The organism is Cellulomonas sp. ATA003 (assembly GCF_031582905.1).
Taxonomy (GTDB): Bacteria; Actinomycetota; Actinomycetes; order Actinomycetales; family Cellulomonadaceae; genus Pengzhenrongella.
Window position 1 is genome coordinate 400,937 of record NZ_CP133990.1, and the last position, 114,682, is coordinate 515,618.

The window sequence follows — 114,682 nt, forward strand, 5'->3', positions numbered from 1 at the left end:
CCACGACGTTCCTCGGCCGCCCGGCGTGGTCGGTCGAGCTCGCGCCTCCGGCCCGCAAGCCGTACCCGATGCAGGTCGTCGTCGACGCGGAGACGGGGTTCGTGCTCCAGCAGCGGATGGATGCCGTGGGCGCCGTGGACGAGTGGGTCGAGCTCGAGGTCGGTGTGCCTCTGTCGCCCTCCCTGTTCTCGTGGCAGGGCCCGGTTCGCCCGGCGACCTCGGCCCGGGACGCGGCACGGGCCGCTCAGGAAGCGGACCGGCGCCGATGGGCGGACTGGTTCGGTGACGCGGTGGGCCCGCTCGAGCGCACCGCGGTGGTGGGTGTCGAGCTCGACCTGACCGTCCAGTGGGTGCACACCTTCGACCCGGCGACCGGCGCGTTCGAGGCCAGTCTCGGCAAGGACTTCACGACGGCCACGCTCGCTCGACGCCCGCGGTCGGCGGAGCCGTGGGACCTGTCCGGCGCCGGGATCCACCACCGCTGGAGCACAGCCGACCACGACTGGGCCTTCCTGTGCCTCGACCTCGAGCTCACGCCCGAGGGGTTCGCCGCGGTGGAGCGCCTCTTCTCCGGCCCGTGACCGGCGCCCACACAGACGAGCAGCCGCCCACGACGACGAGGTCAGCGCCCACGACGACGAACGGCCGCCCACCCCGAGGGGTGAGCGGCCGTCGTGACGCGAGAGGTGTCAGGCGCGGGGGCCGACCGTGAGGTCGTCCACGTCGTCGTCGAGGAGCGAGTCCTCGTCGACGACGACGTCGTCCTCCTCGAGCAGGTTCTCCGGGCCGGCGTCGACGGCGAACGCGCGGTGCGCGAGCCCGGCGATCGCGGCACCGACGAGGGGCGCGGCCCAGAAGAGCCAGAGCTGCTCGAGCGCCCAGCCGTCGGAGAACAGCGACGCGGCGGTGGACCGTGCCGGGTTCAGGCCGGCGTTGGTGATCGGCGCGGCGAGCAGGACCAGCGCGCCGTAGGTCAGGCCCATCGCGACCGGCGCGACGGCGTGGGAGACGCGGCGGCTGGACGCGGCCAGGACGATCCCGACCAGCACCGCGGTGGCGACGAGCTCGATGAGCAGCGCCGGCATGAGCTCGAACGTGACCTGGCCCTGCGACTGCGTGTACAGGGGCGAGTGGTCGCCGTACCCGTTCGCGGTGTTCGAGAAGAGCTGGCGACGGCCCTCCTGGCCGATGAGCACGGCGAGCTGCTCGGGCAGCGTGACGAACAGCGCGGCGGCGGCGAGCGCGCCACCGATCAGCTGCGCGAGCCAGTAGGGCACGAGGTCGCGGACCGGCGTGCGGCCGGCGATCACGGCACCGAACGTCACGGCCGGGTTGAAGTGGCCGCCCGAGACGTGACCGAGCGCGATGGCTGCGGCGGTGAAGGCGAACGCGAACGCGAGCGCCACGCCCAGGGTGGTCGCACCGGACAGCGGCGTGTAGAGGGCGATGCCGACACCCAGGAGCACGAGCACGAAGGTGCCGAGCGCCTCGGCGCCGAGGCGGGCGCCCAGGCTCGGCCGCTCCGATGCGAGGACGACCAGGTCGCCCGGGAGCTCCGGTGGGGCGGGCAGGTCGGTGGTCGGCGCCGGGTCGGCCGTCGTGGTCTGCGGCGTGGTCGACGTCGTCCCGACGGCCTCGGTGGGAGCGTCACCCGACGTCGTGCCGAACGACTCGGTGGGCGGGGTGGGCCGGCCGGCTGCGGTCGACCCGCTGCCGGTCGGGTTCAGGTCAGGGTTGTCCTGCGACATGTGGTTCCCGTCGATGTGGAGGTCGGTGGAAGTTCGGTGGACGCCGGGCGTCGGCGTCGGGCGTGCACACGAGCGCCGTCGGCCTCGGTGCATACCCACCCAGCATGGCAGGCCCCGCGGGCGGGCGCCCACCGCCTCGACGGCCCCCCGAAGCGTCGATCTCTCGATGTCGAGTAATCTGGCCGGAGTGGTCACGACGTGACCGACAGGGGCGAGGGTGCACCCGGGCACCTCGCGGCGAGGCACGATCCCAACGCACACAAGGAGTCCCGCATGGCCAAGATCAAGGTGGTCGGACCCGTCGTCGAGCTCGACGGCGACGAGATGACGCGGATCATCTGGCAGTTCATCAAGGACCGCCTCATCCACCCGTACCTCGACATCGACCTGCGGTACTACGACCTGTCGATCGAGAACCGCGACGCGACCGACGACCAGGTCACGATCGACGCCGCCCACGCCATCAAGGAGCACGGCGTCGGCGTCAAGTGCGCCACGATCACGCCCGACGAGGCGCGCGTCGAGGAGTTCGGCCTGAAGAAGATGTGGGTCTCGCCGAACGGCACCATCCGCAACATCCTCGGCGGCGTCGTCTTCCGCGAGCCGATCATCATCTCCAACATCCCGCGCCTGGTCCCGGGCTGGAACAAGCCGATCATCATCGGCCGTCACGCCCACGGCGACCAGTACAAGTCGACGAACTTCAAGGTCCCCGGCGCCGGCAAGATCACGATGACCTTCGAGCCGGCCGACGGCTCCGAGCCGCAGCAGTTCGAGGTCGTGACCATGCCCGAGGCGGGCGGCGTCGCGATGGGCATGTACAACTTCAACGAGTCCATCCGGGACTTCGCGCGCGCCTCGTTCGCCTACGGCCTGCAGCGCAACTACCCGGTGTACCTGTCGACGAAGAACACGATCCTCAAGGCCTACGACGGCGCCTTCAAGGACATCTTCCAGGAGGTGTTCGACGCCGAGTTCGCCGACCAGTTCGAGAAGGCCGGCCTCACCTACGAGCACCGCCTCATCGACGACATGGTCGCCGCGGCCATGAAGTGGGAGGGCGGCTACGTCTGGGCCTGCAAGAACTACGACGGCGACGTGCAGTCCGACACCGTCGCGCAGGGCTTCGGCTCGCTCGGCCTCATGACCTCGGTCCTCATGACCCCCGACGGCAAGACCGTCGAGGCCGAGGCCGCCCACGGCACCGTGACCCGTCACTACCGCCAGCACCAGCAGGGCAAGCCGACGTCGACCAACCCGATCGCGTCGATCTTCGCCTGGACCGGTGGCCTCAAGCACCGTGGCAAGCTGGACGGCACCCCCGAGGTCACGCAGTTCGCCGAGACGCTCGAGCAGGTCGTCATCGAGACCGTCGAGAGCGGCAAGATGACCAAGGACCTCGCCGCGCTGGTCGGGCCGGACCAGGCCTGGCAGACGACCGAGGAGTTCCTCGGCTCGCTCGACGAGAACCTCGCCGCCAAGCTCGCCTGACGCAGAAACGGAGCCCCTCCCCATGGCCACCACCCCGGTCAACGTCACCGTCACCGGCGCCGCCGGCCAGATCGGCTACGCGCTGCTCTTCCGCATCGCGTCCGGTCAGCTGCTCGGCCCGGACACCCCGGTCAAGCTGCGCCTGCTCGAGATCCCGCAGGGGGTCAAGGCAGCCGAGGGCACCGCGATGGAGCTCGACGACTGCGCGTTCCCGCTGCTCGCCGGCATCGACATCTTCGACGACCCGAACGCGGGCTTCGAGGGTGCGAACGTCGCCCTGCTCGTCGGTGCTCGCCCGCGCACCGCGGGCATGGAGCGCGGTGACCTGCTCTCCGCCAACGGCGGCATCTTCAAGCCGCAGGGTGCGGCGATCAACGCGGGCGCGGCGGACGACGTCCGCGTCCTCGTGGTCGGCAACCCGGCCAACACCAACGCGCTCATCGCGCAGCAGCACGCGCCGGACGTCCCGGCCGAGCGGTTCACCGCGATGACCCGGCTGGACCACAACCGGGCGCTGTCGCAGCTGGCGAAGAAGGCGGGTGTGCCGGTCTCCGAGATCACGAAGCTGACGATCTGGGGCAACCACTCGGCCACCCAGTACCCCGACATCTTCCACGCGGAGATCGGCGGGCGTCCGGCGTCGGACGTCGTCTCGGACCAGGCCTGGCTCGAGGACGACTTCATCCCGACCGTCGCCAAGCGCGGTGCCGCGATCATCGCCGCGCGCGGGGCGTCGTCGGCGGCGTCGGCGGCCAACGCGGCCGTCGACCACGTCTTCGACTGGGTCAACGGCACGCCCGAGGGCGACTGGACGTCGGCCGGCATCGTGTCGGACGGCTCCTACGGCGTCCCCGAGGGGCTCATCTCGTCCTTCCCGGTCCGCTCGGTCGGTGGCCGGTGGGAGATCGTCCAGGGGCTCGAGATCGACGACTTCTCGCGCGGCCGCATCGACGCCTCGGTCGCCGAGCTCGTCGAGGAGCGCGACGCGGTCACCGAGCTCGGCCTCATCTGAGCTCGCCTGAGCCGAGCCGAGCCGAGCCGAGCCGAGCCGAGCCGAGCCGAGCCGAGTTGAGGCGGTAGCCGGACGCGGAGCCCTCCGCACGCAGTGCCTGACGGCGCCGCACCCCACCCGGGGTGCGGCGCCGTCGTCGTGGGTGGGGCGTCGTCGGGACCCTGGTCTCGGGGCCCGGTGGCGGGGGACGGAACCTGCGGGCGGCGGTGTGGCCGCCACGCGAGGGTCACCGGCGCATCACGATCCGCGAACGGCCCTTGACACACGTGCGGGCCGGTTGACTACGTTGTCAACGCGCGATGTGAACGCTGTCAACGGAGATGGCATGTCGATCGAGGCTGACCTGGGCGACGCTGACCTGGGCGCGGGCCGGACGGACGGGCGGGTACCCGTCATGGCCGATGTCGCGCGCCTGGCCGGCGTCTCGCAGAAGACCGTCTCCCGGGTGATCAACGAGGCACCCCACGTGCGCGACGTCGTCCGCGACCGGGTGCTCGCCGCGGTCGCCGAGCTCGGGTACCGCCCCAACGCCGCCGCCCGCGCGCTGGTCACGCAGCAGAGCCGGGTGCTGGGCGTGGCGATGCCCGGCTCCACCGACTACGGCCCGTCGGCCCAGGTCTTCGGGATCGAGACCGCGGCATGGGACCTCGGCTACTCCGTCGTCGTCGCCTCGGCTCCCGCCTCCGCGGAGGGCTTCGCCCGCGCGGTCGCGCGCCTCGTCGCCCAGGGGGTGGCCGGCCTGGTCCTCAACGACCCGTACGTGCACCACGGGCTGTCCACCCGCGCCCTGCAGACCCTGCCGACCGTGAACGTCGGTGAGGCGCTGTGCCCGGGCACGGTGTGCGCCGCCGTGACGGTCGACCAGGAGGGTGGGGCGCGGCAGGCGGTCGAGCACCTGCTGTCGCTCGGCCACCGCACCGTCCACCACCTGGCGGGTCCGGTGGACCAGGGCGCCGCGGTCCGCCGTGCCGAGGGCTGGCGCGAGGCGCTCGTCCGGGCGGGGGCGTGCGTCACCGCTCCGCTGGTGGGGGACTGGTCAGCGCGGTCGGGGTACGAGCAGGGGCGCCGGCTCGCCGGTGACCCCGACGTGACCGCAGTCTTCGCCGCGAACGACCAGATGGCCGTCGGGGCCATGCGCGCGTTCATCGAAGCCGGACGTGACGTGCCGGCCGACGTCTCGGTCGTCGGCTTCGACGACGCCCCGGACTCCGCCTACCAGGTCATCCCGCTCACCACGGTCCGGCAGGACGTCGCAGCGGTCTCGCGTCGCGCGGTCACCGCGCTCGTCGCCGCGATCGAGGGGCAGCCGTGGCCCGCTGCGTCGCCGACGTCGCCGGCGTTCGACGCCCACCCGCTCGGCGGTCAGCACGCCGGGTCCGCGGACGCCTTCCGGTTCCCCGTGGGCCTCGTCATCCGCGCAAGCACCGGCCCGCCGGGCCGGCGCCCCGGTGGACCGTCGCCGTGACCGGCGTGCCACCGCCCCCGCCGTCCGCGGCACCCGCCCGACCCGTCCCACCCACCGTGAAAGCTGGTTCGACGATGCACCGATTCACCATGAGGCCCACCTTGCGGCTGGCCGCCGCCACCGCCGCGGGAGCGCTGCTGCTCACCGCGTGCTCCGGGGGCGGTGACGACGGCGGCGGGACGGACCCCGACGCGCCGGCTGCCGGCGAGATCACGCAGGCCGAGATCGACGAGGCGCTGTCCACCCCGACCGACCTCGTGTTCTGGACCTGGGTGCCCGACATCCAGAACCAGGTCGACATGTTCATGGAGGAGTACCCCGAGATCGACGTCGAGGTGGTCAACGTCGGCCAGGGGGCGCCGCACTACCAGAAGCTGCGGACCGCGCTCGAGTCCGGTCAGGGGGCGCCCGACGTCGCACAGGTGGAGTTCCAGCACCTGTCCTCGTTCACGCTCGGCAACTACCTGCTCGACCTCGCGCCCTACGGCGCCTCCGAGCTCGAGGGCGAGTACGCCGAGTGGATCTGGGACCAGGTCACCCAGGACGACGCCGTCTACGGCATCCCCCAGGACGTCGGCCCCCTCGGTCTGCTCTACCGCGAGGACCTCCTCACGGCGGCCGGCATCGAGCCGCCCGCCACGTGGGACGCGTTCGTCGAGGCCGCCCGGACCTACCGTGCCGCCAACCCCGACTCGTACCTGACGAACTTCCCGGGCAACGACGGCGGCCAGTTCGTCAGCCTGCTGTGGCAGGCCGGTGCCCGTCCGTTCGCCTACGACGGTGCCGAGACGGTGTCCATCGAGCTCGGCACGCCCGAGGTGGCCAAGGTCATCGACCTGTGGAACACCATGGTCCAGGACGACCTCATCGCGACCGACCCCGACTTCACCGACCAGTGGTACCAGGGCCTGGCCAACGGCAAGTACGCGGCGTGGCCGGCGGCGGCGTGGGGTCCGGTGTTCCTCCAGGGCACCGCGGGCAACACCTCCGGGCTGTGGCGCGCGACGACCATCCCGCAGTGGGAGGACGGCGAGACCGTGTCCAGCAACTGGGGTGGCTCGACGGACGCCGTCATCGCGTCGTCGGAGAACCCCATCGCGGCCGCCGAGCTCGCCACGTGGATCAACACGGCCGAGGAGCCGGCGCTCACGCTGGCGACGGAGCAGTTCCTGTTCCCCGCGTACAACCCGGTCCTCGAGGACCCGGCGTTCATCGACCAGGAGTCGGAGTTCTACGGCGGCGAGAAGGTCAACCAGATCTTCGCCGAGATCTCCGAGACCGTGACGACCGACTTCGGGTGGCTGCCGTTCATGGACTACGTCTACTCCTCGTACGAGGAGACGGTCGGCAAGGCGTTCGCCGACCGCACCGAGCTCCAGCCGGCGCTCGAGGCGTGGGAGGCCGACCTCATCGCCTACGCCGAGGACCAGGGCTTCACCGTCGAGTGACCCCGAGGGTGGGCCGGTCCGGCGGCAGCCGGCGCGCCGGCCCACCCTCCCCGAACCGGCCAACCCCGAACCGGACAGGAGGTGGACCCCGCATGTCCACCCGCACCACCACCGCCCCCCGGGCGCCGCACGCCCCCGGCCACCACCGGCGGGTCCGGGCGCCGCAAGTCCCTCAAGCGCCCCGAGATGATCGCGGCCTACCTCTTCGTCGTGCCGTTCTTCGTGGTCTTCCTCGCCATGATCGTCACGCCGCTCGTCTACTCCGGATACCTCTCGTTCTTCCGGGCGCAGCTCATCGGAGGGACGGCCTTCGTCGGCCTCGAGAACTACACCGAGGCGCTGGGCGACTCGAACTTCATCGACGGCGTCCTGCGGATGGTGCGGTTCTTCCTCATCCAGGTGCCGATCATGCTCGGCCTGGCCACCCTCTTCGCGCTGGTGCTGGACTCGGGACGCCTGCGGCTGCAGCGGTTCGTCCGGCTGAGCATCTTCATGCCCTATGCCGTCCCGAGCGTCATCGCGGCGCTCATGTGGGGATACCTCTACGGCACCGACTTCGGCCCGTTCACCCAGGTCGCCGACATCGCAGGGCTGCCGGCGCCTCGATTCCTCAGCAACGAGTGGATGCTCGGCTCCATCGCCAACATCGTCACCTGGGGATTCGTGGGCTACAACATGATCATCCTGTACGCGGCCCTGCGGTCCATCCCCACCGAGCAGTACGAGGCGGCCCGCATCGACGGCGCCAGCGAGGTCCGCATCGCGTGGTCGGTCAAGCTGCCGGCGATCCGCCCGGCGCTCCTGCTCACCCTGATCTTCTCGGTCATCGGGTCGTTCCAGCTCTTCAACGAGCCGAACCTGCTCGGGATCATCGCGCCCAACGTGATCGGCAACTCGTACACGCCGAACATCTACGCCTACAACCTGGCGTTCGTGAACCAGGAGGTCAACTACGCGGCGGCGATCGCGTTCCTGCTCGGCTTCGTCATCATGATCGTGTCCTACGTGGTGCAGCTGAGCGCTCAGCGACGGGAGCGACGCTCATGACCCAGCCGCCCACCTCCCAGCCGCTGGCCGCCGCCCCGGCCGCCGGAGCCGACGTCGTCGGACGGGATGTGCCCGCCGAGGCTCGCGGCAAGCGCCGCCCGACCTCGAACCGCCCCAGCACCGTGCTGACGGTCGCCATGCTGGCCGCCGTCGCGTACTTCCTGCTGCCGCTCGTCTGGATCGCCGTCGCGTCGACGAAGTCCAACGCCGACCTGTTCTCCTCGTTCGGGCTGTGGTTCGCCGACGACTTCAACCTCGTCGCCAATCTGCAGGACGTCTTCAGCGCCCAAGGCGGCATCTACGCGACCTGGCTGCGCAACAGCATCATGTACGCGGTGGTGAGCGGCGTCGGCGCGGCCATCCTCGCGACCATGGCGGGGTACGCGTTCGCGAAGCTCCACTTCCCCGGCGGCACGCTGCTGTTCTCGATCATCCTCGGCGCGATCATGATCCCGACGACCGCGCTCGCGATCCCGACCTACCTGCTGTTCGCGAAGGTCCAGCTCACCGACACCCCGTGGGCGATCATCCTGCCGTCGCTGGTGAGCCCCTTCGGCGTGTACCTCATGCGGGTGTACGCGGCGGGCGCGGTGGACGACACCCTGCTCGAGGCCGCCCGCGTGGACGGCGCCGGCGAGGGCCGCATCTTCCTGCGGGTGGTGCTGCGCCTGCTGGCACCGGGGTTCGTCACGGTGCTCCTGTTCCAGCTCGTCGCGACGTGGAACAACTACTTCCTGCCGCTCATCATGCTGAACAGCGCCGAGTACTACCCCCTGACGGTCGGACTCGCGCAGTGGCAGGCGACGTCGCAGGCGGGATCCGGCTCGCAGGCACTCTTCTCCACCGTCATCACCGGCTCGCTGGTCTCGATCATCCCGCTGATCATCGCGTTCCTCTTCCTCCAGCGGTACTGGCAGTCCGGGCTCACCGCCGGTGGTGTCAAGCAGTGACGCCCGGTCCCACGCCGCGCCCGGCATCCACCCACCACCCCGTCACCGAGAGGTCCCCGCACCCCATGCCCGACCTGCCCCGCCCCGTGCTCTTCGGCGCCGCGTACTACCACGAGTACCAACCGTCCCCCCGGCTCGAGCAGGACCTGGACCTCATGGCCGCGGCCGGGTTCACCGTCATCCGGGTCGGGGAGTCCACCTGGTCCACGTGGGAGCCCGAGGACGGGCGCCTCGAGCTCGACTGGCTGCAGCCGGTGATCGACGGCGCCCACCAGCGCGGGATCGCGACGGTCCTGGGCACCCCGACGTACGCGGTCCCGCCGTGGCTGGCCCGCAAGTACCCCGAGATCGCGGGCGAGCGGGGGACGGGCCGGCGCATCCCGTGGGGTGCCCGGCAGGAGGTCGACTTCACCCACGCCGCGTTCCGGTTCCACGCGGAGCGGGTGGTGCGCGCCGTCGTCGGCCGGTACGCCGACCACCCCGGTGTCATCGGGTACCAGGTCGACAACGAGCCGGGCCTGGAGCTGCTGCACAACCGGGCGATCTTCGAGTCCTTCGTGGACCACCTGCGCCGGACCTACGGCGACGTGGAGACCCTGAACCGCGAGTGGGGACTCGTGTACTGGTCGCACCGGCTGTCCACCTGGAGCGACCTGTGGACGCCGGACGGCAACTCCGCCCCGCAGTACGACCTCGCGTGGCGGCGCTTCCAGGCGCGCCTCACCAGCGAGTTCATCGCCTGGCAGGCCGGCATCGTGCGCGAGTACGCGCGGCCCGACCAGTTCGTCACCACCTGCCTGGCGTACGCCCGCCCCGCGATCGACGACGCCGACCTCACCGCGGCCCTGGACGTGACCGCGGGCAACCCCTACTACGCGATGCAGGACTCCCTCGCCCTGCCGTGGTCGCCGGGGGCGCCGCAGGGCTGGACGACGTCTGGCACCTGGAGCGTGCTGCAGAGCGCCGACCGGATGTACTCCTCCAAGGGCGCGCCGTTCCTCGTCACGGAGACCAACGCCGGCGCCATCGGGGGACCGGCCGCCAACTACCCCGCCTACGACGGGCAGTGGCGGCAGGTCGCGTGGGCGATGGTCGCCCGCGGTGCCCAGATGATCGAGTACTGGCACTGGCACACGCTGCACTTCGGCACGGAGACGTACTGGATCGGGGTGCTGCCGCACGACCAGCAGCCCGGCCGGGTGTACGAGCAGCTCGCCGCGCTCGGTGGCGAGCTGCGCACCGCCGGCGACGCCGTGGCGGGGCTCGTCCCCGACGCGCAGGTGGGCCTGCTGTACTCGAACGCGTCGAAGTTCGGCCTGACCTTCCAGCCGTCGCTGTCCCACGGCAGCGAGCCCGACGCGCGGTCGTACGAGCACATCGTGGAGGCGTTCTACCGCGGGGCGTTCGACGCCGGGGTGGGCGTGCGCATCCTGCACGACGCCCACGTCACCGGGCCGCACGGGACCCGGGAGCCGGCGGACGTCGCCCGCGAGCTGCCGGTGCTGCTGGTCCCCGCGCTCTACGTGGCCGACGACGCCCTGCTCGACTGGCTGCGGGCGTACGCGGACGCGGGCGGGCACCTCGTGCTCGGGCCACGGACGGCGTACGCCGACCACGAGGCCCGCGCCCGCCTCGAGCCGAAGCCCGCGCGCCTGGCCGACGCCGCCGGCGTCGGCTACCAGGAGTTCACCAACCTGGGTGCGCCGGTCCCGGTGCGCGGGACCGACGGCGGGCTCGACCTGCCGCCGGGGGCGAGCGCGACCGCGTGGGCGGACGCACTGGTCCCCGCGGGCGCCGACGTGCTCGCCGAGTACGAGCACCCGCAGCTCGGTCGCTGGGCCGCGGCGACCACGGCGCGGCACGGCGCGGGCCGGGTCACGACCGTCGGCACCGTGCCCGACGACGCCTTCGCACGAGCCCTGCTCACCTGGCTCGTGCCGGTCGGCGACGACTGGCGGCGGCTGGCGGTGCAGCCCGTCACCGTGCTGTCCGCGACGTCCGGCGAGGGGCGGCGGCTGCGGTTCGTGCACAACTGGTCCTGGGAGCCGACATCGGTGGCGGTGCCGGTCGCGGTGACCGACGCCGTCTCCGGGGCCGAGATCAGCGCTGGGGACGAGCTCGCCCTGGGGGCGTGGGACGTCCGGGTCCTGGTGGAGGACCGCGGGTGACGCGTGGCGCTGCCGCTCCGGAGCCGTCGCGGCGTCCGGAGCGGTGGCGCCGTCACGCTGGGGTGACACGATGACGCGATGAGCGGACCGACGGACTGGGTCAGCGGGGAGCGCGTGTTCGCGCCGCCGAACGGTGTGCTCGACGTCGACTGGCTCGTCCCCGCCGTGATCGACGGCCTCCCCGGGACGAGCCCGGCCGAGGCCCGCGCGGCGACCGCGGCCGCCTGGGCCGACCAGCGCGCGGGCCGGGACGCCGATCGCTCCGACCCGCTCCGGGCCCGTGCCGCCGACGTCGTCGCCGACGCGGTCCGGACGTTCGGCGCCTGAGCCGCGCTCGGCCGCTCCTCCCATGACCGAACCCAGCGACAGGTCCGGCGACCCGCTCTTCGTCGGCATCGACCTCGGCTGGTCGAGCGGGGGCACGGGCCTCGCCGCGGTGGACGACACCGGTCGCCTGACGGCGTCCGCGCGGGTCCGGACCGACGACGAGATCGACGACTGGTTGACCGCGCAGCACGGGCACGTCGCGGTGGCTGCGGTCGACGCACCGTTGGTCGTCCCGAACGAGACCGGGCAGCGCGTCGCGGAGCGGCTCATCGGGCGGACCTTCGGCGCCTTCGGTGCCTCGGCGCACACGTCCAACCGGGCCCGCTTCGGAGGCGCGGACGCTCGCGCGATGCGGCTGGCGCGCCGCTTCGGCTGGGACGTCGACCCCAGCACGTCCCCGGCCGACGCCACCGGTGGCGTGTGCATCGAGGTCTACCCCCACCCGGCCATGGTCGGCCTGTTCGGGCTCGACTACCGGCTGGACTACAAGAAGGGGAACGCCGCGCGGCGGTCACCCGGCTTCGCGCAGCTGGTCGGGCACCTGGAGTCGGTCCCGGAGCTCGGGCTGCCTGGTCAGCCGCGATGGGAGGAGCTGAGGCGGACGGTCGCCGCCCCACGGCCCGGTGACCTGAACCGTGCCGAGGACGAGCTGGACGCGATCCTCTGCGCGCACCTGGCGTGGCTCTGGGCCCACCGTCCCGGCGACCTGCACGTGTACGGCGACGTCCACGAGGGCTACATCGTCGCTCCGCCGCCGCCCACCCACCGCCCCCGTCGTCCCGCGACGGCACGACGGACCGGCACGACGGACGGCGCGACGGACGGCACGGCGGACGGCGCGGTGATCGGCACGGCGGTCGGGGTGGGTGGCCGCATCAGCCCAGGCCGATGACCTCGGCGCCGGTCGCGGCGACCAGGCGATGACCGACGACCCGCAGCGCCACCGTCCCCTCGGGCGCTGCGGCTCTCCACACCACCGTCCCGTCGGCGATGCGGTGCGCCACGAGGTCCAGGACGTCGCCGTCCCGGACCGGCAGCAGCACGACGTCACCGTCGGTGAGCGCCGGCCCGTCGGTCGCGTCGGCGTCCACGCCGCGGCGCCAGAGGTCGTCTCCGGTGCGGACCTCCAGCGCGGTGACGCCCGCGCCGTCGTCGAGGAGCATGACGCCGTCGACCAGTGCCGTGGCCCGCGGTCCGGCGGGGGAGGACGCGGCCGGGGTGGGGCGGCTCCACTCGATCCGTCCGCTGCGCAGGTCGAGCCCCCGCAACCTCTCCCGCTGGGCGGTCCGGACGACGAGCACGCCGCGGTCGTCGCCGTCCGTGAGGGTCGGCCGCAGCGGAGGTCCCGGCAGCGGGTACGTCCGCGCGGCGCTGCCGGACACCTGCCCCCGCCCGGACGCGCGGTCGGGCCGCCACGCCCACGTGGCACGCGCGCCGCCCGGGAGGGCGTGCTCCTCGTACGGGTGCGGCCGGCCGCTCTCCACCTCGGCGTCGAGCTCCTCACCGGTCGCGAGGTCGACGGCGAACGTCGCGACGGTCACCGACCCGGGCCGGCGCTCGACGGCGACCGGCTCCCCGTCGGCGAGCACGGACCGGGGGCTGAGGGCATCCCACCGGGGGTCCCGGTGGCGAGGTCCCAGCGGGTGACCCGCACCCTGCCGTCGGCGCGCGCGGCGGTCACGAGCAGGTCCCGGGCGACGGGCTCGGCCCGCAGCAGCTCGCCGTCCACGGTGACGGTGTGCCGGGTGCGTCCGGTGGCCGAGTCGACGACGACCACGGGAGACTTCGAAGCCGCTGAGGTCCCCGGGGCCTCCGACGCCGCCTCCCTCGCCGGCGCACCGGCGACCGGCGCACCCTGTGGTCCGCCCACCGCGCAGGCGACCAGGCCCCGCGGGCCGGCGCCGTCGTCGACCGGTGCACGGTCCGGCCGGAGCCCCTCGTCGACCCCGAAGCAGCCGCCGCCCGCCGCGGCGCGCCCCGCGGCGGCCGAGGCCGTCCACACGACGCGGCCGGTCCCGGGATCGACGGACCGCAACGAGGCGCCGTCGACCACCAGGAGCGTGTCGTGACCGTCGCCCACCACCCGCCCCGGCACCCGCCAGCGCTCGACCGGCGCGTGGGCGGCGTCGGCCAGGACCGCGGGCATCGCCGCCAGCGCCGCCGCCCGGGCGGCGACCTGACGTGCCTCGACCACGGCGGTCGTGCCCAACGCGGCGACGACGAGCACCGCCGCCGTCACCGCCCGCCGCCGGTAGCGCAGCGCGATCCGCCGGACCGGCCCGGGGTCGGGGGGCCCTGCGACGGTGACCCGGTCCTCGGGCAGCGGCTCGCCGGCCCACGTCGCGCGGCGTGCCATCGCCTCGAGAGCGAGCTCGTGCAGCACCGACCAGACCTCGTCCGCAGCCGCGTCGTCCTCGTCGTCCTCGACGAGGAGGACGTCGACCACGTCGAGGTCCTCGGGGACCGCGACCGGGACCGGCGCACGTCGTCAGGGTAGGTCGCGACACCGGCCGCTCGCGCCCGTCCGCGTGGCCGCCGGCGAGTGGAGAGGCCGGCTCACGGCGGCCGGCTCAGGACACCTGACTCAGGGCCGCCGGCAGGTCGTCATGCCGACGCCGTCGTCCTCCACGACGTCGGCCCAGTCCGCGGAGTCCAGGGCGGGCCGGTAGCCGAGGTCGTCGCGTGCGGTGTCCAGCGACCAGCGGCCGCCGGTGTTCGCCGAGACGGCGGCGTACACCCCGGTGTGCACGTCGGCCTCGAGGGCCCGCACGACGAGCTGGCGCAGGTCGTCGGGGCCCAGCCACCCGGGCAGCTGGCGGGCCGCGTACGGCTCCGGCTCGGTCGCGCCGAGCCGCAGGCCGATCGTGCTGACACCGTTGCGATGCGCGAACACCCCGGCGATCGCCTCGTCGAACGCCTTGGTCGCCCCGTACGGGCAGCAGGGAGCCGGCGCCCAGGTGGCGTCGATGGGGTAGCGGCCCTCGGCCTCGTACCGGCCCATCGCATGCACCGAGCTTGCGTAGACCACGCGCCGCACACCGTGCTCCTGGGCCGCCCCGAGCAGCGCCACGAAGCCGTCGACGTTCGGCGCCTCGAGGTCGGCCCAGTCGGCGTCGGGGCTGGGCTCGCCGGCCAGGTGCACGACGGCGTCGACCCCTGCCATCGCGCGGGCCAGCAGGTCGCGGTCGGTCAGCTCACCGAGCAGCACCTCACCGCCGTACGTCTCGTCGGGGGCGCGGCGGTCGAGCAGGCGCAGGGCGACGTCGGTGAGGCCGGGCAGGAGCTGCCCGCCCACCCGGCCGGCGGCGCCGGTCACGAGCACGGTGCGTGGGGTCATGCGGTGATCCTGCCCGCGTGACGGGCCGACTGCCCGCCGGAGCAGGCGGGCGTGCATCGGTCAGCGAAGCGGCGCGCGGCCATCGATCCCGCACCTGCAAGCCCCTTGCTGCAAGTTGCAGCATCTCGTTACAGTCGGTCCTGGCCTGCTGTGGTGCAGGCCCGGATGAGGTGACGAAGGAGTCCCCGATGCCCCTGGCCCACGGCCGCACCCCTCGGCGAGCGCACCGCGCACCGCCACCGCATGTCTGGCGGCCGCAGCGGTCGCCCTGTCCGGAGTCGTCGGCGTCGTCGGCGCGGCGGCTCTCCCCGCCGCCCCGGCCACCGCCGCGGACCGCACCGTCGCCCTCGTCGGCAACCTGCAGGACGAGCTCGGATGCCCCGCCGACTGGGCGCCGGACTGCGCCGAGAGCGAGCTGCAGCCCACCGGCACCGCCGGCCTGTACGCCGCCGAGTTCACCGTCCCCGCCGGCACCTACGAGTACAAGGTCGCGCTGGACGACTCGTGGGACGAGTCCTACAACGGCGCCGGTGAGGGCGGCGGCGGCGCCCCGAACACGCCGCTGACCATCGGCGGTGACACCCGGCTGCGCGTCACGTACGACGACACGAGCCACCGCATCGGCCTGACGCCGCTGGACCTGCGCGCCGGCTACGGCGAGACCGACGCCGACCTCGTCGCGGCACCGGTACGCCAGCCGGGCAGCGACGAGCGGTTCTACTTCGTCATGACCGACCGGTTCGCCAACGCGGACCCGGCCAACGACACCGCGGGCATCGCGGGGGACCGGCTGGCCCACGGGTTCGACCCCACGGACAAGGGCTTCTACCACGGGGGCGACCTCGCCGGGCTGATCGAGAACCTCGACTACATCGAGGGCCTGGGCACGTCGGCGATCTGGCTGACGCCGTCGTTCAAGAACCGCCCGGTGCAGGGCGAGGGGAGAGCGCCTCCGCGGGCTACCACGGGTACTGGATCACCGACTTCACGCAGATCGACCCGCACCTGGGCACGAACGCCGAGCTCGAGCAGCTCATCGCGGACGCCCACGCGCGCGGCATCAAGATCTACTTCGACATCATCACCAACCACACCGCCGACGTGATCTCCTACGCCGAGGGCGAGTACTCCTACGTCGACCAGGCCACGCGGCCCTACCGCGACGCCGGTGGCGAGCCGTTCGACCCGGCGCAGTACGCCGGCACCGGCACCTTCCCCGCGCTCGACCCGTCCGCGGGCGGCTCGTTCCCGTACACCCCGGTGGTCACGGACGACGACGCCGACATCAAGGTCCCGGGCTGGCTGAACGACGTCACGCTCTACCACAACCGCGGGAACTCGACGTGGTCGGGGAGTCGGTGACCCTCGGTGACTTCGACGGCCTCGACGACCTCATGACGGAGCACCCGACGGTCGTCGACGGCTTCGTCGACGTCTACCAGGACTGGATCGACCTGGGCATCGACGGCTTCCGCATCGACACCGCCAAGCACGTGAACTTCGAGTTCTGGGAGCAGTGGAGCGCCGAGGTGCTCGACTACGCCCGGGACGTCGCCGGCAAGCCGGACTTCTTCATGTTCGGCGAGGTCTACGACGCCGACCCGGCGCTGCTGTCGCCGTACGTGCGCCGCACCGACATGAGCTCGGTCCTGGACTTCACCTTCCAGTCCGCGGCCAGCGCGTACGCCTCCGGCTCGGGCGCGAGCACCCTGCAGCGGCTGTTCGCCGGCGACGACCTGTACACGACCGCGGACACCTCGGCGTCCGCGCTGCCGACATTCCTCGGCAACCACGACATGGGCCGCATCGGCTACTTCGTGCGCACGAGCGAGGCGCCGCTCGAGCGGTCAGAGCTCGCCCACTCGCTCATGTACCTCACCCGTGGCCAGCCCGTCGTGTACTACGGCGACGAGCAGGGCTTCATCGGCGACGGCGGCCCGGACGGCGGCAACGACAAGTCCGCCCGGCAGTCCCTGTTCGCCTCCGGCGTCCCCGAGTTCGTCGACCAGCCCCTGCTGACCGGCGAGACCGCAGGCGCCGTCGACCGGTACGACACCGACGCGCCCCTCTACGACCACATCGCCGCGCTCGCGGACCTGCGCGAGTCCCACCCCGCGCTGTCCCACGGTGCGCAGCTCGAGCTCGCGGCCGACGGCGCCGTCTACGCGTTCGCCCGCGTGCACCGCGAGGAGAAGGTCGAGCACGTCGTCGTCGCCAACAACGCCGACGCCGCGACCACCGCGACCGTCACCACCCTCACCCCGGGAGCGACCTACACCGGCGCGTGGGGCACGGGCGCCACGGTCACGGCCGACGCCGACGGTGTCCTGACCGTCGAGGTCCCGGCGCGCAGCGTCATGCTGCTCGTCGCGGACCGGCCCGTCGCGGCCGCCCCCGAGGGCACGGTCGCCGATGTCGTCGCCCCCGCGGAGGGTGCCGGGCTCTCCGGCATGGTCCCGGTCACGGCCGACGTCGCCGACGACCGCTACGCCGAGACGTCGTTCGCGTTCCGCGTGGTCGGCAGCGACGAGTGGACCCCGCTGGGCACCGCCGAGACCGACGCGCCGCGCGTCTTCCACGACCTCGCGACCGCCGGCCTGGCCGCGGGCACGCTGGTCGAGTACCGCGCCGTGACCGTCGACGCCGCGGGCACCCGCACCGCGGACTCGACCTTCGCGTCGGTCGGCAACGGCGTCAGCCTGACCGACGACGCCGGGCCGGAGCCCGAGCCGACCTTCGGCGCCGCCGCCGTGGCCGGCAGCCACAACAGCGAGATGGGGTGCGCCGCCGACTGGCAGCCCGCCTGCGCTCAGGCTCAGCTCACCCTGCGCGACGACGGCGTCTGGGCCGGCACCTGGGACCTGCCCGCCGGCGACTACGAGTTCAAGGTCGCGATCGACGAGAGCTGGGACGTCAACTTCGGCGCCGGCGGCGTCCCGGGTGGCGGCAACATCGCCTACACCCACACCGGCGGGACCGTGTCGTTCTTCTTCGACCCGGTCACGAAGTACGCCTTCGCCACCGCGATGCACCCGGTCATGACGCTGCCGGGGAGCCTGCAGAGCGAGCTCGGGTGCGCCGCGGACTGGTCGCCGGACTGCCTGCGGACTCTGCTCACCGACCTCGACGGCGACGGACTGTTCACCCTGACGACCGACGCCCTGCCGGCCGGGACCTACGAGGTCAAGGTCGCGCACGGGATGAGCTGGGACGAGAACTACGGCGCCGACGGCGCACCGGGCGGCGGGAACATCGCCGTCACGGTCACCGAGGGGGAGTCGGTCACGTTCACGTACGACCCGACCACCCACGTCCTGACGGTCGGGGGCGACGGCGGCGCGGGTCCCGGTCTGCCCGGTGCCGGCGACGACGCCGCGCACTGGCTCGCCTCCGACGTCCTGGTCGTCCCCGCCGACTTCCCGGCGGACGCGACCTACACCCTGCGCACCGCCCCGGCCGGCGGCATCGCCGTCACCGACGGCGCCCTCGTCGTGCCCGACGACGCCGGCAGCCTCGCCCTCGTGCCCGACGACGCCGGCCTGCCGGCCGAGCTCGCGGAGCAGTTCCCGCACCTGACCGGGTACACGGTCCTGCGGCTGCGCACGGCCGAGGGCGAGGCGCCGTCCGACGACGTCGTCGGCGCCCTGCTCACCGGACAGGTCGCCCTCGTCGGCGAGAGCCCGGACGGGCTCGCCGCGTTCACCGGCGTGCAGGTGCCCGGCGTGCTCGACGACCTCTACGCCGCGGACGCCGCGGACCGGCCGCTCGGGGCGACGTGGAAGGGCGCCCGCCCCACGCTCGCGTTGTGGGCGCCGACCGCGCAGGACGTCGACCTCCTGCTCTGGGAGGACGCCGACCTGTCGGCCGAGCCCGAGCGGGTCGCGATGACCCGGACGGACGACGGCACCTGGACCGTGCGCGGGAAGCGGGCGTGGAAGGACGCGGCCTACCGGTACGCGGTCACCGTCTACGTCCCGACGACCGGGCAGGTCGAGGTCAACGAGGTCACCGACCCGTACTCCGTCGCGCTGACCCTCAACTCGACCCACTCCGTGCTGGTCGACCTCGACGACCGGACGCTGCGGCCCCGGCTGTGGGAGCGGGCCGACCAGCCCGTCGTCCGCCCGGTGGACCAGACCATCTATGAGCTGCACGTCCGGGACTTCTCCGCGCACGACGAGACCGTGCCCGCCGAGCTGCGCGGCACGTACCTCGCCTTCGCCGAGGAGGGCACCCAGGGTCGCGAGCACCTGCGTGACCTCGCCGACGCCGGACTGACCACGGTCCACCTGCTGCCGACGTTCGACATCGCGACCATCGAGGAGGACCGGACCGCCCACGTGCAGCCGGCCTGCGACCTCGCGGCGCTCGCGGCGGCCAACCCGGCCTCGGAGGAGCCGCAGGCGTGCGTCGAGCCCACCCGGGACCTCGACGCCTTCAACTGGGGCTACGACCCCTTCCACTTCACCGCACCGGAGGGCTCCTACGCGGTGGACCCGCACGGCGGTGCCCGCGTCGCCGAGTTCCGCACGATGGTCGGTGCGCTCCACTCCGACGGGCTCCAGGTCGTCCTGGACCAGGTGTTCAACCACACCAACGCCAGCGGCCAGGACCCGCGCTCGGTGCTCGACCGCGTCGTGCCGGGGTACTACCACCGGCTCGACGCGACCGGTGCGGTCGAGACGTCCACCTGCTGCCAGAACGTCGCCACCGAGCACGCCATGGCCGAGAAGCTCATGGTCGACTCGGTCGTCACCTGGGCGCGGGACTACCGGGTCGACGGGTTCCGCTTCGACCTCATGGGCCACCACAGCGTCGAGACCATGCAGGCGGTCCGGGACGCGCTGGACGCGCTCACCCCGCGCCGCGACGGCGTCGACGGCTCCGCCGTGTACCTCTACGGCGAGGGCTGGAACTTCGGCGAGGTCGCGGACAACCGCCTGTTCACGCAGGCCACGCAGGGTCAGCTCGGCGGGACCGGCATCGGGACCTTCAGCGACCGGCTGCGCGACGCCGTCCGCGGCGGCGGCCCGTTCGACGAGGACCCGCGCGTGCAGGGCTTCGGCACCGGGCTGTACACCCAGCCCAACGACGCCGCGGTCAACGGGTCGCCCGAGGAGCAGCTCGCCCGCCTGCGGCACGCGACCGACCTCGTCCGGCTCGGCCTGGCCGGCAACCTGCGCGACTACGCGTTCCTCGCCTCGGACGGCGAGGTCCGCACGGGCGCCGAGCTGGACTACAACGGTCAGCCGGCGGGGTACGCCGAGTCCCCGGAGGAGGTCGTCACCTACGTCGACGCGCACGACAACGAGACGCTGTTCGACGCGCTCGCGTACAAGCTCCCGCAGGCGACGTCCATGGAGGACCGGGTGCGCATGAACACCCTGTCGCTCGCGACCACCGCCCTGGCGCAGACGCCGTCGTTCTGGCACGCGGGCACGGACCTGCTGCGGAGCAAGTCCCTGGACCGGGACAGCTACAACTCCGGTGATTGGTTCAACGTGCTGGACTTCTCCGGGCAGACCAACGGCTTCGGCCGCGGGCTGCCGTTGGCCGAGGCCAACGAGGCGAAGTGGCCGTACATGCGGCCGCTGCTGGCCGACCCGGCGCTTCAGCCGGAGCCCGAGGACATCGCGACCTCCACCGCCGCCGCGCAGGACCTCCTGCGGCTGCGCTTCTCCACCGACCTGTTCCGGCTCGGCGACGCGGGGCTGATCGGCGAGAAAGTCACGTTCCCGGGCAGCGGCCCGGACGCGCTGCCCGGCGTGATCACGATGCACGTCGACGACACGGTCGGCGAGGACGTCGACGCCGACCTCGACGGGCTGCTCACCGTGTTCAACGCGTCGGACGAGGCGGTCACGGTCCCGGTCGAGGGACTGGCCGGTGCGCAGTACGCGCTGTCACCCGTGCTCGCCGAGGGCAGCGACCCGGTGGTCCGCGGGACGACGTGGGACGCGGCGTCCGGCTCGGTCACCGTGCCGGCACGCACGGTGGCGGTGCTGGTCGACGATCAGGGGTCGGACGGCGGTCCGGGGTGGCCCGGCTGGCCGGGCTGGGTCGACGGCCCGGGCTCGTCCCTGGCCGACCTCTGGGCCTGGATCCGGGGTCTGTGGGGCCAGCTCTTCCCGTGGCCGCGCCCCTGACGACGCCAGAGCGCCCGGCGGGACCCCGTCCCGCCGGGCGCGCCCGCGCCGAGGCACGCGCGGGGCGTCGTCGGGCCTAGCGGAAGACGACGGTGCGGTGACCGTTGACGAGCACCCGGTGCTCGGCGTGCCAGCGCACCGCTCGAGCCAGCGCACGGCGCTCGACGTCCTGCCCGAGCGCGACGAGGTCGTCCACGGTCCGGCTGTGGTCCACCCGCTCGACGTCCTGCTCGATGATCGGGCCCTCGTCGAGGTCGCCCGTGACGTAGTGCGCCGTCGCGCCGATGAGCTTGACCCCACGGTCGTGCGCCTGGGCGTACGGGCGCGCGCCCTTGAACGACGGCAGGAACGAGTGGTGGATGTTGATGATCTGTCCGGACAGCTCGCGGCACAGGTCGTCGGAGAGGATCTGCATGTACCGCGCGAGCACGACGAGCTCGACGTCGAGCCTGCGGACGAGGGAGAGCAGAACCTCCTCCGCCTCGGGCTTCGTCGCCTTCGTGACCGGCACGTGGTGGAACGGGATGCCGTAGAACGCGGCGAGGTCGGCCAGGGCGGTGTGGTTCGAGACGACCGCGACGATCTCGATCGGCAGGTTCTCCGACCGCTGGCGGAAGGCGAGGTCGTTGAGGCAGTGCGCCGCCGTCGACCCCATGACCAGCGTGCGCACGGGGCGTCCGGCGAGGTCGAGGTGCCAGCTCATGGCGAACCGGTCGGCGAGCTCGCCCAGCGCGCCCTCGAAGCTCGCCGCGCGGCGAGGTCGACTCGACCTGCACACGCATGAAGAACAGCCCGGTCTGCGGGTCGCCGAACTGCTGGGACTCGGTGATGTTGCCGCCGTGCTCGGCGAGCAGCCCGGCGACCGCGTGCACGATGCCGGGGCGGTCCGGGCAGGACAGCGTGAGCACCCAGTGCGAGCCGTTCGGGTGGACGGCGGATTCCGATGCGTGGGACACGGGGGTCAGAGTAGTCGGGCCCCGGAGGGGCTGACACGATGAGTCCATGACCGCACCCGACGTCACCATCGCCCGCGTCACCGACGACGAGGCCGGCGAGCTGCTGACGCTGCGTCGGGCCGCGTTCGTCAGCGAGGCCCAGGTCTACGGCGACCCCAACATCCCTCCGCTGACCCAGACCCTCGCCGAGCTCCGCGCGGACCTCGCCGCCGACGACGTCGTCACGCTCGGCGCCCGCGCGGGCCACCGGCTCGTCGGGTCGATCCGGGTGAGCCTGGAGGACCACCGGGCAACCCTGGGCCGGCTCGCGGTCGCCCCCGACCTGCAGGGGCAGGGCATCGGGACGCAGCTGCTGTTCGCCGTGCTGCCGTACCTGCCCGAGGACACCCAGGAGATCTGGGTGTTCACCGGTCAGGACTCGGCCCACAACATCGCGCTGTACGAGAAGCACGGCTACGAGCACCAGTACGACAAGACGGCGGGCGACCTCACCTACGCCTACCTCCGCAAGATCCTCGGCGACGACGACGCCTCCGACGACGACGCCTCCGACGGCGCCTGACGGCACCCCCACCGACGTCCGCCGGGTCGCGGCCGCTTGCTAGGCTGACCGGCGTCGCGACTGGCGAAGGGTGGGTCACCACCGGGGAGCGACGAGCAGCAGCAGACTTCGGGGTCGTACGCCTGGGCCCGGCGGTCACCACACCCGCGTGTGCGTGCCCGGCAGACCCCGCCGAACCCCACCACACTGCTCCGAGGCCCGAGGAGACCCATGCCCTCCGAGTCCGACGTCCCGACCGACAACGTCCTCGACCAGTCGCTGTCCCAGCTCGACCCCGAGATCGCCGCCGTCCTGGACGGTGAGCTCGCCCGGCAGCGCGGCACGCTCGAGATGATCGCGAGCGAGAACTTCGTCCCCCGCGCCGTCCTGCAGGCGCAGGGGTCGGTGCTGACCAACAAGTACGCCGAGGGGTACCCCGGCAAGCGGTACTACGGCGGCTGCGAGCAGGTCGACATCGCCGAGAGCCTCGCGATCGAGCGGGCCAAGAGCCTCTTCGGTGCCGAGCACGCCAACGTCCAGCCGCATTCCGGGGCCAGCGCCAACGCCGCCGTCCTGCACGCGCTGATCAACGCCGGGGACAAGATCCTCGGCCTCGAGCTCGCGCACGGCGGTCACCTGACCCACGGCATGAAGATCAACTTCTCCGGCAAGCTCTACGACGTCGGCGCGTACGGCGTGGACCCGGACACCTTCCTGGTCGACATGGACGTCGTCCGCCAGCGGGCCCTCGAGCACCGGCCGGACGTCATCATCGCCGGCTGGTCCGCCTACCCGCGGCAGCTCGACTTCGCCGCCTTCCGCTCCATCGCCGACGAGGTCGGCGCGAAGCTCTGGGTCGACATGGCGCACTTCGCCGGCCTCGTCGCCGCGGGCCTGCACCCGAGCCCGGTCCCGCATGCCGACGTCGTGTCCTCCACGGTGCACAAGACCATCGGCGGGCCCCGGTCGGGCTTCATCCTCTCCACGGCTGACCACGCCCGGAAGATCGACTCCGCGGTGTTCCCCGGGCAGCAGGGCGGGCCGCTCATGCACGTCATCGCCGCGAAGGCGGTCTCGTTCAAGATCGCCGCGTCGGCCGACTTCGCCGCCCGTCAGCAGCGCACGCTCGACGGCGCGCGGATCATCGCCGAGCGCCTCTCCGCGCCCGACGTCGCCGCGGCGGGCGTGTCGGTGCTGACCGGCGGCACCGACGTCCACCTGGTGCTCGTCGACCTGCGGAACTCGCAGCTCGACGGTCAGGGGGCCGAGGACCTCCTGCACTCCGCCGGCATCACGGTCAACCGCAACGCGGTCCCGTTCGACCCGCGCCCCCGCGCGTCACGTCCGGCCTGCGGATCGGGACGCCCGCGCTCGCGACCCGCGGGTTCGGGGACACCGAGTTCACCGAGGTGGCGGACATCATCGCGACCGCGCTGCGCGACGGCGCCGGCGCGGACCTCGAGGCGCTCAAGGCGCGCGTCGCGAAGCTGACCGACGCGTTCCCGCTCTACCCGGGGCTCGCCCAGTGACCGCGCAGATGCTCGACGGCACCGCCACCGCGAAGGCGATCAAGGCCGAGCTGACCGAGCGGGTCACCGCGCTGCGCGAGCGCGGCGTCGTCCCGGGCCTGGGCACCGTGCTGGTCGGTGACGACCCGGGCAGCCGCGCCTACGTCGGCGGCAAGCACCGGGACTGCGCCGAGGTGGGCATCGCGTCGATCCGCGTCGACCTGCCCGCCGACGCGACGCAGGAGGACATCGAGGCGGCGGTCGAGCGCCTCAACGCCGACCCGGCCTGCACGGGCTACATCGTGCAGCTGCCGCTGCCCGCGGGCATCGACACCAACCGCGTCCTGGAGCTGATCGACCCGGCCAAGGACGCCGACGGGCTGCACCCGACCAACCTCGGGCGGCTCGTGCTGCGGGTCAGCGAGCCGGTCGACTCGCCGCTGCCGTGCACGCCGCGCGGGATCATCGAGCTGCTCGTGCGGCACGGGATCACCCTGGCGGGCCAGGACGTCGTCGTCGTCGGGCGGGGGACCACCGTGGGCCGCAGCATCGGGCTCCTGCTCACCCGGCGCGAGCACAACGCGACCGTCACGCTGACCCACACCGGCACGCAGGACCTCGCCGAGCACACCCGGCACGCCGACGTCATCGTCGCCGCGGCGGGCGTCCCCGGGATCATCACCCCGGACATCGTCAAGCCGGGCGCGATCGTGCTCGACGTCGGCGTCACGCGCGTCGTGGACGACTCGGGCAAGACCCGCCTCGCCGGCGACGTCGACCCGGGCGTCGCCGACATCGCGGCGTGGGTCTCGCCCAACCCGGGCGGGGTCGGCCCGATGACCCGGGCGATGCTGCTGGCCAACGTCGTGGACAGCGCCGAGGCCGCCGCGGACTGACCCGCGCACCTGCCGACGACGGCGCCCGACCCCGCCGGGGTCGGGCGCCGTCGTCGTCCGCGGGCGCGTTTGCCCGCCCGCGGCACGGCTGCGACGCTGGCGAGCAGAGCCCGCCGCCGGGCTCCCGGACGAGCGGTGCCGTACCCGGACAGCGACAAGACGGCGCCCGAGGAGATCGTGATGGCCTGGCTCGTGCTCGTGGTGTCCGGTGTGCTGGAGGCGGTGTGGGCGACCGCGCTCGGGCGGTCCGAGGGCTTCACGCGGCTCGGACCGTCGCTGCTGTTCCTCGTCTCGGTGGTGCTGAGCATGGTCGGGTTGGCCTACGCCATGCGCGAGCTGCCGGTCGGGACGTCGTACGCGGTCTGGGTCGGCATCGGCGCGTCGCTCACCGTCGCCTACGCGATGGCGACCGGCACCGAGACCGTGTCCCTGATCAAGATCCTGCTGCTTCTCGGCATCGTCGGCTGCGTCATCGGGCTCAAGCTCGTGCACTGACGGCGGGGCTTCCGGCGCCGCCCTGTCGCGGCCAGGATCGGCGCATGCCGTCGCCCGCCGTCCCCAGCCCCGCCCCGGATCTGGACCACCTCGCGCTGCTCCGGACGCTGCAGGGGGCCTTTGCCGCGTCGATCGGCGCGGTGGCCCCGGACTCGCGGGTGCCGTGGTGCGGGCGGTGGCGCGTGCGCGACGTCGTCGTGCACCTGGCCCGGATCCACCACTGGGCCGCCGCGGAGGCACGGGGCTCCCGCGAGGTGCCGCTCGGGCGCGGACCCTTCGACCTCGAGCCCTTCTACCGGGCCTGCGCGGCAGAGCTGACCGAGACCCTCGCCCGGCTCGGACCGGACGCGGTGTGCTCCACGCTGGTCGGCCGCGGTCCGGCGTCGTTCTGGCGCCGCCGTCAGGTGCACGAGACGCTCGTGCACCTGTGGGACGTGCGCACCGTGGGCGGGCTGGCGGTCGACGTCAACCCTGCGGTGTGGGCGGACACCGTCGACGAGGTCGTCACGGTGATGCAGCCCCGTCAGGTGCGCCTGGGGCGCATGCCCCCGCTCGCGCACACGCTGGCGCTGGTCGCCGACGACGTCGTCGCGCCGGACGGGGCCGTGCGGAGGTGGCACCTGGGCGGCGACGACACCGACCCGACGCGCGACCCGACGCATGACAGGACGGCCGGCCCGTGCGACGGCGCGGCCGTGGAGGTGCGAGGCCCTGCCCGCGCCGTCGCGCTGCTGCTGTGGGGCCGCACCGCGCCCGACGACGCGGCGCTGCGCGTCACCGGGGACCGCGCCGTGCTCGACGACGTGCTCGCGCAGCGGCTCACGCCGTAGGTCGGGCCGGCGCGTCAGCCGTAGGTGAGGCAGAACGGGTGACCGGCAGGGTCGGCGTACACGCGGAACCCGTCGTGGTCGTCGGAGATCAGACGCGCACCCAGCCCGAGCACGGCGTCCTGCGCCGCCGAGATGTCGTCGACCGCGATGTCGAGGTGGAGCTGCTGAGGGACGGTGGGGTCCGGCCAGGTCGGCGGGACGAGGTCCGGAGCGAGCTGGAACGACAGGCGACGGTCGTCCGGACCGCCACCCGGCGGGCCGAGGTCGATCCAGTCGTCGTCCTCCCGCACGATCTCCAGCCCCAGCACCGCGGCGTAGAACTCGGCGGCCGCACGCGGGTCGGGGCAGTCCAGGACCACGGTCTCCAGGCGTCCGATCATGCGCCCATGCTGGCGCCGACGTCCGGGCGCCGCCAGAGGTGAGGCAGCCCACGCCGCGGACCCCGGCCGGCGTCGGTCCGGTGTCGGCGGTGTGGGCGAGGATGGTCGGGTGCTGACGATCGCGACCGCCAACGTGAACGGGATCCGCGCCGCCCTCAAGCGCGGCATGGGGGAGTGGGTCGACACCCGCAAGCCCGACGTGCTGCTGCTGCAGGAGGTACGCGCGCCGGAGGCGCTGCTCGGCGAGCTCCTCCCGGCCGACCGGTGGCACCTCGCGCACGCGGAGAGCGAGGCGAAGGGCCGGGCCGGGGTGGCGATCGCGTCCCGGCTGCCGGTCCGTGCGATCCGCATCAACCTCGACCAGGGCGTGGCGACCAACACCGGCCGCTGGGTCGAGGCCGACCTGGACGTCCCCGCCGACCACGACGGCCCGAGCCGGCCGCTCACGGTGATCTCGGCGTACCTGCACTCCGGCACGGTGGGCACGCCGTCCATGGACGAGAAGTACGCGTTCCTCGACCTCGTGACCGCGCGGATGGCGCAGATCGCCGCCGACGGCGGTCTCGCGGTCGTCGCGGGCGACCTCAACATCGCGCACCGCGAGGTCGACATCAAGAACTGGAAGGGCAACCTCAAGTCCGCCGGCTTCCTGCCCGAGGAGCGCGCCTACGTCGACCGCTGGCTCGACGGGCAGGGCTGGCGTGACCTGGGGCGGGAGCTCGGCGGCGAGGGCCCGGGGCCGTACACCTGGTGGTCGTGGCGCGGGAAGGCCTTCGACAACGACGCAGGATGGCGCATCGACTACCAGCTCGCGACGCCGGCGCTCGCCGCGCTGGCCCGCAGCGCGGTCGTGGAGCGGGCCGAGTCCTACGACCGGCGCTGGAGCGACCACGCGCCGCTGGTCGTGGAGTACGACCTGTAGCGGCCGCGACGGGCGCGGGTCCGACGGACGCGGGGCACACCAACGCGGGTCCGACGGGCGCGGGTCAGACGAGCGCGGGGGCTTCGGTGCTCACGCGGGTCGACGGGGCGCCGACCCACCACGGATCCTCGTGGCGCCACGGGAACTCCGCCGCGTCGGCCATGCGGATCCGACGTGCGAGGGGCAGGCCGAGGGCGACCGAGAGGGCGCACCACACTGTGACGAGCTCCACGATGAGCATCATGTGAGATTCATACGCCTCCGACCGGCACTACGCCAAACGGGGGACCGGCGTGTCCGCGCCGCGAGACGACGCGGACACCCGCGCGCCGCGGGTTGCGGGTCGCGCCGAGTAGCGGGTCGCGCCTAGTAGCGGATCGCGTCGATCACCTTGACCCGGACCGCCACGACGGCGGGGATGAGCCCCGCGAGGGCGCCGACACCGGTCGCGCACGCCATGCCGAGCAGCGCGGCCGACGTCGGGAACGGCGGGGTGTCGTCGAGGGCGACGCCGAAGATCTGCTCGACCGGGATGTTCTTGATGACGACGATCGCGAGCATCACGCCGACCACGCCGGCGACGAAGGTCGCGACGACGGACTCCATGAGCACCCCGAAGAAGACCCGCCCCGACGTCGCACCGAAGCTGCGCCGGATGCCGATCTCGCGGATGCGGTAGCGGACGGTGACGAGCGAGATGTTCACCAGGCCGAGCCCGCCGAGCAGCAGGGCGACGGCCCCGATCCCGGTGATGACCCACCGCACGCCGCCCTCCAGGACGTCGAAGCCGCCGCCCTGGTGCCACACGTCGGCCTGCGTCCCCGGCAGCGCCCCCTGCAGGTCGCGGCGCACGACCTCGGTCAGCTCGTCCGCCATGTCCGGCGGGACCCACAGGTTCAGCGCGGGCACCGAGGGCCCGTACATCGGGTCCGGCGACGCCCAGCGCGTGAAGTGGTCGTAGAGCACGTAGGCGCTCGGGCCCTCCTCGGCCCACCGGTTGGCGACCACCCCGATGACCGTCGACCGGACCGGCGTCTCGCCGCCGAGGACGACGGTCGGGTGGCCGGACAGGTCCGCGACGCCGAGCTGGGCGAGGAACGTCTCGTTGACCACGAGCGCGGGGGCGAGGCGGTCGACGTCGTCGGCGTCGAACCACACGCCCTGCTGCGTCTGCACGCGCCGCATGAGGCCGTACTCGGCGTCGACCGCGCGGACCTCCACGGGCTGCGCGCCGGTCGGGAAGCGGAAGGTGAGCTGGGTGTACATCTCCCGGCTCGCGTACTCGATGCCGTACCGCTCGACCACCCGGGTGTACTCGGCGTCGTACTGGGCGGTCGTCGGGGCCTGCGGACCGGTGGCCCACGCGTTGACGACCAGCGTGGTGGGGCGTCCGGCGTCGCGCTCGACCTGCTCGCGCATGACCTGGTTCATCATCTGCGCCGCGGCGGTGATGCCGGTGATGGCCGCGACGGCGACGGCGACGCCGATGAGCGCGAGCAGCACACGCAGCTTGTGGATGCGCAGCTCGTCCCACGCCTCGACGACGGCGCCCACGAGTCCGGTCATGCGGGTGCCCCGGTCGGGGCGCCGGTGACCACCGGGGCGGGCGGGGCAGTCGCCGGCGCGTCGGACGACGGGCTGGTCACGGGGCGGTCGCCGACCCACTCGGTCACCTGGCCGGGCGCACCGAGGGTGATCGGCACCAGGACGCCACCGGCCAGGCGGTAGTGGCGCTGCGCGCGGGCAGCGACCGCGAGGTCGTGGGTGATCGCGATGAGGGCGGCGCCGGTGTCGGACGCGATCTCGTCGAGCAGCGACATCACCTCGCCGCCGGTGTCGACGTCGAGGGCGCCGGTGGGCTCGTCGGCGAGGATCACCCGCGGCCGGCGCACGAGGGCCCGGGCGATGGCGACCCGCTGCTGCTCACCGCCGGACAGCTTCTCGGGCATGGTGTCGAGCCGCTTCCCCAGGCCGACCCGCTCGAGCATCTCGGCCGCGAGCCGGGACCGGGACCAGAACGCGCGCCCCCGCGCGTACAGCAGCGGGGCGGCGACGTTCTCCAGGGCCGTCCGGCCGGGCAGCAGGTTGAACTGCTGGAAGACGAAGCCGAAGTCGTCGCCGCGACGCCGGGCACGCGCCCGGCTGGACAGCCGCCCGATCGGGGTGCCGTCGAGCACGTACTCCCCGGACGTCGGGGCGTCCAGGAGCCCGAGGATGTTGAGCAGGGTCGACTTCCCGGTGCCCGAGCGGCCCACCACCGAGACGTGCTCACCCGCGTCGACGGACAGCGTGACGCCGGTGAGGATCTCCAGCAGCGAGTCGTCCGGGAGCCGGACCGACCGGGTGACGCCGTCGAGCTCGAGCAGCGCCATCAGCCACCGAACCCGGAGACGAAGCCGCCCTCACCCATGGCGTCGGGCCCGACGACGTCGCCGACCGGGATGAACTCCAGCACCTTGTCGCCCTCGGCCAGGCCCTCGGTGATCTGCACCTGCTCGCCGTCGTTGAGGCCGAGGCCCACGGAGCGCTCCTCCTGCGTGCCGTCCGGGAGTATGACCCAGACCTTGCCGGTCTGGATCGAGCCCTGGACCGCGGTCACCGGCACGACGAGCGCGTTGTCCGCGGACCCGTTCGTGATGGCGAGGTCGGCGCCCAGGCCGGCGAACGCGGTGACGCCGGCCGGGACCGCGCAGGTGACGACGCCGGAGGCGGTCACCGGCATGCCGGTCATCGGGTCGACGGCGCCGGACGTGGTGTCGTCGTCCGGCGGGCCGATCCGCAGGCCCGTGCACACGAACGGCGCGGGACCGCCGCGGAGGGTCACCTCGGCCTCGGTGGGAGCCGTGAGGAGGCGGTACTGCTGGTCCGGCGTCAGGGTGCCGGTGATCGACAGGGTGCCGGGGGTGACCGCGCCGATCGGGTCGCCGACCGAGACGACCTGGTCCTTGAGCGCCGTCAGCGTGACCGTGCCGGCCACCGGCGCGGCGACCGTCTCGCGGCGGATCTTCGGCTTGTTCTCCTTGACGGTCTGCTCACCGGTCTCGGGGTTCACGGTCACGGTCGGCTCGACCGGCGTCTCGAGGGTGATCTCGAGCAGCGGCGCACCCGCCTCCACGGCCTGGCCCTGGGTCGCGACGAGCTTGGTCACGGTCCCGGCCAGCGTGGCCTTGGCGGGGACCGCCGCGTCCGCCACGACCGCTCCGGTGACCGTGACCGTGTTGGTGATGGTCCCCGTCGACACCGGGACGGTCGGCTCGACGATCTGCGCCGTCGGCTGCAGCGGGTCCTCCGTCGCGGTGATGTCCGTCCCGGCGAAGGCGATCTTGACCAGGGCGGCGGCGATCACCGCCCACAGGACGATCCGGATGGCGGGAAACACGATCCTGCGGGTGACGCCCACGGGGCACTCCTTGCCTTCGATGCGGCAGGCGGCCGGGCGCGCGGCCATCGGGACCGGCAGGTGCCGCCCGGTGCCGCGTCGGCGGCCGGTCGGCCGCCGCGTCCCCCGCATGCTCCGGTGGCAAGGTAGCGCGTCCGGTGGTAAGCGCGGGCACGAAACCGCCACTCACCACCCCGCCCAGTGCGACGTTCTCCACCCTTCACGTGCGCTGAAGGGTGGAGAACGTCGCACTCGGCGGGGTGGGGGCCGGGTGCGACCGGTCGGATCAGGCGGTGCGGGAGGCCGGTCCCGACGCCTCGGCGACGAGGAAGGCCGGCGGGTGGAAGCCCGCGTCGTCGAACGCGCGCGCGACGGCCACCGCGACGTCGTCGACGGCGCCGACCTCGACCAGCGCGATTGCCGACCCGCCGAAGCCGCCCCCGGTCATCCGGGCGCCGAGGGCGCCGGCCGCGCGGGCGGCGTCGACCGCGACGTCGAGCTCCGGGGCGCTGACCTCGTAGTCGTCGCGCAGCGACGCGTGCGAGGCGTCCATGACCGGACCGACGTCGCGCACCCGTCCGGCGTCGAGCAGGGCGACGAACGTCTCGACCCGTGCGATCTCGGTCACCACGTGCCGGACGCGGCGGCGGGTCACGTCGGCGGGCAGGTCCGCGTCGGCGATCCGGGCGAGGGCGTCGTCGAGCCCGTCGGGGCGCACCTCGCGCAGGGTCGCGACGCCGAGCTGCCGGGCGGCTGCCTCGCACGCGGTCCGCCGAGCGGCGTACTGGCCGTCGGCGAGCCGGTGCTCGGCCTTCGTGTCGATCACGAGCAGCGCCAGGCCGCTGCCGGCCAGGTCGAACGGCACGTGCCGGACCGACTGGTCGAGGGTGTCGAGCAGCAGGGCGTGCCCCGCCCGGGCCCGCAGCGACGCGGACTGGTCCATGCCGCCGGTCGGCGCACCGGCGACCTCGTTCTCCGCGCGGATGCAGGCGGCGACGAGGCGGGTGCGGCCGGCGTCGTCGTCGGCGAGCCCGAGACCGAAGGCCTCGTCCAGCGCGACGGCGACCGCGCACTCCAGCGCCGCGGACGACGACAGGCCGGCGCCGTACGGGACGCACGAGTCGACGACGGCGTCGAAGCCGCCGACGGTGTGCCCCGCCGCACCCAGCGCCCAGGCGACGCCGGCGGCGTAGGCGGGCCAGCCGTCGACGCGTCCGGGGCCGGTGTCGGCCAGCGGCGCCGACCACAGCCCGGCGTCGGGCTCCTGCGCGGACGCGAGGCGGACGACGGCGTCGGCTGCACCGGGCGTGCCGGCGGCGGAGGTGCGGCGCAGCGCCACGTAGGTGCGGTGCGGGAGGTCGATCGGCAGGCACAGGCCGCCGTTGTAGTCCGTGTGCTCCCCGATGAGGTTGACCCGGCCCGGGGCGGACCAGACGCCGTCGGGCTCGGCGTCGAAGCGCGCCCGGAAGGCGGCCGCGGCGCGCTCGGCGCCCGCCGCCGGCTCCCAGGCGTCGACCCAGGTGACTCCGGTCGCGGCGTGCCGGCTCATCGGGCCACCTCCTGCAGGCGGGCGGCGATGCGCTCGGGGGTGGTGTCGCTGATCCACGCGCCGAGGCCGGACTCGACGCCGGCGAGGTACTTGAGCTTGCCCGGCGCGCGCAGCACCGAGAACACCTGGAGCGACAGCCGGGACAGCTCGCGGCCCTCGCGCACGGGCGCCTGGTGCCAGCCCGCGATGTACGGCAGCGTCAGCGGCTGGCCGTCCGCGCCGACGAAGAACAGGTCGAGGCGGCGCAGCAGCTCGAGGTACACCGGGGCGAGGTCGGCGCGCTCGGCGTCCGTGAGCGCGGGCAGGTCCGGCACGTCGCGCCGGGGGACGAGGTGCACCTCGACCGGCCACTTGGCCGCGAAGGGGACGTAGGCGACCCAGTGCTCGGACTCGAGGACGACGCGCTCGCCGCTGCGCAGCTCCGCGGCCAGCACGTCGGCCCCGAGGAGCCGACCGGTCGAGGCGTGGTGCGCGCGGGCCTGGGCGAGCACGGCCTGGGTCCGCGGCGGAAGGTACGGGAACGCGTAGATCTGCCCGTGCGGGTGGTGCAGCGTGACGCCGATCTCCTTGCCGCGGTTCTCGAACGCGAAGACCTGCTCGATGCCGGGCAGCGCGTTCAGATGCGTCGTGCGGTCGACCCACGCCTCGATGATCGTGCGCATCCGGGTCGGGCTGACCGACGCGAGCGACGCGGACGGGTCGGGGCTGAAGCAGATGACCTCGGTGCGGCCGCTCGCCGGACGGACCGGCCACAGCTCCTCGCCGTCGCGCAGGGTCACCTCGTCCGGCACACCGGGCACGGCCATGAGGGACGGGAACCGGTTCTCGAAGACGACGACGTCGTAGTCCTCGGCCGGGATCTCGCCGTCCTGGTACGCGGCGCCGGGCCGCGCGGGCGCGAGCGGGTTGGAGTCGGCGGCCGGCAGGAACGTCCGGTTCATCCGGTGCGCCGCCATGGGGATCCACTCCCCGGTGAGCGGGTCGCGCCGCAGCTCCGGACCCGTGACGGGCCGGGCGACGCCGTCCTCGCCGACGACCGGGGCGAAGCGGTCCGGCAGCGGGCGCGGGTCGTCCAGCCGGCGGGTCGCGCCGCCCGAGACGTACGGCTCGGAGTCGTCGAAGTAGATGAGGTCACGGCCGTCCGCCATGCGGGTGGCGGTGCGTCGCACGCGTGCGGCATGCGAGCCGGCGGCCGGGGGGCTGTCGGCGGGCGGGGTGTCGGCGTGCGACGTGTCGGCGGGCGGGGTGTCGGCGGTGCTCAACGACAGACTCCTCGGCGAGTGGTGGCGGCGGCGCGGGTGCGCGTGGCACGTGACCGTGACACGACACGTTCCCACACGCCGGACGAGGCGTGACGGGGACGGCCAAGACGGGCACGGGCCGTGACTGGGACGGGGCCATGACCGGGTGAGGAGGCCGTGACGGGGTGGGGGACTCTGCCAGGCTGGCGCGATGAGCCTCTGGACCACCCGCGAGTCCACCGTCGTCTACGAGAACCCCTGGATCCGGGTGCGCGAGGACGCCGTCGACCGGCCGGACGGGACGCCGGGGGTCTACGGCGTGGTCGAGCTGCGGAACGCCGCGGTGTTCGTCGTGGCCCTCACCGACGTGGACGAGGTGGTTCTGGTCGAGGTGGACCGGTACACGGTCGGGGCCTCGCTCGAGGTGCCGGCCGGCGGTGCGGACGGTCAGGACCCTCTCGCCGCGGCGCGGCGGGAGCTGCGGGAGGAGACCGGGCTCGTCGCCGACCGGTGGGAGGCGGTCGGGACGATGGCGGCGCTCAACGGGGTGTGCCGGGCGCCCGAGCACGTGTTCCTCGCGCGGGGGTCCGTCCGGCGCGCGAGGCGGCGGGTGACGCAGCGGAGCAGGCGGCGGAGCAGGCGGAGGCGGACGCGGCGGCGGCGCTCGCGGGGGAGCAGGCCGAGGAGGGCATCACGGCGGTCCGGCGGGTGCCGTGGTCGCAGGTGCTCGGCATGGTCGCGGACGGCACCATCACCGACGGCGAGACGGTCGCGTCCCTCATGTACGCCGCCATCGCGCTGGGCCGGGTCGCCTGAGGCGGAGCCGCGCCCGCGTTCGCCGGCCGACCCGGCGGGCGCTCGCGGACGGCCCGCAGGGCCGTGCACGCCGCAGCGTGACCGCGCGCTACCGGCCGACCGGTGACAGCCCGAGCGGGCGCCCGGCGAGGCCGCGCGACCGCCCCGCGAGCGAGCGGGCGACGTCGCGCAGCACGACGGCGGCGGGTGCGTCCGGGTCGGCGAGGACGACCGGGGTGCCGGCGTCCCCGGCGGCGCGCAGCCGCACGTCCAGCGGCACCTGCCCGAGCAGCGGCACGTCGGTCCCGGTCGCCCCCGAGAGGTTCGCAGCGACCGTCGCGCCGCCGCCCGCGCCGAACACCTCCAGCCGTGAGCCGTCCGGCTGCTCGAGCCACGACATGTTCTCGACCACGCCGACCACCCGCTGGCTGGTCTGCAGCGCCACGGACCCGGCGCGCTCGGCGACCTCCGCCGCGGCGACCTGCGGGGTCGTCACCACCACGATCTCGGAGGTCGGCAGCAGCTGGGCCACCGAGATCGCGATGTCCCCGGTGCCGGGCGGCAGGTCGAGCAGGAGGACGTCGAGGTCTCCCCAGAAGACGTCGGCGAGGAACTGCTGCAGCGCCCGGTGGAGCATCGGCCCGCGCCACACGACCGGCTGCCCGGCAGGGACGAACATCCCGATCGAGACGACCTTGACGTCGTGCGCGAGCGGTGGCAGCAGCATGTCGTCCACCCGGGTCGGGGGACGGGACACCCCGAGCATGCGCGGGATGGAGAAGCCGTAGACGTCGGCGTCGAGCACGCCGACCCGCAGGCCGTCGGCCGCCATCGCGACCGCGAGGTTCGCCGTCACGGACGACTTGCCGACGCCGCCCTTGCCGGACGCGATCGCGAACACCTTGGTCAGCGAGTGCGGCTGGGCGAACGGGATGACCGGTTCGGGGGACCCGCCGCGCAGCATCGAGCGCAGCTCGGTGCGCTGCTCGGGGCTCATGACACCCATCGCCACGTGCACGGACGTCACGCCGGGGACCCGTGACGCCGCCGCGGTGACGTCCCGGGTCAGCGTCTCCTTGAGCGGGCAGCCGGGCGTCGTGAGGTCGAGCCCGACGGTGACGAGCGTGCCGCCCGCGCCGTCGGGGGCCGCGTCGACCGACCGCACCATGCCGAGCTCGGTGATCGGCCGTCGGATCTCCGGGTCCTGCACGGAGGCGAGCTCGGCCCGGACGGCGTCGACCAGGGCGGTGGCATCGACGGGGTGCGGCATACCTCCATCGTAGGTGCGGTCCGGCGGCGCCCGGTCGTGCGCCCGCGCTCCGGTCGCCCGCCGCCCGGTTGCCCACGCCCGGTTCGCCCGCGCCTGCTCGCCCGCGTCCGGTCAGTCGCGGCGGCTGCGCCGCACCGGGTCCGGTGCGGCCCCTGCTCCCCACGCTCGCGGACGTCGCGCTCGCTGCGGTCCTCGGCCTCGCGGTCCGCGGTGAGCTCCTCGAGCAGGTTGCGCAGCTCGGACCGCACGAAGTCACGCGTGGCGACCTCGCTCAGGCCGATCCGCAGCGCGGCCATCTCCCGGGCGAGGTACTCGGTGTCGGCGAGGTTGCGCTCGGCGCGCTGACGGTCCTGCTCCAGCGCGACCCGGTCACGGTCGTCCTGCCGGTTCTGCGCGAGCAGGATGAGCGGCGCCGCGTAGGACGCCTGCGTCGAGAAGAACAGGTTGAGCAGGATGAACGGGTAGGGGTCCCACTGCAGCCCCCACAGGCCGACGACGTTGATGGTGATCCACACGACGACGAATGCCGTCATGTAGAGCAGGAAGCGGCCGGTCCCCATGAAGCGGGCGAAGCCCTCGGCGATGCGACCGACGGCGTCCGGGTCGGCCTTGAACCGCGGCACCCAGCTGCGTCGGGTCGCCTTCGGGGTGTCGAGGCGGTCAGGCACGGCCGGCCTTCGTCCCGCCGAGGTGCACGATGCCGTCGCTCGCGTCGTCCGGCCGCTCGCGCCAGTCCTCGGGCAGGAGGTGGTCCAGGACGTCGTCGACGCTGACCGCGCCGAGCAGGCGCCGCTCGGAGTCCAGCACCGGCACGGCCAGCAGGTCGTAGGTCGCGAGCAGCCGGGTGATCTGCAGCAGCGGCGCGTCGGCGGTGACGCCGTCGATCCCGGAGTCGACCAGGGATCCGATCGGCTCGTGCGGCGGCTCGCGCAGCATGCGCTGCAGGTGCACGACGCCGAGGAAGCGGCCGGTCGGCGTCTCGGCCGGTGGCCGCGCCACGAACACCATGGAGGCGAGCGCCGGCGTGAGGTCCTGGCGGCGCACGTGCGCGAGCGCAGCGGCGATCGGCGTCTCCGGCGGGAGGACGACCGGCTCGGTGGTCATGAGACCACCGGCGGTGTTCTCCCCGTAGGCGAGCAGGCGGCGCACGTCGCGCGCCTCACCGGGCTCCATGAGGCCGAGCAGCTCGGTGGCCTGCTGCTGCGGCATCTCACCCAGCAGGTCCGCGGCGTCGTCGGGCTCCATGGCCTCGAGGACGTCGGCGGCGCGCCCCTGCGTGAGGCCGGACAGGATGAGGACGCGGTCGTCCTCGGGGAGCTCCTCCAGGACGTCGGCGAGGCGGTCGTTGGTCAGCGCGGTCGCCACCTCCAGGCGCCGCGGCGCGCCCAGGCCGTGGAGCACCTCGGCGAGGTCGGCGGGCTTGAGGTCCTCGTAGGCGGCGAGCAGCAGCGCGGCGCCCTGGCCGGCGTCGGACCGCGCGAGCCCGGTCACGCCCGTCACCGGCACCAGCAGCGTCTCGCCGCGGCGACGCAGCAGCCCGCCCTTGCCGCGCACGTGCCGCCGCACGAACAGCTGGGTCACCAGCCAGTCGCCGTTGCGCTGGCGCTCGATCGCGAGGTCCTCGACCGCCGCGCTCCCCGAGCCGTCGGTGAGCTCGACCGTCCGGTCGAGGAGCTCGCCGACCGCAAGGGTCTCCATCGACCGCTGCTCGAACCGGCGCATGTTGACCAGTCCGGTGGAGATGACCTGGCCGCCGTCCATGCTCGTCACCCGGGTCAGCGGCAGGAAGACGCGACGCCTCCCGGGCACCTCGACGACGAGCCCGACCGCCCGCGGCAGCCCCTTCGGGCGCAGGAGCACGACGACGTCGCGCACCCGCCCGACCTGGTCCCCGATGGGGTCGAACACGATGGTCCCGGCGAGGCGCGCGACGAAGACCCTGGTCCCTGCGCTGCTCACGGCGGCCAGCCTAGTGCGGCGGCCCTCGGCGGGTCGGCCTCGCCCCTCCCGGCCCGACGACGCCGCCCGGCCGGGCACCCCGGGCTGCGTGGCCCTCGGTCGCGTCGTGGGGGAGGATCGGGGCATGTCGTTCGCGAACCCGAACCGTGTCCCGCGCACCCCGACCCTGCCGCAGGGCGAGCAGGTCGCCGCCTACGGCACGTACCTGGAGGCGCAGCGGGCGGTCGACCACCTCGCGGACAAGCAGTTCCCGGTGCAGCTCGTGACCATCGTCGGCGGGGACCTGCGGATGGTGGAGCGGGTCACCGGGCGGCTGTCGTACCCGCGGGTCGCGCTCGCGGGACTGGCGTCCGGGGCATGGTTCGGACTGTTCGTCGGGTTCCTGCTGCTGCTCTTCAGCTCTCCTGAGGGCCAGACCTTCCCGCTGATCGCGGCCATCCTCATCGGTGGTGCGTTCGGGATGCTGTTCTCGGTCGTCACCTACGCGTTCACCGGGGGCAAGCGCGACTTCACGTCGCAGAGCCAGATCGTGGCGGCGACCTACTCCGTCCTGTGCCAGGCGGAGCAGGCGCACAAGGCCCGCCAGCTGCTGCAGGAGATCGGCGGCACGACGTCGGGCTGGCCGACTCCGCCGGCGTCCGGCCCGGGGCCCGGCCGTCCGACCCGACGGCGGCGCACCCGCAGCCGCCGCACGCGCCGGCGCCGTCCGGGTCGCCGACCGCCCCGCCGCCGCACCCCGCGCAGCCGCCGACGACCCCGCAGCCGCCCACGCAGACCGGGCGACCCGGCACTCCGCCGCAGACTTCCGCCGGCCCGTTCGCCCCGCCGAGCGACCCGCGGTCCTGACGCAGACCGCGCGATCTCTCCCTGCGCGGCGTCCCGCCGCCGTTCCGATTCCGACGCTGGGGTGAGCGTCCGCGTGCGCCGGTGGCGGTACGGATCGAGGCGCCCGCACAGCGCAGCGCCGATCGTGTCGTGGGAGGCCGCGGCGCTGCGGGCGGCTGCCCGGACCCATCGCTGGACGGATGGCCGACCCGCGCGTCGCGGCCTGGTTCTGTGCTGCTACGCCGGCTCGCTCCTCTCGTCCGGCTTCGGCAGCGCGATGTTGACAGTGGCGCCGCCGCCGGAGGTGTCAGTGATCCAGATGCGCCCACGGTGGCGCTCGACGATGCGTTGACACGTGCTCAGGCCGATGCCATGCCCGGTGCGGGCGGTGGGGTCGAGCGTGGTGAACATGGTGAACGCGCGTTCCCGGCTGTCCGGGGGATGCCGCGGCCGTTGTCAGCCACGGAGATGATCCACTCGCCGGCGGCACTCCGGGTGGTGACGCGCACGCGGCACCGCTGGTCCGGGCGGCGGTACTTGATGGCGTTTCCGAGCAGATTCTGCAGCAGCTGCTGCAGCAGCACCTCGTCACCGACGATGGTGGGCAGCGGGCCGGGTTCGATCAGTGCGCCGGCGGCGGCGACCTCGTGCCGGAGGTCGATGACCGCGGCGTCGAGCGCCTCACGGACGTCCACGGGCTGCTGGGCGCAGCGCGCGGCGCCGGCCTGGGCGTAGCCCAGCAGGGCGTTGGTGAGCCCGAGGGTACGTCGCACGCCGCGGCGGGCGGTGGCCACCCAGCTGCGGCCCTGGTCGCCGAGCGCGTCGGCGTAGACCTCACCGAGAAGTTCCAGGTAGCCGTCGACCACCGTCAACGGCGAGCGCAAGTCGTGGCTCACGGTGGCCGCGAACTGCTCGAGATCGCGGTTGGAGCGTTCGAGTTCCCCGGTGCGCTCGGCGAGCTGGGCGTAGGCCTGCTGCAGTTCGGCCTGGTGCGCCCGGTCCTGGGTCACGTCGCTCATCGCGACCACTGCACCGAGCGGTGTGCCGTCGGCGCCGAGCAGCGCGCGCCCGGAGACGGTCACGCGCACCGGGGCCCGGCCGGCCGCCGCGATGACCATCTCGTCGCCGCTGACCGCACCTTCGATGAGTGCACGCTGCAGCGGAATCTGTTCGGTCGCCAGCGGAGTACGACCGTCGACTGCGTACAGGCCGTACCGGCCCGCGTGCTCGGTCGGGTCCATGGAGGGGTCCACCTCCAGCCCGTGCCAGTCACGGGCGGCCCGGTTGAACAGGGAGAGCCGTCCATCGGGGCCAGCGACGACCACGCCGACGTCGATGGTCTCCAGGATGACGTCGATCAGCTCGTGCCGCTCTTCCAGCGCGCGCATCGTCCACTCGACCAAGGTGCGTTGCTCATGTGCCTCAGCCGCCAGTGCGGCGTTGGCGCGCGCCTGGCGACGGCGCTCGAAGAGAGCCACCACCACGCCGGCGGCATCCTCGAGCAGCCGCACCTGGTCCTCGGTCAGGCTCTTCGGGGCGGAGTCGAACACGCACAGCGTTCCCAGCACATGGCCGCTGGGACTGATCAGCGGGACGGAGGCGTAGAAGCGGACCGTCGCGAGCAGTCCCGTGACCCAGGGGTTGGTGGCGTAGTCCGGATGGGTGCTCGCGTCCGAGGTCCACACCGTGCGTCCTTGGCGGAACCGCACCGCACACATCGAGTCGCGGCGTGGCGTGTCGGCGCCGTCGAATCCCACTGACGTCAGCTGGCACTGGCGGTAGGCGTCGATGAGGTTCAGCGTCGCGGTCGCCACCCCGGCCACGGCGGCCGCCATGCGCACCACAGCCTCGAGCTCGTCGTCGACCGGGGCATCGAGCAGCCCGTACTCGTGCAGCTCGGCAACCCTCTGCGCGTCACCCATGTCGACCTCCTGCGCGTCAGCCTCCACGGTGGAGCGGATCGGCACCCCGAAGCACTCCGTGAGAGTTCAGCCTGGGTCGATCCGATGATCCAGTGATGCCGAGCGGCTTTCGTCCTCTCTGCGTGAATGATCCGACCAGCTCGTCACGACCTGCCGACGGTTGCGCATCCAGAGCGTTACGCCGCCAGCGCTCGGCAGCAGAACCGCCAGCAGCGCCATCTGGGCGGCTCCGCTCCCGGTGTAGGCGAGCATCCCGCCGCTTGCCGTGGCTACCGCCGCGCCGACGCCAGCACCGCCCGTGCCGTCGGCGGCTGCGCCGTAACGGACGGGAAAGTTGCCCTCGGTGAAGAGGCCGATCACGGGCGCGGTCTGATCGGCCCGGGTGACGGCGGCGAGTTCTGCGGAGTCGGTGAGGTAGGTGCAGCCGCGGTCGGCGGCCTGCTCCGCGAGCGTGCGACCGGCCCAGGGACCGGCGACCGCGGGCTCGCGCATCGTGGCGCTGCCACCGCCGAGGGTGACGTCGGCACGGGCGTCGTGCAGCTCTCGGTCGTGGCGACCGGCCGTAGCACCCGCGCTTGTTCACGTGGGCGAACAGCGCGGCGGGAGTCGCGTCCTGGATCTCGGACGTCGACACGTTGCCCGTCTTCAGGCCGTTGGCCTCGGCGATCTCCAGCAAGGTGTCCTGGGGCTCGTCCTCGACGTCGACCGACAGTGCGCCGGTGGAGGTCTTCGTCCCCGTCGACCAGGCGCTGGCGGGTGAACCTGCGGTGAGCACCAGCGACGCGTCGACGATGTGCAGTCGGCTGCCGCGCACGTCGCACGGGCTGAGCGGTCCTTGTGGCGCCACCTGCCGGGGTCGCCCGCGACCGGCCGAACTCGCCGCCCCACCCGGCCGATCCAGCTTCCGCGATCGCAGTCAGTCGCCGAGGATCGTCGCCATCCACTGCTCGACGTCGTCGGCACGTCGCGGCAGCGCGGCCGAGAGGTTCTCGTTGCCGTCGGCGGTCACCAGGACGTCGTCCTCGATGCGCACGCCGATGCCGCGGTACTCCTCGGGGACGGCGAGGTCGTCGGACTTGAAGTACAGGCCGGGCTCGATCGTGAAGACCATGCCGGGCTCGAGCACCGCGTCGAGGTACATCTCGCGGCGGGCCTGCGCGCAGTCGTGCACGTCCAGGCCCAGGTGGTGGCTCGTGCCATGCACCATCCAGCGCCGGTGCCACTGCCCCTCGGGGTCCAGGGACTCCTCGGCGGTGCCGGGCAGCAGGCCCCACTCCGCGAGCCGCGTCGCGATGACCTCCATCGCGGCGGCGTGCACGTCGCGGAAGCGGGAGCCGGGGACGGCCACCGCGAAGGCGGCGTCGGCGGCGTCGAGCACGGCGGTGTAGACCCGGCGCTGCACCTCGGTGAACGTGCCGTCGACGGGCAGCGTGCGGGTGACGTCGGCGGTGTACAGGGAGTCGGCCTCGACCCCCGCGTCCACGAGCACCAGGTCGCCGGACCGGACGGGCCCGTCGTTCTGCGTCCAGTGCAGCGTGGTCGCGTGCTCCCCGGCGGCGGCGATCGTCTCGTAGCCGACGGCGTTGCCCTCGAGCCGGGCGTGCGCCCCGAAGGTCCCCTCGATGACGCGCTCACCGCGCGGGTGCTCGACGGCGACCGGCAGGTCACGGACGATCTTCGCGAAGCCGGCGACGGTCAGGTCGACCGCGACGCGCATCTGCTCGATCTCGTGGTCGTCCTTGATGAGCCGCAGCTCGGACAGCGCCTCGGCGAGCCGGGTGTCGTCCTGCCCGGCGTCCTGGGCGGCGCGGATCTCCTCGACGACCGCCTCGACCGCCGCGTCCGCGTCGGGCACCACGACGAGCTGCACCCCGTCGGGGCCGACGTCCTTGGCCAGGTCGTCGCGGAGGGTGTCCAGGTGCGCCGTCCGCAGCCCGGTCAGGGCCGCGACGTCGTCGAGCGTGGGACGCGCACCGACCCAGAACTCCCCGTACCGGGAGTCGGAGTAGAACTCCTCGGTGTCCCGCCCGGCCAGCGGGCGCAGGTACAGGACCGCGGTGTGCCCGCTGCCCTCGTCCGGCGCGGTCTCGTCCGGGTGCAGGACGAGGACGGCGTCGGGCTCCTGCTCCGTGCCGAGGCCGGTGAGGTGCGCGAACGCGGTGTGCGGGCGGAACCGGTAGTCCGTGTCGTTGCTGCGGACCTTGAAGCCACCGGCGGGCACGACGAGCCGGACGCCGGGGAACTGCGCGGACAGCCGGGCGCGCCGCAGGGCCGCGAACGGGGCGGCGGGGCCGGGCTGCGGTCGCAGGTCGGGCCGCTCGCCCCAGCCGGACGTGATGAAGGACCTGAACGCCGCCGAGCTCGGACGCTGGGACCGGTTCTCGCCGCGGGACTCCAGCGGCTGGGCGTCGGTCGCGGCCTCGGGCGTGATCTGCTCGCTCATGTGCCCATCGTCGCACCGTCACGCGTCCGGCTCCGGCCGGGGACCTCGGGGACGGCCGCCCGTGCGCGGCGCCCTACCCTGAGCACGTGCTGATCGACCTCCATGCCCACTCGACCGCGTCGGACGGCACCGACGCACCCGCGGGCGTGGTGGTCGCCGCCGCTGCCGCCGGCCTCGACGTCGTCGCGCTGACCGACCACGACACCACCGCGGGCTGGGACGAGGCGGCCGCGCAGGCGGCGTCGTCCGGCATCGCCGTCGTGCTCGGCAGCGAGATCTCGGCGCGGTGGGAGGGCATCAGCGTCCACCTGCTCAGCTACCTCCAGGACCCCGACCACCCCGCCCTGCTCGCCGAGATCGAGCGCACCCGCGCTGCCCGGCTGGTGCGGGCGCGCACGATGGTCGACCTGCTCGGCGAGGACTTCGACCTCACCTGGGACGACGTCATGGCGCAGACCGGCGCCGACGCGACGGTCGGCCGCCCGCACATCGCCGACGCGCTCGTCGCCCGCGGCGTCGTCCCCGACCGCAGCGCCGCGTTCGCGACGATGCTCGTGCCCTCCTCGCGCTACTACGTGCCGCACTACGCGCCCGACGCGGTCGACGCGGTCGCCGCGATCCGCGCGGCGGGTGGCGTCCCGGTCTTCGCCCACCCCGGCGCGGACGTCCGCGGCCGCGTGGTGCCCGACGACGCCGTCGCGCAGCTCGCGGAGGCCGGCCTCGCCGGGCTCGAGGTGCACCACCGCGACCACGGACCCGCGCAGGTCGAGCGTCTCGGCGCGCTCGCCGAGCGGCTCGGGCTGCTGGTGACGGGCTCGAGCGACTACCACGGGTCCGGCAAGCCGAACGGGCTGGGGGAGCGGACCACCGCACCGGACGTCCTGGCGCGGATCGAGGAGCAGGGCACGACCGCGGTGGTGCGGCCGTGAGCGAGGTGTGGGACGGCCGGCTGTTCAGCGAGGTCTTCATCACGCTGTTCGTCATCATGGACCCGCCCGGGACCGTCCCGATCTTCCTCGGGCTGACCGGGTCGATGACCGCGCGGCAGCGGACGCGCGCCGCGCGCCAGGCGATCCTCGTCGCCTTCGGGGTGATCGTGGCGTTCGCGCTCTTCGGGCAGCAGCTGCTCGGCTACATGCACATCTCGCTGCCGGCGCTGCAGGCGTCCGGCGGGCTGCTGCTCCTGCTCGTCGCGATGGAGCTGCTGACCGGGAAGATGGAGGACCCGACGCCGTCCGGCAACACCGGCGTCAACGTCGCGCTGGTCCCGCTCGGGACGCCGCTCCTGGCCGGTCCGGGCGCGATCGTGGCGACCATGGTGTTCGTCGCCGGTTCGGAGGAGACCTGGTCGGACTGGATCGCCATCGGGCTCGGCGTCGTCGCCGTCCACCTCTGCCTGTACCTGTCGATGCGGTTCGCGAACGTCATCCACCGCGTGCTCAAGGACAGCGGCGTCATCCTCGTCAGCCGGATCGCCGGGCTGCTGCTCGCGGCGATCGCCGTGCAGCTCGTCGCGGACGCGGTGCGCGCCTTCATCGAGGCCTGATCGGGGCCTCGTCCGCGCCCAGGGCGCCGACCGGGTCGCCGACGGCATCGCGGCCGCCCACCTGGTCGTGACGCACGACGGCGGCCGCGGACGTGGAGTCCGCGGCCGCCGTCGTCGTGCGGTGGTCCGGATCAGGCGTCGGGGCCCGCGGTCGGCGCGCTCGCGGCCGAGCCCGAGGTGCCGGCGCCGCCGCTACGGGTGCGGCGACGGCTGCGGTTGCGACGCGGACGGTCACCCGTGGTCTCGGCCGGAGCGCTTCCCTCGGCAGAGGGAGAGGCCGAGGCAGGGGTGGTGCGGGGCGCGTCGTCGCCCGCGGTCCGCGGAGCGCCCGACGCCTCGGTCCCGCGGCCGGCGCCGCCGTCACGCCGACCGGACGCGCCGCGACCACGACCGGAGTCCCGGCCGCCGCTCTCGCGTCCGCCGTCACGTCCGCCGTCACGCCCACCACGACCGCGGCCGGCATCACGCCCGCCGCCGTCCCGGGAGCCGCCGCCGCGGACGCTCGCGCTGTGGCGCTTGCCGGTCTCCCCGAGGTCCTCGAGCTTCTCCGCGTCCAGGCCCTCGCGGACCCGGGCGGCCTGGGGCAGCGTGCCCTTGGTGCCGGCCGGGATGCCGAGGTCGGTGAAGAGGTGCGGGGAGCTCGAGTACGTCTCGACCGGCTCGGGGATGCCGAGGTCGAGGACCCTGTTGATGAGCCCCCAGCGCGGCATGTCGTCCCAGTCGACGAACGTGACCGCGGTGCCCTTCTTGCCCGCGCGACCGGTGCGTCCGATGCGGTGCAGGTAGGTCTTCTCGTCCTCGGGGCACTGGTAGTTCACGACGTGCGTGACGTCGTCGACGTCGATCCCACGCGCCGCGACGTCGGTCGCGACCAGGACGTCGACCTTGCCGTTGCGGAACGCGCGCAGAGCCTGCTCGCGCGCACCCTGACCGAGGTCGCCGTGGATGGCGCCGGCGGCGAACCCGCGGTCCACGAGGTCGTCGGCGACCTTGGCGGCGGTCCGCTTGGTCCGGGCGAACACGATTGTCAGGCCGCGGCCCTCGGCCTGCAGCAGCCGGGCGAGCACCTCGACCTTGTCGAGCGCGTGCGCTCGGTAGACGACCTGCGTCGTGTTCTTGACGGTGGCGCCCGCGTCGTCCGGGTCGTTGGCCCGGATGTGCGTCGGCTGCGTCATGTACCGGCGGGCCATCGCGACGACCGCGCCGGGCATCGTCGCGGAGAACAGCATGGTGTGGCGTGACGCGGGCGTGCGGGAGAGGAGCCGCTCGACGTCGGGGAGGAAGCCGAGGTCGAGCATCTCGTCCGCCTCGTCCAGCACGACGCAGCGCACGGAGGTGAGGTCGAGATAGCCCTGGTTGAGCAGGTCGATCATCCGGCCCGGCGTGCCGACGACGACGTCGACGCCCGTCTGCAGCGCGGTGACCTGCGGCTCGTAGGCGCGGCCCCCGTAGAGCTGCAGCACGCGCACCGAGCGCCGGCTCGAGGCGGTGGCGAGGTCGCCGGCGACCTGGACGGCCAGCTCGCGCGTCGGGACGATCACGAGGGCCTGCGGCTTGCCCGGCGCGGGCAGGGCGTCGTAGCCGTCCTCGCCGGGGGCGACGACGCGGTGGAGCAGCGGGACGCCGAAGCCGAGGGTCTTGCCGGTCCCGGTCTTGGCCTGGCCGATGATGTCGTGCCCGGACAGCGCGACCGGCAGGGTCATCGCCTGGATGGGGAACGGCGAGATGATGCCCGCCGCGGCGAGCGCCTCGACGATCTCGGGGCGGACGTCGAAGTCCGCGAAGGTGGGGTTGTCGGCCTGGACGCTGCTGCGCGCAGCGGGACCCGGGCTCTGGTCGGTCGTCGTCACGTCGTCGGTGCCTCACGTGCTGGTCGGCGAGGAGTCGCGGGGTTGCGCCACGTGGCGTGCGTCGGAGCGCGTGCGCCGGGTCGCCGAGCGGGCCTCATCGCCGAGGGTGGCCGGCAGCCGATCGTGATTTTCACTGCCGCGGCGCGAGGGCGCTGCGCGGCGATGCGGTCGGGACGACCGGGCAACCGATGTACCCGGTCATCGTATCCGACGGTGTCCACACGGGCGTTAGGCTCGCGGGATGACCGCAGCGCCGACGCATGCCCGCCCGAGCACCGACCGGGGGACGTGCTCGCGCTGCTGGGTCTGGTGGGCCACCTGGAGCTGGTCGCGTTCACGCGGCTCGCGGCCGACTCCGCGCTCGCGCCGACGCTGGACACGCGGCTGCGCCTCATGCACTTCTCCGCCGGTGCGGTCGCCCGGCTGGACCGGATCTTCGAGCGGATCACCGAGCTCGGCGGGGCACCGGACGCCGAGCTCGAGCGGTTCGCGCGGGTGCTGGACGACTTCGACGCGCGCACGGCCCCGGGGTCGTGGTGGGAGCGGATGCTCAAGGCGTACGTCGGGTACGGCGTCGCGGACGACTTCTGCAAGGCCGCGGCGGCAGGGCTCGACGACGACACCCGCGAGCTCGTGATGGACGTGCTCGACGGTGCGAGTCACGCCGAGCTGACGGTCGCCACGCTCGCGGCGGCGGCCACGGACGACGAGGTGCTGACCTCTCGGCTCGCGCTCTGGGGGCGCCGGCTGGTGGGGGAGGCCCTCGGGGTGGTGCAGACGCTGCTGCTCACCGAGCCGTCCCTCGCGCGCCTCGCGCTGGCGGGGGTCGACGGCTCGGGGGCCGGTCCCGACCTGCCGGGGGACGCCTCGGGCGAGGCGTCGACGCGCCTGTTCGGGGTCCTCACCGCGGAGCACACCCGGCGCATGGGGCGCCTGGGCCTGACGGCCTGATCATTCCTGGGCCGGACGGCCTGACCGTCCGACCGCCGAGAGCGGTTGGGACGCACAGCGCCCCGCCCCGGCCTGAGCCGGAGCGGGGCGACGACGTGTGTCAGAGCGTGCCGAAGCCCACCCGACGCGTCTCCTCGGTGCCGATCTCGACGTACCCGATCGACGCCGTCGGGACCATGACCCGACGGCCACGGGTGTCGCGCAGCTCGAGGACCGGCTTGCCGTCGAGCGCCGCCGCCACGAGCTGGGCGACCTCATCGGACGTCTGGTCGGACTCGATGACCAGCTCGCGCGGCTGGTTCTGCACGCCGATCGTGATGTCCACGGTGCTCTCCTCGTCGATTCCCCGCGACCCGGCGAGGATCGCCGGAGCACGGTGCTCCCCGCCAGCTTCGCGGGCCCGGTCAATCCTAAGTGGTCGCGTCGTACTCGACGTCGGGGCGGATCAGCCCGGCGACGCCCTGCCAGGCGAGACGCGCGACGAGATCGACGGCGTCGTCGACGTCCAGCCCGGCCTCGGCGCGGAACCGGCTGGTCGCGCCGGCCTGCGCCATCCCGATGAGCGTCGCCGCGAGCAGCGACGTGCGCTCCGGCGGCAGCCCCGTGAAGTCCCCCAGCACGCGGGCGATGCCCTGGGCGGCCTGCGCGCCGGCCTGCTCCACGCGGGCCCGGACGGCGGCGTCGTGCGTGAGGTCGGACTCGAACAGCAGGGAGAACGACTCCCCGGCGACCTCGACGAACTCGAAGTAGGCCCGCACGAGGGAGTGCACGACCTGGCGTCCGTCCCCCCGGTGGACCGGACCGGTCACGACCGGGTCCAGGGCTCGGTCGACCGCGCGCAGCAGCTCGACGCCGCGCTCCTCCACGACCGCCAGGTACAGGTCGAGCTTGGACGGGAAGTGCCGGTACAGGACGGGCTTCGACACGGCCGCCCGCACGGCGATGTCGTCCATCGACACGTGGTGGAACCCCTCGCCGGCGAAGAGCTCCTGCGCCACCGACAGCACCTGGGCACGTCGCGCGTCCCGGCCCATGCGTGGGCTGCGCGGCCGCATGTGCGTGGGCTGGGTCACGCGCCGATGGTAGCCAGCGCCTCGTGGACCGGGTGACGATAGGGATCATGACCCCGCGCCCCTCGCCCGCGGTGTCCGGCTGGGTCGCGGCGGGCGCGATCACCGTGGCCGTCGCGGGCGGCGTGGGCACCGCCGCGCTCGTGCAGATCGCCGGAGCGCGCACCGGGCCCGACGCCGCGGCGGACCAGGCCGTGTCCACGGTCCGCGCGACACCGGTGACGGTCCCCGAGGACCTCACCGGGGACGTGCGCCCGCTGCCGCTGCCCCAGCTCGTGGACCGGGACACCGTCGGCCCGCTGTGGCTGACCCCGGCGGACGAGGCGGCCGGCGTGCTGTCCCTCGACGTGCCCGAGTCGGCGTCCGGCGTGCTCGACGTCGTCGCGGGCTCGAGCCCGCCGGTCGGCACCGGGCCGGTGCGCACGGTGCGCGTGGAGGTCGAGCGGGGGCTCCCCGTGGACGGCGCCGTGTTCGCGGCGACCGTGATGAGCACGCTCACCGACCCGCGCGGCTGGGGTGCCCGCGGTGACGTCGCCTTCGCGCAGACGGATGGGCCGGCCGACATCCGCGTCGTCCTGGCGTCCCCCGACCTCGTCGACGCGATGTGCGCCCCGCTGGACACCGGGGGGCAGGTCTCCTGCGGTCGCAACGGGCACGCCGCTCTCAACTTCCGTCGCTGGGTGCACGCGACGCCGGAGTTCGCCGACCGCGGGCAGTACCGCCAGTACCTCGTCAACCACGAGGTGGGGCACCTGCTCGGCCACCCGCACGAGGGGTGCCCGGGTGAGGGTCAGCCGGCGCCGCTGATGCAGCAGCAGTCCCTCGCGGTCGCACCGTGCGAGCCGAACGGCTGGCCGTACCCGCAGGGGTGAGGTGCCGTGCGCGGGCATGTGGGTGGCCCGTGATGTGATCGTCGCGTGAACCGCTCCCTCGTGATGGACGCCCCCGGGGTCCGCCTCGTGCGGCCGTCCGTGGAGGCCGGCCCTGACGTCCGGCTCGACCCGACCCAGCGCGCCGTCGTGGAGCGGCTGACCGCACCCGGCACCGGCGCGCTGCTCGTCCTGGGGGCCCCCGGTACCGGCAAGACCACGACGGCGATCGAGGGCGTCGTCGCCGCGACCGACGCGCTCGGGCTGGCCCCGGACGACGTGCTCGTGCTCGTCCCGACCCGCCGCGCCGCGGCCGACGTCCGTGACCGGCTGTCCGCGCGCCTGCGCCGCACCGCCGGTCAGCCCGTGGTGCGGACCGCGGCGTCGGCGGCGTTCTCGGTCCTGCGCGCGCGGGCGGCCCACCTCGGCGAGCCGCCCCCCACCCTCATCTCCGGCCCGGAGCAGGACCTGCTGCTCGGCGAGCTCCTCGCCGGGCATGCCGCGGGCGACGGCGTCCCGCTGGACTGGCCCGCCACGGTGCCTGCGCAGGTGCTCGGCCTGCGCAGCTTCCGCGACGAGCTGCGCGACCTGCTCATGCGGGCCGCCGAGCGGGGCCTCAGGCCGGAGGACCTCGCTGCCCGGGGGCGACGGCACGACCGTCCGGAGTGGGTCGCGGCGGCGCACCTGTACCGGGAGTACCTCGACGTCACCGAGCTGCGCCAGTCCACCCCGGACGCGGGGGACCGGTACGACCCCGCGGTGGTCGTCGACGAGGCGGCGCAGGCGCTGCTCGCGTGGGACGACGAGCTGCCCGGTGCGCCCCGGCCGCGCTGGCGCCTGGTCGTCGTCGACGACCACCAGGAGAGCACCGCCGCCACCGCGCGCCTCCTGCGCGTGCTCGCCGACGACGGCGCGCGCCTGGCCCTCTTCGCGGACCCTGACGAGGCCGTCCAGACGTTCCGCGGTGCCTCCCCGGCCCTGGTGGGGCGGGCGCCGGTCGCCGGTCGCGGTCTGGGCGAGCTCGGTGCCGACCGGCTCGTCCTGGGCACGGCGTGGCGTCAGGGCCCGGCGCTGCGAGGGGTCACGGCTGCGGTCACGCAGGAGATCGGCGCCGTCGCCGGGGTCGCGCACCGGCGGGCGACGGCGCGTGGGACGGGGGCGGCGACCGAGCACGGGCCGTCGCCGGCGGTCGAGCACAGGCCGCGGGGCGCGTCCGGGCCGGGGACGACCGGACCGGAGACGGCCGGGCCGGACCGGTCGACGGCGCGCGTGGCGATCCTGCCGAGCGCCCCGCAGGAGGCCGCGTACGTCGCCCACGCGCTGCGGGCGGCGCACCTCGAACGGGGCGTGGCCTGGGACCGGATGGCCGTGATCGCGCGGAGCGGCGGGCAGGTCGCGTCGTTGCGTCGCGCCCTGGCCGGCGCTGCGGTCCCGGTGTCCGTGCTGGGCAGCGACGTGCCGCTGCGCGACGAGCCGGCCGTGCGCCCGCTGCTGCTGGCGCTGCGGTGCGCGCTCGACCCGTCGGCCCTGGACGCCGAGGCCGCCGTCGCGCTCCTGACGTCGCCGTTCGGCGGTGCGGACGCGGTCGGTCTTCGCCGCGTCCGCCGCGCGCTGCGGGCCGAGGAGCTCGCCGGCGGCGGCGGCCGGGCGAGCGACGCCCTGCTGGTCGAGATGCTGGGTGACCCGGCGCGGACCGCGGCGCTGCCGGCCGCCGTCCGGCGCGGGCCGCAGCGGCTCGCGACGCTCCTCGCCGCCGGGCGCCTCGCCGGGCTGGAGCCGGCCGCGACCGCCCAGACGGTCCTGTGGGCGCTGTGGTCGGCGGCGGGTCTCGCCGAGCCATGGCGCCGCGCCGCGCTCGCCGGTGGTCCCGCGGGCGCTCGGGCCGATCGTGACCTCGATGCGGTGCTCGCGCTGTTCCGGGCGGCGGAGACGTTCGTCGACCGGATGCCGCAGTCACCGCCGCTGGCGTTCGTGGAGTACCTCGAGTCCCAGGACCTGCCGTCGGACAGCCTCGCCGCGCAGGGCGCCGCCGGGGGCGGTCGCGGTGCTGACCCTGCCGGTGCCGCGGGGCGCGAGTGGGACGTCGTCGTGGTGGCCGGAGTGCAGGACGGCACCTGGCCCGACCTGCGCCTGCGGGACTCGCTGCTCGGGGCCCAGGCCCTCGTGGAGGTGCTGGCCGGACGCGCCGACGACGGCCGGCTCGACGGCGCGCAGGCGCGCACCGCGGTCCTCGCCGACGAGCTGCGGTCCTTCGCGGTCGCGACGTCGCGCGCCCGCCGGGCGCTGCTGGTCACCGCGGTCTCCGACGCCGACGAGCAGCCGTCGCCGTTCGTCGACCTCGTCCAGTCCCCGGACCCCGGACCGGGCGCCGGGCCGGACGCCGCCCCGGCGCCGGGCGGTGACGAGCGCGACCCCGGACGGCGAGCGCCCCGACCCCGCTCGACCTGCGCGGGCTGGTCGGGCTGCTGCGCTCGCGGCTCGAGGCGAGCGTCGCGGTCCCCGGCGGCCTCGTGGACGAGGAGGCGGCGCGGCTGCTGGCCCGGCTCGCGCGAGCCGGCGTCGACGGCGCCGACCCGGCCGGCTGGTACGGGCTCGCACCGGTGACCACCGACGCGCCGCTGTGGACCGAGGACGAGAAGGTGCCGGTCTCCCCGTCCAAGGCGGAGACCGTCTCGACGTGCGCGCTGCGCTGGGCGTTGGAGGCCGCCGGCGGGACGGTCGCCGACGGCACCTCCCAGACGCTCGGGACCCTGGTGCACGCGATCGCGCAGGCGCTCCCGCGCGGGACGGAGGCCGAGATGCTCGCCGAGCTCGACCGCCGCTGGCCCGAGCTGGGCCTGCGCCCCGGGTGGCCGTCGGTCGCCGAGCGCCGCCGCGCCGAGAGGATGGTCGGTCGGCTGGCGGCGTACGTCGCCGAGTCCGGTGATCCCGTCCTGCGGGAGGCGGAGTTCAGCGTGGAGCTGGACCGCGCGGTGCTCCGCGGCGTGGTGGACCGGGTGGAGGACGTCGGTGAGGGCGTCGTGCGCATCGTCGACCTCAAGACCGGCAAGCGCGCGCCGAGCGCGGCCGAGACCGATCTCAACCCCCAGCTCGGCAGCTACCAGCTCGCCGTGGCGGAGGGGCGTTCGAGTCGCTCCCCGCGGGCACCCGTAGCGCCGGCGCACAGCTGGTGTTCGTCGCCCTCGGGTCGAAGGCGACGGTGCGCGCGCAGGGAGCCCTCGAGGTCGAGGAGGACGGCTCGAGCTGGGCCCGGACGATGGTGGAGGGTGTCGCGACGACCATGGCCGCCTCCGCGTTCACCGCCTGCGTCAACGACCTGTGCGAGATGTGCCCCGTGCGAACGAGCTGCCCCGTGCGGGCCGAGGGTCGGCAGGTGATCGAGTGAGCGCCCTCACCGCGGTCGAGATCGCCCGGCTCCTCGAGCGCGACCCGCCCACCCCGGACCAGGTCCGGATCATCGAGGCGCCGCTGGAGCCGTTGCTCGTGGTCGCCGGCGCGGGGTCCGGCAAGACCGAGACGATGGCCGCCCGGGTGGTCTGGCTCATCGCCAACGGGCACGTGGCACCGCACGAGGTGCTGGGGCTGACCTTCACGCGCAAGGCCGCCGCCGAGCTCGGGGACCGCGTCCGGCTCCGGCTGCGCCGGCTCGTGCGCGCCATGCCCGCCGCCGGCATCCCGCTGCCCGCGGCGTTCGCCGCCGACGGCGAGCGTGCGGGGAGGGGCGGTCGGGCGGCACCGGGGGTGGTGACCAGCGCGGTGGTGCGGCGACCGGTGGTGGCCTCGACCTGGCCCGGCCCACGGTGTCGACCTACAACTCCTACGCGGCCGCGATCGTCACCGACCACGCCCTGCGCCTCGGCATCGAGCCCACCTCCCGCCTGCTCGGTGAGGCGGGCCAGTGGCAGCTCGCGCACGAGGTGGTCGAGTCCTGGGCCGGTGACCTGGACACCGAGGCGGCGACCTCCACCCTGGTCGACGCGGTGCTGTCGCTGTCCGGCGCCCTCGCCGAGCACCTGCGGACGCCCGCCGAGGCCCGGGCGGAGATCGAGGACCTCGCGGCGGCGATCGGGGAGGTCCCGGACGCCCCGCGCAAGAAGGGGCCGTACGCGGAGGTGGGTGCGCTGGTGCGCTCGCTCGGTGAGCGCGCGCGCCTGCTCGACGTCGTCGAGGCCTATCACCGGCGCAAGCGCGTCGCCGACGCCATCGACTTCGGTGACCAGGTCGCGATCGCTGCGCGGCTGGCCCGTGAGGTCGAGGCGGTCGGGGTCACCGAGCGCGGGCGCTTCCGGGTCGTGCTGCTCGACGAGTACCAGGACACGTCGCACGCCCAGCTCGAGCTGCTGTCGGCGCTGTTCGGCGGCGGGCACCCGGTGACCGCCGTGGGCGACCCGCACCAGTCGATCTACGGGTGGCGCGGGGCGAGCGCCGGCGGGCTCGAGCGCTTCCCGCAGCGGTTCCCGCGGGTGATCGACGGCGTGGCCGTGCCGGCGCCCGTGCGCTACCTGTCGACGTCGTGGCGCAACGACCACGCGGTGCTCGACGCGGCGAACCACGTCGCCGGACCGTTGCGCGTGCGCCGTGACGCCCCCGGCGACGGTCCCCAGGACGACGGTGCCCAGGACGACGGTGCCCAGGACGACGGTGCCCAGGACGACGGTGCCCAGGACGACGGTGCCCAGGACGACGGTGCCCAGGGCACGCCGGGCGCCGAATACGCACTCGGCACCGGGGCCGGTGCCGAGGCAGGGCGCGTGGATGTCCCGCGCCTGGAGGCGGCCCCGCGCGCGGGTGCGGGCACGGTGGTGTCCGTGTACCCGGCGACGGTCGAGGAGGAGGCCGCCGCCGTCGCGGAGTTCGTGCGCGCTCGCTGGCGACCCGCGGGACGCGGGCCGGGTGGTGGCCGCGTGACCGCTGCGGTGCTCTGCCGCAAGCGGTCGCAGTTCGACGCCCTGGAGCTCGCGCTGCGGGCGGTGGGGCTGCCGGTCGAGGTGGTCGGCCTCGGCGGTCTGCTGCACACGCCGGAGGTCGTCGACCTCGTCTCGGTGCTGCGCGCGGCGCACGACCCCTCGCGCGGTGACGCCCTGGTGCGGCTGCTCACCGGCGCCCGGGCGCGGCTGGGCGCGGCCGACCTGCACGCGCTGGCGCAGTGGGCCGGTGAGCTCGCGCGGGACGGCGGCGGTCCGGTGCGCGGCGCCGGTGGGGTGGCGACGCAACAGGGCGACGCAGCGGCCGGTCTGCTCGGCGTCCCGGTTCACGGTCAGGCGACCGCGGAGACGGTGGCCGAGGCGCGCGTCGACGACCCGTCCGGCGACGTCAACCTCGACGCCCGCGGCGGCGTCGTGGTGGAGGGCGACGTCGTGGACGAGCGCAGCATCGTCGACGCCCTCGACGACCTGCCGCCCCGCGGCTGGCGCAGCCACACCGGACGCACGCTGACCGACGCCGCCCGAGCCCGGCTGGAGCACCTCGGGGGCCTGCTGCGCACCCTGCGGTCCCACACCTACCTGTCCCTGCCCGAGCTGGTCGGCGAGGCCGAGCGGCTGCTGGGCCTGGACATCGAGGTCGCAGCCCGGCCCGGACTGAGCCCGGGCCGGGCGCGGGCACACCTGGACGCGTTCCGCGACGTCGCCGTGCAGTTCAGCGACGGCGCCGACGCACCGACGCTGGGTGCCTTCCTCGCCTGGCTCGACGCGGCGGCGCGGGAGGAGCGCGGACTCGACCGTCCGGTCACCGAGCCGGACCCCGACGCGGTGCAGCTCATCACCATCCACGCCGCCAAGGGGCTGGAGTGGGACGTCGTCGCGGTCGCGGGGATGACCGACGGCGTCCTGCCGGCGACGGCGACGTCCGGGCCGCAGGGGCCGGTGGCGAGCGGTTGGCTGACCGGTCTGGGCGTCCTGCCGTACCCGCTGCGCGGCGACGCCGACGAGCTGCCGGTCCTGGCGATCGAGGCTGCCGTCGACCAGAAGGAGATGGAGTCGCTGCGCAAGCAGTTCCGACGCGACGTCGGGGCGCACGAGGTCGCCGAGGAGCGCCGGCTCGCCTACGTGGCGATGACCCGCGCCCGGTCGGCGCTGCTGCTGAGCGGGTCGTGGTGGCGGGACCGCAAGGACCCGCAGCCGCCGTCGACGTTCCTCGCCGAGCTCGCCCGCGCCGGGCTGGTGCGGCCCGACGGGTGGTCGGACGAGCCCGCGCTCGGCGCGGCGAACCCCCGCACCGCCGAGCCGCTCGCGCAGGTCTGGCCCACCGACCCGTTCGGCAGCGGCCCGCGGCGTGCCCACGTCACGGCGGCGGCCGCGGCGGTCCACGCGGCGCTGTCCGAGGTCGACGGAACCGGCGGGGAGGGCTCCACCCTGTCCCTCGGCCGGCCCGGCGCCGGGTCGCCGTCGACGGACCGGCCCGCCTCGACCCGGCCCGCCCCAGCTCGACCTTCCGCCGACGGGCCTGCGGCCGACGGGCCTGCCGACGAGCGCGCCGGGCTGGGCGTCGGCACGGAGCTCTCCCTCGCCCGCACGACCGACCTCTTGCTCGCCGAGCGGGACCGGCTGCGTGAACCGCGCGCCGACGTCGCGCTGCCCGCGCACCTGTCGGCGTCCGCGGTCGTGCGGCTCGCGGCCGACCGCGACGCGTTCGCCGAGGCCCTGCGCCGCCCGGTGCCGCTCGAGCCGTCGGTCCAGGCCCGACGGGGGACCGCGTTCCACGCTTGGGTCGAGCGCTACTTCGGCGCCGCCTCGCTGGTCGACGTCGAGGCGCTGCCCGGTGCCGACGACGACTCGATCGCGGTCGACGCCGACGCCGCGGAGCTGCGCGCGCGGTTCCTCGCGACGCCGTGGGCGTCGATGCGACCCGCGCCGTCGAGGTCGACATCGAGACCCCGGTCGCCGGCTACGTGCTGCGCTGCCGCGTCGACGCGGTGTTCGAGCAGCCGGACGGTCGGGTCACGGTCGTCGACTGGAAGACCGGGCGCCCACCGGCCGACGCCGTCGCCTCGCGCGCCCGCGAGGTGCAGCTCGCGGTCTACCGGCTCGCCTGGTCACGCTGGTCCGGGACGCCGATCGACCGCGTCGACGCGGCGTTCTGCTACGTGGGATCCGGGCAGACCGTGACCCCGGAGCGGCTCCTGGACGAGGCCGAGATCGAGGCGCTCCTCGACGAGGCTGCGACGGCGTGACCGGCCGAGGCGTGTGACCGGCGAGGCGTATGGGCGGCTGCGACGGCATGACCGGCGAGGCGTGGGACCGGCGAGGCGTGGGACCGGCTGCGACGGCGTGACCGGCGACGGTCCGCGCGAGGAGGCTCAGGCGAGCGACGGCTCGGTGTCCGCCGCCCGGGTGTGCTCGTCGAGCTCCTCGAGCATCTGCACCGCGTCCGCGACCACGCTCGGATCCCCGGCGCGCACGCCGTACAGCAGCCATCGGGCCAGCGCGAGCTCCCCGGCGAGCAGGGCGCGGTCGAGCAGGTGCGGGTCGGTGAGCTCGGTGCGGCGCAGCTGGTACGCCTCCAGGATCGACTCGACGGCGTCCTCCGGTGCGGCGACGACGAGCCACGCGAGGTCGTCGGCGGGGTCGGCGACCTGAGTGTCACCCCATGCCAGCACGCCGGTGATCGAGACGCCGTCGCTGAGCACGTGCTCGGCGCTGAGGTCGCCGTGCACGACGGTCGGCTGGAAGCGCCACATCGCGACATCCTCCAGGCGCTCCTCCCACCGGCGCAGCAGCGCGGGCGGCACCTTGCCGGTGCGGGCTGCCTCGTCCAGCTCGGCGAGCCGGCGGGCCCGGTAGGACTCCGCGTCGTACGTCGGGAGCCCCGCGTTCTCGACCAGGTCGACCGGCAGCTCGTGGAGCGCGGCGATCGCGCGACCCAGCGAGGCAGCAAGACCAGGTCCCGCGGCCAGGGCGTCGATCCGCAGCGGCCGGCCGGCGACCTCACGGTGCACGACCGCACGGCCGCCCTCCGGCAGGTGCGCGAAGCCGGCGGGGCGGGGCGCCTGGAAGGGCACGCGACCGGCGTCGACGTGCTCGGCGAGCAGCTCGAGCAGGGCAGTCTCGGCCTCGAGCGTGGCGCCCGCGGCGGGGGTGACCGGTGCCCGGACCACCCAGCGGCGCCCCTGGGCGTCGATGACGACGGCGACGTCGTGGTCTCCGCCGGTCTGCGCAGGGCGCCGGACGTCGAAGGCATCCATCCCGGGGATGGCCACCGTCGCCAGGGCGGCGAGCGCGAACGGAGAACGAGGCACGGCGTAGAGCGTAAGCGGCGTGGACGCCGATCCGGCGCCCCGGCGCGGGTGTGTCACGTCCGGGTTAGCGTGACGTCCGTGAACTGGTCCGAGATGCCCCTGGCCCGCGCCACCGTCGACCGCGCGGCCGAGCGCCGGACCGACCCCGACCTCGTCGCGCACCTGCGCGCCGACCCGACCACCCGGGTGGTCCTCGTCCGGGGCGCGACGGTTGCGACCGTCGGTGCCAGTGCCAGTGCCAGTGCCAGTGCCGGTGCTGGTGGTGGTGTCCGGCTCGACCTGCTCGAGCCGGACGACGCCGACGGCCTGGACCCGGCCGAGGAGGGATGGCTCTTCCTCGGCGCCGACGCGGACCACGGCTATCTGGCGCGCGTGCTGCCCGACCCACGTCCCGAACCGGTGCCGCCGGCGGAGCCCGCCGACATGGAGGGCTTCTGGCCACCGCAGGCCGACGAGGACCCCGCCGCGGCCGCCCGCGCGGAGCGGATCGCCGCCCGCGAATGGTCGCACCTGCGCACGGTCGGCGCGGCCATGCCCGCGCGGGACGCCGGGCTGGGCACCACGGCGGTCGCACTCGCCGCCTGGCACCGCAGCCACCGGTGCTGCCCCCGCTGCGGGACCCCGACCGTCGTCGGGCAGGCCGGCTGGGTGCGGAGCTGCCCCGCGGACGGTCGGGACCAGTACCCGCGCACGGACCCCGCCGTGATCATGGCGGTCGTCGACGACGACGACCGGCTGCTCCTCGGGCACGCGTCGCACTGGCCGGAGCGGCGCTTCTCGACGCTCGCCGGATACGTCGAGCCGGGCGAGGGGCTGGAGCAGGCGGTGCGGCGCGAGGTCGACGAGGAGGTCAGCGTCGCGATCGGCGAGGTGACCTACCGCGGCAGCCAGCCGTGGCCCTTCCCGGCCTCGCTCATGCTCGCGTTCGTCGCCCGCGCCACGACGACGGACATCACGGTCGACGGCGCCGAGGTCACCGAGGCGCGGTGGTTCACCCGCGCGGAGCTCGCCGCGGCCGCAGGGTCCGGCGAGGTGCTGCTGCCGAGCCGGACGTCCATCGCCCGCGCCCTCATCGAGGAGTGGGCGGGCGCGCCGCTGCCGGGCGAGTAGACCGGCAGCGGCCGCGGGCACCGACCGGCCGGCGTGCAGCGGGACGGCGCCGGTCGCCGGAGCCGAGCGTGCGGCCGAGCCGTCAGCTGCCGAGTCGCGCCTTGACGTCGGCGAGCGAGGGGTTGGTGGCCGCGGAGCCGTCGGGGAAGACGACCGTGGGCACCGTCTGGTTGCCGCCGTTGACCTGCTCGACGAAGGCCGCCGCCTGCGGGTCCTCCTCGATGTTGACCTCGGTGTAGCCGATCCCGACGGAGTCGAGCTGCGTCTTGAGGCGACGGCAGTACCCGCACCAGGTGGTCGAGTACATCGTGATGCTGCCCGGGGCGGGTGTGGCGGTCGTCGTCATGGGTCCTCCGTGGTCGGCGCGTGCGTGCGCATCGTGCCCGAAGGGCCGACGCGGTCGCCAGCACAACCGCGCCGGCGGGCACCGCCATTCCCGGGTCAGCGCACGTGGTCGTCCGCGTCGACGGGCGGCAAATCCTCTGCCGCGCGTGCCGGCCCCGGCGCCGTGGGGGACCACCGCGCAGCCGCGCTCCCGACGCCCGACGCCGCCCCCACCGTCAGGAGGGCGAGTGCGAGGCCCTGCCGCTGCGCCCGGAGCTCCGTGCACTGGAGCAGCGCGTCGGTGTCCACGGCGCCGTCGGGGCCGAGGCCCTGGCCGACGAACGCCGACCCGCAGGAGAAGAAGAAGCCGGGCAGCGGGGCGAACCCGGCCACCAGGCCGCCGGCGACGAGTGCGGCACTCGCGGCGTACGCCGCTCGGTGCAGGGCGGACCGTGGGGTCGTCATGACGCGGACCGTAGCGGCCGCCACCCGGCGGCGGGCGGATTCGGTGGTCGGCGGCAGGTGCGGTCTGCTGTCCGGCTCCGGCCGGGCGTGCAGCACCGGGGAACGGGGACGTGTGTCGGTCCGTGTGGGTGGCGGCTGGGAAGATCGTGCCGATGTCCGCCGACGAGATCCTCGAAGCCCTCGACCCCGACCAGCGGGAGGTCGCCCTCGCGCTGCGCGGGCCCGTCTGCGTGCTCGCCGGCGCCGGTACCGGCAAGACGCGGGCGATCACGCACCGCATCGCCTACGGGGTGCGCACCGGCGTCTACACGCCGACCACGGTGCTGGCTGTCACGTTCACCGCGCGCGCCGCGGGGAGATGCGGACCCGGTTGCGTGAGCTCGGCGTCGTCGGCGTGCAGGCCCGCACGTTCCACGCCGCGGCGCTGCGCCAGCTGGGGTTCTTCTGGCCGAAGGTCGTCGGCGGGGCGCCGCCCCGCATCCTGGAGCACAAGGCGCCCGCCGTCGCCGACGCCGCCGGGCGCCTGTCCCTGTCGGTCGACCGGATCGCGATCCGCGACCTCGCGAGCGAGATCGAGTGGGCCAAGGTGTCCCTCGTCACCGCCGACGACTACGTGCGTGCGACGACCGCCGTCGACCGCCCCGCGCCCGCCGGCTTCGACCGGCAGACGGTCAGCCGGCTGCTGGCGCGGTACGAGGACGTGAAGACCGAGCGCGGCGTCATCGACTTCGAGGACGTGCTGCTCATGCTGGCCACCATGCTCGGCGATCGCGGTGACGTCGCCGAGACGGTGCGTGCGCAGTACCGGCACTTCGTGGTCGACGAGTACCAGGACGTCTCCCCGCTGCAGCAGTACCTGCTCGACCAGTGGCTGGGTGGTCGCGACGAGCTCTGCGTGGTCGGCGACCCCAGCCAGACGATCTACTCCTTCACCGGTGCGACCCCGCACCACCTGCTGACGTTCCCGAGCGTGCATCCCACGGCCCAGGTGGTCCGGCTGGTCCGCGACTACCGCTCCACGCCGCAGGTGGTCGGCCTGGCGAACCGGGTCATCGCCCAGCGCGGACGCCGCGGGGCGCCGGCGCTCGAGCTCGTCGCCCAGCGTCCGTCGGGTCCTCCGGTCCGCTTCACCGCCTACGACGACGACGAGTCGGAGGCGGCCGGCGTCGCCGCTCGCGTCGCACGTCTGATCGCGAGCGGCACGCGGACGAGCGAGGTCGCGGTGCTGTACCGGACGAACGCGCAGTCGGAGGCCTTCGAGCAGGCCCTGGCGGCCGCGGGGGTCGGCTACCTCGTGCGCGGGGGCGAACGGTTCTTCGCCCGCCGCGAGGTCCGCGAGGCGATCGTCCTCCTGCGCGGCGCGGGACGGTCCGCGGACGCCGACACCCCCATGCCGCAGATCGTGCGCGACGTCCTGCTCTCGGTCGGCTGGTCGACGGAGCCGCCCGCGGCCCGCGGGGCGGCCCGCGAGCGTTGGGAGTCGATGCAGGCGCTGGTGGCGCTCGCCGACGACCTCGCAGGCCGGCAGGGGGCCTCGTTCGCGGACCTGCTCGCCGAGCTCGACGAGCGCGCCGCCGCCCAGCACGCCCCGACGGTCGAGGGGGTCACGCTCGCGTCGTTGCACGCCGCGAAGGGCCTGGAGTGGGACGCCGTGTTCCTCGCCGGCATGAGCGAGGGCCTCATGCCCATCTCGCTCGCGGAGACCGACGAGGCCGTCGCCGAGGAGCGGCGCCTGCTGTACGTGGGCATCACCCGCGCCCGCGAGCACCTCGAGGTCTCCTATGCGCGGTCCCGCAATCCTGGCGGTCGCGCGTCGCGACGGCGCACACGCTTCCTCGACGGGCTCTGGCCGGAGGACGGCCCGCGCCGGCGCACCGGTGGAGCCGCGGGGCGCCCGCTGCTGACCGGGGAGTACGACGAGGCGCTGCTCGCGGCGCTCAAGGACTGGCGCGCGCAGGTCGCGGCGGAGGTGGACCGGCCCGCGTTCACCGTGGTGTCCGATGCTGTGCTCGCGGCCGTCGCCGAGACGCGTCCGGCCTCCATGGCGGACCTCGCCCGGATCAAGGGCATCGGCCCCCTCAAGCTCGATCAGTACGGCTCGTCGTTGCTCGCGCTCGTGTCCGGCCGGACGCGCTGACCTGCAGCGACGCGCCGCGGGGCGACGCGGTGGGACGACGTCAGGCATCCGGCGGATAAATCGCTTGTGTCCCCTGATCGGGCGGGTCTACCTTCATCGGTGTCCGAGGTCGAGAGCGCGCGCCGTAACGGTGCGGGCGTAGGGAGTGAGGAGGCGGGAGTGATGGAGAAGAACACGTATGTCCAGGCGGCTCTCGTCGCCGACCGGGCACGGCGCATGCCGGTGCCCACCCTCGCCGGACTCCGGGGCGGAGCTGTGCCCTTCGACAGCTCCTTCCTCGCCCGCGACTCCGCTCACCCCAGGATCCTCATGGTCTGACCCGACCAGATCCAGGCCGCGGAGTCCGTCACGGAACCGCGGCCTTTCTCTTTGTCCGGACGTCGTCCGGGGAGAGGTGTCACGGCCACCGCGTCGGACCCCGCCTCACCCCGTACCGACGCCAGGACAACAGGAGGACATCGTGCGGCAGAGCATGCTGCTCGACGCAGACCAGGGCGGATCCGGACCCTGGCCGGCCACCGTGGCCGACCCGACCCAGGACCGCCGCGACTTCGACGAGATGGTCGCCGGCCTCGTGCCGTGCCGGAACAACGACCCCGAGCTGTGGTTCGCCGAGCAGACCGCGCGGGTCGAGCAGGCGAAGGCGCTGTGCCGGGAGTGCCCGCTGGTCGCCGGGTGCCTCGCGGGTGCCCTCGAACGTGAGGAGCCGTGGGGCGTCTGGGGCGGCGAGGTGTTCGTCGGCGGCGTCGTCGTCGCGACGAAGCGGGGCCGGGGACGTCCGCGCAAGGACGCGTCACCGGCCGCCTGAGGCCTGCCGCCGGTCTGCCGGGCTGCGCACCAGCGCGCCCGGCAGACCGGCGCACCCGCACTCGGGGTGCACGGCCCACCGGCGCAGGCGTGGGACGGCGTCGGGGAGCGCGATCTCGAGGCTCGCGCCGACAGCCGTCGGCGTACGGCCGTCGAGCTGCGCCAGGACCTGGCCGGCGGCGAGCGCACCACCGACCGCCGCGAGCACGGACTCCTCCGCCGGTCGTCGGCCGCGGGGTGCCGCCGCGAGCTGCGCCGCCAGCACCGGCCACACCGGGTCGGCCGCGGTCCGGTGCAGGTCCACGCAGCGCAGGCACGGCGACGCACCCGGGCGGACCAGCGGTCCGACCAGGATGTCCGCCTCACGCACCACCACCGACAGGTGCACGACCTCGGCGGACATCATCGTCCGGGCCCGCGCCGCGTCCGCGACCCCGTGCTCGACGCTCACGACGACGTCCGGGTGGGCGGCGGTCGGCGCGGACGTGCGCACCTGCGGCGCGAGGTCGCGCATGATGCGCGCCGCGGCCGCCGCCCGCGGCGACCCGACGTCGCGGGCACCGAACCCGCCGACGCCCAGGTCGGCGGTCGTGACCGGGGCGTCGTCCTGGAGCAGGAGCGTGCCCACACCGGCCGACGCGAGCACGCACGCCGCGGTGAGCGCCAGACGTCCCGCGCCGAGGAACCCCACGACGCGGTCACCCCGGGCGCGGACCAGCGCGTCGCCGTCTCCGTCGTCGAGGACGAGCGACCAGGCGGCGGCGTCCGCAGCGGTCCCGGACGGCAGCGGCGCGGTCGCGGGTGCCGTCCGCCGGGGCGCGGCGCGACCAGCAGCCGGGCGTCGGTGAGCGCGCTGACCAGGGCTCCGGCGCCGGGTCCGGCCGGGGACGGGAGGGCATCGGCGTCGTCCCCGGAGCCGGTGGGTGCCCCGGCGGGAGCGTCGACGGCGTCCTGCGTCGCGCGGGTCCCGCGGGCGCCGCCCGCGGACGGGCGGTCGAGGTCGGGGAGCGCGGCGCCGTCGGGCAGCGAGGTGAGCGCGTCGACCTGGTCGGGGCGCAGGCCCGCCAGCCGGACGGCCCACCGCGGGTCGGTGCCGACCTGGACCTCGTCGGGGCCGCGCCACAGCACGGTGAGTCCCGGTCGCAGCCGCACCGGCAACCACCTCCCGGCCCCCGTCGGGACCGCGCGTGCGCCGGTCCGCCCCTGCCAGGGTGCCAGCCGGCAGGTCGCCGGTGCCGTCGTCCACAGGGGAAGCCGAAGGGGCGGCCCGGTACGCCGTGATCGACGTTCGGGCCGCCCCTTCAGCGGTGTGCGGTGAGCTCAGGCCTTGCCGAGGATCCGGTTCAGCTTGGTGCCGCACACGGGGCAGATGCCCTTGGCCATCTTGCGGCCCGACTCCGAGACGACGACGTTGCCCTCGGTCTCGCGCTTCTCCTTGCACTTCACGCAGTAGAACTCGCCCTTGTAGGTCTCATCGGCCATGTGATGGGTCTCCGTTCGATGTCTGTGCGCCGTCGCGGGGTCCGGCGGTCGGCGGCAGGGGCGTTCGGCCGGGCGGCCTCGGATCCCCCTGCACGGCCACAGTAGTGGCCGACACGCTCGACCACGCGCGATCGGGCCCGCGCGCCGCCGCTCGCCGCGGCCCGTCCGGGCGACTTCGGCCTGTCCCGCCCGTGCGTGTGGGACCCGCCCGCTAGCGTCAGCATCGTGCAGTCGTCCACGCCGTCCGGCCCTATCGAGGTGCGCCGGAGCCGCAAGCGGGTGCGCACCGTGACCGCCTTCCGCGACGGCGAGACCACGGTGGTGTCCATCCCCGCCCGGTTCACGCGCGCCCAGGAACGGGAGTGGGTGCACCGCATGGTGACCCGCCTGGCGGCCCAGGAGCGCCGCCGCCGCCCGTCGGACGAGGGACTGGCCGCACGGGCGGTCGAGCTCTCGGACCGGTACCTCGACGGCCGCGCGCGCCCGACGAGCGTCACGTGGTCCTCCCGGCAGGGGCGCCGCTGGGGCTCGTGCACGCCGGTCGACGGCACCATCCGGATCTCGACCCGGGTCCGCGGCATGCCGCGCTGGGTCACCGACTACGTCCTGCTGCACGAGCTCGTCCACCTGCTGCACCCGGGGCACGGGCCGGAGTTCTGGGCGGCGCTCGAGGCCTACCCGCGCACCGAGCGGGCCCGCGGCTTCCTCGAGGGCTTCTCCTACCGGGACGACCGCGGCCCGGGCGACGACGACACCGACGACACCGACGTCGGCGACACGGACGCCGACGACACGGACGCCGAGCGCGACGACGGGCACCGCGGCGCCGAGGACGACGTCGTCGGGTACCCACCCGACGACGTCGCCGGTCACCTCCCCGACGAGGTTGACGGCCCGCGCGAGCAGGCCTGACCCGACGTCGCCGGCGGGACTACGCCTTCTCGTCCGAGGGGTCGCCGTCCGCGGCGTCGTCGCCGGCAGACTCGTCGCCGACAGATCCGTCGCCGGCGGACTCGCCACCGGCGTTCTCGTCGGCGGCCGGGGAGGGGGCGGCTCCCGGCGCCGCTGCTGCCGCGGCGTCGTCGGAGCGGCCGAAGATCTCCTCGAGCGCACGGTCGACGTCGGCGTGCGCGTCCTCGCTCTCCGAGCGCCGGGCCGCGTAGCCGGTCGGGTCGTCGAGGTCCTCCGCGGTGGGCAGCAGGTCGGGGTGGTCCCAGACGGCGTCCCGAGCGCTCGTCCCACCCGCCCGGGTGATCTGCGCCCACAGCGCGGCGGCGTCCCGGACCGCCGGGGGCGCAGCTCCAGGCCGACGAGCGACGCGAACGTCTGCTCGGCGGGGCCCCCGGCGGCGCGACGGCGCCGGATCATCTCGCGCAGGGCGACGGCGTGCGGCAGGTGGGGGAGCGCCGCGGCAGCCACCACCTCGTCGACCCACCCCTCGACGAGCGCGAGCGCGGTCTCCAGGCGACCGAGCGCGGCCTGCTGCTCGGATGTGGTGTGCGGCGAGAACACCCCGCCGGACAGTGCGGCCTGCAGCGCCTCCGGGTCGGTGGGGTCGATGGACCGGACGGCCTCCTCGAGGCTCTCGACGTCGATCGTGATCCCGCGGGCGTAGGCATCGACGATGCCGAGCAGGTGCCCGCGCAGCCAGGTGACGTGGGTGAAGAGCCGGGCGTGCGCCGCCTCGCGCAGCGCGAGGAACAGCCGCACCTCCTCCAGCGGGGCGTCGAGGCCGTCGGCGAAGGCCGCGACGTTGGTCGGCAGCAGGACGGTCGCGGGCTCGCGGAGCAGCGGCAGCCCGATGTCGGTGGCGCCGAAGGCCTCGCGGGACAGCGTCCCCGCGGCCTGGCCCACCTGCATGCCGAACACCGCCGAGCCGAGCTGGCGCAGCAGCTGGGTGGGGTCGATGCCGCCCGCGCCACCGAGTGCGTCACCCGTGCCGCCGGGCAGCGCGAACCCTGCGGGCATCCCGAGGCCGGGCGGGAGGCCGAGACCGGCCGCTCCGTCGGCGCCGTCGGTCCCGAAGGCGTCCCCGAGCTGGCTGCTCAGCGCGGACGCGAGCGCGTCGGCGAGCGAGCCCGCGACCGGCTCGGCCAGGGTGCGCCAGGTGGGCAGGGTGTGCTCGACCCACTCTGAGCGGCTCCACGCGCGGGAGCCGCCACCCGACGGCGGCAGGTCCGTCGCGGCGTCGAGCCACAGCTCCGCGACCGACAGCGCCTCGGTCGTGGCGCGCACCTGGGTGCGGGTGAGGGAGGGGTCGCCCTCGGCCACGGCGGCCTGGCGGGCGACGTCGTGCGCGACGTCCCAGTTCACCGGCCCGTCACCGGACGCGGCCAGCATCCGCTGCACCTGCGCCAGGACGTGGCCGAGCGACTGGGCGTCCGCCGGCAGGCCCGCCGCGGCGGCCATCGATGCCGGGTCCATGCCGCGGGCACGCAGCTCGCGCATCGCCTCGTCGGCGTCCGCGCCGAACATCGACCGCAGCAGCTCTTCCCACTGCGGGGCTCGCCGCCGGCGCCGGCGGGGTTCTCGCTGGTCATGGGTGCCTCCTGGTCGACGGCGGCGGACGGTCCACGGTAACCACACGCGCCTGGGCGCCCGGGGTGGTGCGCCCCGCTCCACGGGCCGGTTCGCTCTCGGCGCAGCCCGTCCGGGCGGCACGGCTGCGCGGGCCGTCGTGGGGGATGATCGTGCGGTGCCCGAGCCGTCCCACCCTTCCGAGACCGTCGCGCGCGCCCAGGCCGGAGCGGATGCCGAGCCGCTCGTGAGCCCGGTCGACGACCGTGTCGCCGGCGCCGACCCGGCTGCCGTGGACGCCGACGCCGACGGCGACGGCGCCGCGCCTGACGCACCGATGGCGCCCTCGCCGCGATCGGTGACCCTGAGCATCGCGGTGCTCGTCACCCTGCTCCTGCTCACGGTGCTCGTGTTCCTGCGGGTGCCGTACGCGGTGAGCGCACCCGGCCCGACGCGGGACACGCTCGGCGAGGTCGACGGTCGACCGCTCATCGAGGTCGAGGGCACGGCCACGTACGAGTCGACCGGTGAGCTCCTCCTGACGACCGTCTCGGTCGCCGGGGGTCCGGGCTACCCCGTGACGCTGCCGCAGGTGGTGGCGGGATGGGTGTCGTCGGCACGCACGGTGCGGCCCGTCGAGGCCGTCTTCGCCCCCGACATCACGCAGGACCAGCTCGACCAGCAGAACCAGGCGGCGATGACGTCGTCGCAGGAGAGCGCCACCGTCGCGGCCCTCGAGGAGCTCGGCTACGAGGTACCGGCCGAGCTGCTCGTGGCGGGCGCGGTGGAGGGCACCGGCGCCGCCGGTGTCGTGCAGGAGGGTGACGTCCTCGTCGCGTTCCGGGGCGAGCCGGTCGAGTCCTACACGGCTCTCATCGGCGCCCTGGACACGACCGAGCCGGGCACCACCGTGACCCTGAGCGTCCTGCGGGACGGCAAGCCGCTCGACCTGGACGTCGTGACCGGCGAGCGGCCCGACGGCGGCAGCCAGCTCGGGGTGTTCATCGACCCGCAGTTCGACCTGCCGGTCGACGTGACGATCCGCATCGACGACATCGGCGGTCCCAGCGCGGGGCTGATGTTCGCCCTCGGGATCGTCGACCACCTGACACCCGAGGACGAGGTCGCGGGTGAGGTGGTGGCGGGTACCGGGACGATGGACGTCGACGGCGCGGTCGGGCCGATCGGCGGCATCCGCCAGAAGCTCGCCGGCGCCGAGCGTGACGGGGCGGACTGGTTCCTCGCGCCGTCCGACAACTGCGCCGAGGTCGTCGGGCACGTCCCGGACGGGCTGCGCGTCGTCCGGGTCGCGACCCTGGCCGAGGGGCGCGACGCGATCGAGGCGATCGGCGCCGGAACGGCCGACGACCTCGCGACATGCACCGGCTGACGGTCGGGCCGGCTGACGACCGCCGTCAGCCGGCGGTCGGCCTCAGCTGAACGTCGCGCGGAGCGCCTCGAGCAGCCCGGGCACGAGGTCCGGGCCGATCGCGACGTCGTCGTCGGCGTCGTGCGCGCGAGTGCGCAGGGCCGTCCACGACTCACCGCTGCGCAGGGCGCCGACGGCGATCCGCACGTCCTGGCGGTCGGGGTGCGCCATGAGGTAGGCGAGCGCGGCGTCGTCGTCGGTGGGCATGCCCTCCTCCGCGGCGGGCGGCAGCATGACCCGCTCGACGACGACGGCGGCGCCGTCCACGGTCGAGGGCCACTGCAGGCCGCCGAGGAGCTCCTCGAGGTCGGTCGCGGGCGGCAGGCCCTCCTGCTCGACGGAGGTCAGGTGGGTCGGGTCGGTGCGCGCGGCGTCGACGACCTCGGCGGGAAGCTGGTCGGCGAGCTCCGGTGACGCCTCGAGGGCGCGGGCGGTGCGCACGAGGGCGAAGACGCGCACCGGGCCGTCCCAGCCGGCGGTCGCGACGTGCCGCTCGATCTCCCGGACGGCATCGGCCAGGGCGGCTTCGACCGGTCCGAGGATGCGGTCGGGGACGGGCGGGACGGGGGCGTCGGGCGTGGCGGCGGGCCCGGGGGTCTCGTCGGTCATGTGCCTCATCGTCGCACCCGTGTGGGAACCTGGGCCTCACCCCAGGCGTTCACCCGGTGCCGGGTGCACCGCCCGGGAATCCATCCGTTCGTCGACGACGAGGACCGCCACGCCGTGAGCTTCACCGCACAACCCCGCCGGCCCGCCGGCCCGCCCCCACCCCGCCGCCGCCGCGGCCCGCTCGTGCCGACGCTCGTGGTGCTCGCCGGTCTCGCCGTGCTGCTGATGTTCCTGGCCCAGATCTGGACCGAGGTCCTCTGGTACAACCAGGTCGGGTACACCCAGGTGCTGCGCACCGAGTGGTTCACCCGAGGCGGCCTGTTCGTGGGCGGGTTCCTGCTCATGGCCGCCGCCGTCGCCGCGTCCCTGCGCATCGCCTACCGGTCGCGCCCGGTCTACGCGCCGAGCACGCCGGAGCAGGCGAACCTCGACCAGTACCGCGAGGCCGTCGAGCCGCTGCGCAAGCTCGTCATGGTCGCCGGTCCGGCGCTGCTCGGCTTCTTCGCCGGCGCCGCGGCCTCCCAGCAGTGGGAGACGATCCAGCTGTGGATGAACGGCGTGCCGTTCGGCCAGGACGACCCGCAGTACGGCATGGACCTGTCGTTCTTCATCTTCACGCTGCCCGGCCTGCGCTTCGTCGCGTCGTTCCTCATGGCGGTCGTGGTGATCAGCGCGATCGGTGCCATCGCCACGCACTACCTCTACGGCGGCATCCGCATCGGCGGGCCCGGCCCGCACACCACCAAGGCCGCGCGCGTGCAGCTGTCCGTCCTGGCCAGCCTGCTCCTGCTGCTCGTCGCCGCGAACTACTGGCTCGACCGGTACTCGCTGCTCATGGAGTCCGGCTCGGGGCAGCGCTTCCAGGGGGCCTCCTACGCCGACGTGAACGCGGTGATCCCGTCCAAGGAGATCCTCGCGGCCATCGCCGTGCTGGTCGCCCTGATGTTCGTCGTGTACGCGGTGCGCGGGAACTGGCGCATCCCGGCGATCGGCGTCGGCCTCATGGTCGTCTCCGCCGTCGCGATCGGCAGCATCTACCCGATGGTCGTGCAGCGGTTCCAGGTGACGCCGAACGCGCAGGAGCTGGAGGAGGAGTTCATCCAGCGCAACATCAACGCGACCCGGACCGCCTTCGACCTCGACGACGTCGAGGTCACGCCGTACTCGGCCACCACCGAGGCGACCCCGGGCGCCCTGCGGCAGGACGCCGAGACCGCGGCGAGCATCCGTCTGCTCGACCCGACGATCGTCAGCCCGTCCTTCCGCCAGCTGCAGCAGAACAAGCAGTACTACGGCTTCCAGGACACCCTCTCGGTGGACCGGTACGACATCGACGGCGAGAGCCGCGACACGGTCATCGCCGTGCGCGAGCTCAACCTTGAGGGCCTGGGCACGCAGCGCACCTGGGTCAACGACCACACGATCTACACCCACGGGTTCGGCGTCGTGGCGGCCTACGGCAACACGACCAGCGCGGACGGGCAGCCCGCGTTCTACGAGGGCGGCATCCCGCCGGTCGGTGAGCTCGGCGACTACGAGCCGCGGATCTACTTCGGCCAGAACTCGCCGAACTACTCCATCGTGGGTGCGCCCGACGAGACCAACCCCTGGGAGCTCGACTACCCGGACGACGAGGCGGGCGGGCAGGTCAACAACTCCTTCCCGACCGACCAGATCGAGGCCGGCCCGAGCGTGGGCAACATGTTCAACAAGCTGCTCTACGCGCTGAAGTTCGGTGACGAGGAGCTGCTGTTCTCCGAGCGCGTCACCGAGGAGTCGCAGATCCTCTACGACCGCGACCCGCGCCAGCGGGTCGAGAAGGTCGCGCCGTACCTGACGATCGACGGCCGGGTGTACCCCGCCGTCGTCGACGAGAAGGTCGTCTGGATGGTCGACGGCTACACGACCACCGACTCCTACCCGTACTCCACCCTCGCCCAGCTCGACGACATCACGGAGGACTCCCTGACGGCGCGCGGTGCGGTCGCCGGGCTGCTGCCGCAGCAGGCGAACTACATCCGCAACTCGGTCAAGGCGACCGTCGACGCCTACACCGGCGAGGTCACGCTGTACGCGTGGGACCCCGAGGACCCGCTGCTGCAGGCGTGGTCCGGGATCTTCCCGAACACCATCGAGCCGATGTCCGAGATCAGCGGCGACCTCATGAGCCACATCCGGTACCCGGAAGACCTGTTCAAGGTGCAGCGCACGCTGCTCGCCCGGTACCACGTCGAGGACGCCAACGACTTCTACACGACCCAGGACTTCTGGACGGTCCCGAACGACCCCGTCCAGGAGGTCGCGGTGGCCCAGCCGCCGTACTACCTGACCCTCCAGATGCCCGGGCAGGAGCAGCCGGCGTTCTCGCTGACGTCGACGTTCATCCCGATCGGTGGTGAGCGCGAGGTGCTCACCGGGTTCCTCGCGGCCGACGCGGAGGCGGGCAACGTGGCCGGTGAGCCGGCCGAGGGCTACGGCAAGCTGCGGCTGCTGGAGCTGCCGCGGAACACCACGGTCTCCGGTCCGGGTCAGGTGCAGAACCAGTTCAACTCCGACCCGACCGTGTCCCGTGAGCTCAACCTGCTGCGGCAGGGCGACTCCACGGTGCGGAACGGCAACCTGCTGACCCTCCCGGTCGGTGGCGGTCTGCTCTACGTGCAGCCCGTCTACGTGCAGTCCTCCAGCGGCACGCAGTACCCGCTGCTGCGCAAGGTGCTGGTCGCGTTCGGTGACGAGGTCGGCTTCGCCGACACGCTCGGTGAGGCGCTCGACCAGGTGTTCGGTGGCGACTCCGGCGCCGACGTCGACGCCGACCCGGTGGACGTCGGCCCGACGGCGCCCGACCCCGAGGCGCCGCCGGAGGCGCCCGCGGCCGACCCGGGTGACGACCCGGCGCCCACGCCGACCATCGCGCCGGAGCCGGACGAGACCGAGGCGCCGGACGCGCCGACCACCCCGGTCCCGGTGCCCGACGCCGGTGACGCGCGCGCGCAGCTCGACCAGGCGCTGGCCGATGCGAACGCCGCGTACACCGAGGGCCAGGAGGCCCTGGCAGCCGGTGACTTCGCCGCCTACGGCGCGGCGCAGGAGCGGCTGCAGGCTGCGATCGAGGCCGCGATCGCGGCCGAGGGAGCGCTCGGCGGCGGGTGAGTGGTGCGTCGGCGCCGGGTGACCGGCGCCGACGTGATCGGCCTCACGTCCCGGGCCGGGCTCTGGATTTCCCAGGGCCCGGCCCGGTGACGTAGAGTACGGATCACCGACGCGGGGTGGAGCAGCTCGGTAGCTCGCTGGGCTCATAACCCAGAGGTCGCAGGTTCAAATCCTGCCCCCGCTACATGTGAAGTGGCACGTCAGAGGCCTTCTCGATCTCAGGATCGAGAAGGCCTCTGGCGTTCTGGTAAGCACTTGGTCAGCGGCGGACGCCCCCGGATGCTCGCGGACGTGTGCGCCCGCAGCGGGACTCAAGTCCTTGCTCGCCGACTCTGGACCCCCCGCGCGATGCCCCCAAGGCCCACGCCACGGCTTCGTTAGCGGGCAAAGCAGCGCGGAAGTCCGTTGCCGTCCCGCGATCTTCAACACGCCGGGTCCACACGCGCGTGCAGCGGCATGACCGGGCGATCAGCTCACGCCACCAGCGCGACCTCGCGCAGCCACCGCTCGACGTCCGGGCCGGCATCGGTGACTTCCTCGCCCTGGATGGCGAGGCCGGCGCCGATCGTGGCGCCTGCGGCGAGCTCGGTGTACACGGCGACGGAGCGCCCGAGACCGCTCATCGCGTGAGTCGTGACGGGCAGCACGCGCTTGCCTTCGAAGGAGACGGACTCGACGAAGGTGGACATGATCATCGGGGGCCGCACGTTCCAGATCGGGCTGGCGAGGATCACCGTGTCGCACCCGGTGAGGTCGGGAAGGGGTGAGGCGATTGCGGGCCGGGCGTCCTGGTCCTGCTCACGGACGTTGCGCGCGACTGTCTCCTCGTAGTCGGCCGGGTATGGCTCGGCGGCCTCGATCCGGTAGGTGTCGAGCTCGACGCGGTCAGCGATCATGGCCGCCAGGACCTCGGTGTTGCCCACCTCGAGGGTCCGCCGTTCGCCGTACCAGTAGTTCTCCCCGGGCCGGGAGAAGTACACGAGCAGCGTGCTGGTTCCCGGTGAGGGCGAGGCTGTCGGCGGCATCGGCGTGGGCTCCTGGCTCTGGGTGGGGCCCTGTGCGGTGTCGGGGGCGGCGCAGCCGGCCATGGCGAGCAGGGTTGCCCCGCCGCTGCCGGCGAGGAGCGCGCGCAGGAAGGTTCGCCGGCTGGTCGGCGGTGTCACGCGTCCGGCGCGGTGAGCGCGTCGGTGCGGGTGGCGGCCAGGGACGCGAGGAGGGCCAGGCCGTCGGCGGCGGGTGTGCCGGGGGCGGAGCTGTAGGCGATGAAGACGAGCCCGGGCTGCTGCGTGAGTTCCATGACGTCGTACTCGAGCGAGAGGACGCCGACCTCAGGGTGGCGCAGTCGCTTGATGCCGGTCCGGTGCAGACGGACGTCGTGGGTGGCCCACAGGGTGCGGAAGGTCTCCGAGCGGGTGGACAGCTCGCCGACGAGGTCGGAGAGCGGCTTGTCGTAGGGGTTGTGGCCGGCGGCCCCGTGCAGGGCGGCGACGCAGTCGTGGGTGACCTGCTCCCAGTCGGGGTAGTAGTCGCAGGCCGAGGGGTCGAGGAAGGCGTACCGCGCGCTGTTCGGTGGGGTGCCGGTGTGCTGTGCGAAGCGGTAGACGGGGCTGAGCAGTTCACGGGCCATCGCGTTGTCCGCGACGACGTCCATGCGGGAGTCGCGGACGTAGGCCGGGACGGTGGCCATCGCGTCCAGGACCCGCTGCAGCGAGGGCTGGACCTGGTTGCGCGGCGTCGGGGTGCGGCGCCGACGCGCGGGCTGGTTGGCGGCGTGGGCAAGGTTGCGCAGGTGCAGCAGCTCGGCCTCATCCAGTCGCAGCGCGGCGGCGATCGCGTCCAGGACGGCGTCGGAGGCGCCGGCGAGGTTTCCCCGCTCCAGGCGGGCGTAGTACTCGGAGGAGACACCTGCCAGGACGGCGACCTCGTCACGGCGCAGGCCCGCAACGCGCCGTCGCCCGGTGCCGGCGGGCAGGCCGACGTCGGTCGGGTTCAGCCGGGCGCGACGGGAGCTGAGGAAGTCGCGCACCTCATCACGTTGGTCCATGCCCTCGACGGTACGAGCGCGCGTGCCGGCTAGGGCGTGTCTCCCATAGATGCGGTGAGGCTCGCGGCACTGTGACGGGGTGACGACTTCTCGGTACCGGGTGTTCTCCGATGATCAGTGGGCACGGGTCGAGCCGTTGCTGCCCTCGAACGCGGGCCGGCGTGGGCACCCGTTTGGTGACAACCGTCGGGTGGTCGAGGCGATCGCGTACCGGTACCGCACCGGGATCGCGTGGCGTGACTTGCCGCGGGAGGAGTTCGGGCCTTGGCAGACGGCGTGGAAGAGACATCGCCGCTACGCCGCCGACGGCACGTGGGACCGGGTGCTGGCGCGGCTGCTGGCCGAGGCTGACGCTGCGGGCAAGGTCGACTGGGCGGTGTCGGTGGATGCCACGATCACCCGGGCGCACCAGCACGCGACGAACACGACCCGTCCCGAGCAGGACACAGGGGGCCGGGTCGAATCACAGGAATCAGCTGCCGGCTGAGCGTGAACCTGCAGGTCACGGCATCGGACGCTCGCGAGGTGGGCTGACTACGAAGATCCACGCGGCGGTCGACGGGCGCGGACGCCCGCTGGCTGCGGTCGTCACCGGCGGGCACCGCAACGACGGCGCCGTGCTCGCCGCGGTCCTCGCCGACATCCGGGTCCCCAGGATCGGTCCGGGCCGCCCGCGCACCCGTCCCGATTCCGTGATCGCGGACAAGGCGTACTCGGCCGGGACCTACCGGCGCGCCTTGCGCGCCCGCGGGATCGCCGTCGTCATCCCGCAGAAGTCCGACGAGATCGCCGCCCGCAAACGCCGGGGCTCACGCGGCGGCCGACCACCCGGCCTGGACACCGACGCCTACAAGCGCCGCAACGTCGTCGAGCGCCACTTCGCCCTGGCCAAGCAGTGGCGAGGACTGGCCACCCGCTACGACAAGCTCGCCATCACCTACCGCGCCGCCGTCATCCTCGCCGCCTGCCTCATCTGGTCACGCATATAGGAGACATGCCCTAGCCATGCACTGCCAGTGCACCCATAGCCGGGACGTTCCTCGCGGTGGTCCTAGGTGATGTGGTGGGAGCACACCACCCGACAGCCTCACGAGCCCACGAAGGACACCACCCCATGCAGACAGTGACCCTGAACAACGGCGTCGAGATGCCGATCCTCGGCTTCGGCGTCTTCCAGGTCCCCGAGGACGAGACCGAGCGCGTCGTCACCGACGCCCTCGCCGCCGGCTACCGCCACCTGGACACCGCCGCCTCCTACGGCAACGAGGCCGCCGTGGGCCGGGCCATCAGGGCCAGCGGGATCGCCCGCGACGAGCTGTTCGTCACCACCAAGCTGTGGATCCACTCCGGCGGCGAGGACGGCACCAAGCGCGCGTTCGACGCCTCCATGCAGGCCCTCGGCCTGGATCACCTGGACCTGTATCTGATCCACCAGCCGTTCGGGGATTACTACAGCTCCTGGCGCGCGATGCAGGACCTGCACCGTCAGGGCGCGATCCGTGCGATCGGGGTCTCCAACTTCCACCCGGACCGGCTCGTGGACCTTCTCGAGCACAACGAGATCACCCCGGCGGTGAACCAGATCGAGACCCACCCCTACCACCAGCGCATGACCGACCAGCAGGTCATGACTGAGCACGGGGTACAGATCGAGTCCTGGGGCCCGCTTGCCGAGGGCAAGAACGGCATCTTCAGCGACCCGGTCCTCACCGCCATCGGCCAGGCCCACGGCAAGTCCGTCGCCCAGATCACGCTCCGCTGGCTCATCCAGCGCGGCGTCGTCGTCATCCCCAAGTCCTCCCGTCCCGAGCGCATGGCGGAGAACTTCGACGTCTTCGACTTCGAGCTCACCGCGGACGAGATGGCGTCCATCGCCACCCTGGAGACGGGTGTCAGCGTCGCCTTCGACCACCGCGACCCTGCGATGGTCAGCTGGCTCAACAGCCGCCGGGCCGGCTGATGATCACGCGCACCCTGGGCCGCAGCGGCCTGCAGGTCTCCGCGCTCGGGCTCGGCTGCATGGGCCTGAGCCACGGCTACGGCGCCGCCGTCGACCACCGGGACGGGATCGCGCTCATCCGCGCCGCCGTCGACCAGGGCGTCACCTTCTTCGACACCGCCCAGGTGTACGGGCCGTTCACCAACGAAGAGCTCGTCGGCGAAGCCCTTGCACCCGTGCGCGACCAGGTCGTCATCGCGACCAAGTTCGGGTTCTCCTTCGACGGCTCGACGTCCACCGGGCTCGACAGCCGCCCCGGGCACATCCGCGCCACCGCCGAGGACTCCCTGCGCCGCCTGGGCATCGAGTCCATCGACCTGCTCTACCAGCACCGCGTCGACCCCGACGTCCCCATCGAGGACGTCGCCGGCACCGTCCGGGATCTCATCGCGGAGGGCAAGGTCAAGCACTTCGGCCTGTCCGAGGCCGGGGTCTCCACGATCCGCCGCGCGCACGCCGTCCAACCGGTCACCGCGCTGCAGAGCGAGTACTCCCTGTTCTGGCGGGAGCCGGAGGCCGAGATCCTGCCGACCCTCATCGAGCTCGGGATCGGGTTCGTCCCGTTCAGCCCGCTCGGCAAGGGCTTCCTCACCGGCGCGATCACCACGACCACGACCTTCGCCGACGGTGACCTGCGCAACTCGCTGCCGCGCTTCACGGAGGACGCCCGCGCCGCGAACCAGGCACTGCTCGACGTCGTCACGAACGTCGCCGCACGCCGCAGCGCCACTCCCGGCCAGGTCGCCCTGGCCTGGCTGCTCGCCCAGCACCCGTCCATCGTGCCCATCCCAGGCACCACGAAGCAGCACCGCCTCACGGAGAACAACGGAGCTGTCGAGCTCGAGCTGAAGGCAGAGGGCATCGCCGAACTCACCGACGCGTCCGACCGGGCGGACATCCAGGGGGCCCGATACCCCGAGCACATGCAGAAGTGGATCGACCGCTGACGGGCGCCGCTCGGCCCGTCTGGTCATCGGCTATGTCCGTGCGTTCAGGACCGCGTTGCCTACGCCATTGAGATCGCGCGTGCCTCTGTCGAAGCGGTGGCAGAGCGGCGGGCCGGGGCTGCGGTCGAGACGCCGATCGGGTGAGCAGCGACTTCGGCGTACAGCCGAGCGGTGATCCCGGTGACGGTCTCGGGGGCGTGGACGATGCGGCGTTCCAGGTGCGCTGTGGCCAGGTCGGGCCGTTCGCTCACCAGATCGCGAGGCAACGACCGAGCCGGCATGAACAGGAGGCCGGTCCGTGCGAGCCGATCGAACGTCGTTCCCTCGTGGACGGCGATATCGGCCATGACCTGTACGGCTCCGTTGAGAACGGCGGCGACGTGCCGCTCGGTCGGGGCGAACGGCGCGGGTGTCGGTGGGTGTTGCATCGGAGCGAGCTCCTGCAGCAGGCGGGCGGCCGCCGTGGCGTCATCACGAATGCTGGTCATGGGCGGGGCGAGGATCGCGAATTCCGAGAGGGCGTGGTGGAGGCGCTGCCACGCACGCGCGTGCCGGACGAGTGCGCCGACGCACCGATCTGCTGCCACTGGGTCTGGTGCGGAGAGGTCCGCGCCGTGGAAGGCGGCGGCGTGGGCATGGATGGCGATGCCGAGGCCGGCCATCGTCCGCAATGAGGCCAGCGCGTCGGACTGGTCGCCCGTGAGTTCCCAGGTGGCTTGGCGGAGCCGGACCATCCGGTCCGTCAGCTCGGTCGCAGGGTCGTCCGTGCGAGGCCGCGTCCGGACCTGACCGAGAGCGTCGAGTTGAGCCTCGAGCCGTTGAGGCATCTTGGTCGTGAGCTCGCGGGCGACGTCGGCAAGGTGCTCAAGCCCGGGCAGCGGTCGCGCGACGATGCCGCGGGGAACGCCGGCCTGGATCGCGCGAAGGGCCAAGGGGCTCTCGTGAGCGAGGACGGCCTGGGCAAGGTGGCCGAGGGCGGCGAGACCAGCGTCAAAGGTCGCCGTCGTGGTGTGGGCGGCATCTGGTGTTCGAGGTCGTCCTTCGCCTGTGTAGTGCGTCGCGACGAGGTCGGCGGCCGCGCGCAGCGACAGCGAAGCGCGCGCCCACGGTGTTCCTGCCCCGCCGATCTGCGACGGGTGAGGCCTCGCCTCGCCGGTGAGGGCCTCGATACCGGCGGCCAGCTTGATGGCGGCTCGCTCGACCGGTGGTATGCCGTCGCGGCGGCGGGCCAGGCCTATCCGTCCGAGTTGCGCCGGCCACAGCAGGCGTCGGGTGTGGGAAGCGACGGCGTCGAGGAGTCCGTGGTAGTCGCCGATCGCATCGAGGGCCTCCCGCGGGGTCCAGAAGCGGTCCGCGCGGAGGGCGGTGGCGGCGTCGCGCACGTGTGCCGACGTCTGGGCCAGGAGGTCGGCGTAGGTGGTCATGACCAACGTCCGGTGACCTTGGCCCGCCCGGTGATCAGCCGCGCCATCACGCGGGAGAGCGCTGCCTGCGAGAGGAGGTCGGTCTCGAGTTCCGCCAGGGCGGCCGCGCGGTCGAGGGCTGCCGCGACGAGGCGATCGAGGATCGCTCGGGCTTCGTTGGCATCCTCGGGGCGGACGGTGCCGAGCCGCACCGGGGCGGCGTCGGTTCGGACATCGGGGCGAGCCCACTCGAGTTCGTCCTGGGCCTCACGGAAGTCCATGGCGGCGTATGAGACCGACACCCCGACGCCGAGCGGCACGGTCATGGCCAGGTTCAAGGCCCCCATCGCAGCGGTGTGCGTCAGCGCCCAGATGCCCGACCACCCGGTGTCGGCGTCGCGCAGCAGGAGTTCGGCGGGGCCGCCCCAGGTCGTCGTCATCGAGTCCTCCTCGTCGCGGGCGACGTCGTCGTGCCGCCTTCGCTCTCAGGTGTGCGCGGCGGGCGCCGAAGATGACCGTCCCCCGGCCGGGCTGTGAGGCCAGGGGACAAGGGCACCGGGGGTGGAGAAGCGCACCGTGCCGTCGACACGCTCGAGCACGGTCGCGGTGTGCGACCCGCCGGCGTGGGCGAAGGCCGCCAGGTGGAGGTTCTCTCTGTCGAGGCCGGTGACGACGTCGACGACGTCGAGTGGGCGCTCGTCGAGCAGCGACGCCACCACGAACAGCAGGCGGCGTTCACCGCCCGACAGGACGGCGGCGTGCTCGCGCAGGGCGTCGGGGTCCAGCCAGGTGACATCGCCGTCCACCCGAACCCATGGGAGCGCCCGGTCCGCGAACCGGCCGCCGAAGGCGTGCAGCAGCAGCTCGACCGCCGCCTCAAGGGGGAGCAGGCCTGCCGCCCACTGCCGAAGGCGCGTGCTCCTCCTCGTGTCGACGTTGTGCATGACCGTCTCCTCCCGACTTACGTCGCCGCCAACTTTCACGCCCGCTGCCGAAGAGAGGTGCGACCGACCCCCGGGGCTGTGGACAGAGCCGTGGCAGAGAGAGGTGTGCACGAGGTGCGGCGAAGCCGAGCGCCGGGAGAGGGATGAGGCCATTGACACGTCTGGCATTCGAGGCTGGGCCGGGCGCGAGGCGGCGCATCTTGTAGCCCTGGTCTGCGCACCAGGTGGAGTGAGAACCACGAGGACGACGTCACCCACGGGCCGCATGCTGCGCCCAATGGGGCGCGGGCGCGGCTGCGGCGGCAGCAGTGGGCGGTGACCGGCCGTGGTCATGACGATGCACCGACTGACGGCGGGCGCCGGATACCAGTACCTGATCAAGCACACTGTGTCGGGTGACTGCCGGCGGTCAGCGAAGGACGAGCTGACGGCGTACTACACCGCCTCGGGCAACCCTCCCGGCCGCTGGTTCGGGCGCGGCTTGGACGCCGTGGGCGATCGGGGGCTCACCGCCGGGACCGTGGTCACAGAGCCGCAGATGGCGAACCTGTACGGCCAGGGCAAGAACCCCATCAGCGGTGTCCCGCTCGGCCGCGCGTATCGGACCTACACGCCGGCGGCGGAGCGCATCGCCGCGCAGGTGGCTGTCCTCCCGCGGGAGCTGACCGGTGAGGGCCGCGACGCCGCGACCGCCACGATCACCCGAGTCGAGCTGGCCAAACACACGCCGTCGGCGGTGGCCGGGTTTGACCTGACGTTCAGCCCGCCCAAGTCGATCTCGACGCTCTGGGCCGTGTCCGACGCGACGACCCAGACCGCAATCCTGGACGCCCACAGGGCCGCCGTCGAGCAGGCACTCACCTTCCTCGAGGACACCGCCGCCTTCACGCGCACGGGCACCAACGGATGCCAGCAGCACCGCGTCAGCGGCCTGATCGCCACCGGGTTCGACCACTGGGACTCTCGCGCCGGGGACCCCAACCTGCACACGCACCTCGTGGTCGCCAACAAGGTCCAGGGCCCGCGAGGAGCCTGGCTGTCCGTGGACTCCCGGGCGCTGCACCACGCCGTCGTCATGATTTCGGAGGTCTACGACGACCTGCTCGCCGACGAGATCGCCCGCCGCCTACCCGTGCAGTTCAGGTGGCGTCATCGCGGACCACGCCGCACCCCGGGTTCGAGCTCGACGGGGTCGATGACGCGCTGATGACGGAGTTCTCGATCCGCACAACGCAGATCGACGAGGTGATGACGGGAGTGCTGGGTAAGTTCTACGCAGCCCACGGCCGAGGCCCGAACCGCATCGAGGTCTCCCGGCTCCGCCAACAGGTCACCCGCGCCACGCGCCCGGACAAGCACGTCACCCCGCTCGCCGACCTGATGACGGTGTGGCGGGCACGGGCCACCCGCCGCACCGGCAAGACGCCGACCGAGCTCACCGCCGCCGTCCTGCGCCTGTCCCACACAGTCGCGCAGCGCGCCGACCAGATCCCGTCGCCCGTCATCGACCGCCTCGCCGAGCACACGATCGGACAGGTGATGACGCGAAGGTCGACCTGGACCCGGTGGAACGTCATGGCGGAAGCCGCTCGGTCCACGAGGGCGATCCGCGTGGCCACCCCCGCCGCCCGCCTCGCCCTGCTCGAGCGCGTCACCGACGCCGCTCTCGGCTCATGTTTGAGTCTGCAGGCACCGGACCCGCTGACCGTCCCTGTCACGTACACCCGGCCTGACGGCGCCTCGCAGTTCACGCGCGCGGGGAGGACCGTTACACCCACCACCGGGTCCTGGATGCCGAAGCCCAGCTCCTCGACGCCGCGACCCTCGACGCAGCGGCGCCCACCGCGCCAGCCTGGGTCGCGAAGGCTGTCACCTCCCGACCGGTGCATCGCACTGACGGGCGCGGGGTTACGCTCGCGCAGGACCAAGCCGATGCCGTCGAGCACATCGCCGTGTCCTCGGCACGGCTGACCGTCCTCGTCGGGCCGGCGGGCACGGGCAAGACCACGACGCTTGCCGCGTTGAAGAACGTGTGGGAGCAGACCTACGGCCGTGGCGCCGTCGTCGGCCTCGCCCCGTCCGCGACTGCCGCCGCAGAGCTCGGCCATGCCTTGGGAATCGAGTGCGAGAACACCGCCAAGTGGCTGCACGAGTCCACCGGCTCCGGCGCCGGGCGCCGCAGCGACCTCCTGGCGCACCTGCAGGCCGAACGCACCACCGCCTGCGGCATCGACCAGCGCACCAGGCTGCGCACGATCGACACCGCGATCAACACCCTGACCGCCCAGAGTGAGAGTTACCGCCTGCGGCGCGACCAGTTGCTCATCGTCGACGAGGCCTCCCTCGCCGGGACGTTCACTCTCGACGCCCTGACCGCCCAGGCGTCCGCCGCCGGAGCCAAGGTGCTACTGGTCGGTGACCACAAGCAGCTGTCTGCGGTCGACGCCGGTGGCGCCTTCCACCTCCTCGCCGAACGCTCGCGACCCGCCACTCTCACGTCGCTGTGGCGGTTCAGCCAGCCCTGGGAAGCTGCCGCCACCCGGCGCCTGCGCACCGGGGATCCGGCGGTGATCGAGGACTACGCCGAACACGACCGGATCAGCGCCGGTCCCGCGGAGGTCATGTGCGAGGACGCGTACACCGCCTGGCAGACCTATACCCAGAACGGCATCCCCGCGATCCTCATTGCTGCCGACTCGCACACCGTCGACGTCCTCAACGCCCGCGCGCACAACGACCGCGTCACGAACGGTCTCGTCGGCCCTGTCGGCATCACCAAGACCGACGGCACCCAGATCGCCGTCGGCGACCGTGTCCTGAGCCGCGCGAACAACCGGCGCCTACGCACTCCGCACGGCTACGTCCGCAACGGCGACCTGTGGCAGGTCACCGCCATCACCGGCGGCGCACTCACCGTCATCCCCGTCGCCCGCCCCGGCTCCGCGATGACGGCAACCGGGGAGGGGTCACGCTCCCGGCCGGATACGTCGCCGAGCACGTCGAACTCGGGTACGCCACCACCACGCACCGCGCCCAAGGCATCACCGTGGACCGGGCTCACGTGCTCGCGTCCCCCGGCATGGTCCGCGAGAACCTCTACGTCGCCATGACCCGCGGCCGCAACGACAACCACCTCTACCTTGCCCTGGACGATGTCGACCCGGCCTGCAACCACCTGCCTGGAGGCCAGAGCGGTTTCGACGGTCGCGACGCCTTTGCGGCGATCGGCTGTCTCCTGCACGATCCGCGCCGCGACCTCTGCAGGCCATCCAGCCTCGCCGAGTGCCTGGGCGGCGAGGCGTACGGCCGTGGTGAGCGGGCTGTCGTGCATCCCGGCCGAGGCCTCTGCAGGTGGTTCCCAGCCGTTCGTGAGGAGCGGCTCGAGGGACAGCGGTCGTCGGATGCCGCCGGCCCGTTCGGCGGCGTCGAGCTCCCAGGCCCGCCGCGGCGACACGCCCCAGCGGTCGGCGAGGATCTCACCGAGCATCGCTCGGCGCGCCGTCTGCCACAGGACGCCCCAAGGCGAGTGGGCACTGCGCAGCGACGGCTCGAGGAGCTGTAGCCAGACCGCCTCCCAGGCCGTCGCCTCGGCGTGAGCGGCGCAGGCTCCCCGGAGTCCGACGTCGACGGCGAGCGGACGGACGATGTGGCTGCGCAGGTAGGTCAGGAGGGCCGTCGCGGAGGGGCCCTCCCACCCTTCGACGTCGATGACGGCGAGGTGGCCGAGGAGGCCGTCGCGGTCCCGTCGGATGTCAGCCGGCGCCGTTCCTCGAGCGAGCGCGGTGGTACGCGTGCGGCGGTCGTCCATCGTTGCCTCCTCCGTGTGCCGGTCGGAGACGACGCTGCTCAGCGCCTATGCACGTGGCGATGACGCGGAGGCCAGGTTGTGGACGTCATCGATGACGCGCGAGCTGTGGACGGGGCGTCATCGGATCGGGACGCTGGGACTTCGGCTCCGTCATCGGTGCGGCTAGTGGATGCCCGGAGAGTGGTGCCCCAACATCCACTCGGAGGTGGGGCATGTCCGCGACAGCTCAGGTGCACATCACCACCGACCGCGGCGTCCGTGAGGACCGCGTCCTCAACGTCGTGGTCGAGAACGACGACAGGCTGCTCTTGAGCGTCGTCGAGGCTGCTCGGCGGCTCGGGATCGGCCGCACGCTCATGTACGACCTGCTCGCCGCCGGCGAGATCACGTCGGTCCACGTCGGACGGCTGCACAAGATCCCGGTAGGGGCACTCGACGCCTACATCGCCCGGCTCACAGCGACCGTCCCTGAGGTCAGGTGAGTTGGAGCGTCGTCAGGCAGGTCGGGCTGCCCTCCGTCGTGCTGAACGGGACGCTGCCACTCAGGTCGCCCTGCGTGATCTCCACCGTGCCCTCAACGTCCTCAGGGAGCCAGTAGCCGACGAACCCGTTGGAGTACGTCGTGGCGCTCTCCTCGACGAGGACGGCACCGTCCGCGTCGGTGATTCTCACCTCCACCGGCTCCTCGACGAGCTCGCCCTGGCAGCCGGCGAGGCTGTGGAAGAAGCACTCGTGCGTGCTCTCGATGTACGGCGCGATCGACAGGTAGAACTGGCCGTCGTCGAGCGGGACGGCGACCTCCGTGGTACCGTCGCCGACGAGCACCTCGTCCTCGCGCACCGATGCGGTGAAGTCCAGCGGCCGGCTCTCGGCGGAGGCGTCGAGCTGCGTGACAATCTCCTGACCGGTCAAGCCGTCGAGACCGAGGTCGGTGAGTACGTCGTCGTCCGACGTCGTGGCGGAGCAGCCGGCGAGCAGAGCGGCGCTGGCGACGAGGACGGTGGCAAGGTGGAACCGAGAGCGCATGTGGAGATCCTCGCTCACGATCTCGCGCAACTCCGTCGACTGAAGTCCCGTCGGCAATGAAGATCCGATGAAGGGTCGTCTGCTCAGGCAGCCGGCACCGCGGTCCGGGACGGCGGTCCGACACGCTTGGCCCCCTGTGCTGCGGCTGTCGAGGCCTCCGGGCTCAGGTCGAGACGCCGCAGGAGCTGGGCGTTCGCGGCAACGACCACCGTGGACAGGGACATCAGGATCGCGCCGATCTCCATCGGCAGCACGAAGCCCACCGGGGCGAGAACACCGGCTGCGAGTGGGACGGCTGCGATGTTGTAGCCGGCGGCCCACCACAGGTTCTGCGTCATCTTCCGGTAGCCCGCACGCGAGAGCTGGATGACGGACAGGACCGACCGGGGGTCGTCAGAGGCGAGGATGACACCCGCGGAGGCGATCGCGACGTCCGTGCCTGCGCCGATGGCGACGCCGACGTCGGCCTGCGCGAGGGCGGGTGCGTCGTTGACGCCGTCACCGACCATCGCGACGGTCCGCCCGGCGCCCTGCAGGGAGGCCACCTTGCTGCTCTTGTCCTCCGGGCGCACGCCGGCGAAGACCTGGTCGATGCCGAGCTCAGCGCCCACGGCCTTGGCCACCGGCTCCGCGTCGCCGGTGATCATCACGACGCGGATGCCGAGAGCGTGGAGGGCATCGACGGCTTCTCGGGACTCGTGCCGGACCTCGTCGGCGAGCCCCAGGGCGCCGGCGACCTGGCCGTCGAGGAGTACGTGCAGCACGATCTGCCCGCGATCGGACCAGGGCTGAGTCTCCGGCAGGGGGCCGAGCCCGTGCTCGGTCAGGAGGTTCGGTCCGCCGACAGCGACCCGGCGTCCCTGCACCGTGGCGGAGACGCCGACCGCCGTCGACGCCCGGAAGTCGTCGGCACGAGGCACGGTGAGGCCTCGGTGGTGTGCGGCTGCGGTGATCGCTCGCGCGAGGGGGTGCTCGCTGTCGGCCTCCGCCGCCGCGGCAAGACGAAGGAGCTCCTCCTCGCCGATCCCGGTCGTGACGACGTCGTGCAGGGCCGGCTCGCCCTTGGTGAGGGTGCCGGTCTTGTCGAACAGGACGGTGTCGACCACGCGCATCCGTTCGAGCGCGGCGCGGTCCTTGATCAGGACGCCACCTCGGGCCGCCCGTTCGGTGGAGATGGACACGACGAGCGGGATGGCCAGCCCGAGGGCGTGCGGGCAGGCGATCACGAGCACGGTGATGGCGCGGACGATCGCGAAGTCGGGTGTCCCGACGACGCTCCAGATCGTGACCGTGATGACGGCGGCGACCAGCGCGAACCAGAACAGCCAGCCGGCGGCGCGGTCGGCCAGCAGCTGCGCGCGCGTCGTGGACGACTGCGCCTGCGCGACCAGACGCCGAATCCCGGCCAGCACGGTGGAGTCACCGACGGCGTCGACCTTCACGCGCAGGGCGCTGTCGGTCGAGACGGTTCCGGCGACGACCTGGTCGCCGATGGTCCGGCGGACCGGCCGCGACTCGCCGGTGATCATCGACTCGTCGACCTCGGCGGAGCCGTCGACGACCTGGCCGTCGGCCGGAACCCGGCCACCCGGGCGGACGATGACGACGTCCCCAAGGACGAGTGAGGACGGCGACACCGTGACGACGGAGTCGCCGTCGACCTTCTCCGCCTCGTCGGGCAGCAGCGCCGCGAGGGAGTCGAGGGCGGTTGACGTCTGCGCCAGGGAGCGCATCTCGAGCCAGTGGCCGAGCAGCATGATCACGACCAGGAGAGCAAGCTCCCACCAGAAGTCCAGCTCATGCGAGAGCAACCCGAGGGTCGCGCCCCACGACGCGACGAACGCGACCGTGATCGCCATCCCGATCAGCAGCATCATCCCGGGCTTGCGAGCCCGGACCTCGGCGATCGCCCCGGTGAGGAACGGACGTCCACCCCACAGGTAGATGACCGAGCCGAGGATCGGCGCGACCCAGGTGATCCCGGGGACGTCAGGGATGGAGTACCCCAGCAGGTCGGCGAACATGCCGCTGAGCAGGACCGTCGGCGCGGCCAGGGCGAGGTTGATCCAGAACAGGCGCCGGAACAGTGCGACGTGGTCGCTGCCGCTGTGCGCCCCGTGCCCGCCGTCGGCGCCCATGTGCCCGCCGTGGCCGCCGGCGGAAGGCCGGCTCCCCGCATCGTGCGCCTCCACGTCCATGGGCATGTGGTGGCCCTCGTGCTCCATCTGGCCGGCGTCGTGCCCGCCGTGGCGGTCATGGGCCCGCGGTCCGGCGTCCCCGACCGACGGATCGTGCCGGGCGTCCGCGTGGCTGCGACCTGCGTCGGGCACGTGATGGCCCTGGTGCGCGTTGCTCATGGCTCTCTCCTCGACCTGTGCGCCCGCCGTGATCGGCTAACTATACCCCGGGGGTACCTTGCTGGCCGCAACGAGAGACCTTCGATCGGTATTCCCCAGGGCTCGGGACGCCACGGCGCCGCACAGGGATGCGGGCGGGAAGCTCAGTCGGTCGGGCACGACCGCAACGCTGTGCCCTCGAAGTCCGGTACGGGGCGCGCGTCCGCCTCGGCCGCCGTCTCCGCGATGCCGTTGCGCTCGATGTCCTCGATGAGCCAGTCCATCTCGGCGATCTCCCGCTTCTGCGCCTCGCTGATCTCGACGGCGAGCTCGCACACCCGCACGTCGTCGATCTGCGCCCGCTCGGAGCGGGTGATGGCCAGGGAGTGGTGCGGGATCATCGCGCGCATGAACGCGGTGTCGCCGACCGTGACCTGACTGCGATCGAGGACGACGCCGCCTGCGAGGAGCAGCACGCTTACGGCGACCACGGCGATGTTCGCCTTCGCGCTCTTGTACATGTTCAGCATCCAGGCGAGCATGATCAGCCCCATCGTGCCGCCCATGGTCACCGCCATGAAGACGCGGCTCTGGCTGAAGCGGACGTGGTCGAGCTCCCACGAGCCGACGAACATGACGAAGTACATGACGACCATGGCTGTGAGGATCATGGCGGCGAACCGCAGGTACATGCCCTTCATCTGGTGCCCCTGCCCGCCGCCGTGGTGGTCGTCGCCGTGCTGGGCGCTGTGGCTGTCGTGCTGGCTCTCCGCCGGGTCGCGGTCGTGCTCATGGTGCATGGACATCGGCTGTCTCCTTGTCGCTGCTACCGGTGGATTTCAGCGGATGGCGGCGAGGAGCTCGGCGCAGGCGGTCTCGCAGTCCCGGCACGCCTCGGCGCAGATGCGGCAGTGCTCGTGCATGTCCGCGTGCTGCTCGCACTCGTCACCGCAGGCCCGGCACGCGGCGATGCAGGCCTCGAGGTGGGCCCGGGTGATGTTCGCGTCGTAGCCGGTGTGGCGGGACAGGATGCGTGCGGTGGTCTGGCAGCTGTCCGCGCAGTCGAGGTTGGTCCGGATGCACGTGCGCAGCTCGGCGACCATCTCTTCGCTCAGGCACGCGTCGGCACAGGCGGTGCACGCCTGCGAGCAGGCGACCAGGGTGTCGATCACTCGCGCCAGCAGCTGACGGTCGAGGTTGATGGTGGCGGGGTAGGTCTCGATCATCTGCGTGGTCTTCATGTCGTTCCTCCTGGGCCAAGAACGTGCGGCGAGCGACGATCGCGCGCGCCGTGGGGACCTTTTCGACGCTAAGGAGAGGCCTGCACGCGCGCGCGGCGAGACGGCGCCGGTGGCCATGAAGGTTCGATGAAGGTGCGCGCGGCTCGGACGCGACGAGCCGTGTGCAGGGCGGGCAGGGCTACGCCGCGGGGCCGTCGGAAACCGTGTCGGAACGCTCGATGACGTGGCCGGCGAGCCCGTCGGGCAGCCCAGTGGCGCCGGGACCGCCGGAACGCAGCCAATCCCCGAGCTCGGCGGTCGCCTCGTCCCCGGCGAGGCGTTCGAACCACACCGATCGCGCGCCGGCGCGACGGCACGCCGCGGCCGGTCTCGCCACGACGACGTCGCCGCGCTCGCACTCGTCCAGGCACTCGACGAAGGTCAGACGCGCCACACGGTCGCGGGAGAGGCGACGGAGCCGTTCGGCCTGCCCGCCGGGTAGCGGGTCAGTCTCGGCGAGGGTCTCCCCGGCGCACAGCGAGCACGCCGTCAGCCCTGGCAGCGACCTTGCAACCTTCGAGGCGCTCCGCGGACCGGCAGGTGCGTCGCTGCTCATGCGGGAGTCGGGACGACGACGACGGAGCCGACGTTGGGCACCTGTTCCCGAGTTCGTACCTCGGCGTGGGCTGCCACAAGCGTGGCGGCGGCCAGGTCCGCACTCGGGTCCACCCTGACGGTGGCGTCGACGTGCAGGCGGTGCCCGATCCAGCGGGCCTGCAGCCGCGGCACGCCCAGCACGTCCGGGGTGTCGGCGACGGCCCTGGTGGCTCGTTCGACGAGTGCCGGCTCGACGCCGTCCATCAGGCGGCCCACGACGTCGCGCACGGTGCCGCGAAGGAGGGCCAGGATCATCGCGGTGATGAGCAGCCCGACGAGGGGGTCGGCGAGGGAAAGCCCGCGGCCACGCCGAGGGCGCCGGCGAGCACGGCGAGGGAGGTCAGGCCGTCGGTGCGGGCGTGGACGCCGTCGGCGACGAGGGCGGCCGACCCGATCCTCCGCCCGATGCGGATCCGGTAGACGGCCACGGCCTCGTTGCCCGCGAAGCCGACCAGGCCGGCGGCCGCGACCCACCACACGTTGTCGAGCGGCATCGGGTCGACCAGCCGGCGCACCGACTCGACCCCGGCGACGACGGCGGACAGGGCGATCATCGCGACGATGAACAGCCCCGCCAGGTCCTCCGCTCGCCCGTACCCGTAGGTGTATCGGGTGGTCGCCGCGCGGCGGCCCAGGACGAACGCGAGCCACAGGGGGAGCGCCGTGAGGGCGTCGGAGGCGTTGTGGACGGTGTCGGCCAGCAGGGCGACCGAGCCCGAGATCGCGACGACGGCCAGCTGGGCCAAGGCGGTCACGCCCAGCGCCACGAGGCTGATCTTGACGGCGCGGATCCCGGCGGCGCTGCTCTCCAGGGCGTCGTCGATGGAGTCCGCCGGGTCGTGGGAGTGCGGGGAGAAGAATCCGACGAGCAGTCCGCGTAGGCCGCCGGGGTGGTCGTGGTCGTGCCCGTGCCCGTGGTCGTGCCCGCGGTGGTGGCCATGACCGTGGTCGTGATCGGGGCCCTGGTCGTGATCGTGCCCGTGGTCGCCCGGCTGGTCGTGGTCATGCTCGGGGTGCCGCTTCGGTGCGCGCCGGCTGGGGTCGGTCATGCCTCGGAGCTCCTGAGCAGGCGGGGGCGGTGGTGGGCGGGGGTGTCCGAGGAGAGATGCTCGGCGTTGTGGACGGCGTCCGTGACGAGCTGCTCGACGTGGTCGTTCGCCAGCCGGTAGTACACGCTCGTGCCGACCTTGCGGGTCTGCACCAGGTGCGCCAGGCGGAGCTTGGCCAGGTGCTGGGAGACCGTCGGTCCTGGCTTCCCGACGTGGGCGATGAGCTCGTTGACGGACATCTCGCGTCCCACGAGCGCCCACAGCAGTCGCACCCTCGTGGGGTCCGCGAGCATCCGGAACACCTCGGCCGCCAGCTCGGCTTCGTCCGCGTCGAGCGGCGGGCGAAAGCTATCTTCACGCATGCGAAGATAGTACGACACGTGAGGTGGTCGCGCCGGGCCGTCCTGGGGCCGGCCCGGCGCGACCACTGCTCACAGGTCGCGGAGCATGCTCTCCATCTCGGTGACCTCGGTGTTCTGGTCGTCCCGGATCGTCCGGGCGAGCGCCAGGGCGTCGGGGTCTTCACCCTCGCCGATATGGGTCTGGGCCATCTCCATGGCTCCGCGGTGGTGGGCGACCATGAGCTCGAGGAACGTCCGGTCGAACTCGACCCCTTCGAGCTCGGCCAGGGTAGCCATCGCCGCCTCCTGGTCCATGCCGTCCATGTCCATCCCGCCGTGGTCCATGCCGCCGTGCTGAGCTTCTGCGGGCAGCTCCTCGTCCCACTCCTCCAACCAGCCGGACATGAGCTCGATCTCGGGGCCCTGCGCTGCGGCGATGCGCTCGGCCAGCGCGCGCACCTCCTCGGTGGAGGCGCGCTCGACCGCGAGCTCGGCCATCTCGAGCGCTCCCTCGTGGTGGACGATCATCATCTGCGCGAACTCCACGTCCGCGGCGTTGTGCTCGGTCGCCTCCTCGGCTACGTCGGTGCTGGAGGACTCTGGCGCCGCGGAGGGCGCCGCCGCTGGTTCGTCCGTGGAGCAGGCGGCCAGGGTGGCGACCAGGGCCAGCGCTGCTGTGGTCGCGGCGAGGCGCCGTCGTGTCGTGCTCATCAAGGGTGGTTCCTTCCCAGGATCGGTGTGCGGTCGGTCAGGCGGTGCTGCTGGTCGCGCAGCAGGTCTCCGTGCCCTGAGAGCCGCCGCTGCAGCAGCCGTCGCCGGCCGTCGTCTCGGTGCTCTCGGTCGTGGTGGTCGTCGTGGTGTCCTGGCAGCAGCCCATCGGGATCTCCTTCGTGATGTCGTGACGTGCGTCAGATCGGGGGCGTCGATGGTCAGAGACGGCTGGTGACCTCCTCGAGCAGGTCGGCGGGGGCGAGCCACATGGAGGGGTAGTTGCCGTGCCAGAGCTGCTGGCCATCGGCGTCGATCAGCACGAACCCGTGCCCCGGGAGCCCTTCGTGCATGCCCTTGCCGAGGGTGTCGTAGGCGGCGGAGACGGTGCCGTCGTCGAGCAGGAACGGCGCTTGGACGCCGAGGCGCTCGCGATCGGCGTTGATCTGCTCGGCGGTGTTCATCACGATCGGCAGCACGGTGATGCCGGCCTCGGCGAACGCGGGGTCCTTCTCGATCTCGGCCATCTGCAGCAGGCAGGAGTCGCACCCGGCGCCCTCGTTGAAGTACAGGACGACCGGCTCACCGCGGTAGTCGGCCAGGGAGACGTTCGAGCCGTCCGAGGCCGGCAGGGTGAAGTCCGGGGCTACCCGGACGTCGGTCGATGTGGTCGGCTGGGAGGTGATCAGCGCGATGGCGACGATGACCCCGATGATCAGTGCGGCCGCGCCCCACGCGGCCCAGCTCAGGCGCTGGCGGCGTTGGGCAGCGCCGGTCTGTGCCTGCTGGATCTCGGCGAGGACCTGCTGGCGTTCAGCGAGGCGGCGGGTGGCGGTTCCGGAGGTCATCGGGTCACTTCTTCCGTGGTCGGAGCGGCGTGGCAGGACGGGACGGGTGCGGCTCGGCCGTCGCTCGGCGCCGCCGCGGAGTCGTCGACGGCGGTGGTCGGTGCGGGGCCGGCCGGCTGGGTGGTGCGGCGGCGGTCGGCGAGGGTCACCCAGATGAACGCGGCGGCGACCCCGAGCAGCGCCAACCCCTGGATGGGTTCGGGCACTGGAGACAGGAAGCCCTGAACGGCGGCGAACACGTCCGTCAGCGTGCGGCTCGCGGCGTCCTGGAACGCCGACCCACCGGTCATGTCCTTGCTGCCGGCGAGGGCGATGACGAACACGCCCATCACGGCGAAGCCGACGGCGACCGCGATGTTGAGGGTGTTGGTGATCAACGTGCGGCCCGCCACGCGCAGTCGGACCGTCTTGGCCTGCAGGAGCTTGCGCTCGCCCAGCCGCGCCTTGTCCCAGACGAGCGCCATGACGAACAGCGGGAAGACCATCCCGAACACGTACGCCAGCCCGAGGGCCAGACCCCCGATCGGCGACCCGGACAGGACCGAGAGGGTCATCACCCCGGCCAGGACCGGTGCGCAGCACGAGGACGCGATCCCGGAGAACACTCCGAGGGAGAAGAAGCTCGCCGTGTCACCACCGGTGGTGTCCGGGGCGCGCAGGAACGACGGCAGGGACCACATCCGGCCTGACAGGGCCAGCGCCGCCAAGGCGATCATCAGCAGGCCACCGGCCCAGTACAGCGGGGCGTGGTACCGGGCGATCGCGCCGGCGAGCAGGCTCATCCCCAGGGTGATCGGCACCAGCACCACAGCCAGGCCCGCCGCGAAGACGAACGTCAGCGGCAGCAGCCGCCATCGGGCGTTCTTGACAGCGCCGGCCAGGTAGGACGGCGCCAGGAAGACGATGCAGCACGGGGCGAACAGGGCCACCCCGCCGGCGAAGAACGCCGCCAGGATGCTTCCCGTCGTCAGGAGCTCGCTGCCCATCTCAGGCACCGACCGCGAGCGTGCGCCGGCGCTGCAGGGCCTTGGTGAGCTTCTTGCGTGGCAGCCGGCCGGCGGAGAAGAAGCTCCCGTCCACCAGCACCAGCGGGTTCATCGCCGGACGGTGCTCGGCCACGAGCGCTCGGCCCTCGTCGGTGTCGATGCCAACACTGCGGACCACCAGCGGGAAGTCACGGGCCAGGACGGCGAGCGCCTCCTCGGCGTCGTGGCAGAAGTGGCACGCCGGAGCGTGGACGACGGTGACGACCGGTGGGTCGACGTTCTCGGTGGTGGACACGGGTTCTCCTGCAGGCTGTCGCGGATCGGACGTGTGAAGCGTCGACGTGCCGCACCGAACGACCGGTCGCCCTTGGATCAAGGTTCGATGAAGGTCCCCACCAGGTGCTCGACGGCAGCACACAATGGGGCGTGACCAGCACCACTGCCCTCGCCACGAGACCCATGCGACGCGCGGTCGTCGTCGACGACGAGCAGGCCTTGGCCCGGCTGGTGGCCGGATACCTCGAGCGCGACGGGTTCGAGGTGAGCGTGATCCATGACGGCGCACAGGCCGTCGGCGTCCTTCGCGAGGTGGACCCCGACGTCGTCGTCCTGGACCTGGGCCTCCCCGGTCTGGACGGGGTCGAGGTGTGCCGTCAGCTGCGCACGTTCTCGGACTGCTACGTCATCATGCTGACCGCCCGCGCCGAGGAGGTCGACACCCTCATCGGCTTGTCGGTCGGTGCCGACGACTACATGACCAAGCCCTTCAGCCCTCGAGAACTCATGGCCAGGGTCGCAGTCCTGATGCGACGGCCCCGCCGCCCGGAGTCCTCCTCGGCCGCGCCGCCCTCACGTCCGGCCGTGGAGATCGGGGCGCTGCGCATGGACCTGGACGCCCGGGAGGTGCACCTCGACGGCGGAGCGGTGCCGTTGACGCGCACCGAGTTCGACGTTCTGGCCGCGCTCGCCTCGGGCCCGGGACGGGTGTTCAGCCGGCGCGCGCTCATCGAGGCGGTCTGGGGAGCAAACTGGGTCGGAGATGAGCACCTCGTCGACGTGCACGTGCTGCATGTGCGCCAGAAGCTCGGCGACAGCGCCGAGCAACAGAGGTTCGTGCGCACGGTGCGAGGTGTCGGGTACCGGATCGGGACTGGGGAGTGAAGCCGATTCCGACGGGAGCCCGGTGGGGCCTTGCCGGGCGCCTGCTCATCGCGCTCGTCATCGTGCTCGCGACCGCTGCCCTGACGGCGTGGCTGGTGGCCTCCGCCGTTGGCCCAGGCCTGTTCCACGAGCACATGGTGCGCGCTGGTCTGGAGGACCACGACGACGCCGTCATGCACGCCGAGCGGGCGTTCCGCGACGCCAGTGCCGTCTCCCTAGCTCTGGCCCTGGGCGCCGCCGCCGTTGCCTCGGCCGCCGTGAGTCTGGTGCTCGCGCGGCGCATCGGCCGGTCCCTGGCCGCCGTGTCCACCGCCGCGGCACGCCTGGGCGCCGGTCGGTACGAGTCCCGCGTCCCGGCTGCAGGCCTGGGCGCGGAGTTCGACGAGCTCGCCGAGTCGTTCAACGCCATGGCCGCCCGGCTGCAAGAAGCCGAACGGCTGCGGGCCCGGCTCCTGGCCGACGTCGCCCACGAGGTCCGCACTCCCGTCGCCACCATCGCCGGGTACCTCGAGGCCGTGGAAGACGGTCTGCAGCCGATGGACGAGCCCACGATGGCCGTGCTGCGTGACCAGGCCGCGCGCCTGACCCGGCTGGCGCGCGACCTTGCCGCGGTGACCCACGCCGAGGCCGGTGACGTCGCACTTGCACTCGAACCGTTGACGCCCGATGAGTTGCTTGCCGCGACCGCCGGCACCTGGCGGGAGCGGGCGGCCGCCGCCGGGGTCGGCCTGCGGGTCCAGGTCGACCCCGAGCTGGGACACGTCCGTGTGGACCGCCAGCGCATGGGCCAGGTGCTGGACAACCTGGTTGCCAACGCAGTGCGTCACACCCCGGCCGGAGGCACGATCACGCTTCGCGCGACCGGCGATCACCAGCGGGTGGCCCTGTGCGTGTCCGACACCGGAGCCGGCGTCGGGCCGGAGCACCTGCCGCACCTGTTCGAGCGCTTCTACCGGGCCGATACCGCGCGGGACCGTGCCCACGGTGGTTCGGGCATCGGCCTGGCGATCTGCAAGGCGCTCACCGAGGCCCACGGCGGCACCATCGCCGCGACGAGCGACGGCCCAGGGGCGGGCGCGTCGTTCACCGTCACGCTCCCGGTGCCGCCACTCTGAGCTCAACTCAGCGGGCTTGCAGCGCCGCGTTCTGGCGGCGACGTCACGGGCGCGCCCTCCGTGATGTCGTGCGCGCCATGGTGGTGCTGCCCGGCCTGGCCGCGGCGGTGCATCCACACCATCATGGCGATCATCATCAGCGGGCACGCAAGCGCAGCTGCCAGCGGCAACGCCGCGCCAGGTCGCACACCAGCCGCCAGCGCCACGACCAGCACCGCCGCAGCAGCGACGACCATCCCCTTGAGGTGACTCTTCATCGCAGTCCTTCCGATCGCGCCGGCAGAGGTCCAGCGAGCTCCGCGCGAAGCCTGCGGTAGGTGTCCACATCGATCTGCCCGGCGGCCAGCCGGGCATCGAGCACGGTCACCGCGTCCGGCTCAGGTGCGGCGGGAAACAATCGCGTCACCGCCCAGACGGCCATGCCGAGCACCGCCAGGCTCGACGCGAGGACCAGCCACCCGCCGACTCCTAGATCAACGCACCACGGCATCGGTCCGCTCCTCTCGCTCCGGGGGCGCCAGCGGCGCCCACCGCCTCAGGCTCCCCGGGGCAGCCGCAAGGCGCGGTCGAGGTCCTATGAAGGCTCGATGAAGACCGCCTCGGTCGTCGTCGGACGCGGGCCTGGAACGGTCGAGACCGGGCGGCTCAGGACGCCGCTAGCAACGGCGCGAACGTCACGCCGCCATCGTCTGAGGCCAGCAGCCCGTTCGCGGTGACCATGACGACGTGGATCGAGCCGTCGGCGCGCCGCGTGGCGGCGACCGCCATCGCGGGTTCCCCGAGCTGCGCGGTCCGGGTCCACGTCGCCCCGGCATCCTCGCTGCGCGAGACCTCGCCGTGGGGAGTCACACCGACAGCGACGTTCTCGTCGGCGAACGCGACGAACTGCAGCAGAGGTGCTGCGGGTCGTGCCCACGACGAGCCGCCGTCCTGCGACCGGTAGACCCCGGACGCGCTCGTGATCAGCACCGCGCTGCCCGTCGGAGACGCCGCCATGGCGAAGGGGGTCCCAGGGGCTGTCTCCACCTCGGTCCAGGTCAACCCATCACCGGTGGCTCGCAGCGCGAACCCGTCGAACCCAAGGACTCCCGCGGCGGAGGCTGTCAGGGCGTGAAAATCCGACTCCCCGCCCCGTGACACCGGCGTCCACGTCAGGCCGCCGTCCCGGGACTCCGCCAGGCCCAAAGGCTGAGGAAGGTCCACACCCGGCCCCGGGTGTCCCGAGGCGTAGAAGTGGTCCGGGCCGGCCACCGTGAACCCCATGAGATCCACGACCGGGCCCACGGGCTCAGGCCCGCCTGCCCCGTAACGGAACAGACCGTCATGGGTGGCCAGGTACACGAGGCCGTCGGCAGGATTGACCGCTACGCCATGCACGTGGTCACTCGGCAGACCGCCGTCCAGCTCCAGCTGCTCGGCCTGCGGTGACGCGGCGTCCTCGCGGGTGATGTGCGGATGGTCGGAGGACGCCGACGGCGGGATGGTTGGCTCCGACGGCAGCCGTTCCGGCTCGGCGCAACCGCCAACCGCAGCGGTGACCAGCGCGGCCATGACGATCCGTGCGCAGGCCTGCGGCCGGCGACCGTGCAACGTAGCCAAGGAGACCACTTTCGCTGTCTAGCAGGGGCGGACGGTGCACGTGATCGCGATCAGGCGGGCGAGCGACTCGAACACAGCAGCGCGGCGCTGAAGCTGGTGACCGAGGTGTGCCCGACCGCAGCAGCGGTCAGAAGCGCAAGAACGTGGGGTTGGACTGCCAGATCTCGCGGATCTGGATCGTCTTACCGGGTACCGGAGCGTCGATCTGCAGGTTGCCGCCTGCGTAGATCGAGATGTGACCCGGGGTCCAGATGAGGTCCCCAGGCTGCGCCTGATCAGCCGACACCACGGTCCCGGCCTCACGCTGCGCGGAGGACGTCCGCGGCAGGGTGATGCCGACCTGCGCGTACACGTAGGAGGTGAATCCCGAGCAGTCGAAACCGTCCGGCGTCGTACCACCCCACAGGTACGGAACACCCACGTACTGAGCGGCGATCTCCACGATCGCGCTGCCGTTCGCGCTGGCCGGCGCCGGCGCGCCGATCGGCGCTGGGGTCGCCTCTTCGGCGGTCGGCGCTGCCTCACGTGCCTGGCTGCGTGAGGGCGCGGGCTCCGGCTCCGGCTCAGGAGCTGACGGCGGAGGCGGAGGGTCCGCGACAACCGTGATGGCCGGGACGTCGAAGGCCCAGGTCGCTTCCGCGGGCACCGACACCACAGGCGACGTGGCCAGCGCTGCGCGCGCCGATGCAGTCAGGGCGCTGGTGTCCACGGCCGGCACATGCGTGCCGCTGTCGGCCGACGCCGGAGCGGCCAGCATCGAGACGACAAGGCCGGACGAGGCGGCCGCCACGGCGGTGCGGCGGCCGGTCGCCACCGCCCTGTCGGCGACCACGCAAGCGGCCATCGACACCGGTGTCGTCGGGCGCCCGGGCGCGCGATGACGTGCGCGAGTGTGACCTGCAGGCATGCGGAGCCCTCCTACCGCCTGCGGGGTGAGCTGTCGGGTTCGGGCCGGAGCAGCCCGGCCGGTCGATGAGCGACCGGCTTCACCCCAAGGACACCGCCACGGTGCCCGGAAGAACGTGGTTCCCCCACTCCTGCCATCGCGCTGAAGCTCTGGACCTTCGACGGTGGCAGGACTCGGCGTCCGCGTCTGGCCACTCTGGACCACGTCGGGAGCGCCCCGATACTAGGCACGCCATCGACCGCACGTCACTGTGGCGCCGCCTAAGCGTGCTCGGCCCGCGAAAGCCCCTCGGGCTCGGGGCGCCAGAGCCGACCATGAGCGTGGCGCGCACCGGGAGTCCCCGCCACGCTCGGGACCGCGATCACCCGTGGTCGTGCGACCCCTCGTGTCCCTCTTCGGCGCCCGCGTCCGCCTCGGCGTAGTCCGGGACGGCGACCTCGGCGAGCGTGGGCGACGCCGCAGGAATGGACAGCGCGCTGAACGAGATGCCGTTCGGCTTGTCCCCCACCGGCACCGTCGCCACGATCTCCTTCGTCCTGAGATCAACCACGGAGACGGTGTCGTCGTACATGTTGGTGACCCACGCCATGGCCCCCGTCGGGTCCATGACCACCCCATGGGGACCTGCGCCCGTCTCGATGCTCGCAACCACGGTCATCTCGGAGGGATCGATCACCGACAGCGTGCGCCCCGGTGCCGTCTCGGTGCCCTGGTCGGCCGAGAGCAACGTCGTGCCGTCCTCGGACAGGTACAGCTGCACAGGCGCACTCGGGACCGCGACCGTAGCCACGACCTTCAACCCGTCGAGGTCGACCTTCGCCACGGCGTTCTCGCCGGCGAGGCTCACGTAGGCGAACTCGCCGTCGCCGTCCACCGCTACCTGAACCGGAGACGAGCCCACCGGGATGCTGGCGCGGACCGACAACGTCGCAGCGTCCACCACGTCCACGCCGCCTGCGGCCGTGTTGGCGACGACCAGCGTCGTCCCGTCAGCCGTTGCGCGAAGTCCATGGGGTCCATTGCTCAGCCTCACCGATCCGAGCGATGCCAGGTCTGATGTCTGGTAGGCGGTGAGCGTGCCGTCGCCGGCGTTGGTCACGTACGCCCTCTGCCCGTCCGCGCTCACCACGACGTGTGCTGGACCCGCGCCAGTGGCTTGCGTGCCGACGAGTTCCAACGTCGCGGCGTCGAGGGCGACCACGGCGTTCCGGTGGCCGCTCACCGCCCAGACCGTCGCACCATCCGGGCTGGCCTGGACGTTGTGCGGACTGTCGACACCGTCGACCGTCGCTACCACGCGGCTCGTCGCGACGTCGATGGCACTCAGGCTGCCGCCCTCCTCGTTGGCAACCCAGATCGTCCCCTCCACGGGCGAGCCCACCGGAGGTGCACCGTCCTTGATCGCCGCAGCGTCCTCCGAGGCCGAGGGACCCTCGGATGAGCTGCACCCGATCAGGACCGTTGCACTGGTCAAGGCGATGACTCCAGCGAGAGCACGCCGGCGGATGTGGTGCTTCATCAGTTCTCCTCACGTGCGCGAGCAGGTCTGCCCGCCCCGAGGAAGAACATCGTCGTGAAGCACTGTAGGCATCACAGTCATCCCATGAAGTTCCGTTGAAGAAGAGCCCCGGGGATAGGCCAGGGCTCGGAGCTCTCCCCGCTCGTGTCAGGTCAGTGCGACCGCAACTTGCTACCGCGTTCGAACTCTTTCGAAGGCGGCGAGCGCCTCGTCCTGCGCCTCGGGAAGCGTGTGGAGGTACCGCTGCGTCGTCATGATCTGCGCGTGCCCCATGCGCTCCATGACCGACTTGAGGTCGGCGCCGCCCGCGAGCAGCCAGGACGCGTGCGCATGTCGTAGGTCGTGCATGCGCACAGCGAAGTCGACCCCAGAGCGCTCGACCGCAGGCCTCCAGTGCCGTGTGTTGAACGTCGCGCGCGAGAGCGGCTGGCCTCCGGCGGTCTCACGCGACGGGAAGAGCAGATCGTCACGAGCCAGGCCGAGCTCGGCGATGCGCACCGCGAGAACGTCGAGCAGGCCTTGCGACACGCGAAGCGTCCGGGGCTCGTCGTCCTTCGGGTAGGGCTTGACGATGAGGCGCTCGCCGGTGGGGGAGTCCTTGCGCGAGACCTCGACGATGGTCTCCTCGACGGTGATCGTTCGGCGGAGGAAGTCGACGTGCCGCGGTCGGAGAGCGACGAGCTCGCCCCATCGGAGCCCGGTCTCGATCGCCGTCATGACCAAGGGTTTGAACCTCGGCGGAACCTCCGCCAGGACGGCGGAGTACTCCTCAGGTGTCAGGGTCCGAGCCTTCTTGGTCACCACCTTCGGCAGCTCCGTGCTCTCGCACGGGTTGAAGGCGATGAGCCGGTCCCGGACCGCGCGGGCGAAGATCGAGTGCAGTAGCACGTGGTACTTGGCGATCGATCGGGGGGACAGGCCCTGGTCGAGCGCAGACCGGACCCACGTCTGCACGTTCGACGCGGTGATCTGCGCCAGCCGCATCTCGCCGAAGAACGGGATGAAGTGCCGACGCAGGTAGGAGCGATACGCCGCGAGCGTCGACACCTCGAGGTGGCGTGACGGCAGCCAGACGTCCTCGGCATACGTCCGGAACGTCACCCGGCCCGCACGGCGATCGATCCACGTCCCGTCGGTGATCTTGTCCTCGGCCCGCATCGCTGCACGCTCCGCCTCTCGGCGGGAGTCGAACGTGCCGGCGGAGCGCAGGTGCCCGTGGGTGTCGCGGTAGACAGCCGTGTACCGCCGTCCGCGTTGCCTGGACCGCTCGACGACCCAGCCCATCGAGCCTCCTCTGGTGAGCAGTTGGTCAGCAGCCGCACCCGTACGAGCCCGTACGCGGCCGGACGCCGACGGACAGCAATATGGCGCCTGACCTGCGAAGATGTCGCTATCGACGCTAGCCGTGCGCACCGCATTGGGCAAGGTTGCGTCGCTCATAACCCAGAGGTCGCAGGTTCAAATCCTGCCCCCGCTACTCAAGTAGCACGACGAAGGCCCTCTCGATCTGCGGATCGAGAGGGCCTTCGTCGTGCTGGGGACTCAGTGGCGTGCCGCACCGCTTCCGACCAGCCCGCACTCGTAGGCGATGATCACGGCCTGCACGCGGTCCCGTGCCCCGAGCTTCGCGAACACGTTCCCCACGTGGGTCTTCACCGTGGTCTCCGACACGACGAGCTCGGCCGCGATCTCCGCGTTCGACGCGCCGTGCGCGATGAGGCGCAGGACGTCGAGCTCGCGCGGGGTGAGCACGCGCAGGCGGGGGTCCGGGCCGTCGCCGGAGGTGGCGTCGTGGTGGCCCGCCTCGCCGGTGGCGGGCAGGTGGGGCGCGAAGAGGTCGAGCATCCGGCGCAGCACGCGCGGGGCGACGACCGCGGTCCCCGCGGCGACCGTGCGGATCGCGTCGACGAGCTCGTCCGGGCGGGCCGACTTCAGCAGGAAGCCGCTGGCACCGGCGCGCAGCGCGGCGAACGCGAGGTCGTCGACGTCGAAGGTCGTGAGCACCAGCACGCGCGAAGCCGGGTGCTCGGCGACGATGTGCCGGGTCGCCTCGATGCCGTCCATGCCGGGCATGCGGATGTCCATGAGGACGACGTCGGGGGCCAGGGCGCCGACCTGCTCGAGCGCGACCCGGCCGTCGGCGGCCTCGCCGACCACCTCGAGGTCCGGCTCGGACTCGAGGACGAGCCGGAAGCCGACGCGCAGCAGCGCCTGGTCGTCCACGAGCAGCACCGTCGTCATCGTCCGTGCCCCTCCTGCGACCGCTCCTGCGACCGCTCCTGCGACCACACCGGCGACGACGGCAGCACCGCTCGCACCCGCCAGCCGCCGCCCGCGCGGGGCTCGGCCTCGACGTACCCGCCGAGCAGCGCGGCCCGCTCGCGCATGCCGACGAGGCCGCGGCCGGTCCCGGGACCGTCACCGGTGCGGGTGCCGCCGCTGTCGACGACCTCCACCTCGACCGTGTCGGGCGTGCGGCGTACCGCGACCTCGACAGACGCCGCCCCCGGCGCGTGCCGCAGCACGTTGGTCAGCGCCTCCCCGAGGATGCGGGTGACGGCGAGGCGCACCGACGTGTCGTCCGGCAGCGTGGTGTCCAGACCGGTCGCGGTGACCGGCATCCCCGCGGTCCCGAAGCGGTGCACGACGGTGGACAGGTCGACCTCCGTGGGAGCGACGCCATGGTCCTCGTGGTCGGCCCCCGGACCGAGCGCGCCGAGGACACGCTGCATGTCGGCCAGCGCGGACCGGCCGGTGCGCGCGACCTGGCGCACGGCGTCCCGGGACCCTGCCGGGGCGCGCTCGAAGGCGGCGTCGGCGCCGTCGGCGAGGGCGACCATGACCGACAGGCTGTGCGCGACGACGTCGTGCATCTCGCGTGCGATGTGCGCGCGCTCGGCGGCGCGGGCCAGGGCGGCGCTCTGGTCGCGCTCGCGGGCCAGCGCCCGGTAGCGCTCGACGAGGTCCTGCGCGTGCAGTCGGCGGGCCCGGGCGGCCGAACCCACGGCGACGCCGAGCAGCCCGAGCGCGAGCAGCAGGAGCACCGACCCCATGCGTCGGCCCGGCGAGAACAGCGGCTGCTCCAGGTAGCGCGTCGGCTCCCACGACGTGCCGGTCCCGGCGCTGAACCACGAGATGACCTCGATGAGCCCGAGGTCCTGCCAGCGCCACAGCGCGAGGGTGAGGGCCGTCAGGACGACCCCGAGGACGACCCAGGTGGTGAGCGTGCGGTGGACCGCCGCGACGCTGTAGAGGGCGCACGCGACGCAGGCGCCGAGCGCGCCGAGCACACCCGCGACGAGCAGGGAGAGCACGGCCACGCCGGTCAGCAGGACCGTGACGGTGATCGGTGCCGCGCGGCGCAGGAGCAGCAGGGCGGCACCGGCCGCGGCGCCGAGGAGCCAGGTGGCGGTGATCGGGGTGGCCACGTCCTCGTCGCGGGGGTAGAGGCCGAGGGCCTGGGCGCCGTCGGCTGCCTGCCAGACGAACATGGACCCGACGAGGCCGATGAGCAGGATGACGGCGGCGACGGCGAGGTCCATGACCCACGGGTGGGCCTGGATGAGCCGCGCGACCGGGCTGCCGCCGCTGACCTGCGCCTCGGTGAGCGGCGGATCCGGCGGCGCGTTGGTCGCGCCGGACCCTCCGGTCCGCGTCAGGGTGGCACGTCGGGTCGGCACCGTCCCACTCTCCCATCCCGGCTCCGGTGTGGTCCCTGACGCGGGCCCGGAGGCGGGGCTCGGTACCCGCGCGGCCGGTCGCCCGACCAACCGGGTGCCGGCACGGTCAGCGGACGTCATGGCGGCGCAGCCGGTACGCCGCCGCGGCGAGCACCACGAGGACCCACGCACCGAGGACGACCCCGCCGCCCCACGCCCCGAGCTGGGGGCCGCGCGTCGCCGCGTCGAGCGCCGCGAGCGCGGCGTCGTCCTGCGCGAGCCGGGCCCCGGACGACGGCAGGAGCGCGCGGATGGTGTCGGTGACGCGGCCGGGGTTGGCCGCGAGCAGGTGGTCACCGACGACGGCGAGCACCACCCCGGCGACGAGCGCGTCGGCGGGGCGGCGCAGCACAGCGCCCAGGCCGAGCCCGAGCAGGGCGACCGCCACGCACGCCACGACGAAGCCCACCAGCGCCCGGGACGTCCCCGGCACGGACAGGTCGAGCCCGGGGGCGTCACCGGCGCGCGCCGGTGTCGTCGCGAGGACCGAGGCGCCCAGCGCGGCGAGCGCCGTGACCAGCGCGGCGGCCGCCGTGACCCCGACCTGCGCGGCGAGGACGGGAAGGCGGCGGGGGACGGCGGCGAAGGTCGTCCGTGCCGTCCCGGTCGTGTGCTCCGACGTCCCGACCCCCGCGCCGAGGACCAGTGACCCGAGCTGGGCGACCAGGAGGCCCGAGGTGACCACCCAGGACCCGGACCGGCCGTCGTCGGGCCGGACGAACAGGCCCAGCCCGTACGCGACGCCCGCCGTGACGAGGACCGTGCCCAGCGCGAGCCAGGCGTTCGAGCCCACGCTCGTGAGCTTGGTCCACTCCGCGCGGAGCACCCGGGCCGGGGTGGGCCCCGTCCGGGCGGGAGCCCCGCGTGCCGCGCGGTGCGTTGCCCGGGGCGCCGGGGTGGCGGTCGTCATCGCACGTCCCGGCTGCGCAGGCGCACGGCCGCGGCCACGAGTGTGGTGACGACCCAGGCCGCGAGGACGAGGCCGCCGCCCACCGGCCCCAGGTCGGGTGTGCCGGGCACCGAGCCGGCCGAGGCGGGGACCGTCATGAGCTGGGCGGCGCCGCCGGGCGTGGCAGCCAGGAGCCAGCCGACGGCCGTCGTCCCGACGACCTCGTCGGTCGCGGCGAGCGAGGACGGGTCGGCGCCGCCCAGCAGCGGGTCGCTCGCCAGCGAGAGGACGACGGGCAGGATCAGCACCACGACGAGCGTCGTGAGCATGGCCGGGACGGTCCGGCGGAGCAGCGCGCCCAGCGAGAACCCGAGGAGCGCCAGCCCGACCCCGAACAGCACCATGCCGAGCAGGACCCCCGGGGTGTCGCCGGCGGTCAGCTCGAGCGGGAGGTCGCGCGACGCTGCTGCGGGCACGAGCGCCAGGACGCTCGTGGCCGTCGCGAGCACGGCCATGACGAGCGCGAACACCGTCACGGCCAGCGTCTGTGCGGCGAGCACCGGCAGGCGCCGGGGCACCAGGGTGAACGTCGTCCGGAAGGCGCCGGTGCGGAACTCGCCGGCCCCGACCAGCACCCCCAGGACGAGCGGCCCGATCTGGCCCAGCAGCAGGCCCGTGGAGACCGACCCGGTGGGCTGGAAGCCGGGGTCCGTCGAGGACGCCTGGGCGCTGAGGTAGGTGATCGCGCCGGTCACCACGACCGTCACGGCAGCGGTCCACCACGGCGAGCGCAGCGAGGTCAGCTTGGTCCACTCGGACGCGACGACGGAGGGGAACGTCGGGCCCGCGAGTGTGGGCGTCGCGGCCCGGCCGCGGTACGGCGCGCGCGTCGCGGCGCTCATCGGGCACCACCCCGGGCGTCGACCGCGCGGTACTCGACGGCGTCCCCCGTCAGCTGCAGGTACGCCTCCTCGAGCGTCCCCGACTCGGTGCCGAGCTCCAGGACGGTCACCCCGCACCGGCGTGCGGCGGTACCGACGTCGTCGACCGACGCGCCCCGCACGTGCAGGACCCCGCCCCCTGCGGCGCGACGTCCGCCCCGACGGAGACGAGCTCGTGGGCCAGCGGCTCGGGGTCGGTCGTCCGCACCCGCACGACGCCGGCGCGCTCCGAGCGGTCGACGATCTCGGCGACCGTGGCGTCGGCCAACAGCCGCCCGCGACCGATGATCACGACCCGGTCGGCGCACAGCGCGAGCTCGTGCATGAGGTGCGACGAGAGGAGCACCGTGCGGCCCTCGGCTGCGAGCTCGCGCACCAGCCGCCGCACCCACAGCACGCCGTCGGGATCGAGGCCGTTGACCGGCTCGTCGAGGACCAGCGTGGCCGGGTCGCCCAGCAGCGCCCCGGCGATGCCGAGCCGCTGCCCCATCCCGAGCGAGAACGTGCCCGCGCGGCGGTCGGCCGCCGGCTCCAGACCGGTCTGCGCGATGACCTCGCGCACGCGGGCCTTGCCGATGCCGTGGGTCTGCGCCATCGCGAGCAGGTGCTTGTACGCCGTGCGGCCCGGGTGCACCGAGCGGGCGTCGAGCATCACGCCCACCGCGTGCAGCGGCGCGGGCAGGTCGGCGTACCGGTGACCGGCGACGGTCGCCGTGCCGGACGTCGGGCGCTCGAGCCCGACGACGACGCGCATCGTCGTGGACTTGCCTGCGCCGTTGGGCCCCAGGAAGCCGGTGACCGTCCCGGGCCGGGCGGTGAAGGTCAGCCCGTCCACCGCCGTCGTGCTCCCGTAGCGCTTGGTCAGCGCCTCCACCTCGATCATGGCGTCTCCCTGTCCTCGGACGGCGGCCGGCTGGGCGTCCGTCGGCGACGCTACGGAGACGGTCGGGGTGCCCAGCACCTGCCGGCGGAGGAGATCCGGCCGGCGGCGCCCTCCTCCCGTGGGAGGAGGAGGCGGCACCGGGGACGACGGCGGGTGGGTGCGGGTCCGAGCAGGTCAGAAGTCGATGAGGACCTTGATGTTGCGCGCAGGATGCTCACGCAGGCCCTCCATGGCGTCCACCACCTCGGTGAACCGGCGGACCGAGGTGCGGACCGGTGCGATGTCCACCGTGCGTCTGCGGAGGAGCTCCAGCAGGGGACCGAACGCACCCAGACTGTTGCGGGACCCCACGACGTCGAGCTCCTTCTTGATGAGGACCGACTGGTTCAGGGTCACGTCGCGCGTGCCGTTCCCGATGAGAGCGATGACGCCCCCGAAGGCTGCCGCCTCGATGGCGTTGAGCAGGCTGACCGGGAGCCCGGTCGCCTCGCCGACGACGTCGAAGCCGTCGCCGCCGGTCGCAGCCGTCACGGCTTTCCCGACGTCGGTCCGGCGCAGGTCGTAGGTGCCCCGGGCGCCCATGGCTGCCGCGACCTCCAGGCGCTCCGGCAGGACGTCGGCGATCCACACGTCGGCGCCCATCGCCTGGGCGGAGACCATCGTCAGCATGCCGATCGCGCCGGCGCCGATCACCAGCACCCGGTGTCCTTCGACGACCCGCGCCCGCTTCATCGCGTGCCACCCGATCGAGAAGGGCTCGACCATGGCCGCGATCTGCGGATCGACGCCGGTGGCCGGGTGCAGCCGCTCGACGGGCATCACGATGTACTCCTGGAAGGCCCCGTCGCGGTGCACACCCATCGTCTCGTTCTGCTCGCAGCAGTTCACCCGTCCACGACGGCAGGGGTAGCACGCCCCGCAGTTGAAGTACGGGTTGCCGACCACGAGCAGCCCGGGGCGCAGGTGGGGCGCGTGCCCGTTGACGTCGACCACCTCAGCGGAGAACTCGTGCCCCGGGACGCGGGGATACGTCGCGAAGGGCTGCGTCCCTGCGACCGTCTGCAGGTCCGAACCGCAGATGCCCGCGTACCGCACGCGCAGCAGCGCCTCACCCGGGCCGGGAGCGGGTCTCGCTCGCTCGACGACGGCGATCTCGCCGGGGCTCACGACCTCAACGGCTCTCATCACATCTCCACCCTCGCAGGACACGACTCGATGCACGGCGGTGCGGCTCCACCGGGACCGGGAGCGTGGGGACCGCCGCGCCGACGGTTATTCATCAGATCTCTCACCGACAGTATCAACAGTCGGCACGCGACATGGTCGCGCTGGGGGGCGGAGGTGGGCGGCGAGCGCGGACCAGCATCGATCGCGGCCGCCGCCAGACTGAGGGGCGGGTCCGGCGTCGGTCCGCGCGAGCGCATGTCCGCGAGGAACATCAGAGGTCTGAGCGGGCAGGCTTGCTGGGCATCGAGCCGGTCGACCGTGCGCCACCGCGGGCCAGCGCGATCCGTGCCGGTAGCCAGCTCGCGCGCGCGACCTGCGCCGACGTTGCCATCTGGAGTCACCGGGCACCAATGTCCCGGCGCGCATCCGGCGCCGGGGAGGTCTCGCTGGGGGCCTGGTGTGCAGCAGGCTGAGCGTGCTATACATCAAACGTCTAATCATAGAAGGCCCGCACAGCGGCCCGTGGAGCAAGGACGCCCCGCGCGCAGCCGCCCGTGCCATGGAAGGACACCCACGCACACATGGCCACGATCACGGCACTCGAGACCCGGGATGTCAGGTTCCCGACGTCGCGCCAGCTGGACGGCTCCGACGCCATGAACCCGGACCCCGACTACTCGGCGGCCTACGTCGTCCTGCGGACCGACGAGGCGGCAGCGCCGGACGGGGCGGACCTGGAGGGGCACGGCCTGGTCTTCACGATCGGTCGCGGCAACGACGTGCAGACGGTGGCGATCTCGGCGCTCGCGCACCACGTCGTCGGCCTGGACCTCGACGAGGTGTGCGACGACCTCGGTGCGTTCTCGCGTCGGCTCACCGATGACTCCCAGCTGCGCTGGCTGGGGCCCGAGAAGGGCGTCATGCACATGGCGATCGGCGCGGTGGTGAACGCGGCGTGGGACCTGGCCTCCCGGCGCGCCGACAAGCCGCTGTGGCGCTTCATCTCGGACATGAAGCCGCAGCAGATCGTGTCCTGCATCGACTGGCGGTACCTGTCCGATGCCCTGACGCCCGACGAGGCCCTCGCCATGCTGAGGGAGGCGGCGGACGGCCGCAGCGACCGGCGTGCGTACCTCGAGGAGCACGGGTACCCGGCGTACACGACGTCGCCGGGCTGGCTCGGGTACTCCGACGAGAAGCTCGCCGTCCTGTGCCGCCAGGCGGTGGCCGAGGGCTACCGCACCATCAAGCTCAAGGTGGGGCTCTCGCTGGACGACGACGTCCGGCGCCTGGCGGTCGCGCGGGACGCCGTCGGTCCGGACGTCCGCCTCGCGGTCGACGCCAACCAGCGATGGGACGTCGAGGACGCCGTGCGCTGGATGTCGGCGCTGGAGCCCTACGACCTCGCCTGGATCGAGGAGCCCACCAGCCCGGACGACATCCTCGCCCACGCGGCGATCCGCTCCCGTGTCGGCGTACCCGTCTCCACCGGCGAGCACACGCCGAACCGCACGGTGTTCAAGCAGCTCATGCAGGCCGGCGCGGTGGACCTCATCCAGATCGACGCGACCCGTGTGGGCGGTGTGAACGAGAACCTCGCGATCCTGCTCCTCGCTCGCAAGTTCCGGGTGCCCGTCTACCCGCACGCCGGTGGTGTGGGGCTGTGCGAGCTCGTCCAGCACCTGGCGATGGCCGACTTCGTGGCCATCTCCGGGAGTCTGGAGGACCGCGCGGTGGAGTACGTCGACCACCTCCACGAGCACTTCGTCGACCCGGTGCGCATCGAGCGCGGGCGGTACCGGGCGCCGAGTGCACCCGGGATGAGCGCCCGCATGAAGCGGTCCTCGATCGAGGCCCACACCTACCCGGACGGTCGGGTCTGGCGGCACGACGCAGCGCACGACGCAGCGCCCGGCGCCGTCGTCGAGAGGGGGCCGTGGCGTGATCGGCCTCGGCGCCATCGACGTCGTGGACGACGTCGGGAGGAGGGCGGGGTCGCGTGCCCCGCGCTGCCACCCGTCCCGCGCCCGTCCGGCGTCGCGACGGTCGAGACCTGGTCGTGCCCGTCCGGCACTGACCGCACCACCACGAGCCTCCGACGGCCCGTGCCCTGCCCGATCGACGAAGGAGTCGGCATGAACTCGAAGAAGATGACCGCACTCGGTGCCGCCGGCCTGGCCACCGTGCTTCTCACCTCGTGCGGGGACGGCGGCAGCGGCGCCGGCGGCACCGGCGAGACCGCCGGCGGCGGGGCCTCGGCCGCCGCGTCCTCGATGTACACGTGGATCAGCAACGAGGGCGACCGCGAGCAGTGGCAGGCGTTCGTCACCGCCGCCCAGATGGAGGACCCGGACTTCACGCTCGAGATGGAGGGGCCCTCCTACCCCGACTACTGGACGGCGGTGCGCACGCGCATGGCCGCCTCGGACGCCCCGTGCATCCTCACCACGCAGGCCGCGCGCGCGCAGGAGCTCGCCGAGATCCTCATGCCGCTCGACGACCTCGCCGAGGACGCCGGCCTCGACGTGAGCATGTACAACGAGGCCATGATCGAGGGGATGACCCTCGACGGGACGCTCCGTGCCATCCCGTACGACGCCGAGCCGGTCGTCCTCTACTACAACAAGGACCTGCTCGCGGCCGCGGGGGTGGCCGAGCCGACCCTCGACTACACGACCGACCAGTTCCTCGAGGACCTCGAGGCGCTGACGACCGACGGCGTCTACGGGACCGCCGTGCCCCCCGCCTTCACCGGTGGCCCGGGCGTCCCGATCGCGTTCGCCAACGGTCACACCGCCGTGCAGGACGGTGAGCTGACCCTGACCGACCCCGAGTTCGTCGAGGAGATCCAGTGGGCCTTCGACCTCGTGGCCGAGCACGGCGTGGCGGAGGCCCCGCAGTCCGGTGACCCGGTGGACGTGCACCTCCAGGAGTTCATGGCCGGCAACGCGGCCATGCTCATCGAGGGCCCGTGGTTCTACGAGACCCTCAGCAGCGGCACGCAGGCCGAGGTGGGGATCGCCGTCGTGCCCTCGGACTCGGGCGAGCCGCGGGGCTTCATCCAGGGCTCCGGGTTCGGGATCTCGCAGTCGTGCGACGACCCGGAGGCTGCGTTCGCCACCATCATGAAGATCACCACGCCCGAGGTCGTCGGTGAGGTCGGCCGGAACCGCGGGACCGTGCCGTCGGTCGAGGCCTCGCTGGACGCGTGGGCCGAGGGCAAGCCGGAGTCCGACGTCGCGGTCGTCGAAGCACTGCTCGCGAACGGCGCGCCCCTGGAGACCACGGCCGACTGGAACCAGGTCGAGACCGCCTTCACGCGGTACTCCAGCGACGGCTACCGCGGCAACCGCACCGCGGAGGAGATCCTCACGGACGTGCAGGAATCGGTGCGATGACCACCGCCCCGACGGCCACCGTGCCGCGTGGGGGCGGTGGCGCCGCAGGACGGTCCGGCGAGCGACGGAGCGGGCCGGGTCGCCCCGGCGGGCGACGGGCGGCTCGCGCTGAAGTACCTCGCGCCCGGCATGACCGGGTTCGTGATCTTCATCGTCGTCCCGCTGGTCGCCTCGCTCGCGATCAGCCTGTTCCGGTGGCCGCTGTTCGGCGCGCCGGAGTTCGTCGGGGCGGACAACTACACCTACATGCTCGCCAGCGACCCGCAGTTCTGGCGTGTGCTCGGCAACACGGTGCTGTTCACCGTGGCCTACACCACGCTGAACCTCGTGCTCGCGGTCGCGATTGCGGTCTGGCTGCAGCGCCTGGGGTCGTGGGCGCCGTTCTTCCGGGTGCTGTTCTTCGTCCCGGTCGTGGTGCCGATGGTGGCGAACGCCCTGGTGTGGCGCCTGATGCTCGACGACGGCGGGCTCGTCAACTCGGTGCTGGCGCTGGTGGGGATCGACGGTCCGTCGTGGCTGGGCGACTCGACCCTGGCGATGGTGTCGCTGATCGCGATGTCGATCTGGCAGGGCATCGGCTACAACATCGTGGTCCTGTCGGCCGGCCTCAACAACATCAGCCCGAACGTCCTCGAGGCGGCGCTGATCGACGGCGCGACCGGGTGGGGCCGCTTCGCCAAGGTGATCTTCCCGATGCTGTCACCGTCGGTCTTCTTCTGCACGATCATGACCGTCATCGGTGCCTTCAAGGTCTTCACCCAGCCGTACATGCTCACGAACGGCGGGCCCGGTGACGCCACGAACACCCTGGTGCTGTACCTGTACCGCCAGGGGTTCTCGTTCAACGATCTCGGCTACGCCTCGGCGCTCGCCTGGGTGCTGTTCGTGTTCGTCATGCTGATCACGGCGCTGCAGTTCGTGGGCCAGAAGCGGTGGGTGAACTATGAGAGCTGACCAGCGCAGGACGTCGCCCTCGGCCGGGACCGTCGTGAGCCGGGTGGGCATCATCGTCGTCGGGGCCGTCTTCTTCGCCCCGTTCGTGTGGATGCTGGCGAGCTCCCTCAAGCCGAGCATGGAGGTCCTGTCCAGCGGCGGCAGCCTGGTCGGCTCGTCGGTCCAGTGGTCGAACTACGCCACCGTCTGGACGTCCATCCCGTTCGCCCGCATCATGCTCAACACCTTCTTCGTGGCCGCCACGGGGGCTCTTCTGGCCATGGTGGTCTCCCTGCTGTCGGCCTACGCGTTCTCCCGACTGACCTTCCGGTACCGCGACCGCTTCTTCCTCATCTTCCTCGGCAGCCTCGTCCTGCCGCAGGAGGTGCTCATCGTCCCCCTGTACATCATGGCCAACCGGGCGGGGCTGGTGGACACCTACGCGGTCCTCATCGTGCCGTTCGCTTTCGGCGCGTTCGGCGCCTTCATGCTCCGGCAGTTCCTGCTCACGCTGCCGCGCGACTACGAGGAGGCCGCGCGGCTGGACGGGGCCGGCCAGATCCGCATCCTCTGGCACGTCATCACGCCGCTGCTGCGCGCGCCGCTGAGCGTCGTGGGGGCGTTCATCTTCATCGAGTACTGGAACAGCTTCCTGTGGCCGCTCATCGTCATCAACAGCGCGGAGCGGGCGACGATCCCGCTCGGCCTGCAGATGTTCTCGGGGAGCGCGGGACGGACTGGGGGCCGCTGATGGCGGCGGCCACCCTCGCCGTCGTCCCGAGCCTGCTCATCGTCCTGGCCATGCAGAGGCAGCTCGCCAAGGGCATCAACCTCGGTGGCTTCGGCGGGCGCTGACGTCCGCCGACCGCCGCACCCCCACCGCAACGCACCCGCACCGCAACGCGCGCGACCACCCGCGCGACCACCCGCACGACCCACCGCACGAACCACACGCATACCGAAGGGGAACACGATGACCGACCGCGCCCGCTGGGACTCCCTGAGCCGACCCACCCCGGAGTGGTTCCGCAAGGCACCGTTCGGCATCTTCATCCACTGGGGCGCGTACTCGGTCCCCGCGTGGGGGAGCCGACCGGGGAGCTCGGGACGGTCGCCGAGGAGGAGTGGTTCGCCCACAACCCGTATGCGGAGTGGTACGACAACAGCATCCGCATCGACGGCAGCCCGGCGCAGCGGCACCACCGCGAGACCTACGGCGACCTGGCGTACGACGACCTGCTGGACATGTGGAAGGCGGAGAGCTTCGACGCCGGCGCGCTCATGGACGTCGTCGCCGGATGTGGCGCGGACTACGTCGTCCCGACCACGAAGCACCACGACGGGATCGGGTTGTGGGACGCCCCGGGTACCGGCACCCGCAACACCGTGCATCGCGGCCCGCAGCGCGACCTCATCGGCGAGATCAGCGCCGCGGCGAAGGAGCGAGGCATCCACCTGGGCCTGTACTACTCGGGCGGGCTGGACTGGCACGTGCGGCCGATGCCGCCGCACGTGACCTTCGAGAGCGTCCACGGCTCCGGGCGGCCCAAGGACGCCGAGTACGCCCGATACGCGTACGAGCACGTGCGGGACCTGATCGACCGCTACGAGCCCGACGTGTTGTGGAACGACATCGAGTGGCCCGACGAGGGCAAGCACTTCGGCGAGCACGGCCTGGGCACCCTGTTCGAGAGCTTCTACGCCCGCAACCCGCAGGGCGTCGTCAACGACCGGTGGGGTGTCCCGCACCACGACTACGCCACCAGCGAGTACCAGCTCGGGCGGGAGTCGGAGACCGAGGAGCAGTGGGAGAACAACCGCGGCATCGGGCTGTCCTTCGGCTACAACCAGGTCGAGGGACCCGAGCACTGCCTGGACGGCCCGGGGATCGCCCGCCACCTGACCGACGTGGTGTCGCGCGGCGGGCACTTCCTGCTGAACATCGGCCCGAAGGCGGACGGCACCATCCCGGGGAACCAGCTCGAGGCGCTGACCGTCATGGGCCGGTGGATGCGGGTCGCCAAGCCGCTGCTCGTCGGGGCGCAACGTGCGTCGACGGAGCCGGAGGCCGCCGGAGACGGGTGGGCGCGGGCGATCCGGACCGACGGCGGCGAGGTCTGCTTCGTCGACCGGCCGGACGGTGGTACCGAGCCGGTCGTGGTGACCGGCTGGACCCGCCCGGGTCAGCCGGTGACGAGCGTCGAGCCGTCGTGGGGAACCGCTGCCGTCCGGGACGACGGCGCCCTCGTCGTCGAGCCGGCCGAGGGCCGTCCCGGCCCCGTCGTCGTGCAGCAGGCGTGAGGGCCTCGGGGCCGGGGAGGGAGCCGACGATGCGTGTTGCCCTGCACACCCGCGTGACGGCCGGACGGAAGGAGGAGTACGACGCGGCGCACCGGGAGGTCCCCCGGAGCTGGTCGCAGCCATCCGCGCCGCCGGAGCCACCGAGTGGACCATCTGGCGCAGCGGGCAGGACCTGTTCCACGTGCTCGAGTGCGAGGACTACGCCGGGCTCCTGGCCGACCTCGAGCACCTGCCGGTCAACATCGCCTGGCAACGGCGTATGGCGACCATGCAGGAGGTCACCCACGACTACTCGCAGGCCGGCGGAGACGCGGGCCTGCCCGTGGTGTGGGACCTGACGGAGGAGGCGCGGTGACCTCGGTCTTCGGCTGCGCGGCGCTCGGCGGCCTGTACCGACCGGTCACGCGCGAGGACGCCCACGCCGCCCTCCGGGCGGCGTGGGACCTCGGCGTCCGGAGCTTCGACACCGCACCGCACTACGGCGTCGGGCAGTCCGAGGAGTACCTGGGCGAGTTCCTGCGGGACAGGCCGCGCGACTCCTTCACGGTGTCCACCAAGGTCGGTCGCCTGCTCGTGGCCGACACCGCGGTCGTCGACGGCACCGACGGGTTCTTCGGGACGCCCGCCCGCTCCCGGGTCCTCGACTACTCCACCGACGGGGTCCGCCGCTCGGTCGAGGAGTCGCTGGGCCGGCTGGGGCTGGACCGCGTCGACGTCGTCTTCGTCCACGACCCCGAGGACCACATGGCTCAGGCCCTCGGGGAGGCGGCGCCGGCCCTGGCCGAGATGCGCGACGCCGGCCGGATCACCGGCTTCGGGGTCGGCACCAACGACACCGAGGTCGCGGAGCGCTTCGTGCGCGAGACCCTGCAGTGACACGGTGATGATCGCCGGCCGCTACTCGGTGCTGGACCGTCGAGCCGAGCGGACGCTGCTGGCGGCCTGCGCGGAACGCGGCGTCCGAGTGCTCGTGGCGGGGGTCCTCAACTCGGGCCTGCTGGCCGACCCGCGGCCCGGCGCACCGTTCAACTACGCGCCGGCGCCGGACTGGCTGGTCGACACCGCCCGGCGGATGGCGGCGGCGTGCGAGGCCCGAGGTGTCACCCTGCGCGCCGCAGCGCTGCAGTTCCCGACCCGCCACCCGGCCGTGGATGCCGTGGTGACCGGGGCGGGCCGGGTCGCGTCCGTCCGCGACACGCACGAGCAGCTGCACGTGCCGATCCCGGACGACCTGTGGGCCGAGCTCGACGGTCTCGTGCCGGACCAGGACCGGCTGCCGTGACGGGACCGTGCGGCACCCGCCGGCTCGCGAGGCGCCACGAGAGATATGACCTCTTCCGCGGGCACTTCAGGTGTGTCCGTCCCGATGTTCGCGCGCGGTCGACCGCTCGCGTGGCGTCGGATGCCGCTCGGTGGTGGGCTACTGTCAGGTCATCCGACGAATGCAGCGGGGGAACCATGGCTCGACCCACGAGCGCCAGCGCCAGCGCCGGTGCCGGTGCCGGGAAGGTCCGGACGGCGACGTCGCCGTCGTCGACCCGGGTGCCCGGATGAGCGACGTGCGGGTGCGTCCCCGGTCCCGCAGCGACGAGGTCGTCGACGGCATCCGCCGGATGATCCTCGACGGTGAGCTGGTGCCGGGAAGCCGGCTCCCGGTGGAGAAGGACCTCGCGGACCTCCTCGGGGTCTCCCGCGGGTCGCTCCGCGAAGGGGTCCGGGCCCTGGCCATCCTCGGTGTGCTGGAGACACGTCAGGGCGACGGCACGTACGTGACCAGCCTCGGGCCCTCCATGCTGTTCGCCCCCGTCGGGCTGGCGGTGGAGCTGCAGGGCGAGACCGGTGGCGCCGAGTCCTTCCACGTCGTGCGACGCATCCTGGAGACCGAGGCTGCCGCGATGGCCGCGAGCACGATGGGCCCCGAGATGCTCGAGCACGCCCGCCAGGCCCTCGACGAGGCCACCGAGGTCCTCGGCCGTGCGCCGGTGGACCACGAGCTCCTCATGGGCTGCGACATCGCCTTCCACCGCGCGATCGCCATGGGCTCCGGCAACCCGGTGCTGGCCGCGTTGGTCGAGTCCCTGGCGAGCCGGACGGTCCGTGGCCGCCTGTGGCGCGGGCTGTCCGACGAGGGTGCGCTGCAGCGCACCCATGCCGAGCACGGGGCCATCCTCGCGGCGCTGGAGGCGCGGGACCCCGAGCGGGCCCGCGTGCGGATGGCCGTGCACCTGTTGG

95 protein-coding genes, 1 tRNA gene, 17 pseudogenes and 3 riboswitches (2 of these 116 cut by a window edge) are annotated in these 114,682 nt (G+C 73.2%); of the genes and pseudogenes, 57 read left to right on the top strand and 56 right to left on the bottom strand.

The window, feature by feature from the left end:
- A protein-coding gene (locus REH70_RS02025; protein ID WP_310751635.1) for a hypothetical protein crosses the window boundary here: on the top strand, positions 1-581 show its 3' portion. Its footprint begins 58 nt before the window's first position; only the last 581 of its 639 coding nucleotides appear in the window; its start codon lies off the left edge, out of view; its stop codon occupies positions 579-581.
- Positions 582-689: 108 nt separating this feature from the next.
- Here the strand turns inward: REH70_RS02025 and REH70_RS02030 are convergent, their stop codons facing one another.
- Positions 690-1,748 (bottom strand): aquaporin, encoded by a 1,059-nt coding sequence (locus tag REH70_RS02030; protein WP_310751637.1) that lies wholly within the window; start codon positions 1,746-1,748, stop codon positions 690-692.
- 273 nt (positions 1,749-2,021) lie between these two features.
- Between REH70_RS02030 and REH70_RS02035 the strand changes: the two genes are divergently transcribed.
- From REH70_RS02035 to REH70_RS02075, 9 genes are all read left to right on the top strand, one after another.
- Positions 2,022-3,239 carry an NADP-dependent isocitrate dehydrogenase gene (locus REH70_RS02035; RefSeq protein WP_310751640.1) on the top strand — a complete coding sequence of 406 codons (1,218 nt, stop codon included), beginning with the start codon at positions 2,022-2,024 and terminating at the stop codon, positions 3,237-3,239.
- 22 nt (positions 3,240-3,261) lie between these two features.
- The gene (locus REH70_RS02040) at positions 3,262-4,251 is read left to right on the top strand and encodes a malate dehydrogenase (protein WP_310751643.1); all 990 of its coding nucleotides are present in this window, start codon (positions 3,262-3,264) and stop codon (positions 4,249-4,251) included.
- Positions 4,252-4,576: 325 nt separating this feature from the next.
- Positions 4,577-5,716 (top strand): LacI family DNA-binding transcriptional regulator, encoded by a 1,140-nt coding sequence (locus REH70_RS02045; protein WP_310751645.1) that lies wholly within the window; start codon positions 4,577-4,579, stop codon positions 5,714-5,716.
- 89 nt (positions 5,717-5,805) lie between these two features.
- Positions 5,806-7,164, top strand: coding sequence for an extracellular solute-binding protein (locus REH70_RS02050; RefSeq protein WP_310751648.1), 1,359 nt, complete (start codon positions 5,806-5,808; stop codon positions 7,162-7,164).
- 81 nt (positions 7,165-7,245) lie between these two features.
- Positions 7,246-8,211: a sugar ABC transporter permease gene (locus tag REH70_RS02055; protein WP_310751651.1), complete on the top strand. Its 966-nt coding sequence runs from the start codon at positions 7,246-7,248 to the stop codon at positions 8,209-8,211.
- Complete coding sequence (locus REH70_RS02060; protein WP_310751654.1) at positions 8,208-9,161, top strand: carbohydrate ABC transporter permease; 954 nt, start codon at positions 8,208-8,210, stop codon at positions 9,159-9,161. The genes REH70_RS02055 and REH70_RS02060 overlap by 4 nt, the downstream gene beginning before the upstream one ends.
- A 65-nt stretch (positions 9,162-9,226) precedes the next feature.
- Positions 9,227-11,329: a beta-galactosidase gene (locus tag REH70_RS02065; protein WP_310751657.1), complete on the top strand. Its 2,103-nt coding sequence runs from the start codon at positions 9,227-9,229 to the stop codon at positions 11,327-11,329.
- Between the two features lie 78 nt (positions 11,330-11,407).
- On the top strand, positions 11,408-11,656 hold the full coding sequence (locus tag REH70_RS02070) for a hypothetical protein (protein WP_310751661.1): 249 nt from the start codon (positions 11,408-11,410) through the stop codon (positions 11,654-11,656).
- A 22-nt stretch (positions 11,657-11,678) separates the two neighbouring features.
- The gene (locus tag REH70_RS02075; RefSeq protein WP_310751664.1) at positions 11,679-12,548 is read left to right on the top strand and encodes a DUF429 domain-containing protein; all 870 of its coding nucleotides are present in this window, start codon (positions 11,679-11,681) and stop codon (positions 12,546-12,548) included.
- Here REH70_RS02075 and REH70_RS02080 read toward each other — a convergent pair.
- The 3 genes from REH70_RS02080 to REH70_RS02090 form a co-directional block, all read right to left on the bottom strand.
- Complete coding sequence (locus REH70_RS02080) at positions 12,532-13,245, bottom strand: PQQ-binding-like beta-propeller repeat protein (RefSeq protein WP_310751667.1); 714 nt, start codon at positions 13,243-13,245, stop codon at positions 12,532-12,534. The two genes, REH70_RS02075 and REH70_RS02080, sit on opposite strands and share 17 nt — an antisense overlap.
- A complete protein-coding gene (locus tag REH70_RS02085) occupies positions 13,194-14,102 on the bottom strand; it encodes a hypothetical protein (RefSeq protein WP_310751670.1) in 909 nt (302 codons plus the stop codon). The genes REH70_RS02080 and REH70_RS02085 overlap by 52 nt, the downstream gene beginning before the upstream one ends.
- Positions 14,103-14,240: 138 nt before the next feature.
- Positions 14,241-14,993, bottom strand: a complete 753-nt coding sequence (locus tag REH70_RS02090; protein WP_310751673.1) for an NAD(P)-dependent oxidoreductase — start codon at positions 14,991-14,993, stop codon at positions 14,241-14,243.
- A 247-nt stretch (positions 14,994-15,240) separates the two neighbouring features.
- Here REH70_RS02090 and pulA point away from each other — a divergent pair.
- Positions 15,241-21,139: pseudogene (pulA, locus tag REH70_RS02095) on the top strand (pullulanase-type alpha-1,6-glucosidase).
- Positions 21,140-21,215: 76 nt separating this feature from the next.
- Here pulA and purU read toward each other — a convergent pair.
- Positions 21,216-22,143, bottom strand: a pseudogene (gene purU / locus REH70_RS02100) (formyltetrahydrofolate deformylase).
- Between purU and REH70_RS02105 the strand changes: the two are divergent.
- From REH70_RS02105 to REH70_RS02125, 5 genes and pseudogenes are all read left to right on the top strand, one after another.
- Complete coding sequence (locus REH70_RS02105) at positions 22,142-22,657, top strand: GNAT family N-acetyltransferase (RefSeq protein ID WP_310751677.1); 516 nt, start codon at positions 22,142-22,144, stop codon at positions 22,655-22,657. The pseudogene purU and the gene REH70_RS02105 overlap by 2 nt on opposite strands.
- Positions 22,658-22,703: 46 nt before the next feature.
- Positions 22,704-22,792, top strand: a riboswitch (ZMP/ZTP riboswitch).
- Positions 22,793-22,867: 75 nt separating this feature from the next.
- Positions 22,868-24,165 (top strand): annotated as a pseudogene (glyA, locus tag REH70_RS02110) (serine hydroxymethyltransferase).
- Positions 24,162-25,040, top strand: coding sequence for a bifunctional methylenetetrahydrofolate dehydrogenase/methenyltetrahydrofolate cyclohydrolase (locus REH70_RS02115; RefSeq protein ID WP_310751681.1), 879 nt, complete (start codon positions 24,162-24,164; stop codon positions 25,038-25,040). Before glyA ends, REH70_RS02115 begins: the two are co-directional and overlap by 4 nt.
- A 103-nt stretch (positions 25,041-25,143) precedes the next feature.
- Positions 25,144-25,209: riboswitch (guanidine-III (ykkC-III) riboswitch) on the top strand.
- A gap of 11 nt (positions 25,210-25,220) precedes the next feature.
- Positions 25,221-25,535, top strand: coding sequence for a multidrug efflux SMR transporter (locus REH70_RS02120; protein WP_310751684.1), 315 nt, complete (start codon positions 25,221-25,223; stop codon positions 25,533-25,535).
- 44 nt (positions 25,536-25,579) lie between these two features.
- Entirely contained in the window at positions 25,580-26,365 is a 786-nt protein-coding gene (locus REH70_RS02125) for a maleylpyruvate isomerase family mycothiol-dependent enzyme (protein ID WP_310751687.1), read from the top strand.
- A 14-nt stretch (positions 26,366-26,379) separates the two neighbouring features.
- Here the strand turns inward: REH70_RS02125 and REH70_RS02130 are convergent, their stop codons facing one another.
- Positions 26,380-26,745 (bottom strand): VOC family protein, encoded by a 366-nt coding sequence (locus REH70_RS02130; protein ID WP_310751690.1) that lies wholly within the window; start codon positions 26,743-26,745, stop codon positions 26,380-26,382.
- Positions 26,746-26,854: 109 nt separating this feature from the next.
- On the opposite strand from REH70_RS02130, the gene REH70_RS02135 reads away from it, so the two are divergent.
- Positions 26,855-27,667: an exodeoxyribonuclease III gene (locus REH70_RS02135; protein ID WP_310751692.1), complete on the top strand. Its 813-nt coding sequence runs from the start codon at positions 26,855-26,857 to the stop codon at positions 27,665-27,667.
- A 64-nt stretch (positions 27,668-27,731) separates the two neighbouring features.
- On the opposite strand, the gene REH70_RS02140 is transcribed toward REH70_RS02135, so the two are convergent.
- From REH70_RS02140 to galT, 6 genes are all read right to left on the bottom strand, one after another.
- A complete protein-coding gene (locus REH70_RS02140; protein WP_310751695.1) occupies positions 27,732-27,911 on the bottom strand; it encodes a hypothetical protein in 180 nt (59 codons plus the stop codon).
- A gap of 122 nt (positions 27,912-28,033) precedes the next feature.
- Complete coding sequence (locus tag REH70_RS02145; RefSeq protein WP_310751698.1) at positions 28,034-29,233, bottom strand: ABC transporter permease; 1,200 nt, start codon at positions 29,231-29,233, stop codon at positions 28,034-28,036.
- Entirely contained in the window at positions 29,230-30,039 is an 810-nt protein-coding gene (locus REH70_RS02150) for an ABC transporter ATP-binding protein (RefSeq protein ID WP_310751701.1), read from the bottom strand. The genes REH70_RS02145 and REH70_RS02150 overlap by 4 nt, the downstream gene beginning before the upstream one ends.
- Positions 30,039-31,067 carry a secretion protein HlyD gene (locus REH70_RS02155; RefSeq protein WP_310751703.1) on the bottom strand — a complete coding sequence of 343 codons (1,029 nt, stop codon included), beginning with the start codon at positions 31,065-31,067 and terminating at the stop codon, positions 30,039-30,041. Before REH70_RS02155 ends, REH70_RS02150 begins: the two co-directional genes overlap by 1 nt.
- Positions 31,068-31,332: 265 nt before the next feature.
- On the bottom strand, positions 31,333-32,595 hold the full coding sequence (galK, locus tag REH70_RS02160; protein ID WP_310751706.1) for a galactokinase: 1,263 nt from the start codon (positions 32,593-32,595) through the stop codon (positions 31,333-31,335).
- Positions 32,592-33,743: a galactose-1-phosphate uridylyltransferase gene (galT, locus tag REH70_RS02165; protein WP_310754104.1), complete on the bottom strand. Its 1,152-nt coding sequence runs from the start codon at positions 33,741-33,743 to the stop codon at positions 32,592-32,594. Before galT ends, galK begins: the two co-directional genes overlap by 4 nt.
- Before the next feature lie 304 nt (positions 33,744-34,047).
- On the opposite strand from galT, the pseudogene REH70_RS02170 reads away from it, so the two are divergent.
- Together REH70_RS02170 and REH70_RS02175 are read left to right on the top strand one after the other, a co-directional pair.
- Positions 34,048-34,305 (top strand): annotated as a pseudogene (locus REH70_RS02170) (NUDIX hydrolase); the annotation flags it as partial.
- A gap of 80 nt (positions 34,306-34,385) precedes the next feature.
- Positions 34,386-34,652: a hypothetical protein gene (locus REH70_RS02175; protein WP_310754492.1), complete on the top strand. Its 267-nt coding sequence runs from the start codon at positions 34,386-34,388 to the stop codon at positions 34,650-34,652.
- Between the two features lie 88 nt (positions 34,653-34,740).
- Here REH70_RS02175 and REH70_RS02180 read toward each other — a convergent pair whose 3' ends face one another.
- The 3 genes and pseudogenes from REH70_RS02180 to REH70_RS02190 all read right to left on the bottom strand — a co-directional run bounded on the left by REH70_RS02180 (position 34,741) and on the right by REH70_RS02190 (position 37,860).
- Positions 34,741-35,901, bottom strand: a complete 1,161-nt coding sequence (locus tag REH70_RS02180) for a P-loop NTPase (RefSeq protein WP_310751708.1) — start codon at positions 35,899-35,901, stop codon at positions 34,741-34,743.
- A gap of 311 nt (positions 35,902-36,212) precedes the next feature.
- Positions 36,213-36,461, bottom strand: a pseudogene (locus REH70_RS20255) (DUF1003 domain-containing protein); the annotation flags it as partial.
- A 100-nt stretch (positions 36,462-36,561) separates the two neighbouring features.
- A complete protein-coding gene (locus REH70_RS02190) occupies positions 36,562-37,860 on the bottom strand; it encodes a magnesium transporter MgtE N-terminal domain-containing protein (protein ID WP_310751712.1) in 1,299 nt (432 codons plus the stop codon).
- A gap of 124 nt (positions 37,861-37,984) precedes the next feature.
- Here REH70_RS02190 and REH70_RS02195 point away from each other — a divergent pair, with 124 nt between their 5' ends.
- Positions 37,985-39,037, top strand: a complete 1,053-nt coding sequence (locus REH70_RS02195) for a general stress protein (protein ID WP_310751714.1) — start codon at positions 37,985-37,987, stop codon at positions 39,035-39,037.
- Here REH70_RS02195 and REH70_RS02200 read toward each other — a convergent pair.
- From REH70_RS02200 to REH70_RS02210, 3 genes and pseudogenes are all read right to left on the bottom strand, one after another.
- Positions 38,923-40,607: pseudogene (locus REH70_RS02200) on the bottom strand (ATP-binding protein). The gene REH70_RS02195 and the pseudogene REH70_RS02200 sit on opposite strands and share 115 nt — an antisense overlap.
- A 66-nt stretch (positions 40,608-40,673) precedes the next feature.
- A pseudogene (locus REH70_RS02205) lies at positions 40,674-41,454 on the bottom strand (alkaline phosphatase).
- Between the two features lie 69 nt (positions 41,455-41,523).
- Complete coding sequence (locus REH70_RS02210) at positions 41,524-43,050, bottom strand: aminopeptidase P family protein (protein ID WP_310751719.1); 1,527 nt, start codon at positions 43,048-43,050, stop codon at positions 41,524-41,526.
- Positions 43,051-43,136: 86 nt separating this feature from the next.
- Between REH70_RS02210 and REH70_RS02215 the strand changes: the two genes are divergently transcribed.
- Together REH70_RS02215 and REH70_RS02220 are read left to right on the top strand one after the other, a co-directional pair.
- Positions 43,137-43,979 carry a PHP domain-containing protein gene (locus REH70_RS02215; RefSeq protein ID WP_310751723.1) on the top strand — a complete coding sequence of 281 codons (843 nt, stop codon included), beginning with the start codon at positions 43,137-43,139 and terminating at the stop codon, positions 43,977-43,979.
- Positions 43,976-44,596, top strand: coding sequence for a MarC family protein (locus REH70_RS02220; protein ID WP_310751725.1), 621 nt, complete (start codon positions 43,976-43,978; stop codon positions 44,594-44,596). Before REH70_RS02215 ends, REH70_RS02220 begins: the two co-directional genes overlap by 4 nt.
- A 131-nt stretch (positions 44,597-44,727) precedes the next feature.
- Here the strand turns inward: REH70_RS02220 and REH70_RS02225 are convergent, their stop codons facing one another.
- The gene (locus REH70_RS02225; RefSeq protein WP_310751727.1) at positions 44,728-46,446 is read right to left on the bottom strand and encodes a DEAD/DEAH box helicase; all 1,719 of its coding nucleotides are present in this window, start codon (positions 46,444-46,446) and stop codon (positions 44,728-44,730) included.
- A 288-nt stretch (positions 46,447-46,734) separates the two neighbouring features.
- Here REH70_RS02225 and REH70_RS02230 point away from each other — a divergent pair, with 288 nt between their 5' ends.
- Complete coding sequence (locus REH70_RS02230; RefSeq protein ID WP_310751729.1) at positions 46,735-47,397, top strand: ferritin-like fold-containing protein; 663 nt, start codon at positions 46,735-46,737, stop codon at positions 47,395-47,397.
- A gap of 100 nt (positions 47,398-47,497) precedes the next feature.
- On the opposite strand, the gene REH70_RS02235 is transcribed toward REH70_RS02230, so the two are convergent.
- Together REH70_RS02235 and REH70_RS02240 are read right to left on the bottom strand one after the other, a co-directional pair.
- Positions 47,498-47,722, bottom strand: a complete 225-nt coding sequence (locus REH70_RS02235) for a DUF3107 domain-containing protein (protein WP_310751731.1) — start codon at positions 47,720-47,722, stop codon at positions 47,498-47,500.
- Positions 47,723-47,807: 85 nt separating this feature from the next.
- Positions 47,808-48,470: a TetR/AcrR family transcriptional regulator gene (locus tag REH70_RS02240; protein ID WP_310751734.1), complete on the bottom strand. Its 663-nt coding sequence runs from the start codon at positions 48,468-48,470 to the stop codon at positions 47,808-47,810.
- A 47-nt stretch (positions 48,471-48,517) separates the two neighbouring features.
- Here REH70_RS02240 and REH70_RS02245 point away from each other — a divergent pair, with 47 nt between their 5' ends.
- The 6 genes and pseudogenes from REH70_RS02245 (at position 48,518) to REH70_RS20260 (ending at position 56,507) form a co-directional block, all read left to right on the top strand.
- Positions 48,518-49,339 carry a DUF3152 domain-containing protein gene (locus REH70_RS02245; protein ID WP_310751738.1) on the top strand — a complete coding sequence of 274 codons (822 nt, stop codon included), beginning with the start codon at positions 48,518-48,520 and terminating at the stop codon, positions 49,337-49,339.
- 45 nt (positions 49,340-49,384) lie between these two features.
- Complete coding sequence (locus REH70_RS02250) at positions 49,385-51,940, top strand: ATP-dependent helicase (protein WP_310751741.1); 2,556 nt, start codon at positions 49,385-49,387, stop codon at positions 51,938-51,940.
- A 35-nt stretch (positions 51,941-51,975) separates the two neighbouring features.
- Positions 51,976-52,721: pseudogene (locus REH70_RS02255) on the top strand (RecB family exonuclease).
- A 98-nt stretch (positions 52,722-52,819) separates the two neighbouring features.
- Positions 52,820-52,918 (top strand): annotated as a pseudogene (locus tag REH70_RS02260) (UvrD-helicase domain-containing protein); the annotation flags it as partial.
- A gap of 218 nt (positions 52,919-53,136) precedes the next feature.
- A pseudogene (locus REH70_RS02265) lies at positions 53,137-55,362 on the top strand (ATP-dependent helicase); the annotation flags it as partial.
- A gap of 677 nt (positions 55,363-56,039) precedes the next feature.
- A complete protein-coding gene (locus REH70_RS20260; RefSeq protein WP_396134711.1) occupies positions 56,040-56,507 on the top strand; it encodes a PD-(D/E)XK nuclease family protein in 468 nt (155 codons plus the stop codon).
- Positions 56,508-56,633: 126 nt separating this feature from the next.
- On the opposite strand, the gene REH70_RS02270 is transcribed toward REH70_RS20260, so the two are convergent.
- Positions 56,634-57,572 (bottom strand): phosphotransferase, encoded by a 939-nt coding sequence (locus REH70_RS02270; protein WP_310751751.1) that lies wholly within the window; start codon positions 57,570-57,572, stop codon positions 56,634-56,636.
- Positions 57,573-57,650: 78 nt separating this feature from the next.
- Here REH70_RS02270 and nudC point away from each other — a divergent pair, with 78 nt between their 5' ends.
- Positions 57,651-58,682, top strand: coding sequence for an NAD(+) diphosphatase (gene nudC / locus REH70_RS02275; protein ID WP_310751753.1), 1,032 nt, complete (start codon positions 57,651-57,653; stop codon positions 58,680-58,682).
- A gap of 82 nt (positions 58,683-58,764) precedes the next feature.
- Here nudC and REH70_RS02280 read toward each other — a convergent pair whose 3' ends face one another.
- Together REH70_RS02280 and REH70_RS02285 are read right to left on the bottom strand one after the other, a co-directional pair.
- Positions 58,765-59,028, bottom strand: a complete 264-nt coding sequence (locus REH70_RS02280; RefSeq protein WP_310751756.1) for a mycoredoxin — start codon at positions 59,026-59,028, stop codon at positions 58,765-58,767.
- A gap of 95 nt (positions 59,029-59,123) precedes the next feature.
- On the bottom strand, positions 59,124-59,471 hold the full coding sequence (locus tag REH70_RS02285) for a hypothetical protein (protein WP_310751760.1): 348 nt from the start codon (positions 59,469-59,471) through the stop codon (positions 59,124-59,126).
- A gap of 152 nt (positions 59,472-59,623) precedes the next feature.
- Here REH70_RS02285 and REH70_RS02290 point away from each other — a divergent pair.
- From REH70_RS02290 to REH70_RS02300, 3 genes and pseudogenes are all read left to right on the top strand, one after another.
- Positions 59,624-61,608, top strand: a pseudogene (locus tag REH70_RS02290) (ATP-dependent helicase).
- Between the two features lie 162 nt (positions 61,609-61,770).
- Positions 61,771-61,926 carry a hypothetical protein gene (locus REH70_RS02295; protein ID WP_310751763.1) on the top strand — a complete coding sequence of 52 codons (156 nt, stop codon included), beginning with the start codon at positions 61,771-61,773 and terminating at the stop codon, positions 61,924-61,926.
- A 241-nt stretch (positions 61,927-62,167) separates the two neighbouring features.
- Entirely contained in the window at positions 62,168-62,416 is a 249-nt protein-coding gene (locus REH70_RS02300) for a WhiB family transcriptional regulator (protein ID WP_396134712.1), read from the top strand.
- Here REH70_RS02300 and REH70_RS02305 read toward each other — a convergent pair.
- Both REH70_RS02305 and REH70_RS02310 read right to left on the bottom strand, forming a co-directional pair.
- Positions 62,402-63,106: a ThiF family adenylyltransferase gene (locus REH70_RS02305; protein ID WP_310751768.1), complete on the bottom strand. Its 705-nt coding sequence runs from the start codon at positions 63,104-63,106 to the stop codon at positions 62,402-62,404. The genes REH70_RS02300 and REH70_RS02305 overlap by 15 nt on opposite strands.
- A 629-nt stretch (positions 63,107-63,735) precedes the next feature.
- Entirely contained in the window at positions 63,736-63,897 is a 162-nt protein-coding gene (locus REH70_RS02310) for a DUF5679 domain-containing protein (protein ID WP_146900230.1), read from the bottom strand.
- A 225-nt stretch (positions 63,898-64,122) separates the two neighbouring features.
- On the opposite strand from REH70_RS02310, the gene REH70_RS02315 reads away from it, so the two are divergent.
- Positions 64,123-64,809 (top strand): YgjP-like metallopeptidase domain-containing protein, encoded by a 687-nt coding sequence (locus REH70_RS02315; RefSeq protein ID WP_396134638.1) that lies wholly within the window; start codon positions 64,123-64,125, stop codon positions 64,807-64,809.
- 19 nt (positions 64,810-64,828) lie between these two features.
- Here REH70_RS02315 and REH70_RS02320 read toward each other — a convergent pair.
- A pseudogene (locus REH70_RS02320) lies at positions 64,829-66,372 on the bottom strand (zinc-dependent metalloprotease).
- Between the two features lie 220 nt (positions 66,373-66,592).
- On the opposite strand from REH70_RS02320, the gene REH70_RS02325 reads away from it, so the two are divergent.
- Entirely contained in the window at positions 66,593-67,804 is a 1,212-nt protein-coding gene (locus REH70_RS02325; protein ID WP_310751772.1) for a S16 family serine protease, read from the top strand.
- A gap of 42 nt (positions 67,805-67,846) precedes the next feature.
- Here REH70_RS02325 and REH70_RS02330 read toward each other — a convergent pair whose 3' ends face one another.
- Positions 67,847-68,452, bottom strand: a complete 606-nt coding sequence (locus REH70_RS02330) for a PPA1309 family protein (RefSeq protein ID WP_310751775.1) — start codon at positions 68,450-68,452, stop codon at positions 67,847-67,849.
- Positions 68,453-68,566: 114 nt separating this feature from the next.
- Between REH70_RS02330 and REH70_RS02335 the strand changes: the two genes are divergently transcribed.
- Together REH70_RS02335 and REH70_RS02340 are read left to right on the top strand one after the other, a co-directional pair.
- Entirely contained in the window at positions 68,567-71,602 is a 3,036-nt protein-coding gene (locus tag REH70_RS02335; protein ID WP_310751778.1) for a UPF0182 family protein, read from the top strand.
- 110 nt (positions 71,603-71,712) lie between these two features.
- Positions 71,713-71,786, top strand: a tRNA-Met gene (locus tag REH70_RS02340).
- Positions 71,787-72,075: 289 nt separating this feature from the next.
- Here the strand turns inward: REH70_RS02340 and REH70_RS02345 are convergent.
- Positions 72,076-72,765 carry a flavodoxin gene (locus REH70_RS02345; RefSeq protein WP_310751780.1) on the bottom strand — a complete coding sequence of 230 codons (690 nt, stop codon included), beginning with the start codon at positions 72,763-72,765 and terminating at the stop codon, positions 72,076-72,078.
- A complete protein-coding gene (locus REH70_RS02350; RefSeq protein WP_310751784.1) occupies positions 72,762-73,646 on the bottom strand; it encodes a helix-turn-helix transcriptional regulator in 885 nt (294 codons plus the stop codon). Before REH70_RS02350 ends, REH70_RS02345 begins: the two co-directional genes overlap by 4 nt.
- 79 nt (positions 73,647-73,725) lie before the next feature.
- On the opposite strand from REH70_RS02350, the gene REH70_RS02355 reads away from it, so the two are divergent.
- The 3 genes from REH70_RS02355 to REH70_RS02365 all read left to right on the top strand — a co-directional run bounded on the left by REH70_RS02355 (position 73,726) and on the right by REH70_RS02365 (position 76,592).
- A protein-coding gene (locus REH70_RS02355) for an IS5 family transposase (protein ID WP_310751787.1) occupies positions 73,726-74,635 on the top strand; the annotation gives its coding sequence in 2 pieces (ribosomal slippage) (positions 73,726-74,094 and positions 74,096-74,635; 909 coding nt in all).
- A gap of 125 nt (positions 74,636-74,760) precedes the next feature.
- On the top strand, positions 74,761-75,606 hold the full coding sequence (locus REH70_RS02360) for an aldo/keto reductase (protein ID WP_310751790.1): 846 nt from the start codon (positions 74,761-74,763) through the stop codon (positions 75,604-75,606).
- Positions 75,606-76,592: an aldo/keto reductase gene (locus tag REH70_RS02365; RefSeq protein ID WP_310751793.1), complete on the top strand. Its 987-nt coding sequence runs from the start codon at positions 75,606-75,608 to the stop codon at positions 76,590-76,592. Before REH70_RS02360 ends, REH70_RS02365 begins: the two co-directional genes overlap by 1 nt.
- Positions 76,593-76,651: 59 nt before the next feature.
- Here the strand turns inward: REH70_RS02365 and REH70_RS02370 are convergent, their stop codons facing one another.
- The 3 genes from REH70_RS02370 to REH70_RS02380 are packed head-to-tail and all read right to left on the bottom strand — an operon-like array spanning position 76,652 to position 78,939.
- A complete protein-coding gene (locus REH70_RS02370; RefSeq protein ID WP_310751796.1) occupies positions 76,652-78,016 on the bottom strand; it encodes a hypothetical protein in 1,365 nt (454 codons plus the stop codon).
- Positions 78,013-78,435: a hypothetical protein gene (locus REH70_RS02375; RefSeq protein WP_310751799.1), complete on the bottom strand. Its 423-nt coding sequence runs from the start codon at positions 78,433-78,435 to the stop codon at positions 78,013-78,015. The genes REH70_RS02370 and REH70_RS02375 overlap by 4 nt, the downstream gene beginning before the upstream one ends.
- 45 nt (positions 78,436-78,480) lie before the next feature.
- Positions 78,481-78,939 (bottom strand): hypothetical protein, encoded by a 459-nt coding sequence (locus REH70_RS02380; RefSeq protein WP_310751801.1) that lies wholly within the window; start codon positions 78,937-78,939, stop codon positions 78,481-78,483.
- 337 nt (positions 78,940-79,276) lie between these two features.
- Between REH70_RS02380 and mobF the strand changes: the two genes are divergently transcribed.
- The 5 genes from mobF to REH70_RS02405 all read left to right on the top strand — a co-directional run bounded on the left by mobF (position 79,277) and on the right by REH70_RS02405 (position 83,229).
- Positions 79,277-80,146 carry a MobF family relaxase gene (gene mobF, locus REH70_RS02385; RefSeq protein WP_310751804.1) on the top strand — a complete coding sequence of 290 codons (870 nt, stop codon included), beginning with the start codon at positions 79,277-79,279 and terminating at the stop codon, positions 80,144-80,146.
- Positions 80,146-80,910 (top strand): hypothetical protein, encoded by a 765-nt coding sequence (locus REH70_RS02390; RefSeq protein ID WP_310751806.1) that lies wholly within the window; start codon positions 80,146-80,148, stop codon positions 80,908-80,910. The genes mobF and REH70_RS02390 overlap by 1 nt, the downstream gene beginning before the upstream one ends.
- Positions 80,892-82,049: an AAA family ATPase gene (locus REH70_RS02395; protein ID WP_310751809.1), complete on the top strand. Its 1,158-nt coding sequence runs from the start codon at positions 80,892-80,894 to the stop codon at positions 82,047-82,049. The genes REH70_RS02390 and REH70_RS02395 overlap by 19 nt, the downstream gene beginning before the upstream one ends.
- Positions 82,001-82,501 carry a hypothetical protein gene (locus tag REH70_RS02400; protein WP_310751813.1) on the top strand — a complete coding sequence of 167 codons (501 nt, stop codon included), beginning with the start codon at positions 82,001-82,003 and terminating at the stop codon, positions 82,499-82,501. Before REH70_RS02395 ends, REH70_RS02400 begins: the two co-directional genes overlap by 49 nt.
- Before the next feature lie 458 nt (positions 82,502-82,959).
- The gene (locus tag REH70_RS02405) at positions 82,960-83,229 is read left to right on the top strand and encodes a helix-turn-helix domain-containing protein (RefSeq protein ID WP_310751816.1); all 270 of its coding nucleotides are present in this window, start codon (positions 82,960-82,962) and stop codon (positions 83,227-83,229) included.
- Here REH70_RS02405 and REH70_RS02410 read toward each other — a convergent pair.
- From REH70_RS02410 to REH70_RS02460, 11 genes and pseudogenes are all read right to left on the bottom strand, one after another.
- Positions 83,222-83,773, bottom strand: a complete 552-nt coding sequence (locus tag REH70_RS02410; RefSeq protein WP_310751819.1) for a CueP family metal-binding protein — start codon at positions 83,771-83,773, stop codon at positions 83,222-83,224. The genes REH70_RS02405 and REH70_RS02410 overlap by 8 nt on opposite strands.
- A gap of 83 nt (positions 83,774-83,856) precedes the next feature.
- Positions 83,857-86,130 (bottom strand): heavy metal translocating P-type ATPase, encoded by a 2,274-nt coding sequence (locus REH70_RS02415; RefSeq protein ID WP_396134642.1) that lies wholly within the window; start codon positions 86,128-86,130, stop codon positions 83,857-83,859.
- Between the two features lie 143 nt (positions 86,131-86,273).
- Complete coding sequence (locus REH70_RS02420; protein ID WP_310751822.1) at positions 86,274-86,915, bottom strand: DUF305 domain-containing protein; 642 nt, start codon at positions 86,913-86,915, stop codon at positions 86,274-86,276.
- Positions 86,916-86,948: 33 nt separating this feature from the next.
- Complete coding sequence (locus REH70_RS02425; RefSeq protein ID WP_310751824.1) at positions 86,949-87,350, bottom strand: four-helix bundle copper-binding protein; 402 nt, start codon at positions 87,348-87,350, stop codon at positions 86,949-86,951.
- 178 nt (positions 87,351-87,528) lie between these two features.
- Positions 87,529-87,945 carry a hypothetical protein gene (locus REH70_RS02430; protein WP_310751827.1) on the bottom strand — a complete coding sequence of 139 codons (417 nt, stop codon included), beginning with the start codon at positions 87,943-87,945 and terminating at the stop codon, positions 87,529-87,531.
- A pseudogene (locus tag REH70_RS02435) lies at positions 87,942-89,035 on the bottom strand (cation diffusion facilitator family transporter). The gene REH70_RS02430 and the pseudogene REH70_RS02435 overlap by 4 nt, the downstream one beginning before the upstream one ends.
- Positions 89,032-89,397: a metalloregulator ArsR/SmtB family transcription factor gene (locus REH70_RS02440; RefSeq protein ID WP_310751830.1), complete on the bottom strand. Its 366-nt coding sequence runs from the start codon at positions 89,395-89,397 to the stop codon at positions 89,032-89,034. Before REH70_RS02440 ends, REH70_RS02435 begins: the two are co-directional and overlap by 4 nt.
- A 69-nt stretch (positions 89,398-89,466) precedes the next feature.
- Positions 89,467-90,087, bottom strand: coding sequence for a DUF305 domain-containing protein (locus REH70_RS02445; RefSeq protein WP_310751833.1), 621 nt, complete (start codon positions 90,085-90,087; stop codon positions 89,467-89,469).
- Between the two features lie 218 nt (positions 90,088-90,305).
- The gene (locus REH70_RS02450; RefSeq protein WP_310751836.1) at positions 90,306-90,932 is read right to left on the bottom strand and encodes a peroxiredoxin family protein; all 627 of its coding nucleotides are present in this window, start codon (positions 90,930-90,932) and stop codon (positions 90,306-90,308) included.
- Complete coding sequence (locus REH70_RS02455) at positions 90,929-91,918, bottom strand: cytochrome c biogenesis CcdA family protein (RefSeq protein WP_310751839.1); 990 nt, start codon at positions 91,916-91,918, stop codon at positions 90,929-90,931. Before REH70_RS02455 ends, REH70_RS02450 begins: the two co-directional genes overlap by 4 nt.
- A gap of 1 nt (position 91,919) precedes the next feature.
- The gene (locus REH70_RS02460) at positions 91,920-92,213 is read right to left on the bottom strand and encodes a glutaredoxin (protein ID WP_310751842.1); all 294 of its coding nucleotides are present in this window, start codon (positions 92,211-92,213) and stop codon (positions 91,920-91,922) included.
- Positions 92,214-92,377: 164 nt separating this feature from the next.
- On the opposite strand from REH70_RS02460, the gene REH70_RS02465 reads away from it, so the two are divergent.
- Both REH70_RS02465 and REH70_RS02470 read left to right on the top strand, forming a co-directional pair.
- Positions 92,378-93,079, top strand: a complete 702-nt coding sequence (locus REH70_RS02465) for a response regulator transcription factor (protein ID WP_310754106.1) — start codon at positions 92,378-92,380, stop codon at positions 93,077-93,079.
- Positions 93,076-94,194, top strand: a complete 1,119-nt coding sequence (locus REH70_RS02470; protein WP_310751845.1) for an ATP-binding protein — start codon at positions 93,076-93,078, stop codon at positions 94,192-94,194. Before REH70_RS02465 ends, REH70_RS02470 begins: the two co-directional genes overlap by 4 nt.
- A 2-nt stretch (positions 94,195-94,196) precedes the next feature.
- Here REH70_RS02470 and REH70_RS02475 read toward each other — a convergent pair whose 3' ends face one another.
- From REH70_RS02475 to REH70_RS02530, 12 genes and pseudogenes are all read right to left on the bottom strand, one after another.
- A complete protein-coding gene (locus REH70_RS02475) occupies positions 94,197-94,451 on the bottom strand; it encodes a hypothetical protein (protein ID WP_310751848.1) in 255 nt (84 codons plus the stop codon).
- On the bottom strand, positions 94,448-94,684 hold the full coding sequence (locus REH70_RS02480; RefSeq protein WP_310751852.1) for a hypothetical protein: 237 nt from the start codon (positions 94,682-94,684) through the stop codon (positions 94,448-94,450). Before REH70_RS02480 ends, REH70_RS02475 begins: the two co-directional genes overlap by 4 nt.
- Before the next feature lie 155 nt (positions 94,685-94,839).
- Positions 94,840-95,745 carry a F510_1955 family glycosylhydrolase gene (locus tag REH70_RS02485; protein ID WP_310751855.1) on the bottom strand — a complete coding sequence of 302 codons (906 nt, stop codon included), beginning with the start codon at positions 95,743-95,745 and terminating at the stop codon, positions 94,840-94,842.
- 175 nt (positions 95,746-95,920) lie between these two features.
- Complete coding sequence (locus REH70_RS02490) at positions 95,921-96,607, bottom strand: C40 family peptidase (RefSeq protein WP_310751858.1); 687 nt, start codon at positions 96,605-96,607, stop codon at positions 95,921-95,923.
- Between the two features lie 105 nt (positions 96,608-96,712).
- A riboswitch (cyclic di-AMP (ydaO/yuaA leader) is annotated at positions 96,713-96,879 on the bottom strand.
- 182 nt (positions 96,880-97,061) lie between these two features.
- Complete coding sequence (locus REH70_RS02495; RefSeq protein ID WP_310751861.1) at positions 97,062-98,219, bottom strand: YncE family protein; 1,158 nt, start codon at positions 98,217-98,219, stop codon at positions 97,062-97,064.
- A gap of 171 nt (positions 98,220-98,390) precedes the next feature.
- Positions 98,391-99,503, bottom strand: coding sequence for a tyrosine-type recombinase/integrase (locus REH70_RS02500; protein ID WP_310751864.1), 1,113 nt, complete (start codon positions 99,501-99,503; stop codon positions 98,391-98,393).
- 258 nt (positions 99,504-99,761) lie between these two features.
- Positions 99,762-100,460, bottom strand: a complete 699-nt coding sequence (locus tag REH70_RS02505) for a response regulator transcription factor (RefSeq protein WP_310751866.1) — start codon at positions 100,458-100,460, stop codon at positions 99,762-99,764.
- Positions 100,457-101,899: a histidine kinase gene (locus REH70_RS02510; RefSeq protein WP_310751869.1), complete on the bottom strand. Its 1,443-nt coding sequence runs from the start codon at positions 101,897-101,899 to the stop codon at positions 100,457-100,459. Before REH70_RS02510 ends, REH70_RS02505 begins: the two co-directional genes overlap by 4 nt.
- Positions 101,900-102,005: 106 nt before the next feature.
- A complete protein-coding gene (locus REH70_RS02515; RefSeq protein ID WP_310751871.1) occupies positions 102,006-102,848 on the bottom strand; it encodes a hypothetical protein in 843 nt (280 codons plus the stop codon).
- Entirely contained in the window at positions 102,845-103,729 is an 885-nt protein-coding gene (locus REH70_RS02520; RefSeq protein WP_310751874.1) for a hypothetical protein, read from the bottom strand. Before REH70_RS02520 ends, REH70_RS02515 begins: the two co-directional genes overlap by 4 nt.
- Positions 103,726-104,651, bottom strand: a pseudogene (locus tag REH70_RS02525) (ABC transporter ATP-binding protein). Before REH70_RS02525 ends, REH70_RS02520 begins: the two are co-directional and overlap by 4 nt.
- Before the next feature lie 174 nt (positions 104,652-104,825).
- Complete coding sequence (locus REH70_RS02530; RefSeq protein WP_310751878.1) at positions 104,826-105,836, bottom strand: zinc-binding alcohol dehydrogenase family protein; 1,011 nt, start codon at positions 105,834-105,836, stop codon at positions 104,826-104,828.
- Between the two features lie 563 nt (positions 105,837-106,399).
- Between REH70_RS02530 and REH70_RS02535 the strand changes: the two are divergent.
- From REH70_RS02535 to REH70_RS02580, 10 genes and pseudogenes are all read left to right on the top strand, one after another.
- A pseudogene (locus tag REH70_RS02535) lies at positions 106,400-107,704 on the top strand (enolase C-terminal domain-like protein); the annotation flags it as partial.
- Positions 107,705-108,133: 429 nt separating this feature from the next.
- Positions 108,134-109,216: pseudogene (locus tag REH70_RS02540) on the top strand (ABC transporter substrate-binding protein); the annotation flags it as partial.
- A 27-nt stretch (positions 109,217-109,243) separates the two neighbouring features.
- The gene (locus REH70_RS02545; protein WP_310751880.1) at positions 109,244-110,170 is read left to right on the top strand and encodes a sugar ABC transporter permease; all 927 of its coding nucleotides are present in this window, start codon (positions 109,244-109,246) and stop codon (positions 110,168-110,170) included.
- Positions 110,171-110,204: 34 nt separating this feature from the next.
- Positions 110,205-110,900 (top strand): carbohydrate ABC transporter permease, encoded by a 696-nt coding sequence (locus REH70_RS02550; RefSeq protein WP_310751882.1) that lies wholly within the window; start codon positions 110,205-110,207, stop codon positions 110,898-110,900.
- Positions 110,901-111,122: 222 nt separating this feature from the next.
- Positions 111,123-111,188: pseudogene (locus REH70_RS02555) on the top strand (hypothetical protein); the annotation flags it as partial.
- Positions 111,189-111,229: 41 nt separating this feature from the next.
- The gene (locus REH70_RS02560; protein ID WP_310751885.1) at positions 111,230-112,450 is read left to right on the top strand and encodes an alpha-L-fucosidase; all 1,221 of its coding nucleotides are present in this window, start codon (positions 111,230-111,232) and stop codon (positions 112,448-112,450) included.
- Between the two features lie 109 nt (positions 112,451-112,559).
- Entirely contained in the window at positions 112,560-112,805 is a 246-nt protein-coding gene (locus tag REH70_RS02565; protein WP_396134713.1) for an L-rhamnose mutarotase, read from the top strand.
- A complete protein-coding gene (locus REH70_RS02570; RefSeq protein ID WP_310751888.1) occupies positions 112,802-113,326 on the top strand; it encodes an aldo/keto reductase in 525 nt (174 codons plus the stop codon). Before REH70_RS02565 ends, REH70_RS02570 begins: the two co-directional genes overlap by 4 nt.
- Before the next feature lie 7 nt (positions 113,327-113,333).
- Complete coding sequence (locus tag REH70_RS02575) at positions 113,334-113,732, top strand: aldo/keto reductase (protein WP_310751891.1); 399 nt, start codon at positions 113,334-113,336, stop codon at positions 113,730-113,732.
- A 268-nt stretch (positions 113,733-114,000) separates the two neighbouring features.
- Positions 114,001-114,682, top strand: the 5' portion of a protein-coding gene (locus REH70_RS02580; protein ID WP_310751895.1) for a FadR/GntR family transcriptional regulator. 128 nt of this gene lie beyond the right edge of the window; the window shows 682 of its 810 coding nt (coding positions 1-682); it begins with the start codon at positions 114,001-114,003; the stop codon falls past the right edge of the window.

What these genes read in the sequence shown, in the direction of transcription:
- REH70_RS02140 (WP_310751695.1), bottom strand. Translation starts at nt 27,911, where the DNA reads ATGATGCTCATCGTGGAGCTCGTCACAGTGTGGTGCGCCCTCTCGGTC.
- REH70_RS02045 (WP_310751645.1), top strand. Translation starts at nt 4,577, where the DNA reads ATGTCGATCGAGGCTGACCTGGGCGACGCTGACCTGGGCGCGGGCCGG.
- REH70_RS02480 (WP_310751852.1), bottom strand. Translation starts at nt 94,684, where the DNA reads ATGCCGTGGTGCGTTGATCTAGGAGTCGGCGGGTGGCTGGTCCTCGCG.
- REH70_RS02300 (WP_396134712.1), top strand. Translation starts at nt 62,168, where the DNA reads ATGGTCGCCGGCCTCGTGCCGTGCCGGAACAACGACCCCGAGCTGTGG.
- REH70_RS02090 (WP_310751673.1), bottom strand. Translation starts at nt 14,993, where the DNA reads ATGACCCCACGCACCGTGCTCGTGACCGGCGCCGCCGGCCGGGTGGGC.
- REH70_RS02350 (WP_310751784.1), bottom strand. Translation starts at nt 73,646, where the DNA reads ATGGACCAACGTGATGAGGTGCGCGACTTCCTCAGCTCCCGTCGCGCC.
- REH70_RS02130 (WP_310751690.1), bottom strand. Translation starts at nt 26,745, where the DNA reads ATGATCGGACGCCTGGAGACCGTGGTCCTGGACTGCCCCGACCCGCGT.
- REH70_RS02070 (WP_310751661.1), top strand. Translation starts at nt 11,408, where the DNA reads ATGAGCGGACCGACGGACTGGGTCAGCGGGGAGCGCGTGTTCGCGCCG.
- REH70_RS02415 (WP_396134642.1), bottom strand. Translation starts at nt 86,130, where the DNA reads ATGAGCAACGCGCACCAGGGCCATCACGTGCCCGACGCAGGTCGCAGC.
- REH70_RS02370 (WP_310751796.1), bottom strand. Translation starts at nt 78,016, where the DNA reads ATGACCACCTACGCCGACCTCCTGGCCCAGACGTCGGCACACGTGCGC.
- REH70_RS02030 (WP_310751637.1), bottom strand. Translation starts at nt 1,748, where the DNA reads ATGTCGCAGGACAACCCTGACCTGAACCCGACCGGCAGCGGGTCGACC.
- REH70_RS02245 (WP_310751738.1), top strand. Translation starts at nt 48,518, where the DNA reads ATGACCCCGCGCCCCTCGCCCGCGGTGTCCGGCTGGGTCGCGGCGGGC.
- REH70_RS02505 (WP_310751866.1), bottom strand. Translation starts at nt 100,460, where the DNA reads ATGACGACGGTGCTGCTCGTGGACGACCAGGCGCTGCTGCGCGTCGGC.
- REH70_RS02035 (WP_310751640.1), top strand. Translation starts at nt 2,022, where the DNA reads ATGGCCAAGATCAAGGTGGTCGGACCCGTCGTCGAGCTCGACGGCGAC.
- REH70_RS02150 (WP_310751701.1), bottom strand. Translation starts at nt 30,039, where the DNA reads ATGGCGCTGCTCGAGCTCGACGGCGTCACCCGGTCGGTCCGGCTCCCG.
- REH70_RS02375 (WP_310751799.1), bottom strand. Translation starts at nt 78,435, where the DNA reads ATGACGACGACCTGGGGCGGCCCCGCCGAACTCCTGCTGCGCGACGCC.
- REH70_RS02575 (WP_310751891.1), top strand. Translation starts at nt 113,334, where the DNA reads ATGATCGCCGGCCGCTACTCGGTGCTGGACCGTCGAGCCGAGCGGACG.
- REH70_RS02310 (WP_146900230.1), bottom strand. Translation starts at nt 63,897, where the DNA reads ATGGCCGATGAGACCTACAAGGGCGAGTTCTACTGCGTGAAGTGCAAG.
- REH70_RS02515 (WP_310751871.1), bottom strand. Translation starts at nt 102,848, where the DNA reads ATGACGACCGCCACCCCGGCGCCCCGGGCAACGCACCGCGCGGCACGC.
- REH70_RS02195 (WP_310751714.1), top strand. Translation starts at nt 37,985, where the DNA reads ATGTCGTTCGCGAACCCGAACCGTGTCCCGCGCACCCCGACCCTGCCG.
- REH70_RS02430 (WP_310751827.1), bottom strand. Translation starts at nt 87,945, where the DNA reads ATGAGCAGCGACGCACCTGCCGGTCCGCGGAGCGCCTCGAAGGTTGCA.
- galT (WP_310754104.1), bottom strand. Translation starts at nt 33,743, where the DNA reads ATGGCGGACGGCCGTGACCTCATCTACTTCGACGACTCCGAGCCGTAC.
- REH70_RS02125 (WP_310751687.1), top strand. Translation starts at nt 25,580, where the DNA reads ATGCCGTCGCCCGCCGTCCCCAGCCCCGCCCCGGATCTGGACCACCTC.
- REH70_RS02445 (WP_310751833.1), bottom strand. Translation starts at nt 90,087, where the DNA reads ATGAGCACGACACGACGGCGCCTCGCCGCGACCACAGCAGCGCTGGCC.
- REH70_RS02495 (WP_310751861.1), bottom strand. Translation starts at nt 98,219, where the DNA reads ATGAAGCACCACATCCGCCGGCGTGCTCTCGCTGGAGTCATCGCCTTG.
- REH70_RS02360 (WP_310751790.1), top strand. Translation starts at nt 74,761, where the DNA reads ATGCAGACAGTGACCCTGAACAACGGCGTCGAGATGCCGATCCTCGGC.
- REH70_RS02475 (WP_310751848.1), bottom strand. Translation starts at nt 94,451, where the DNA reads ATGAAGAGTCACCTCAAGGGGATGGTCGTCGCTGCTGCGGCGGTGCTG.
- REH70_RS02450 (WP_310751836.1), bottom strand. Translation starts at nt 90,932, where the DNA reads ATGACCTCCGGAACCGCCACCCGCCGCCTCGCTGAACGCCAGCAGGTC.
- REH70_RS02405 (WP_310751816.1), top strand. Translation starts at nt 82,960, where the DNA reads ATGTCCGCGACAGCTCAGGTGCACATCACCACCGACCGCGGCGTCCGT.
- galK (WP_310751706.1), bottom strand. Translation starts at nt 32,595, where the DNA reads ATGAGCCGGCACGCCGCGACCGGAGTCACCTGGGTCGACGCCTGGGAG.
- REH70_RS02440 (WP_310751830.1), bottom strand. Translation starts at nt 89,397, where the DNA reads ATGCGTGAAGATAGCTTTCGCCCGCCGCTCGACGCGGACGAAGCCGAG.
- REH70_RS02145 (WP_310751698.1), bottom strand. Translation starts at nt 29,233, where the DNA reads ATGACCGGACTCGTGGGCGCCGTCGTCGAGGCGTGGGACGAGCTGCGC.
- REH70_RS02060 (WP_310751654.1), top strand. Translation starts at nt 8,208, where the DNA reads ATGACCCAGCCGCCCACCTCCCAGCCGCTGGCCGCCGCCCCGGCCGCC.
- REH70_RS02420 (WP_310751822.1), bottom strand. Translation starts at nt 86,915, where the DNA reads ATGTCCATGCACCATGAGCACGACCGCGACCCGGCGGAGAGCCAGCAC.
- REH70_RS02500 (WP_310751864.1), bottom strand. Translation starts at nt 99,503, where the DNA reads ATGGGCTGGGTCGTCGAGCGGTCCAGGCAACGCGGACGGCGGTACACG.
- REH70_RS02295 (WP_310751763.1), top strand. Translation starts at nt 61,771, where the DNA reads ATGGAGAAGAACACGTATGTCCAGGCGGCTCTCGTCGCCGACCGGGCA.
- REH70_RS02455 (WP_310751839.1), bottom strand. Translation starts at nt 91,918, where the DNA reads ATGGGCAGCGAGCTCCTGACGACGGGAAGCATCCTGGCGGCGTTCTTC.
- REH70_RS02410 (WP_310751819.1), bottom strand. Translation starts at nt 83,773, where the DNA reads ATGCGCTCTCGGTTCCACCTTGCCACCGTCCTCGTCGCCAGCGCCGCT.
- REH70_RS02380 (WP_310751801.1), bottom strand. Translation starts at nt 78,939, where the DNA reads ATGCACAACGTCGACACGAGGAGGAGCACGCGCCTTCGGCAGTGGGCG.
- REH70_RS02280 (WP_310751756.1), bottom strand. Translation starts at nt 59,028, where the DNA reads ATGACGACGACCGCCACACCCGCCCCGGGCAGCATCACGATGTACTCG.
- REH70_RS02330 (WP_310751775.1), bottom strand. Translation starts at nt 68,452, where the DNA reads ATGACCGACGAGACCCCCGGGCCCGCCGCCACGCCCGACGCCCCCGTC.
- REH70_RS02210 (WP_310751719.1), bottom strand. Translation starts at nt 43,050, where the DNA reads ATGAGCGAGCAGATCACGCCCGAGGCCGCGACCGACGCCCAGCCGCTG.
- REH70_RS02465 (WP_310754106.1), top strand. Translation starts at nt 92,378, where the DNA reads ATGCGACGCGCGGTCGTCGTCGACGACGAGCAGGCCTTGGCCCGGCTG.
- mobF (WP_310751804.1), top strand. Translation starts at nt 79,277, where the DNA reads ATGCACCGACTGACGGCGGGCGCCGGATACCAGTACCTGATCAAGCAC.
- REH70_RS02530 (WP_310751878.1), bottom strand. Translation starts at nt 105,836, where the DNA reads ATGAGAGCCGTTGAGGTCGTGAGCCCCGGCGAGATCGCCGTCGTCGAG.
- REH70_RS02120 (WP_310751684.1), top strand. Translation starts at nt 25,221, where the DNA reads ATGGCCTGGCTCGTGCTCGTGGTGTCCGGTGTGCTGGAGGCGGTGTGG.
- REH70_RS02075 (WP_310751664.1), top strand. Translation starts at nt 11,679, where the DNA reads ATGACCGAACCCAGCGACAGGTCCGGCGACCCGCTCTTCGTCGGCATC.
- REH70_RS02425 (WP_310751824.1), bottom strand. Translation starts at nt 87,350, where the DNA reads ATGAAGACCACGCAGATGATCGAGACCTACCCCGCCACCATCAACCTC.
- REH70_RS02520 (WP_310751874.1), bottom strand. Translation starts at nt 103,729, where the DNA reads ATGAGCGCCGCGACGCGCGCGCCGTACCGCGGCCGGGCCGCGACGCCC.
- REH70_RS02180 (WP_310751708.1), bottom strand. Translation starts at nt 35,901, where the DNA reads ATGCCGCACCCCGTCGATGCCACCGCCCTGGTCGACGCCGTCCGGGCC.
- REH70_RS02040 (WP_310751643.1), top strand. Translation starts at nt 3,262, where the DNA reads ATGGCCACCACCCCGGTCAACGTCACCGTCACCGGCGCCGCCGGCCAG.
- REH70_RS02050 (WP_310751648.1), top strand. Translation starts at nt 5,806, where the DNA reads ATGAGGCCCACCTTGCGGCTGGCCGCCGCCACCGCCGCGGGAGCGCTG.
- REH70_RS02065 (WP_310751657.1), top strand. Translation starts at nt 9,227, where the DNA reads ATGCCCGACCTGCCCCGCCCCGTGCTCTTCGGCGCCGCGTACTACCAC.
- REH70_RS02285 (WP_310751760.1), bottom strand. Translation starts at nt 59,471, where the DNA reads ATGACGACCCCACGGTCCGCCCTGCACCGAGCGGCGTACGCCGCGAGT.
- REH70_RS02390 (WP_310751806.1), top strand. Translation starts at nt 80,146, where the DNA reads ATGACGGAGTTCTCGATCCGCACAACGCAGATCGACGAGGTGATGACG.
- REH70_RS02485 (WP_310751855.1), bottom strand. Translation starts at nt 95,745, where the DNA reads ATGGCCGCGCTGGTCACCGCTGCGGTTGGCGGTTGCGCCGAGCCGGAA.
- REH70_RS02105 (WP_310751677.1), top strand. Translation starts at nt 22,142, where the DNA reads ATGACCGCACCCGACGTCACCATCGCCCGCGTCACCGACGACGAGGCC.
- REH70_RS02365 (WP_310751793.1), top strand. Translation starts at nt 75,606, where the DNA reads ATGATCACGCGCACCCTGGGCCGCAGCGGCCTGCAGGTCTCCGCGCTC.